Below are 115343 nucleotides of genomic sequence, written 5' to 3' on the forward strand. Positions count from 1 at the left end.
GTGAAGTTGTAGTGTACAACATTCCGCTGGCTTTTATAAGTTCTTCTAATTGCTTTGTTAGTTTGTGTCGCAAGAGCTCTACTCCAGCAAAAATCAAAGGATTTTTTGACTGACTAATTTGTGACCATGCCTGAGAAACAGCATTTTCAAGTGCTGCTGGTTCACTTTTTATTATTTCAGGTTCTAGTTTTTTACTGGAAGGTTTTGGGCAAGGTTCGCCCCACACCTCTTTATAACATGCAATATAAACAGGCCTCTGGTGTGTAAGTGCTGCGATAAGTAATTTATCAATTTTTTCAGGTGCGCCTGCAGAAGTGCTTAGTGTCTCGGCTGCAACCGTTACTCTTTCATAAACTTCCTGATCTGCGTTAAGATTACCTGTAGAGTGATGATAAAGTACATTGTACATACTCCCAATTTTTCGTGCATCGGCTCCGGGTGTTGCACTAATTACAACAACTGGACTACGTTCTACGTAAGCTCCTGCAATAGCATTTAATGCGCTAAAAGTACTTACTCCGTATTGTAAAGATACGGCAGCTAAACCTCTGGTGCGTGCGTAAGCATCTGCCGCGTAAGAAGCATCTAATTCATTTGAAGTTCCAATGGTTTCAATTCCGTCAAAGTATTCCAGAGCTTGTGTAAAATGTTTTACATAATCCCCCGGAATTTGAAAAACCTCGGTGACATTTAATTGCTTGAGTCGGGTCAGCAGATAATCTGCGACCGTAAATTCTTTGGTAGGTTTCATTTTTTGGTTATTAGAATTAGGCGTATTTTTGTTTTCGGAAATAAATCTCTTCAGCAATAAAACTGAAGAGATTTATGTTAGTCTTTAAATTTTGATACGTACCTGCAGACTGCCAATATTATCGGCTAATCCAGCTCCGTATTCAGCATTTAGATCATCGTTGATGCATAACTTCAATGGTCCGCTTTGACCGGCAGGAGTTGTAACAGGCCCATTTCCAATAAAAAATGGAGCATTATTTCCAACTTGTCCTATAAGGGTACCCATATTTACATTCTGAATAGGATATCCTGATTGTGTAACAATAATACCCGGACATCCATTTGCGTTATACAGGTTACCATTATTCGTTTGAGGATCTGCTGTCCATAGACCAGATTCGTAACTTACTGTTAACGTATTGCCTGGCTGTACTGCAACTCCGGTATTTTGCCATGCCTGATTTGCATTAACCGGAACAAAGGTTTCTACCAGCTGCAGGGTATTAGCATCAATATGCAAAAACTGAGTTGGCATACCATTAATCAAAAATTGTAAAACAATATTTTGAATGTATTGTAACTGAGTTGTTCCATTACTTAAATTTTCAACATACCAAGTGGTGTTCATAGAAAGCACTTTTCCAAAAGAAGTTTCAAAGTTTATATTGCTTACTGCACCGCCTTCATTATTTGTACTTACAGTAATACTTGAATAGCTGTCAACCGTAATTCCCTGGCTATTCAATGCATTTAATTGCTTTGTCAAATAGGTTGACGGATCAATTATCGTGGGGTCTGTAAACGGTAATTTGGTTCTGTCTGCAGTTGGAAAAACCGGATTTCCTGTTCCCGAAACAACTGGCCCTCCTGTCATTAAAACTGAAACACCATGAGGTACCGAAATTTGTTTGTTGTACTGAGTTGCCGGGTTTTGTACAGGAATTGGATTTGAATCCGGAACAAAACCAGGACCATAAGGGCCTTCAACCTGATTTTGTATTACGTGATAGAGCCAAGTTCCATTCTCTGCATGAATTAAAGTATTTTGAATGGGCTGTGCTCCGTTTGGATCGGGGTTATTTGCTATGTAAACTCTTTGTTCATAAAACAACACACTGCTTGCCTGTGTATATTGTCCTTCTCTATTTGGTGCTCCACCTGCTATAGCCGAAAATGAGATTTCTTCGAAATAAGGAAAGTTTTTAGTGATGTAGCCATTTGGAGCATCTGTTTGGGGTAAAGGCATAACATTGTAACCTGTAGCATTTGCTCCAGTAGGACTATTCCATGTACCAATAAAATTATTTAAAATTCCCAGATTAGAAGTACCAATAACCGGCGGCTGATTCGTTGTTGATACAAGCGGAGTTGTAATGTCTGGAATTACCGCTGGTGGTGCTGTTATCGCCACAATTGCTTGTTGAGCGCCATATGGGCATGTTTGCTGTTGTAAGCCATTTAAATTTTCCATTTTGTTATATATTTTGGTCCTTTTCAGGTTAGTTACGTCTCGTTTTGGAAAGTGATTCTAAGGCACATTGACGCATGCATCTTATCTTATTTCTATAATAAAATTAGTACAAAGCTTAGTTCAAATTAAAAAAGGTATGAGTATAGAATTTTTATCCTTGAAGCCATCTGGATCGTAAGCCACATATTGATCATTATCAGGTTTTTCCATTTATGACTTTTGAAACTACATTCTCGACACTTATATTGTCGGAATAAGGATTGACTCCATAACTACAAATTACTTTCTTACTTTCTTACTTTCTTACTTTCTTACTTTCTTACTTTCAAAACAAAAATAAAACACTGCAAATTAGCTATTTAAAATATAAATCAAACAGGTATATTTACCTATTCTCAAGCAAAATAATTAACTAAATCAAAAAATTTCGCCTTGTATTTATTACTATTTTTTTTATGAAAATATTCCCAATGAAAAAATGCAGGATGGAGTTTATACCTTTTCTGCGACCAAAAGTTTAGGCAGTATTGATCAGAAAGTGCAAAAAAGAAGGACATAATGCCTAAAATTTCTGGATGGCAGCTAAGTTTATGATGCCAAATTTTTATGGCATGAAAAATACAATGAGAACATTCACATTAGGCTTTAAGATTCTGTCCATTTTATCTAATTTTTTAACATGAATTACGAAGAGATAAAACGCCATTTCGAGAACAATCCTCCATCAGGTGAGGTAAAATAGACGAAGTGGGCAAAGATTGCCGAAACGCCAGCTGTTTCTAAAAAGTCGCGATATTGCATCTGAAACTATAACGGTACTATGGACCGCTGCCCACATGGGGCATTTGAGGAATCTTTATCTTCTGATGAAGAAAACTCCCTAACACGATTATCCGTCCTTCATGGCTAACCAATAAAAATGAAATCGAATTTGAAACTACACAAAAGGGAGAGCCTTTTCTTGGTACTGAAGTTGCGAGAAAGGCGGTTGCCAAATGTATTTCTGATATAATTGAAAATCCTGAAAAAGATGTAAATGCTAGTGTAGGTCTTAATAAACCAGACGTGTATGGAAATAAACCCGATTTTTATTAATTTAAAATGGAAAAACAAAAAACAGTAATACTTATAAAGGAAATAAATCAATTTTAACGTTTAACCCTTACTGTACATACAAACCGCTCTAGAATTAAAATTTAAAATAATTATCATGAAAATTGAGAGAAAATAGTACAATTTCTTTAAATCGTTCAGTAAGCACTTAAGGAGACAACTAGCAAATAGTTGTCTCTTTTTTTATGCCCGAATGTGTAGATTTTTCAAGCCTTCACAGCCTAATATTTGTGGTTCGATTTTTTTACAAGAAATTCTTGGTCTGTTTGAAATAAACAGTCTTAAAGTGGCGCTATTAGAGATTTAATCGAAGCTGAACAATGGTTCGAAATCCCGTTAAGGATATCGTTTTTTTTCTCTTTCCCTTTATCGTAATTTTTTGATACTGAATATAATTATTTTAAATTAATATTAGCTTTCTTCTCATCTACCTGAATGCCGTTCTTAGAAAGAATAGTTACAGCTCCTTCTACTGAAACATACTTTGATCCTTTAAAAAAATAAAGCTTCAGATATACTCCGAAGCTTTTTTTCTTTTATATACTTACTTCAAATTAAATACCAAGTTCTAATTGATTTTTCACAAGATTAAAATAATTTGCTTTATTATAAACTAGTTCCTGATGGTTTCCTGTTTCTACTATTACCCCATCTTTAAGGACAATAATTTGATCCGCATTTTTTACAGTTGATAATCGATGAGCAATAATTACTACAGTCTTCCCTTTAAAAAATTCCTGAAGGTTGTCATGAATGAGCTTTTCATTTTCTGCATCTAAAGCTGAAGTTGCTTCGTCGAAAAATATATAAGATGGATTTTTATAAACTGCTCTAGCAATTAAAATTCTTTGCTTTTGACCACCACTTAATTCAATACCTGTATTTCCTATTTTAGTATGAAATCCCATTGGTAATGATTCTACAAAATTTAAAACACAGGCAATTTTTGAAGCATTTAATAATTTTTCTTCATCAATTACATCTTCGGCTAATGCAATATTTTCAGCTATCGTACCACTAAAAATGTTTCCATCTTGAAGTACAATCCCACATTTTTTTCGCCATTCATTAGCATACACATCATTAAGATTTTGATCATCAAGTAAAATTTCCCCTGCACTTGCAGGATAATATGATAAAAGCAACTTTAATAAGGTAGTTTTTCCGCTTCCGCTAGAACCTACAATGGCAGTTACAGAATTTTTAGGAATTTGAAATGAAATATTATTCAGCACAAATGGATTAAAGTTTCCAGGATATTTGAATGCTATTTCGTTTAATTTTATCTGTTCAAATTTTTTATCCTCAATCTGTATTTTCGAATCATTATCCTCGTCATTGTTGTTATATATTTCACCAATCCTTTCATTTGCAATATTTGCATCCTGCGTGTCTTTAATGAAGCCAACTAAACTTTGTAAAGGACTAGTTAATTGCCCTATAACATAAGTTATGCTTAATAATGTACCCAAAGTCATTTTATTATCTATAATTAAAATTGCACATATTGCAATTGCGATAATTTCTTTAAGCTTTGACAAAAAATCAACGCCTACATTTTGATACATATTCAAAAACAATGATCTTAATTCTAACTTATTCAGTTTTGTTTGAATTTTTAGAATTTTATTAATGATGTTATTCTGAGCGTTATTGATTTTAATCTCTGACATATTCATTATAAATTCATAAATGCTGTTATTATTTTCTGATTGCCCCAAAAACATTGCGTATTCGAGCATGGCTCTTTTTTTAAGAAAGAATAACACCCACACAATTGACATTGATGATAGGACGAAATACATTCCAAAAACCATCGGATTAAAATAACAAAGAATAGTCCCAAAAACTAATATATTCAAAACATTTAATACTAATTCTATACCCTTCCAAGTAAGAAAATTTTGAATTTTGCTTTGATCGTTTAGTCTCTGCAATGTTTCTGTGTTCAATCTTGTATCAAAAAATCTTATAGGCAAACGCATTAACTTTGTAAGCAAATTGCCTTTTAAGCTAACACTAAGTTTAAAATTTATATTGGTAAGTATTAAATGGCTAATAAAATCAGAAACAAATCGTGAAATAAATAATACTATTTGTGCCAACAATAAATAATAAACAACATCCATAGCTCTTGGCGTAATACCAATGTCGATTATTTTTTGAAAAGTGAAAGGAATATAGAAATTCGCCAGCAAGCTTAATAATACAAGCGTAATTGCTCCGATATACTTCATCTTGTTTTTAGCCAAAAAGTTAAATGCTAAAACAATAAACGGAGAATTGAATATTGATTTCTTTTTTTCTTTTTTTAGATCTGCAATTGAAAAATCATCAAATGGCTCTAAAACAATACCGACACCTTTTTCATTATTTCCTAACCATTCTTTCAAAAATATATCGCTATTCAATGTAATTCTCCCATATCCAGGATCAGACACGTAATAAAAAGTATCATCTTTTTTATTTACTATTTCTTCTAAAACAACAAAATGGTCTTGTTTCCAAAAAAGAATCGCCGGCAACGGAATCTCTTCTAATTGAGCCTGTGTTAACTTTAACGGAGTTGAAGACAAGCCAACTTTTGCCGAAATCTGAACAATATCTTCAATTGAAACCCCAACTCTTGTAAATTCAAATATTTCTTTTATTTGAGACAATGTCACTTGTTTGCCATAGTAACTTAATACCATGCACAAACAAGCGGCACCACAATCGGTACTTTCCAATTGATGATAAAATCTAACCTTAGGCTTCTTGTAGAACTTCATTTAATATATCTTGTATTTTTGTCTTTACGATTATATCTTTCTCACTTTCAAGTCCGTGGTAAACGCAATAATCGGTTCCAGATTCAATATGTTCCATAGCATGCTGAGTACACCCACCATTACACAAAGGCATTATTTTACAACTCAGGCAAGGTTTATTATTAAACTTTGCATTCATTCTCTTTTCTAGATAATCGTTTTCCCAGATCAAATCACCATTATCAGAAATAAATCCGGCACGATTTTTTGTTTCAAAATCTCGAGCTGTACATTTAAAAATGTCACCATTATAATTTATCACAACACTATTCCTCTTATCAGCATAACATGAGTCGTTAACATTATCTGGCGAATAAGTTCCATTGGCCACAAAACCTTCATCTCTTATCTCGGAAATATTTTTTTCAAGAACCAAATGAAGATCATCTACTTTATTGTTTTCCCAAACTCTGTGAAAATCAAATCTTAAATACTTATCTTTTATTTCTTGACTGATGTCGCTAAAATCTTGTGGTATTTTATTTGTATTTGGTAAATTCTCGTCGGTGTAATTGATTCGAAGGACAACATAAAAATTATTGTTTACTAATAATTTCACATTGTTTATAATCTCAAAATATGATCCTTTTGTTTTACTTACATAACGCACCTTATCATGCTCTTCTCGGTAACCGTCTAAGGTAATCTGTAAGGCACATTCAATGTTATTGTTTTTAAAATAATCAACAAAGTTTTGATTAATTAAATAACCATTAGTAGTAAATCCAATATTGAAAGTCTTTTTATTCTCTTTGCAACGAGCGGTAAAATGGTCAATTACAGGAATAACATTTCTTTCAAAATAAAGTAATGGTTCCCCTCCAAAAAATGATAATGTAAAACTTTCCAATTTTTCTCTTGAAGCCGTAGTATCAATAAATTTCTTTATTTTCTCTATCTCCTTATCTTCTAATCTTGATTTTCTAATGTGTGTTTCATAACAATAATAGCATTTAAAATTGCAGTTCATTGTAGGATTGATAGTAAGAATATAATTTTTTTGATTTTCATCAACCGCTTTTGAAATTTTCTTTATTTCATCAATTTCATTCAATTCATTTTTTACAATAAACTTGTTGTCAGTTAAATATTCGAAAAAAGATGGATGAACTTCTTCTAAGCCGTCAATTCCTTCTGAAATTCCAGCTTGAAGAAGATCTTTTAATTCGGGATCTAAAAAAATTACCTTATTTTGAAAAGAATTATATAGTGCGTATTTTCCTTCATGCGGAACAATAGAATTAAATTGGCTGTACTTCATATTTATGGTTTGTTATATTTCAATTATCTTTTTTGGGTCATCTAGCTTTATTTTTACTTATATAAGCTTTCATTTACTATAATATACCTAGGTATCATTTACAAAGTAAATTAATACCTAGGCTTTTAAAATTATGCTTATTCACTACATCCTGCTACGCAGTTACCTCCGTGACAGTTGTTTGCTGGTCCAACAATACTTCCACCTTTGAAAGCAGTTGTTAATGCAACAGAAAACCCACCTTTTAATTCCCCTTTTGCTTGAAGAACCTCAAACTTAGTCACCTCAAACTTTTTTACTTGTTTTTTCATTTTTAAACAAATTTATGATCATTAATTATTCAGCACCACAACCTCTTGCACAGTTACCACCATAGCAATTGTTTGCTGGAGCAATTGTTCCACCTGTAACAGCAGTAGTAGTCAACGCAGCAGAAAATCCACCTTTTAATACTTCACCTTTTGTTTGAAGAACTTCAAATTTAGCTGCGTCAAACTTTTTTACTTGTTTTTTCATTTCAAAAAAATTAATGTTAATTGATTAGTTCTGTCTATTTTTTCTCCGAACAGTCGGATAACCTGCAAGTAGCATTTATCTAAAAACTAATAACTTGTGTATTTGCAACTACACACAGGAATTAGTAATTAGAAAATATTTTTAGTAATTAATTATTAAATGGGAGTACTATAAAACTCTTTTAGAAGTTATTTACACTTTTATAGTTAGTTTGCTCTTCCTTTTTCATCCTCATTACTTACTTGTCTTTTGGGCACATTAATTTTCGAGTTCCCAAATTTGTATGATACGGTAAGGCGAACATATCTTGAATCATAATAACCTTTATTAACTGACTCTATATTATTGCGGTAACTTGAATTATTATAATCATAGGCTTTGAACAAATTGTTGCCTGCAAGTGTTGCCTGCAAAGTTTTATTAAGAAAAAGCATTCTTAAAAACACATTTAATTGCGTAAAAGCATAATTATAAACCAAATCTGAGGATTGATGAGGAAAATTATATTGAAGATCAAATCCAGACAATATGGTTTTAGTTTTATTTATAGTGAAAGTATTTAAAGTCCCAATAGTTGCTCCAAATCCTTCACTACTTTTGGGAGTTATTGGATAAATTTTTGAATCAGAATGCAAATAATAACCATAAAAGGTATTTTGGCTTTCCAGCCATTTCAATTTTTTATAAACATAAACTTGTTGCAAACCAAAACTGTAATCATTAAAATAGTTCAATCTAGTTGTTTTTTGGGTATAATCACTATCACTAACTAAAACTACCTGACCAGAATTATCAATATCTTTCGAGTATACTAAAGATGTATTCAGATAATCTTTATACGAATAATTAAGTTCTAAATTGTGTGTATATGTTGGTTGCAAAAATGGATTTCCTTGTGTGTAGGCATATGGGTTTGAATACCATCTGAAAGGATTTAATTCCTTAAAATTTGGCCTGTATATCCTTTTACCATAATTTAAAGAATAAACATGATTTTCATTAGGTGTATAAGTTAAGTAAGATGTTGGAAAGAACTTTGTATAGTTATTTTTATTTATTTGATTAAGTGTAATTGAATTTCCTTCGGTCTGTGTATTTTCAATTCTCAAACCCAACTGCAACTCCCATTTTGCATTAATTTTTTTATTTCCAGCGAAATATAAAGCCTGTGTGTCCTCTTTATAGTCAAATAAATTGCTTTGTGAAGGATCGAAAACAGGGATTTCATTGGTAGTATCATAATAACTTACATCGTTACTTGTTTTTGAGAATGATAATTTCGTTCCGTAGCTTAAGTTAATCCATTTAAAAGGATGTTGCACGTCAATCTGAGCAGAATAATTGTTGATTTTTTGCCCTGCAATATTGTTTGCAGACATATATTCATTTGGAATTTCTTCTTGATTAGAGTTTGATGTATTTGAATAAAAATTTCTATTATTATCCGATTTGTAGTTTAAATAATCAACATCAACCGTAATATTTCTCCCCAAAGTATCTAGAACTATATTAGAATGCCAGTTTAGTGTATTTATATCTTTGCTTCTAGCACTTTTGCCAAAAGTTTTTATTATGCCATTATTAGACCCTAAATTATCAGTCAGATAAGTATTATCCCCGTCATTAATATTAGGTTTACTGTAGCTTCCCATATATTGGATTCCGCTTGTGAATCTTTTTGAAAATTGATAATCTAACCCAATACGATTACTTAGTAAATTTGTAAAGTTTTTGCTTTTTACATTGCTGTTCCACAGCTGGTCGGGGTAATATATATCGGTGCTTTCCATACCCTGATAAGCACCATTAGAGTAATTGCTATTTAAAACCAATGAAATTTTATTCTTCTGATAACTAAAATTTCCACCTAAACTTCCTGTAGCATATGTAGTTTGTTTGTAAACACCATTTAATGATGCACTCCATGAATTATTTATTGCCTTTTTTAAATTTATATTTATAATTCCACTATTCCCTTCTGCGTCATATTTTGCTGGAGGCGTTGTAATCACTTCAATATTTTTAATGGTACTGGAAGGTATCGTTTTTAAAAAACTTATTAAATCTTCCCCGGAAACCTGTATTAATCTACTATTTATCATCAATTTGAGATTACTTTTCCCAATCATTGTAATAACATCATTCTGCAGTCGTATTCCTGGCGTCAATTTTAATGCATCAACAGCATCTCCTCCAGTTGCATTAATTGAATTTTCGACATTAAAGACCAAGCGATCTACTTTTCTTTCAATAAGCTTTTTATTACCAGTAACTATAACTTCCTTTAGACTTTCTTCGTTTTCTGATATTACAATTTCACCAAAATCCAAATCATTAGATAATCTTATATCTTTCTTCCAAATAATTTTATTTAAATACTTTATTTCTAAAAGATAATCCCCCTCTTTAGTTAAAAAGAAAAATTGGCCATTACTATTTGTCAGCTCGCTTTTCTCTATTTTCGACTTAATATCTGTAAGCTGAACTTCCAGCACTTCATAAGGAATTTTTTCTGAAGTAGCCACTTTTCCTTTTACCGTAAATTGTGCAAACAATGAAGAACTGTACAGCATAATCGAGGCAATTAAAATTCTTGTCATTATATTCTTTTTAATTCTATTAAATTTTCAGAGTTCAAAACTAGATTAGTGAATCAATTCAAACAAATCATGATTATCGAGATTCAGGAATTCAGACCTTTTTTTCACGAATCCCGATACCAACAACCACACAAAGAACATGATATCAACAACTTAAAACTTAACATGAAAAATCTTCATTTTAAACAAAAAGTTGCTGTATTTACTTTACTTTTGCGAAAATTGACTCTCAAATGAACGGCATAAAACAGACAAAAACTCTTTTTTTTATTCTTATATCGCTTACATTATTTTCACAATCGCGAACAAAAAATCTTTCAAGTCTTTCCTATGATAAATTACATGACTTATATTTTGCAAACCCGAAGAATGAGACGCTTCAGTTAGAATGTGCAAAAGCTTATTTGGCAAAAGCAAATAATGAAAACATATCTATTAGAAAAGCAAAAGCAAATTATCAGTTTGCTCTTTTATATTATGAAAAAGACTCTAAAAAGGCAATTCAATATTTAGACAGTGTTATAAAATATTCTCTAGATACTAATGATAAGTATTTCCCAGCATCTGCATATTGCGAAAAAGCTGAATTGCTTAAAAAACAATTTAAATTTAAAGAAGCAATGGCTAATTATAACTTAGCCGAAAAAGTCACTATTAAAACGAATACAGATTTCTATTATAATGTCTTGAGCTTTATCGCTACAACAAAATCAGAAGATTTAGGAGAATATGATGAAGCTTTAACTTTATACAAAAGCTGTTTTAATTTCTACAAAACAAAAAATGTAAGGTTACCGCAATATGCAAGTTACTACCAAGATATTATCTTTGGTATGGCAGATTGCTACAAATCATTAAAAAATACAGATTCAACGACTTATTACAACAAGTTGGGTTATAATGAATCGAGAATTACCCAAAACAAAAAATTTCAGTATCTATTTGTTCTTAACGAAGGCGCGAATCAATTATTTAAAAGAAACTACAAAGCAGCAATAGATAGTATAGAAAAAGCGCTGCCAATAATGATTACTAATAATGATCAGGGAAATGTATTGGCATCTTACTATTATTTGGGAAAAACATACGATGGATTAGGAAACAAGGAAATGGCTGTAAAGAATTTCATTAGGGTGGATTCTGTTTATAAAAAAGCAAAAGAAATAAGTACAGAGTTTATTGAAGGTTATCCGTATTTAATTAGTTATTACAAAACCAAAGGAGACAAAGAAAATCAGTTAAAATATATAACAAAATATATGGAAATTGATAGCGTACTTGAGAGAAACTATAAAGAATTCAACACCATCATTCAGAAAGAATATGACAATCCACACTTGTTTTTGGAAAAAGAAAAGCTGATAAAATCCTTAAAAAATGATAACCAAAAGTCATATTGGGGCATTACAATCCTCTTATTAAGCAGCGTCTCCATCGGTTTTTTTGGCGTTTATCAGCACAGACAAAAAAATAAATACAAAACCAGATTTGAAAAACTCATAAACCAAAAACAAACTTCAAATGAAAGTCTGCATAACAGTGTAAATAATGAAGTTGAAATTCAAAATATTAGCAAAACAGAAATTGGTATTAATGAAGAACTGATAAAACAAATCTTAGAAAAGCTTGATCGTTTTGAATATAAAAATGAATATCTTCAACCCAATATAACCATACAGACACTTTCAGTCTCATTTAAAACAAATAGTAAGTATATTTCAAAAATCATTAATACATACAAAAATAAAACGTTTACTCAGTACATTAATGATCTACGAATTGAGTATGCTGTTGATTTATTGAAAAAGAATCCCAAGCTTCGAAAATATACCATTAATGCTCTTGCAATTGATTTTGGCTATAACAATGCTGAATCATTTTCTACAGCATTTTTCAAAAAAACAGGCATTAAACCATCATATTTCATCAAAGAATTAGAAAAAATAGAGATTATTTAGTTTGAACAAAATCAGCTTTTTAAACTACTCTAAAGAACGGAATTCACGAATTCCGACATGTAAAACAAGATGTTTTGACTGAATATCTGGAGGAGAGTATAAATTTGCGTCCCACAAATAAGTAAAACTCAAAGAACCATGAAAAACAAAGAAGAAAAATCTAAAAAAAAATTTAACCTTGAAAAATTTGAAGTAGCAAAATTAAAAAACATGCGCGTGATAATTGGAGGCAATTCTGATGACCCAATCGATACCAATCATAAAGGTGGTGGAGGTTCTACCGGACAATGCTAATTTTCCATCAAAATAGACACCTCCATTCAAAGATTTATCTTGGATGGAGGTAATTAAACAATACGGTAATAATGAAAAACTTTTATATTTTATCTTTTTTAACTATTTTCTTCATAGGATGCAAATCTGTTGGCCAATCAAAGACTGAGGTTTCAAAATCAGATCCTAAAACAGACTTTACTGATGCTTGGTATCAAAAAGATTTTCAAAAAGATAACATTCCCGGAATATCTCTGGATAAGTGGTATCTTCAAAACAAAATGAAGCCAAAAAACAAAAATATAATTGTTGCAGTTGTAGACACTCAAATTGACCTAAAACACGAAGACTTACAAGGAATTATATGGACAAATTTGAAAGAAATTCCAAATAATGGAATTGATGACGATCATAATGGCTACATTGATGACTATAACGGTTGGAGTTTTACTGGAACTAAAAGTGGCGCTTATGTGGTTTGGAATAGATACGAATATGTACGAATTGTTCAGGAATGGGGAAAGTTATTTAAAGGCAAAACAGAATCTCAAGTAGAACCTGATAATCTATACAAATTCTCTGAGTATCAAAGAGCATTAAAAATGTTCGAACAAAAAAATAAATACTACAACAATTGGCTTAAATCTTTAAAACATTGCGTTTCGATTTATCCACTTGTAAAGGATACCTTAAAGCATTTTTTTCCGAAAGAGGATTATACATACAAACAATTAGACAGTTTGTATAAAAAATATAAAATAAATGACAAGAAATATCGTCAGATGCGTGATGACAATGATAAAGATCTTGGCGCACTAATTTTTTATATGATGATCTGCCTTGAGGTGGATCAAAATAATTTTGACGACGTAAAAGATAAAGAAACACAGTTAGATTCTATTGTTAATAAAAATTTGAATTTAGAATATGATGAGCGACTTTCTATTGGAGATACCCCTTCTATTCTGGAAAAAGGATATGGTAATAATAATGTGAGCAATACAAGAACGGGAATAAGAACAATACAAGATCACAATACTATGGTATCAGGCGTTATTGGCGCAAACAGAAACAATAATAAAGGAATTAAAGGGATTGCAGAAAATGTAAGAATAATGCCTTTAAATATCTCTCCTTCTGGCGACGAACATGATAAAGATATTGCAATGGCGATACGATACGCTGTAGACAACGGGGCCAGAATAATCAATATGTCTTTTGGAAAAGAGTTTTCAATGCATAAAGACTGGGTTATGGATGCATTCAAATATGCTGAAGATCATGATGTTCTATTGGTGCATAGCGCTGGTAATGGCAGTCAAAATATCGATGAAAACAAAATTTTCCCCAATGACCTTAACGAAAATGATTCAAAAGAAATATTTAGTAATTTCATAAATGTAGGATCTACAACTAGGCAGGTTGGAGATAAATTTGTGTCGAATTTTTCTAATTATGGCAAAATTAATGTCGATTTATTTGCTCCAGGAGATGAAATCTACACTACTGGTGCTGGTAATATTTACAAAACTGAATCTGGAACTTCTTTTTCAGCTCCCATGGTTTCAGGAACTGCTGCTTTGATTTGGACTTTTTATCCTAAACTTACCGTTAAACAGGTTAAACAAATCATTCTTGATTCAGGCACCTCATATGATATAGAGGTCAATATTCCAGGAACCACTGACAAGAAGAAAAAATTCTCCGAATTATCACAATCTGGAAAGGTCTTAAATGTATATAATGCTATGCAACTGGCAGAAAAAATAAGTAAACTTAAAAGCTAATGCAAACTTATAAAATAGAAGCTTTTTCTCAATATATACTAAGAACACCTTTATTTCCAATAAATTTCTATAGTGACCTTACCGAAAATTATAGTAAAGAAAAAATTCTGGGAAAATTTGAAGATAAATATGTCCGTGAAGCCATTAGTCTGGCGTCTCCTGAACTATTAAAAGCCATCGATAAATGGAAATTAAATCCTTCAAAAATACTTGAGAAAAAGAAGGAAAATTTAGAAATTAGCCTTCTTAAGTATATAGCCCGAATGTCTGCACGTTGCACACCGTTTGGGTTATTTAGTAGCTGTTGCGTAGGTAAAATATCTGATGACAGCAATATTATACTTGCCAATCCTAAAATGTATTATCGACATACCCAATTCGATATGCAGTTTTGGGTAGCATTACTACAAGATTTTTCAAACAGAGAAGAAATTATTCCTTACCTTAAATTTTATCCAAATAACTCCATTTATTCTCTTGGCGATTTTTACAGATATGTCGAGTATAAATATGTAAACACAAAGAGAGAGCATCATTTGTCTGCATTAAGAAAATCAGACTTGTTGCATTTGATCTTAAGAAAAAGTAAATCTGGATTAACTATTTCTGAAATAGCCAAATTATTGATTGACGATGATTCTGAACTAGATGAAGCACTAGAATACATAAAACGGCTTATTGATTATCAATTTTTGGTTAGCGAACTTGATGCTGCTGTAACAGAAAAAAATGAATGGGAAAGAGTGCTTACAATTCTAAATAAAATTCCAATTGTGAGCGAAACCTCTGCAATTTTGCAAACCATCAAATCTCAACTCTCAGCATTAGATTTCAATCTCACTCCATCACCAAAACAGCACCAATTAATTCGAGCTGAAATCAATAAATTAGAAGTTGAGTACGATGAAAAATACCTTTTCCAGACTGATTTATATACATATACAAATAGCAACAAACTAAATAATGCTATTTCTAAGAATGTCCTTAAGGCTATCCATTTTCTAAATGGAATTCAAAAGCAAAATTCATCCTTTAATCAATCTCATTTTATTACTGCTTATATTAAAAGATATGAATTTGCAGAAATGCCTTTAACAACTGTCCTCGATACAGAGACAGGAATTGGTTATCTGCAAAATCAGGAAATGAATGATACACATGAACTTTTGAATAAATTTTCGTTTTCTGAAAAAAAAATAAACGAAAATTTATCCAAAACTGAATATGATATCATATTAGAACGAAAACTAAAAGAAGCTTTTTCTAAAGGAAATGCCATTTTATCACTTTATGAGGAAGATTTTCCAGATTTTAACGCGAGCTGGAATGATGCCCCTTCTACTTTTTCTGTAATGATAGAATGCCTAAAAATAAATGATAATGAAGTTATTTCAATCGAATCATCTGGTAATTTTAGCGCCGCAAAATTATTAGGTCGCTTTTGCAATGGGAGTCCGTCTATTCATAATTTAACAAATGAAATCATTGAAAAAGAAAATGCTCAATATCCGGATAAAATTCTTAGTGAGATCGTTCATATTCCAGAATCTAGAACTGGAAATATTTTAAAAAGACCTCTCTTAAGAAATTATGAAATTCCTTATTTATCAAATTCTGTGTTAGCTTATGACAATCAAATTCGCATGGAAGATTTGATGATTTCCATTAAAAACAATAGAATTGTTTTGCGATCAAAAAAACTCAAAAAAGAGATTATACCATGTCTTTCAAATGCTCATGATTATTCTTTTAAATCTCTGCCCATATATCACTTCCTAGCTGATTTACAATCGCAAAATTATAAACCAATCCATAATTTTTCATGGGGCTCTTTAGAAGATCATTATGAATATTTCCCAAGAGTTATTTATAAGGATATAATTATATCAAAAGCAAAATGGAAAATAACAAAGACTGAACTAGAACCTTTTTATTCATCTAGTTTTACATTATTTACGGCTTGGAGAGTACAAAAAAAAATTCCAAGGTTTGTAAATTTAATTCATTTTGACAATACTCTTCTAATTGATTTTGAGAACGAAATCGGATTGAGATTATTTTTAAAATCTGTACAAAATCAAAACACTTTCACATTGCAAGAATTTTTATTTACTGAGGAATCCATGACTAAAAATGAAAATGGTGAAAACTTTGCAAACCAAATAATTTTATCATTTTATAAAAAGCAAATTTAAAGTATGGAAAGATTTTTTTTCATAGGAAGTCAGTGGCTTTATTATAAAATATACTGTGGAGCTAGAACCGCAGATTTTATTTTAAAAGAAAAATTGCATCCAATCATTCAAGAATTAAAGAATAACAATATTATTCAAAAATGGTTTTTCATTCGATATAACGATCCTGAACAGCACATCAGAATTCGCTTTTACAGCGAAAATCCAGAAAACGCATTTATCATTATTTCAAAATTATTTCCACTATTAAATACGCTACTTGATGAAAATAGTATTTGGAAAATACAAACAGATACCTATCAAAGAGAATTAGAACGATATGGAAAAGAAACCATCGAAGAGTCTGAAACTTTATTTTGCATCAATAGCGAAATAATCCTAAATTATTTATTTCTAAAACAAAATTTTATAGAAAATGAAATGGAGTTTTTTTTTAGCTTTATTTTAATTGATAACTTTTTAAATGCTTTTTCTTTAAATAATACACAAAAATTACAGCTAATGGAGGGACTGCAAAATTCATTTAAAAAAGAGTTTAATGTCGACAAGACTTTGAGAAGGGAAATGGATAATCAATTTAGACAATTGTATAAAGAAATGCATCATTTTATATCACAAAATGCCTTTAAAGATCTTCCTGAATTATATAAAACAATAAACATAAATAGTACTCAAAGTAGAGAGACTATCACAACAATAAAAAACAGATTAAAAATTAACTTATATGATTTTTTAGGTAGTCACATTCACATGATGATTAATCGGCAATATACATCTAAACAACGAATGTATGAGCTTATCATTTATAATCATTTATATAAATATTATAAAAGTTTAAATTACAATCTTCAAAAAACTGTTTAGATATTTCAATGACCTTCTTCTATATCAAGACTGATAATTAGGATTATCCACGAAACTTTTATTTCATGGAGTTGACCTATTTTTGTGTGAGTTTATATAAGAGTATTTAATTTCATAAATAGAAATATTTCAATGTTTTATTGAAGTAGTAAAAATTGAATTTAGTGCAGAATCGGTGAACAGATGTTCAAAGACATAAATAAAACCAGCATATACAGTGGGTTTTAAGCTTAAAGTTTGCATCCTACTCTCCTCTTCCCTAGTAAAATACATAGTTAATTACCTAATAATTAGATTAAGGAGATTTAAAAACTCTAATATCCTTGTCAAATTTTGATTTCAATAATTTCCAAATTACTATAAAATTTTGGTAAAAACTAACCTGTTCTCTTTAGACAGTACCAAATTTTATTTTCAAGAATTTTATAAAAAGCTACTACATCATAATAAATTTAGATATAAATATGTTTTAATATTTTTAAACATTTAGCCCTTACGATACATACAAACCGTTTAAAAATGAAAATGCAAAATAATTATCTTAATAAATTAACCTGAAAGTAAGCCAATTTCTTTAAATCATTCATAAAATAAATGGTTCGAAATCTAGTTAAGGATATAGGATTTTTTTCTCTTTTGGTTTATCGTAATTTTTTGATACTAAATACAGTAATTCCAAAATAATTTTAGCCTCTGTCTCATCTATCTGGGTGTCGTTCTTTTTAAACAATCATCTTTTTCATTTTATCGGTCAGCTTATCTATAAAAGCCTGTTTATCTTTCTTGATCTCTCTCAAAAATTCAATATGACGCTCAGAAAGTATAAAATACTTTTCGCCCCAAATATACATCTCAATTAATACAGGGAGTAAATCAATGCCCTTCTCAGAGAGTTGATATAAAAATTTCACTTTGCTTTCAGGATGATCCAGCTTTACAATGATACCTCCGTCTTCAAGAGATGACAATCTAGATGCAAGGATGTTAGTAGCAATTTTTTCTTCCGATTTCAAAAAATCACCATAAGTACACTTCTTATAATACATCAGGTCACGTACAATTAAAAGTGACCATTTATCTCCTAACAAATCAAGTGAACTGCTCACCGGACAGCCCGACCTTTTTTTTATTTCTTTCATTTTTTTTATCTACTTGCATTTTGCAAGTATATTTATTTATATTTGTACTTTCAATTTGCAAGTAAAATTACAAAAAATTAACCAAAACTACTCAATTATGATTTTTACGACACACAAAATTACAAATGGATACTGGAAAATCAGTTTCAACAATCCACCTATTAACATGTTTGATACCGAATTTTCTAAACAGCTGATGACTGTGATGGACGAATTGGAGTCAAATGAAAACCTGAAAGTTGTAGTCTTTGAGAGCGAAAATCCAGACTTTTTTGTTGCTCATGTCGAACTGTTAAATGTTGGAAACTTTCCAAAAGGAACCGGAAAAACAGGTCTTTCGGTAGCCTGGCCGGATATTGCACGCAGGCTGGAAGTTGCCCCTTTTGTGACCATAGCTTCGATCCGAGGCCGTGCCAGAGGACTTGGAAGTGAATTTGCACAAGCATTTGATTTACGCTTCGCCAGCAGGGAGAAGGCATTCTTGGCTCAGGTAGAAATAGGAATCGGTTCATTTCCTGGTGGCGGAGGACTTGAACGACTGCATCTGCTTACAGGACGCAGTCGAGCCCTTGAAATTATTTTAAGCGGTAAAGATTATGATGCAGATACAGCCGCTTTATATGGCTGGGTAAACCGGTCAATTCCTGACCCTGAACTAGATGAATATGTTGAAAAATTTGCAAAGCGCATAGATTCATTTGACAAAAAACCAATTGCTGCCATAAAACAAATTATGAACCAAAGAGCCAAACTTCCTTCAAACGAAGAAATTTTAGACACACAAATTAAATTCTTTGCTTCACTCGAGGAGCCGGAAGCACGCGGCCGTATTAAAAATCTATTTGAAAGAGGACTCCAGCAGAATGGCGATCTAGAACTAAATCTTGCTGATAACATCTAAAAAATATGAAAGCATACATCTTACCTAAATACGGCAAAACAGAAAAATTATTTCTCAGCGATGTAAAAATACCTGAAATTGGAGATTATGAGGTATTGGTGGAAATTCATGCTGCAAGTATCAACCAGTTGGATTTAAAAATAAAAAATGGAGATTTCAAGTTAATCCTTCCATACCAATTACCTTTAATATTAGGTCACGATATTGCAGGAATAATAGTCGAAACCGGTTCTAAAGTAACTCGCTTTAAAATTGGAGACCAGATTTATGGACGAGCAGCCGATTTTCATATCGGTTCCTTTGCAGAATTTATAGCTGTGAATGAAAATGATCTGGCACTAAAACCTAAAAATATATCGATGGAGCAGGCAGCATCAATTCCGTTAGTTGGGCTAACCGTATGGCAGACATTCGTCGAAAATACGAAACTTCGTAAAGGCCAGAAAGTTTTTATTCAGGCCGGTTCTGGCGGAGTTGGTACAATAGCAATTCAGTTTGCCAAACATCTTGAGGCATTTGTCGCCACGACAGCCAGCGAAAAGAATTTTGACATGCTGAAAGCCCTTGGAGCTGATATTATAATAGATTATAAAAAGGATAATTTTGAAAATATTCTTAAAGATTATGATGTAGTGCTTAACAGCCAGGATGCTAAAACACTTGAAAAATCATTGACAATTTTAAAACCGGGAGGTAGTATTATTTCAATTTCAGGACCTCCAACTCCAGAGTTTGCAAAATCAATTGGCGCATCAGCAATAATACGTTTTATCCTTTGGTTAACCAGCCTGAAAATTCGCAATAAGGCTAAAAAATTAAATATCAATTATTCCTTTTTATTCATGAAGGCCAACGGAAGACAACTGGAACAAATAGGTAATTTAATCGATTCTAACGAAATTAAACCGGTTGTGGATAAAGTGTTCCCTTTTGAACAAATCAACGATGCTTTTGACTATATGCAAAATGGACATGCAAAAGGAAAAGTGGTTGTGAAAATAAAATGATCATGTCTTTCATTTTAATTATCATCCATAAATTTAATACGAATATTTTCCCAATTAATATTTAAATTTACTTCTAATGCTTTGAATTTTTATACTCACAAATTTATGCTGAAATTTGTAAAAAACGTTAAAACATTAGTTTTAGCGTTTTTTTTATGCCTTTTTCACATAATTTAACCCACTTTAACTTATAAAAAAAGCGGTTTGTAAATCCAGTAAGGTTGACTTTACTGGATTCAAACCGTATAAATCACTAATAAACAACATATTAACACAATTCATTACCTTTATATTTACTCACATTTAATAGAGGATTTGGATACAATAATCCGTAATCTAAACACTTTTACTCACAACAAAATTGAGAAATTTGCTTAACTAAAAAATATTCATATGAGCAATTTGAAAAAAATAAACTTAGGAAATCAAGGACTTGTTGTTCCTACTATAGGTTTGGGGTGTATGGGCATGACAGAAATGATGGGTAAAAATACATACGGCCAGGCAAATGAAAAGGAATCTATTTCGACTATACATAGATCCTTTGAATTAGGAGGCAATTTTTTGGATACAGCAGATCTATATGGCCCCCAAAAGAATGAACAACTGATTGCAAAAGCTATAGCAGGAAATAGAGAGCAATATATAATTGCTTCAAAATTTGGTTATGAAATAGATGATAATGGAAAATTGACAGGTGCAATAAAAGCCAGTAAGGATTATGTGAAGAAAGCATTAGAAAGATCATTAAAAAACCTCAAGACCGATTACATAGACCTTTATTATCTTCATCGATTAGATAAAAGTACACCAATTGAAGAAACAGTTGAAGCAATGGCTGAATTGGTAAAAGAAGGTAAAGTTCGCTATATTGGACTATCTGAAGTCGGTTCTGAAACTATAAGAAAAGCGCATAAAATTCACCCTTTAACTGCAGTTCAAACAGAATACTCATTGTTTGAGAGACAAGTTGAGGAATTAAAAATCACCGATACCTTAAAGGAGCTTGAAATTGGATTTGTAGCTTATTCTCCACTAGGGAGAGGATTTATTTCTGGAGCATTTCAGCATCCTAATGATATTCCTGCGGATGATTTTAGAAGATATCTGCCCCGATTTCAAGGTGAACAATTTTATAAAAACATAGAATTGCTTAATGAAATTAATCGAATTGCAGAACAAAAGAACATTACTGCCTCTCAACTTGCGATTGCATGGATAATAGCCAAAGGACACTTACCTATTCCGGGAACCAAAAAAGTGAAGTACGTAGAGCAGAATATTGCAGCCGCAAACATTGATTTAAGTCCAGAAGACTTAATTAGATTGGAATCAATTATACCACTAGGTACAGAAACTGGTAATAGATATCACGATATGAACGATGTAAATTTATAACTTTGGGTGAGCAATGACTCACCCATTTTATTTTTCACTAATGACCGACAATACACATCATCAATATAATTCCATCTCAGAGCTTCATTCCTTGCTTAATCTAAAAAAGCCGTCGCATCCTTTAGTAAGTGTCATTAACTTGGAAGAAATGGATACTGAAAATGGAAGCACTGTAAAATCTATTGAGTATAATTTCTATGCCCTCTTTTTAAAGAAAAACTTTGATGGTAAAATAAAATATGGACACCAATATTATGATTTTGATAATGGCGTAATGACATTTTTTGCTCCTAAGCAACGAGTTATTATAGAAGATTATACACCTACTAAGTTGGAAGGATGGATGCTTATATTTCATCCTGATTTTCTTCAGGGATATCCAATTACAAAAAAAATAAAAGAATACGGGTTTTTCTCTTATGCTACCAATGAAGCTTTACATGTTTCCGACAAAGAAGACGATGTCATTTCTGGTATAATGAAAAATTTACAGACGGAGATTGAAGCCATTATTGACGGTTATACACAAGATGTAGTTATATCACACATTGAACTTCTACTCAATTATTGTAACCGTTTCTACAACAGGCAATTCATTACCAGAAAAAAAGCATCAAATGACTTACTAGTAAGATTTGAAGACTTGTTGTCAGGTTATCTTCAAAATGACAAGGCAGATAAAATAGGAATACCATCTGTTCAATACTTGGCAGATAAACTTTTTATATCTCCTAATTATTTAAACGATTTACTCAAAAACCTGACGGGGCAAACAACACAACAACATATTCAAAATTTCCTTATTAATAAAGCAAAAGATTTATTGACAACAACAAATTTATCAGTAAGTGAGATTGCTTATCAATTAGGCTTTGAATATCCACAATCATTCAATAAGCTTTTTAAAAATAAAACTCATTTAACTCCATTGGAATTTAAGCAATCATTCAACTAACAAAACGATTGTCGATAAATAAATAATATTACTTTCAGTTTTTTAGCATTATACCTTTACTGCATATACAAACCACAATTTTATTGTTTGTATGAATAATTATCTTATAAATTCACTTGAAAATAAGCCAATTTCTTTAAATCATTCATAAAATGGTTTGTAAACTGTCCTGTCCCCGTCACTAAACTAAAAAATCCCATTTCTAACGAAATGGGATTTTTTTTAGAATTTAATAGATTTTTTCAAATTAATTTATAGCAAATTCACTTTCACGCTATTAATTTTCCCTTCAAATTTAAAAGGCGCTTTTTTATAATAACGAATAGAAACCGGACCGCCTAAATCTTCACCTACATCAAAAGTTTCGCTGGCGGTAAAAGCAACGGGAACTGTACGTTTTACTTCTCCCTTAGCATATTCTTTACCGTCAACAGTAATGACGATATCTGCGGGTGCTCCTGGTTTTGCAATAGTGGTTAAAACTTCTATTTTATGTTTTCCTGCTGGAATTTTTTCAGACGATTCAACATTGTAGCGTTCTATAATCAGCATATTATATTCGTAAACTAATTTTCCGTTATCCATAAATAAAGTAACACCGCCGCCAGAACCTCCAAGCGCATATAAAACTCCTGAAGCATTTTCTTTAACCTCAACATCGGCAATTACTTTGTTGCTTTTTTTGCCTAAGCCAGGCGCGCTAAATTCTGGCATTCGTTTCGTGGTTTCATCAAAAGTCCATGAAGTATAAGGCGCTTTGATAACGTCTTCTGGATGAATTCTTAACCAAATTCCAGCACCAATTGGATAATCTTTATTCTTTTTGGCTTCTTCGTTAAAAACTTCTTGAAGCTCTTTTAGTTTCTGCGGATTTTTAGCCGCTAAATCATTATACTGTGTGTAATCTTCTTTAATGTTATACAGTTCCCAAACATCTTTATTAGAATCCCATTCGGCTAAGCCTTTTTGAGCGGGAATCCACGGATACAAAGGGCCAAAAGTACAGGCATACCAGCCGTCTTTATAAACACCACGGCTTCCGTTATTATCAAAAAACTGAACTTTGGATACTTCTTTTGCTTTGGCATCATTAAAAGTATATTTAAAACTTACTCCATCTAAAGGCATCTGCTCAAAACCATTGACCACTTTTGGTGCTTTTATATTTAAAATATCATAAATAGTCGGCACTACATCATTTATATGGTGAAACTGACTTCTGGGTGTACCATCTGGTTTTATCATTTTTGGCCAGCGAACTACCATTGCGTTCTGCGTTCCTCCAAAATGGGAAGCCACTAATTTGGTATGTTTAAAAGGCGTATTTCCAGCCCAAGCCCATGCCGCATGATAATTGTTTTCTAAAAGAGGGCCGCCAATGGCATCCAATCCGCCGAGTTTATCTAGTGCATCCAATTGCTGTTGAATGGTATTCGAAACTCCGTTCTGCGCCAGTAATTCACTGATTGAACCATTTTGCCCTTCGGCACTAGAACCGTTATCTCCCCAGATAAAAAATACGATAGTATTATCCTTTTGTCCATTCGCTTCAAGCGCATCTAAAACTCGTCCAACTTCATGATCGGCATGTTCCACATATCCCGCAAATACTTCCATCATACGAATTTGAAATGCTCTTTCAGATTTCGGAATACTTTCCCATGAAGCCATTGTTTTATCACGTGCCGTAAGTATGGCGTTTTTCGGAATCCAGCCTAATTCTTTCTGACGTTTGAAAACTTTTTCGCGATAGGCATCCCATCCGTCATCAAATTTTCCTTTGTATTTGTCTGCCCATTCTTTAAAAATATGATGCGGTGCGTGGCCTGCACCGGGAGCAAAATATAATAGAAAAGGTTTGTCTGCTGCGTACGATTTATGCTGTTTCATCCACTCAATCGCGTGATCTGCTAAATCAGTAGTAAGATGATATTTTTCATCTTTTGGAGGTTCAACCGGAGTAAAATCGTTTATTAATCTTGGTTCATATTGCGAAGTTTCTCCAGCGAGAAATCCGTAAAAATGCTGAAATCCATAATTAACTGGCCAATAATCAAATGGGCCTGCAACCGTCGTTTGATTCGCTGGTGTATTATGCCATTTTCCAAAAGCTGATGTACTGTAGCCATAATTTTTTAAAACTTCGGCAACTGTAGCAGCTTCTTTAGGAATAATTCCGGTGTAGCCATCCCAATCAACAGCTCTTTCTGCAATGGTTCCATTTCCAACATGAGTATGGTTTCTGCCTGTTAATAAAGCGGCACGGCTCGGAGAACAGATTGATGTAGTGTGAAATTCATTATAAGCGATTCCTTCTTTAAATACTTTGGTTAAAGTGGGCGTATTGACACCGCCACCAAAAGTGGATGGCGTACCAAAACCCAAATCGTCCATTAGAATAATAATGATATTTGGTGCATCTTTTGGCAGATGATTCGGCTCTTCTCGACGTTTATGTTTGCTTTCTGCAAGCGTTTCATTGGCAACACTCGCACTCGGTACCGGCGGAAAAGGCAATACATCCTGCGCATAAGTTTTGAAATTGCTACCTAAAAGTAAAACAAGTAGCAAAAATATGCTGAGATTATTTTGAAAAAAACGATTAAATATTAAACTAATCATCTGCTTTAAATTATAAAATTCTTTCATGGTTTTAAATCTTAAAGGTTTTGATTCAATTTTTAAAACTGGGTTTTTATCAACTTTTCTTTGCGTACACAATTTTTGTTTTACCAATTTTCCCATTAAATGAAAAGGGAGCCTGATCAAAATAGTCTAAAGAAACAGGAGAATCTAAATCAGTTCCGATATCGAAAGTAGCATTTGATGTAAAGTGAAGAGACATAGCTGTCGGAACAGTTCCTTGACCAACTGAAGCACCATTTACTTTTAATGTCACATTCATTGCACCGCCAATTTTATCGACCAGTTTTGATTCGACTTCGATTTTTACTTTTCCTTTCGGCAGTTTATCTTTCGATTTGATTTTTGTTCGTTGCACTTCAAACAAATTAAACTCATAATTTAAATAACCATCTTTTACATAACAAGTAACGCCTCCCGAAAATCCTGCAAGCGCATATAAAACGCCATTTGCATTTTCAGGAACTTCAACATCCATTGTCACAAGACTGCTTACTTTTCCTAATTTAGGCGCTGCCGATTCCGGCATTCCTTTTATTGGCGAATCGAAAGTCCACTCTGTCAAGGGCGAAGAAGGCGCATCTTCTGGATGATATAATGCAGTTGACCATAATCCTCCACCGATAGGAAGGTTCTTATTTTTTGCTGATTCGGTTAAAAATAAGGCTTTCATTTCTTCCAGTTTTTTAGGCTCTTTTGAAGCCAAATCAACCGCCTGCGACCAATCCTGATCGAGATTATATAACTGCCAAGTATCTGTAAGTGGCGACCATTGTTTAATGCCTTTCGGAATTCCTCCTACCCACGGCTCTCTTGGCCCGCGGGCGCTTGCAAACCATCCGTCCTGGTAAATGCCTCGGCTCGCCATAATATCAAAAAACTGGGTATGGCGTGTGCCTGGTGCTTTTGGATCTGTAAAAGTGTAGACCATGCTTACTCCGTCTAATTCATCCTGAGCGAAACCATTTACTACTTTTGGAACCGGAATTTTATCGATTTCATAAATCGTCGCCGCAATATCTATAACATGATGAAACTGCGGTCTTGGCGTTTTATCATGCTTGATTCCTTTTGGCCAAGAAATAGCCATTGGCTGACGCGTTCCTCCAAAATAAGCGCCCTGTAATTTTGTTCCCTGATAGGGCGTACTTGTTGCCCAAGCCCAGCCAGCGTTGAACATATTATCGGTCTTTGGTCCGCCCAGAACATCTAAACCTCCCAATTCATTTAAGGCAGTAATATGCTGTTCAATTTTTGTAGGAATTGCATTTTGTGCCAATTGTTCGCTGATTGTTCCATTTAAACCCTCTGCAGAAGAACCATTGTCTCCCCAGATATAAATAATAATCGTATTGTCAAGTTCGCCGAGTTTTTCTATTTCGTCGATAACTCTTCCAGCATTAAAATCGGCATGTTCAGCAAAACCTGCCCATATTTCCATAAGACGACGCTGAAAAGGTTTTTCTGCTTCTGGAATATTTGCCCATGATGTCATCGATTCGGCTCTTGGCGTCAGCACTGTATTCTGTGGAATCCATCCTTTTTCTTTCTGGCGTTTAAATACTCTTTCGCGGTAAGCGTCCCAGCCATCATCAAATTTACCTTTGTATTTGTCTGCCCATTCTTTCATCACATGATGCGGACCGTGAGCGGCACCAGGCGCCCAATACACAAAAAACGGTTTTTCTGGTGCGTATGCTTTTTGTTCTGTCAGCCACAAAATTGCATCGTCTGCCAGATCTTCAGATAAATGGTAATAATCATGTCCACCTGATGTTTTAGGATGTTCTACATAAGTGGTATTTCGTACCAACGTAGGTTCATACTGTGAAGCTTCTCCAGCCAGAAAACCATAAAAATATTCAAATCCATAACCTGTAGGCCAATAATCAAAAGGCCCTTTTGAAGTAATTTGTTCTTCGGGCGTATTGTGCCATTTTCCAAAGGCTGCAGTATTATAACCGTAATTTTTTAAAATCTCCGCCATTGTCGCAGAACTCTTTGGAATAGTTCCGCTAAAACCATCAAAATCATTCGCAATAGCGGCAATCTGACCGTTTCCAACACGGGTATGATTACGCCCCGTAAGCAGAGAGGCACGCGTAGGCGAACACATCGCTGTGGAATGGAAACGATTATATGAAATTCCTGTATTGGCAACTCTGGATAATGTTGGCGTGTTTATTTCTCCCCCGTAAGTAGACGGAGCTCCGGGACCTGCATCATCCATCAATATTATTAAAATATTTGGCGCATTTTCCGGAAGATGTTTGGGCTCAGTTCTTTTTTTGTAAGTTGATGTTTCAATAGTCACTCCAGCCTGTGAAGCAGACGGAGCTGGAGGAAATGGCAGTACATCCTGCGCATTTATAAAACTAACAGACAAAACATTTATAATAAAAAAGAAAAACAGCTTTACATATATTTTAGTTTCCATAACAGACAATTTAGTATTTGAATCTATGCTCTTTCTAAATTTTATATTGTGGAAAAATATCACTCGGCTCCTGGTTTCTTTAAACCTATGTCTTTCATTGGATATTTTTGATACGTTGCCAAATGAGCAGAAATAAGCCCCATAACACCCGGAATTCCCCATTCGAAATAGCGGTGTCCTTGACTCAATTGTTCTTTTGGATCAGCATAAATATTATATACCCACGGACTCATTCCGATACCTTGAATAGTAGACTGATCCAAGTTTCTTCTTGTAGCCGAAGTATTAAAGACATTCATATGTACTTTGTATTCCTGCCAGCGCACGGCCATGAATTTGGTTTCAGAATACATGAAAACAGCGTTTCGATTCGATACGCCTTTATCTGATAAGAAAAACGATAACTGATCTACTCCATCAATATAATTAGATGATGGAATTTTATCTAAAACTCCAGCTGCCGAAAGAGAAGTATTGAACATATCACAAATATCAAATAATCCATCGCTTATACGTCCTGGAGCTATCATTCCTTTCCAATAAGCAATTCCTGGCACTCGCACTCCACCTTCCCAAGTTGTTCCTTTTCCTCCTCTAAATGGAGTGTACCCGCTATCTGGCCAGACGTCTTCATTTGGTCCATTATCTGAAGTAATAAAAACTAACGTATTTTCGTCTATTTTTAAATCTTGCAAAAGCTTCATCAATCTTCCCACAATATCATCAACTTCGACTACTGCATCTTTATAAGGAAATGCCGCCGGACTTTTTCCTTTATAACCTTCAGATACATAATTGTCATTATGCACTTTAGAAAAAGAATGAATCAAATAAAATGGCTTATTTTCTTTAACTGAACGTCGAATAAAATCCTCGCTGTAGTTGGCAAAAACCTGATCTACTTTAGAAAGTTCCTGAATATTAGATATAGGCTGAACAATCTTGTTTTCTTCACCTTTTTTACCTGTCAAGATATTTTGATCAACAAGTTTTTTTACAGCTGCTAGTCGATCCGGTTTATTAATTAAATCCGGATAAATCCATTCGTTTACAAACTGTGCGTATTCGGATTGAACCGAACCAAATCCGAGCCATTCATCATATCCTACATCATTTGGGAGACTTCCTTTACTTTCACCCAAATGCCATTTTCCCGATAATGCTGTTTTGTAACCGTTTTGAGAAAGTATTTTGGCTGTTGTATTTTCTGAGGCCCAAGGATTTACTTTCGGATTTTCTCCCGTCAAGGTTGGTCTTGTTAATCCTGATCTTGCTGGAATTCTTCCTGTCATAATTGCTGCTCGGCTTGGCGTGCAGGTTGGTTGTGCGTATGTCGAAGTTAGCTGCAATCCTTCATGAGCTACTTTATCAATATTTGGTGTTGGTGCTCCGATAGCAACACCACCTCCGTAAACTCCAATATCTCCATATCCCATATCATCAATAAGAATAATCAAAATATTAGGTTTCTTTTTTAATTTGCTCATTTTATCCTTCATCTCTTTATCCTGATCTGGATGCGGAATGGCTGGTTCTAGATATTCTTTTACTTTAACTGTTGGATTAAAATAATTCTGCTGCGCACTGATTTCAGAAGCAAAAGCCAAAACTGCAAATAAGACAATGTACTTTCTCATAACTATAGGTTTAAACTAAAATTCTTAATTCTTAATTCTTAATTCTTAATTCTTAATTCTTAATTCTTAATTCTTAATTCTTAATTCTATTTCAAATCGATATCGACCTTATCAACTATTCCCGTAAACTTAAATGGAGGCTTATACGATTTTGCAACAGGCGATCCGGAATCTTCACCAATTCCGAAAGTATCAATTCCGAAACGAGCGGCTACGGTTTTATCAACTCGTCCTTCTCCTACCAATTTATTGTTGATGTAAAGTTTCCCGGTTCCTCCTTTTCCTGTTCCTCCGCCATCATAAGCAAAATCAAATCTTACCGTACTTTTTCCTATCGGAAGTGATTCTTTAGAAGTAATGACGTAACGTGCATCATCAAAATAATTATAATGATAAACCAGTTTTCCGTTCTGTACATACAACGCAAATCCTGCCGAACTTCCACCAGAAGCTACAATAATACCGCTGTCTGATTTTGATTTGAGTTCAATTTCGGCTGTTATGCTATGCGATTTGTTTTTAGTATTTGGAGAAGCAGTTTCTGCCAATCTGGTTGCTCCTGCATAAAAAGTGAAATGTTTACGCTTAGGATCAGATGGCGTTGGTTTTGGCGAGATTAAGCGACCAGTTCCTCTGTCATCTAATGGGTACACATTATATTTTTTGGCTTCTTCTGCAAAAATCTTTTTCAGTTCTTCCACTTTTTCAGGATATTTTTTAGCTAAATCAACCGATTCGCTGTAATCTTCATCAATATTATAAAGTTCCCATTTGTCTTTATCCCAATTTCCCGGCGCATAATCCTGTCTCCACGGAAAAGTGTGTTGCGTAGCAGCAACCCAGCCATTATCATAAATTGCTCTATTACTGAAAACTTCAAAATATTGTCTGGTTCTAACTGGTTTGGCATTCTTATCTGTGAAAGTCGATAAGAAAGAAACACCATCCATAGGTTTCTGTTCAACTCCATCAACCGTTTTTGGAGCTGGCAAATGAGAAGCATCTAAAACCGTTGGAAGCACATCAATCAAATGCACAAACTGACTGCGCATACCACCTTTATCTTTAATTACTTTTGGCCAGCTAACTACCATAGGGTTTCGGCTTCCGCCAAAGTGAGACGCTACTTGTTTTACCCACTGGAAAGGAGCATTTCCTGCCCAAGCCCAGCCTACAGGATAATGCGGTTCTGTATCTGGATCACCAATTTGATCAAGATGTTTTAAGTTATCTGCCAAAGGAGTTGCAATACCACTTAATGCTTTTACTTCGTTAATAGTTCCATCCATTCCTCCTTCAGAACTTGCTCCGTTATCTCCTACGATATAAAATATCAAAGTATTATCTGCATCTGGAAGCTTACTGATAGCTTCTAAAAGTCGTCCTGTTTCATGATCGGCAAACGAAAGATAGCCTGCATAATTTTCCATCAAACGTGCAAAAAGTTTTTTCTGATCTGCCGAAAGTTTGTCCCAAGGAGTAACCCAATCAGGTCTTGGAGTCAGTTTTGTTCCTTTTGGAATAATTCCCATTTTTAACTGGCGTTCGTAAGTTTCTTGTCTTACAACATCCCAGCCTTTATCAAACTGACCTTTAAATTTATCTCGCCATTCTTTTGGAGCGTGATGTGGAGCGTGTGCAGCTCCTGGTGCAAAATACATCATAACCGGTTTTTGAGGCGCAACTGATTTACTGTATTCGAGCCAATTGATAGCTCGATCCGTCATATCAGTCATGAAATGATAACCTTGTTCTGGAGATTTATCTGGTTCTACGGCTTTAGTATTTTCAAAAAGAACAGGATAGTATTGATGCGTTTCGCCACCGATAAATCCGTAGAAATAATCGAAACCTAAACCTGTCGGCCAGCGGTCAAAAGGTCCTGTAATACTGCTTTCCCAATCTGGTGTGTTGTGATTTTTTCCAAACCAGCTGGTGCTGTATCCGTTCCCTTTTAAAATTCGTCCTGATGTTGCAGTGGTTTTAGGAATCATACAATTGTAACTCGGATATCCTGTTGCCCATTCGGCTAAGAAACCAGAACCTGCATTGTGATGATTTCTTCCTGTCAATAATGCCGCACGTGAAGGTCCACAGATTGCTGTTGTATGAAAGCGGTTATATTTTAAGCCATTTGCGGCAAGTTTATCCAATTCTGGTGTTGGAACTGGACCGCCAAAAGTACTTACTTGTCCAAATCCAACGTCATCCAAAAGAATAATAATTACGTTTGGCGCACCCTGCGGAGGTGTAACCAGTTTTGGCCATTCTTCTTTTGAATCTTTATATGTTTCTCCAATTTTTCCACCAAAAGGAGGTTCCGAAATTGGCAGTGTGGTTCGGTCTAATTCTCCTGAATCAGTCTTCTCTGTTATAGAATCGGTTTGTTTTGATTGATTGCAGCTGAAAAGAAATACAGCTAAAATAAAAAGCATTTTTGGGCTAATAAAAGACTTCATATTCCTTTGATTTAGTGATAATCCACTAATTTACAAACATGCGTATTACAAAATCTTTTAATCATGTTGCAGATTATAATCTGAAACAAAGTTTTTTAAAACATTAGACCCTTCCTAAAATAAAATCACAAACCCGTATTAACTATCCTAAATTATATCATTTTACGTATGATTTCTCCACCATAGTAATTTTTATATCATCTTCCTGCAGCGAATTTAAAAAATCGCTCGTTGCAAATGCTTCTCCCAATGTCTTTACACCATTTGAAGCTGCTTTTCCAGATAAAATTCCGTTTACCGCCTCTACAACCAAGGGAGCAGTCACAGCATAAATATCTTGGCCTTGGGCCGAAATTCTTCTTTCTTCATTACCTTTTAAAGCAACGACTTCAAGACTAAATTGCTGTGAAGATCTGTTTTTTTCATCTGTTGGTTTTGGCTCTGGCGTATTGTTGTTTCTAAGATCGTCTAAAGAGTTCTGACTCAAATACGTATTAACCGAATTCACGTTTAAATGGCTCGAAATCGTAATGATTTCTGAAAGAGGCAGACTCACCACTTCTTTGTTGCCTATTGGTTTTTTAAAATTCCATTCTTTTGAAGGAGTTGGCTCAAGTTCTTGCAAGCGATTGTCTTTGAACGTTAATCTTTTGTAGTGATTTCGCTCTCCTGTCAATCTCGTCCCTTTTGTAGGATGCCAGGAATCCAGGCCAATATACACGTTGATTTCATCTGCATGCTCCCACTCCTTTGTCAATTGAGTCGCCAATACATCAGCTAATCCACCATAAAAGGCTGCTGCTGGAATGATTAAAATTTCTTTATTTTTAGCTTCTTCTGAAAATTCATCAATAATATCTAACACTGGTTTTTGTTCTGCCGATAAATCAATATAATGACTGCCAGATCTTAAAGCTGATTTAATTATGGGCACCGAAGTATCCAAATATGGACCAGCAGCGTTTATAATAATTTTGGTGTCTTTAAAAGCTTCGTCTAATGATTTTGGATCATTGATATTTGCCACTTTTATTTCTGAATCCGGAAAAAACGGAACCAAAGCAGTCAATTTTTCCAAATCTCTTCCAGAAAGAACCAAATTTCTATAACCTTGTCTGTAAAGTTCTGCAACAATAAATTTTCCTGTATGTCCGTATGCCCCATAAATTGCAATAGTATTTTCCATAAACTGTATTTTTTTAGACATCATCCTATCAGATGATTAATAAATATTTGAAAAGTTGTTTTTTATTGAACAAGCAATAAAGCATTTTGTGTTGTGATTAATTGCAGCATTGATTGTTTCAGGTGGTTGTTCATTTCATTGATCAATTTTTGCTTTAATTGATACTCTTTTTCATTTTCAAAAGATGTAATGGAAACCAAAAGGTTTTTGTCCTGAAAAACTGGAAGTCTAGGAAAATCATTTTCTTGCATTTCACTGACCCAAAGTGTTGTATTTTTGATCTCTAAGCTTTCTAAAAATGGCATATATTCAGTATTAAAAAGAGCAATTACTTTGTCCAGTGTACTGTTGCAACTATAAAAATTCACCATAACAATTTTATGACTCGCGTCTAAGAAATTGGTAGAAATACTTGTAGCAAGCGGACGCAGCAAATAAACATTGTCTGAATTGATCATCATTTCATTGGCTCCTTTTCCATAGTCTTTCCAAGTTTTACTGTCAACATAAAAATCATTTAAGAATTTTATTCTTGTTTCCATATTCTTAAAACCTCTAAACCAGATAAATCTATCATTTACGCTCTCAATTTTAAATTGTCCCAAAGTAAAACCGCCACTATTATGCATTGGAGCAACAAAATGAGCATTGAAGTATTCTTTAAACTCGTCTGTCATATTAGGCTTTAATAAATAATTGCGAAGCTCTAATACTGTAATCTCTTGATTATTTGATTCTTGGGCGTTTGTCATAATTCTTAGTTCTTAAAATGATTAAAAGCGGAGCAAAAACAATCTATCACGAATGAAAATCAGAATCTGTTTAATAAAATATATTAATAATTCCTCTAACAAAGAAAACAATATAATATCTTTACCACAAGTACGTACAAAAAAGTACCCTACGTACTAAAACTATACTAATACTGAAAATCAGCATTTTAAAAATAAAAAAAATGGCAAAAAAAATAAACGTAAAAGCATATTGCCCAGTTGATTACGCTTTTCAACGAATTGGAGGAAAATATAAAGGCCGAATTTTGTGGTCCCTAAAAGATGACATCTTGCGCTATGGTGAACTAAAAAAAACCATCGAAGGGATCACACCAAAAATGCTCACCCAAACTTTAAAAGAATTAGAAGCTGACGGATTGATTTTCCGAAAAGTTTATCTCGAAGTACCACCTCGGGTTGAATATTCGTTATCTGAAACTGGTATTGAGTTAATTCCTTTCATCAACCAAATGAGTGCTTGGGCTGAAAAACAAATGGCTTTGATTCAGATTTAAAATGCAATAAAATAGCGTTTGGATTTTGTATCGTATAGTCACAAAAAGAGACAACTAGTTGATAGTTGTCTCTTTTTTTATGTATAAATATGTAGGTTTTTCAAGCCTTTACAGCCTAACATTTTACTGTCTGATTTTTCACAATATTTCAAATAAACCATCGCGGAACTACCCGTACAGATTTTTTATCTCAGACATGACAAAGGTACTTTGGGTACTTCCTATACTTTCAACTGATCCCAATTTATTAAATACAAAATCCTGATAATGCTTCATGTCTTTGGCAGAAACTTTCATTAAAAAATCGTAATCTCCTGAGATATTATAGCATTCCACAACTTCTTCTATTTTCATAATATCACTAACAAACTGATTCCCAATATTGCGATCGTGCTGTTTAAGTTTGATATTGCAGAAAACTATAAATCCTCGGTTTAATTTTTCTGCATCAAGAAGTGCTATATACTTCTTAATATAACCATTGTTCTCCAATCTTTTAATACGCTCAAAAACTGGCGATGCAGAAAGATTTACCATTTTAGCAAGCTCTTTTACAGTGTATTTAGAATTATCGTGAAGTATATTTAATAACTGAAGATCAATATCGTCTATTTGTTCCATAGAATATTTTACTTTAAAGTAGGTTTAATTTATTTCTAAATTAGAATAAAATTCTTTAAATACAACTAAAAACAATACAAAAATCTTATTTTACACCAATTAAAAACATAATAACCTGCACTTAATTTCATAAAACAAAAATCACACTTCTTTTCGACCAGCCATACCCTGAGCGATGATGCTGGCTGCAATCAATTGCAGAGCATGGTAAAGCATTAACGGGAGCAATACGATGCCAGTGATGGTACTGTGCTGAAAAAGTACTTTTGACATAACGGTGCCGTGCACCAATGACTTTTTAGATCCGCAGAATAAGACGGTAATACGGTCTTCAACTGAAAAACCAAGCAAGCGACTGAGTAGTCCAACACAAAAGAATACAGCAAAAAACAAGACCATCATCCCTGTGGCGAGTCCGGCAAGTTCAAGGGCGGTGAAGCCTTCAAAAAGATGTTCGGAAAATGACTTACAAAACGACGTGTAAATAATCGTTAGAATAACTGACTGATCGAAATATTTGAGTTGTTTCTTATACTTTTCAGCAATGGCGCCAAAACGGGAGTTGAGGCTGATACCAATAATGACAGGCAGCAAGACTTGAAGAATCAATTTTATTACGATATCAGTGATATCAAATTCCCCTGTTGCGGAAGCTATGAACAACCCAACCCAAAGCGGCGTAACCACTACTCCTATCAAACTGGAAATGCTCGCATTGAAAATGGCAGCAGGAATGTTTCCTTTGGCGATAGAAACCATTACCACCGAAGATGATACTGTAGATGGCAAAGCAGCCAAAAAAAATACACCCAGCCAAAGCAACTCCAAACCGTTATTGACAAACAACGGGCGAAATGCCAAAACAAGGAGCGGAAAAAACAAAAAGGTTGTCAACTGAACGACAATGTGCATTTTCCAGTTGGAAAGTCCGGCTTTTAGTTTCTCAACACTCAACTTCATGCCATAAAACAAGAAAATCAAGGAAACGCCAACATTTGCAATTTCCTCCAGCGAAACAGGTTCTTTGATCATGCCTGGCTTTGGCAAAAAATAAGCCATCAGGATCATGGTGGCTATCATTAACAGGAAACCGTCGAAACCTGCTTTTTTTAATACTTCTAATAATTTGTTCAATGTGTTTTACTATTATTTCTCCGTGGAGGTATGGACTCCATTATTAATATATTTATGACTAAATCCCAAGTTCTTTACGAATAATTTCTGCTCCTGCGCTTAAAGCATTTAACTTGCCACTGGCTACGTTTCGGGACAAAGGAGCCATACCGCAGTTTGTAGAAGGGTAAAGATTTTCGGCATCTACAAACTTAAGAGCTTTACGCAGTGTATCAGCTACTTCTTCTGGTGTTTCGATAGTATTGGTTGCCACATCAATCGCACCCACCATTACTTTTTTACCACGAACAAGTTCCATTAAATCTAAAGGCACATTGGAGTTGTGGCATTCTAAAGACACCACATCAATTTTAGATTTTTGAATTTTCGGAAAAATTTCTTCGTATTGTCGCCATTCTGAACCTAATGTTTTTTTCCAATCCGTATTTGCCTGTATTCCATAACCATAACAAATATGAACCGCAGTCTGGCAGTGCAAACCTTCAATAGCTCTTTCTAATGCAGCCATTCCCCAATCGTTTACTTCATCAAAGAACACATTAAATGCAGGTTCATCAAACTGGATAATGTCTACCCCTGCATCTTGAAGTTCTCTTGCTTCTGCATTGAGTGCTTTCGCAAATTCCCACGCCAGTTTTTCACGGCTTTTGTAATGGCCATCGTACAAGGTATCTACCATTGTAAGCGGGCCTGGCAATGCCCATTTTATAGGCTTGTTTGTCTGTTTACGTAAAAATTTAGCATCTTCAACAAAAACTGCTTTCTGGCGTGCAACCTCACCTATAACCATAGGAACACTTGCGTCATAACGGTTACGGATTTTTACAGTTTTACGGTTTTCAAAATCTACACCGCTTAAATGCTCGATAAAAGTCGTTACAAAATGCTGGCGTGTCTGCTCGCCATCACAAATAATATCCAGACCTGCCAATTGCTGTTCCTGCAAAGAAATACGAAGAGCATCCTGTTTCCCTTCAAGTAATTGCTCTCCTTCTAATTTCCAAGGTGACCAAAGTTTTTCAGGTGGTGCAAGCCAAGCAGGTTTTGGTAAACTTCCAACAATTGAGGTTGGTAATAATAACTTCTTCATAATAGTATAATTTTAATGCGATGTAATCAATTAAAGGGTAAAATTAGCAGACCACTGCTCCAGAACATTTTTATAAGGTTTAATGAAATGCGCTTCTGCATATTTGCCTTGTTCAACAGCCAGTCGGCTGCGCTCTTCGCGGTCATAATCCACGCGAGTCAGTGAATAATCTTCGTGTTTAAGACTAGGCTGATAGATTTTCCCAGCCACTGAATTTGCATTGTAAATTTCAGGGCGATAAATCTTCTGGAAAGTTTCCATTGTGCTGATTGAACTGATTAGTCCAAGATCCGTATAATCTGCAAGTAGATCTCCGGAATGATAAAAAGCCATTGGTGCCAAACTGTTTGGAGGCATGAAAAAACGAACTTTTAAGCCCATTTTAGAGAAATATTCATCAGTGAGAGAATACTCGTTCTGCAAATATTCAAAGCCCAGAACCGGATGCTCATACTCAGTGCGGGTATAAGTTTTGTTGCTCGATACACTTAAACAAATGATCGGTGACAACTTAAAGTTCTCTTTATAAGTGGCTGAATTCACAAAGCACTTATAAAGTTTTCCGTGCAAATCACCAAAATTTTCAGGAATAGAAAAAGTAGATCTATTTTTATTATACTCAATCAATAAAATACTGAAATCATAATCCCGAACATAAGAAGAATAATTATTTCCGGCAACCCCTTCGATTTGCTGGCCAGTCTTATGGTCAAAAATATTCGTTTTTAAAACTTCAATCATCGGCAGATCGCTAGTACCACTCTTATCATCAATACTCATCGTTACTGTGAGGATTTCAAGTTCAACATGGTAACGATCCCCTTTTGGATTATCCAAATGAGCCAATGCATTGAATCGATTGTTAATCATATTTAAGGCATTACGTAAGTTTTGCTGACGATTAGCTCCTCTTGCCAAGTTAGCAAAATTGGTTGTCAGACGCGTTTTACTTGAGGGGTGATAGTTTTCATCTAAACAAGTGCTTTTTAGCGTAAACACAAAATCATTCTTGATTGTATTCTGGGCGTTTTCAATATCCTGCTTTTCGTTTCTTAAATCTTCTTGTATGTTCGCTTTCATCTGATGACAAGGTTTAGTGTTTTTACCCTGCAAATTTGAAAATAAAAGATTTAATATTTTTAACAATACAAAAATTCAGATAATTATTCTTTTTAAATATACTTTCACAGATTATTAATCTTTTTACAAATACAATAATAAGGAAAAACAGATAATTATTCTTTAGAGAACCAGAATATGACCGATTTGAAGTTCCCCATAGCCATTCAAGCCTCGAAAAAGAAAACAATATAATCTATCTTTGCCAAAATTTAAGATAGATATTGTAATGAATTTAATAGAAAATTTAAAATGGCGCTACGCCACAAAAGCTTACAATAACATTAAAGTAACAGAAGATAAGGTCGATCAAATTTTAGAAGCTATCAATCTTTCAGCATCTTCTTGTGGTCTGCAATCTTACCGCGTTTTTGTTGTAAGCAACCCAGAAATCCAAAAGAAATTAGGTGCTGATTCGTATAATAAACAAATTAGTTCCTGCTCTCATTTGTTGGTCTTTGCTGCATTCTCTGACATGACTTCGACTTATATTGATGATTACATAGCAATGACAGAAAAACAAAGAGATCTTGAAACTGGCGCCCTATCAGGATTTAGAAATGGATTGCATGCCTATTTTGGCGCTATTAACTCAGAGCAAAAAGCGCTTTGGGCTTCCAAACAGGCTTATATAGCACTAGGAACTGCACTTATTGCTGCGGCAGAATTGAAAGTAGACGCCACTCCTATCGAAGGTTTTAATGCCTCCATTATTGATGAGGTTTTGGGCTTGAAAGAGAAAGGGCTGCATTCAACTGTTATCCTAGCTTTAGGATACCGCGATTCGGAAAAAGACTATATGGCTGCAACAAAAAAAGTTCGTTTGCCTATAGACGAAATGATAACTAAAGTTTATTAATAGCTACTAAACCAATATCAACGGACACCGCCTGTAGTACTTAAAATCTAATTTGTTAATTCAGACATTGAAATTGACATCTATACAAATCACCCAGTTTTAAATTATTTTAAAACTGGGTGATTTTATTTTTTACTCCTGCCCTTTTCACCATATTTAAATTATCGATCAATTCCTTTGTTTACTGAAAAGGAACATAATAAAAAAACATACGGAACACTGATTATCTTCATTAACGAAGAAAGAAATCTTAAAATAACTTAATCGGCGCCTCCATCTACACTATCAAAAGTTTCTCGTTCCTTAGGTCGGATGCTGTATTTAAGTGATACCATAGGGCCATAATAAACATCAAATTGAGTTCCGTTTGTGCGCAACTGCATTTGGCCAATTATTCCTGCTAGAAAGTGAATATTTGGCGTAATTCCTGCCGTATAATAAACGGATAATCTGAAGATATCAAAGTGTTCTTCGGCATAATCTTTCTTGGCAAACTTTAGCATCAACTCTGTATAATAACCTATGTTTGGTGCTAGAAATAGCGGTTTTTCTTTGCTTTGACGGAGATAATGATTCACTCCAAATCTTGCCCTTATTCGAGGAATTACCTGTTGCTGGCCAGTTCTGTCATCAAAAAATTTAGTTTCAAAGCGCACTTGCTCAAAAAGCGAACCTTTTGGCATTTCTTGCGTATAAGTTCCCATGACAATTAATCGGTTTTCAAGGGTTTCGTAATTGCCCATTTCTTCCAAATTATATTTTTGGTTGTGTGCATATCCAAGCCACAACTTCATGTTCTTAAAACCCGAAAATACAATCCAAGGTCTTATCACTTTTCGTTGTGTATATTCAAACGGATTAGTCGTATTATAAGTTCCCTGTGTCACTAATTGAAAATCGACCTGACCGCTTAAATGCCATTTATCATATATTGGAAAAGCAATATCACCTTCTGAAATAGATGCAGGAATAAAACCCATAGTGTATGGTGCGTCTTGTTGTGCGTATATAATTGATTCACATAAAATACAAAGCACTATCGTAATTGTCTTCTTAAATTTACTCATCCATTTTTTAAATTAAGATCATATATAGTATCCATTTTATTGTCAAGAAAACATAACCATTTTAAATATATCCTCGATGCAATGTATTAAGCATGATTGATTTTACTTTTCGCACCCAATAAATCATCATTTTATTTCTTCAAAATCACCGGGCTTCCAGACACCATTAAACGCGCCCGCTTCCGGTCCGTAGATACGGATGTAAGCGAACCATCCTCTGTTTGGAAGTGTTTTTATCCATTGTCCTTCTTTTCCTGCAGGAGCTTTTGGTCCAAAGTATAAATCAACATTCTGACCTCCAATTTTATCTTTTAGTTCAAATAAAGAGCGAAGCGCCGCTTTATTTTGGTCTGTAACAACCTGACTTCTTGTTATGGCATCATAAATGGTTATAGACCAGAATAATTTTGCCGGAACCGGGGTTGGAATGGTAAGTTTATATGTTTTACCGCCGTCAACATATTTTCCTTCAGCATCTTTAAGTCCCAGCCAATAAAGCGAACCGCCTCCTTCTTTTCTTCTAAACATAGAAGGTGAAGCTCCAATAGCTTGATAAAACCATGTTTCGCGGCCGTCAAGATCAACATAATCTGGCGTATTAAAATCACCATCTTCAAATCGAAGTGCGACCCATTCCCACTGACGGTCTTTCCATACAATACGATCAGAACGACGATCAGCAAAGGACTGCACACGCATTTGAGCATTTGCAATTTTAGCTGCTTTCTCAAGAATTGCTTTTAATCTCTCATCAGGCTTAAAAGGTTGCCCTTTTTTAATTCCCAAAACTGCCAATTCACCATAATAATTCCTGTAGCCTTCATAAACAGGTTCGCGCTGTATTACATCATTTAAGTTTTCCCAGTATTTTATATTGTTTTCCCATGCGACTGGGGTTGTATTTTGAGGTTTATCTGTAAGGTCAAGCCAGTCTGGTTCTTTCCAATCTGCGGTTTTATTAAGCGGATACACTTTGACTGTTTTAATTCTTTCTATAGCAGCTTTTACATCGCCGCCAACAGGAAGCGAACGAATACCAACTGTAAGGTTATTTGAAGAAGATTTCCAGACATGATAACCCGAAGTTGGAACTACGCCTTTATAACCCGGAGGCAAAAGCAAGTGTTTTCCTCCATTACCAGCATCTGGCCCTGGAATTCCCATATCGGCCACCCAGCGCTGGTTAACATCCATAGCAACTACGATAAGTGGCCCTTTTGGAATATCTATAATCATTGGTCCTTTTGACAAATCAATTGGAATAGGTCCGTAAGGTGTATCTGAATTGAGTGTGAAACCTATTTGTCCTGGTTTTGTATCTAAAGTTCCGAATGATTTATTTGGAATAATTTTAATACTGTCGTTTCCTTTTACCAATCCTTCACCAGAAACTGTAGGATAGAAAAATTTATATGCTTGTATGGCACGAGTAAGGTCAGCATCATCATATGCTTTTTTGATGGTCGCCTCTGTAGGATAACCGCCGACAAATTCATAATCTGAATCAGACTTAGAAGAATCATTGCTGCTTAATGTAGTTTCCGTTTCTTTTTTACAGCCCGCCACAACCGACAACACGAAACAGATATAAATTAATCTTTTCATATAAATTGATTTAATTAGTTAAACTTCAAAACATTATCAAAGTTATAACCCTAGACCAATTTAATAGTATTCCAAAGCCTTAATTCGGATTCAAATTATAATTTGAAACAAAGTTTTTGCTATTTAGAATAGATATCAAACATAATCGACTTACTAATTGAAGGTGTAATTGAAGACATCCGTGCCCGCAACAATAAGACACAAAACAAAATCATCAAAACAAAACTTACACAAATTAATATGCTCTTTTCTATTTACAAAGAAAACTAACCAATCTTTGCGGGCACGGATTGCAAATCCGCGCTATCGTGTCATAAAATAAAAAACCAGTGAAGGTGATTCACTGGTTTTCTAATCATTCTTTATATAAATCATCAGCTATTTTAAGATGATTTATGGAACCTAATTTACTTTGTAATGCCAAACATCATGACCAATTTATCATTCAGATAAAAATTAAGCGTTTGGTCGGCTACATCAAAACGCAAGTCTTTGCTGTTTAAATAAGATAACATTTTTTGTTCTGTTTTACTTCCTTCACCAATACACGCCATTCTTGTAGTCGCTATTTTATCAAAAGAAATACGATCATCATTCGCTTCATAAGTTCCAAAGAAGTTGTTGCAACCTGTATTGCCGCTTACTTTCTTTTCTGCTGGATTAAACTTAATAGAAGCTTTTCCGTAATCCTGTCCAACATTTTCAAGTGCAATTAGTTTCCAATTGTTTTTTGCAATAAAACTCCAAAGTTGGTCTTGAGTTGGAATAGAAAACTCCATCACCACTTTGTTCTTCGCATTTTTAAACTGTACTGTATTGTTTTTCTTTACAATTTTGAACTTTTTATTGGTTATTGCAGCACTAAATTCTTGTTCTAATTTCATGCTTTCGTCATCACAAGCCATTAAAGTTCCCATAGGAGAATTGGTCTTGATTTGATTTTTTGAAGAAAGTTTCGTGTATTTTACGTTGAAATTATTGCATCCGTTTTTACCGCTTATTGTGCCCGTTTCCTCATTAATTGTGATAAATGCTTTTCCGCTATTTATCTTTTTTCCGTTTAACTGGGTTAAGATCATTTTGGTATCATAAATTCCTTTTTCCTTATTTACAGGTGTTTTAGAAATTATGCTTTTCAGTTTATATTGATATGCAGAAGCATCGGCCGGAATAGGTTCTGGTCTTTTGGTTCTTGTTACCAATAGCTCATATCGATTTCCTTTTTCAAAATTAAAACCTTCAATATGATCATAAAATAACTGCCAATCTTTGTCATTATCATATTTTACCTGCAGACATTCCATTGGGCCAACACCCGTACATGGCACTTTACTTTCTTTCACAAACATTTTTAAACTTTCCTGACCGTATGTAAATGTTGACAATAACACTACTACAAAAACATACATACATTTAAATCTTTTCATTTATTTTAATTTTTTAGAACACCAATCAAGCGTTCTGATTATTCATGATTTTTTTTTAGGCAGGAATTGTGCCACTTTAAAATAAAGAATGCTTTTAACGTTTTTTTATTAGCACTAAAATTCGGTTTTCTTTAACCAACAAACTCCTAGATATTGACAATCAGTTTGTTTATTCAAAAATAACAAAATTCCTTCTTTTTATTTTACTTAGCGATATTTTAGTAATATTTTTATTCGTTTTTAAAATTAGACTGCCGTTGTTTATATTCATGAGACTTTACAATCTCGAAAGTTTTTCATTTAAACTCTTTGGAGAAGTGAGGGAGTTATAATTAACTTCAGCAATAAAAACTATTTCGTCCAAATTTGGTTTGTAATTGAAAGTTTTGATTAAAACTCACGCCAATTTAAAATTTGTATTATGACACGACAAAGTATATCATTGACCACACCTAATGAAGAATGGTTGAAAAATCAGGTTAATACAGAAGCGTTTAACAGTAAAAGCGAAGCTATTAACTACTTGATTAAGCAAGCTCGTTCAAGAGAAGAATACTTTGAATTTGTAAGAGCAAAAATAGATAAGGGAGAAAAAAGCGGATTTGCAAAAAAACAGACTAGAGAAGAAATGTTAGCTGAATTTAAAAAAGATCAGGCCAATGTATAACTACTTTTAAGTAGCGAAGCCAAAGAAGATTTAAAAAAGAATTTATTATTATAGCGTTAGCACGTTTGGCATTAAGAGTAATTAGGATAACAAAAAAGCAAAGTCCCATTTCATTAGAAATGGGACTTTTTTTAACTATTTATTTCTTTGTATCAAATACCTTATAAAACACAAAAAGAATCCCCAACCAAACAGGAATTAATTCTACGGATAATTTCATATTCGTCATCCACATGATGGCTAAAATCCCCAATAGAAAAGCAAAACAGATGTAATTGCTTACTGGGTAAAATATAGAAGCAAACTTCGTTTTTGTGTTTTCTTTGTCTTTTGCACGTCTAAATTGCAAGTGCGTATAGGAAATCATAACCCAGTTAATCACCAAGCAAGACACTACTAAAGACATTAAAATACTAAAAGCTTCTTCTGGCATTATTTTATTTATTAAAATACAGATCGCGGCAAAACATGAAGAAATCAAAATAGCATTAATTGGCACCGAATGTTTGTTTAGCTTCTTTAAAAACTTTGGAGCATTGTCTTGATCTGCTAAACCAAACAACATACGTGAGTTGCTATAAACACTGCTGTTATACACCGATAATGCGGCTGTTAATACAATCAGATTAAGCACATTTGCTATCAGGCTCGTAAAGAATATTTTGTGGCCAAACAACTCAAATTCCATTCCGTTTAAATTTTGAAAGACCATCACAAACGGACTACTGTCTGTCGTAATTTGTCTCCAAGGCGATAAAGCAAATAAAATCACCAATGCACCCACATAAAATATCAGAATTCTATAAATAACTTGATTCGTTGCTTTTGGAATGTTTTTTTCTGGGTTTTCTGCTTCGGCCGCCGTAATTCCAATTAGTTCTAAACCACCAAAAGAGAACATAATCAACGCCATTGCCGATAATAAACCTTGAAAATCTCCAGTTGCAGTTTTTTCAAAAACACCTTTTGGAAAGAATCCTCCATCATTATACAAATTATGAATTGTAGCGTGTTCTCCTCCTGTACCACTTATAAGCAAATAAGTACCAAAAAGAATCATAGCAATAATTGCTACAACTTTTATGATTGAAAACCAAAATTCAGTTTCTCCGTACACTTTTACAGAGGCAAAATTCAAAGCATTAATAACCAGAAAGAAAAATAAACTGGATGCCCACAACGGAATTTCGGGCCACCAAAACTGCACATAAACTCCAATGGCTGTAAGTTCGGCCATACTAACGAGAATATACAAAATCCAATAATTCCAACCTGATGCAAAACCTGCAAAAGAACCGCAATATTTATAGGCAAAATAACTAAAACTTCCTGATACAGGTTCTTCAACAACCATTTCACCAAGTTGTCTCATAATAAAAAAAGCGATAATTCCGGCAATAGCATATCCTAAGATAACAGAAGGTCCTGCTAAAACGGCTGCTGGACCAATTCCAAGAAAAAGACCTGTTCCTATAGATCCGCCTAAGGCAATTAATTGAATATGTCGATTGGTCAGTCCGCGTTTAAGCTGATTCTCTTCTACAGCATCTTGATTTTTTTTCACAGATTAGATTTTTAAATGAGTTAAATGTACTCCTGAATGTATAAAAAGCGAAGATAAGTTAAAAAGGAATTTTTAAAGCATCGTTTTCTCATAATCTTTAGAAAAACAAACCCCTTAAATGTTTTTTAAGGGGCTTTCTCCATAATTGTATTTTTTATACAAAATTTAGTTTGTATTGCTTATTTTTTAGATTGCCAAAATCTGTCTTTTCCTTCTGCAATCCATTCTAAAGATTGGGCAATTCTTTTATTTCTGGTTTCATCTGTCTTTGCATCTGCAATCCAAATAATATAATTTTTACGGAAAGATGGCGATTTGCTTTCAAAAATTTCGGTTGCTTTGCCGTCTTTTGCTAATGCATCCATAAACTCTTTAGGAGCTATAACTTCTGCAGATGATTTTTCTTTTACAGGTTTAGGCTTGGCCTTGCCATTTTCATTTAAAACCATTGCTTCTTTAATATATGCCACTAATTTTTCTTTATTTGGCAATTCAGATATGTCTTTAATCTTATCCATATAACCAAACTTTTTACCAGCTGAAACACTTGCCTGTATCTCTTTGTCCTTCATTAATTCTGCCTTATACAAACTAAAAGAACAATGCTGTTTGAAACCGCCCATCATAACTAAATGATCGCCTTTATAAGAATAATGTGGTGTCCCCCATTTAATATTTTCTTCTACTTCGGGACAGGTGCTAAAAATTATTTCACGTAAATTACTAAGAATAGGTTTTGCAAAATCGGCCATTTTTTCAATGTATTCCGTAACGTCTTTATTATAATTTTCCATTAATTAAAAAATTTAATTTGAGATATTTAGCTAAATATTAATCATTATTCGAAGTTAAAACAAATCTCATTAAATACGATTATTCTGATTGTTTAAATTATTGACACTTAACAAATCAACAGCAATCGATACTCGCCTTCATTTTCTTTTGGTGCTCTGTGAATGCAAGGCAGTACTTGTTGTTTGGGATGATCTACTGCCAAGCGCCAAAGATGCATTTTACCTAAATTGATAGGCATCGCATCCTCATTTACTTGATAATGTAGATCGAAATAATTTTCCGTTAAAAAGTCTTCAAATTCTTCCTCCGGCCCATTATGCAACTCTTTCAACTTTGTTCGGATTTCTGGAATTAAAACTTTTTGTTCTGCTTGAGAATTAGGTATAATGTCACTTGAAGTTCCGTGATAAGTACATAAAAAAGTATCTGTTGTGATAGGCGAACGATCGACATGAAACGAATAAACATCAGTCGATATGAAATCAAATTCATCATCACGTTCGTAGCATTTCAGCAAATTAAGAGAAGGTGAAGCTCCAAAATCAGTTAATAATTGCAAATCATTTAGGATAATTTCTCTTGCTTTATTTCCCTTTTCTGAAAGTTGGAGTGCAAGCAGATTTTCAGGAAAAATTTCGGTTATATTTTCTTCTAAAGATAATTTAGCAACAATCTCTTTAAAATCTCCATCCAAATCTCTGTGCCAACATAATGCATTTATTTCCCCTTTGAAATCGGTATGGACAAGCTCAGAAAAAGTGGATACAACGCCTACTTGATTATTGGCAGAAAATTCATTACTCATGATACAACTTAAAGAAACTAATAATTCGACTTTTTAATATTTATTGATATAAACCGTTTTCTTGTTTACAAACTCCTGAATACCATCTTGCGAAAGTTCACGGCCATACCCAGAATTTTTAGTTCCGCCAAAAGGCAATCTCTGATCACTCTTTACTAATTCGTTCACAAACACTGCACCTTCGTTAAATTTTGGCACTAATCTAATTGCTTTTTCTAAGTTTTCTGTAAAAATTGTTACTCCAAGTCCAAATGGACTGTTATTTGAAAGCGCAATTGCTTCTTCTTCATTCTCAAAAGAAGTAATTCCGATCAATGGACCAAAAACTTCTTCTTTAAAAATAGACATATCTGTGGTGACATTTCCCATAACTGTTGGCTCAAAATAAGCTTTGTTCCTTTTGCCTCCCAACAAGACTACTGCTCCCTTGTCTAATGCATCTTGAAGTTGTTTTTCTAGTTCTTCGGCAAGATCAACACGGGCCATAGTGCCAATTGTTGTTTCCTCGTTCAAAGGATCTCCTGACCTAAGTTTGCTTACCTCTTCTAAAAATGCTTTTATGAACTCTCCCGAAATAGATGATTCTACCAATAATCGTTTTCCAGCAATACAGCTCTGCCCTGCATTTTGAAAACGTGCTTGAACGCAAGTTTTAACGGTTTGTTGCAAATTGCAATCTGCAAAAACTACCAAGGCATTACTGCCTCCAAGTTCTAGAACTGTTTTTTTAATTTCACTTCCTGAAACAGCTGCAACAGCTCTTCCTGCAGCTTCACTTCCTGTCAATGTAACCGCTTTGATTTTAGGGTCTCTTATGATTTCTTCTACCATTTTGCTGCCAATAGGCAGATTTGTAAAACATCCCTCGGGGAAACCTGCTTTTTCGAATACTTTTTCAATACTCATAGCACTTTTCATAACATTGCTGGCATGTTTTAAAATTGCAACATTTCCTGCCATCAGTGCCGGAACAGCAAAACGCATAACCTGCCAAAAAGGGAAATTCCAAGGCATAATCGCTAAAACAATTCCTATTGATTCATAACTTACATAACTTTTATATGCTTCTGTTTCAATTACTTTATCGGAAAGCATTTTAGAGGCGTTCTCAGCATAAAAATCACATAAAGCAGCGCATTTTTGTACTTCTGCAATTGCTTGAGTAATGGGTTTTCCCATTTCCTGGGTTATAATTTGAGCATAATCCTTTGAATTTTTCCTCAATTCCTCACCTACTGCTCTCATCAATATTGAACGTTCAGAAAAGTGAGTTTCTTTCCAAATCATGTACTGAGCATCTGCCTTATCAATTGCATTTTCGACCTCTTTTTTATCAAATTCAGCGACTTCATATACAGTCTCTTGATTATATGGATTTATAGACTTTATCATACTATTATTTTTTACCGTATCTATTTAAAAACTTTTAATAAGATACAATTTATTTTTCACATACTAAGACACTGGCTATTTTCAAAAAAAAGACCTGCATAAAGTAGAAATCAAAAGTAGAAAGATTACTGGTAATTAAATAAAGCCGAAAGAAAATAAAACTTTCGGCTTCATAATTTTTATTCTGAAATGTCTATTTCATTTTTTCTCATTCATCCAGAAATATAAAGGCGGAATTAATATTGGAGCAAAAAATAAGGTACTCGTCAATCCACCAATGATTACCGTTGCGAGCGGTCGCTGCACATCAGAACCAATACCTGACGATGTAGCAGCAGGAATAAGACCAACAATAGCGACAACCAGAATCGACAATAAGGCTCTTAATTGCTCTTTTGAAGCGGTCAATACGTTTTCCTGCAAATCATCTTTGCTAAACAATGTTTTTCTGTTTAAAGCTGATACAAGAAGTACACCCGACATTACTGAAATTCCAAAAATGCTCACAAAACCAACACCTGCAGAAACATTAAAGTAATAACCTCGAATAAGTAAAGCCATAATGCCACCTCCTAAAGCAAACAAAATACAACTCATGGTAATCATGGTATGCTGAAAATTTTTATACAGCATAAACAGAAACAAGAAAACCATAATAATTGTTAGCGGAATAGTGAATGCCAATTGTTTTCCTGCTCGTTCCAGGTTTTCATATTGTCCTCCATAAATGATGCTGTATCCTTTAGGCACAGTTACATTTTTCCCTACTTTTTCTTGCAATTCTTTTACAAAACTTCCTTGATCCCTTCCCTTGATATTGGTTCTAACCGTAATCATGCGTTTACTGCCATACCGATAAATATTCGTTTGACCTTCAACAAAATGTATATTTGCCAATTGATTCATTGGGATTAACGCACCATTTGAAGATGGCACCAAAATATCTTTGATTGCGTCAATAGAGTTTCTGTACTGTGGCAAAAAACGAACTACAATATCATAACGTTTTGCGCCATCATATAATGTTGAAATTGTTTTTCCACCAATTGCTACCTCGATCATATTTTGGATATCAGCCACATTGATTCCAAATCGCGCCGCTTGTTCCCTATTAATATCAATAGCCAATTGCTCTTGATCTCCTTCCTGTTCAATATTAACATTATCAGCACCTTGAGTATTTTTAGCAATTTGCGCAATTATTTCTGCCTTTTTTCTCATCATTTCCAAATCATCGCCTACAACAGAAACTGCGAGGTCTGCCGCGCTTCCGTTTACAATTTCCATAACCTGATCAATAATAGGCTGTCCCGAAGAAAATTGTACCGATGGGATTTCTTGCCGCAGATCATTTTTTATTATTTCGACCAAATCTTTCTTAGCAATCGTATCGCTCCAGAGTTTATAATCTTTTAATCCTACTAAAATCTCATTTCTATTAGCAGGAAATGGGTCGGTACCATCATCATTACGTCCTGTTTGAGTTATTACGTAAGATATTTGCGGATACTTCGAAATTATTTTTCTAATTTTTGGAGCATACTTTGCATTTTCTTGTATCGAAATTCCGGCTGGAAAATTTCCTCTTAAAAAGATTGATCCTTCATCTAATGTTGGCAAAAATTCGGTTCCTAATTTTAAGCCGCATAAAATAAATATTGCAACGATCGAGAAGCCAATTACGGTTGTTTTTTTATAATTATTTAAAAATCTGGCTAATGCTTTTTCGTATGATTTAGTCAAATAATCCAACACCGCATTTTTGTGCTCTTTTATAGGTTTGTCTACATCAAGCATTGCCTTTCTATAAACAAACGAAATTAAAACCGGAATAAAGGTCAGTGCTCCGAGCATTGAACCGATAACGGCAAAAGCCAAAGTTAAAGCCATTGGAGAAAACAATTTACCCTCTACTCTAGTCATTAAAAGTATTGGCATGTAAGCCAAAATGATAATGGTTACAGAAAAGAAAATTTCTCTACCTACTTCCTGCGCTGCCTGAAGCGTAATTTGTACAATTCCTTGCTGCTTTTCTTCTGGTGTGGCTGTTCTGTATTTCCTTATAAGATGTTCCGCCATTAAACAGGCGCCGTCAACAATAATTCCGAAATCTATTGCGCCAAGCGAAAGCAGATTAGCCGGAATACCTGTAAGTCTCATCAAAATGAAGGCAAACAATAATGAAAACGGAATGGTCAAAGCCACTACTAGAGCGCTTCTGACGCTTCCGAGAAACAAAATCAATAGTATAATTACAATAGAAATTCCTTCAAATAACGTATGCGCAACAGTTTCCAGCGAATGATCAATCAAGAAAGTCCTGTCGTACATAGGACGCAGTTTTACGTCTTGAGGCAAATCATTTTCCTCCAAATCGGCCATTCTTTCTTTTAACAATTTCAAAACCTCACTCGGATTTTCGTATCTTCTTAAAAGAATGATTCCTTCAACACCACTGCTTACATCTTTTTTATCTTTGGTAACCGTATAACCCATAACACCACTTGGTGGCGGTGGCGTAATTTCGACAGTAGCTACATCACGAACAAAAACCGGCACGCCATTTTCAGATTTAAGTACAATGTTTTGAATATCTCGTTCAGTTTTAATCGCTCCTAAACCACGTACTGCAAAACCTTGTCCTCCTCTTTCAATGATATTTCCGCCTGTGTTTAGATTGTTTGCATCTACTGCATCCATTACGTTTTTGAGCGTAAGATTGTATTTTCTTAGTTTTTCTGGCGAAGTAATAATATGGAATTGCTTTAATGGTCCGCCAAAAGTGGTTACATCTGCAATTCCTGGAACTTGCAATAAGGCAGGTTTTATAACCCAATCCTGCAAATCTCTAAGTTCTGCCTGACTGTAATTTGGCGGCGCTTCGACAACATATCTGAAAATCTCACCAACTGCGGTAGAAAGTGGTGCTAATGAAGGCGTGACACCATCTGGCAATTCAGCTTCTGTAAGCCGTTCTGTCACTTGCTGGCGCGCAAAATAATCATCAGTGCCGTCTTTAAAAGTAAGCTGTACTACTGACAAACCAAAAATGGTTCTGCTTCTTCGATCTAAAACATTTGGCGTATTCTGCAAAGCTCTTTCAATCGGAACAGTAACTTGCTGTTCAACTTCCTCAGCCGCTCTTCCGTCATATTGCGCTACTATGATCACATTGGTATCTGCAATATCCGGATACGCTTCTATTTTTAATTTGGTAAAACACCAAAAACCAATCGACATTAAAACAACGCTAATTGCAATTATAACCCAACGGTTGCGAAGGCTGAATATTAGTAAATTCTTGATCATCTGTTTACCATTTTTCTACGTGATTCGTAACTATAAAACCGCCACTATAGACTTTTCTTAAAGCCGTTAAAGCTGTTTTTACCTTTTCATCTTCATCTATAAAATTGATCAGTAAGGGTATTTTATCAAAACTGAACAAATCATGAGGCCTATTAAGATACCGACTGGCTCCATATCCTAATTTGCCATGAAATACTGTAGCTCCTTCAATTTTGTGTTCGATCAAAAATCGCAAAATATACTCGTACAAAGGCTGTGTTCCTTTTAACTCGTCTTTATCTATATATACTTGTGCTTGTATCATTGTTTCTTTTTTAAAGTGTTAGCAAATACCATTTCCACTCTCTTTTATAGATATAATCTTTATTATCAATACCCAAAACTCAGTCCTTTTAACTGCATAACACCTTTAACTGCTATCGCATCACCGCTTTTTAAACCGCTATAAACAACAATTCTGTCTCCTATTTGATTTCCTATTGTCACTTCTGTACGCTCAAATTCTTTATTGCCTTTTTTTACAAAAACATAATTTTTTGCCTGAACAGTTACTAGTGAATTTTTATCGATACTTATATTATCTCCTTCACTTACGCCAAAAGAAACTGTAGCAAACATCCCGGCCTTAAATTTACCGCTTGCGTTGCTCAGGCTTATTCGCAGTTTCACCATTCTGGTAGACTGATCAATCATATCGGCAATGTCATCAATTTTTCCTGAGAATTTTTCATTAGGAAAAGCTGTGAATTGCACTGTACAATTGTCACCGCTTTTTATTCTGCTGATCTGATTCTCCGGAATATCGCAAATGATAAACGATGTTCCCGCTTTTGCTTTTTTGAGTGCTTCGGGTTCAAATCCTCCGGCTTTCAAATTGGTTTCAAATTCAATCAAAGCCGCTTTCTCATTGGCCAAATTGGTCTGTTCTACAGATAGTGCTGTCTGTGCTTCAAGCAAATCTTTTCCTGTTGCGGCACCATGCGCCAACAAATCTTTAGCACGATCCACTTCTATTTGTTTTTGTTTTATGTTTTTATTCTGAATTTGATTGATATTGGCCAAATGCTGAATAAGCTGGGTGTAACTAGCGGCCAAATCAGGATTTTCAAATAAAATGATATTTTGCGACGCTCCTTCCTGTGATTTCATGACAGTTGCGGAAACTTTTGCGGGAGCCATAATTTGATTATTAAGAACCGAATTTCCTATGGATTCTGTTTCAAAAAAAACAACACTGCTGTCAGTAGGAAATACAATAGTTTTTCCGTTATTCGTAACTTGTGGCATATTGTTTACAGCTTGATCTTGTTTGTTTTCTTTTCCGCCACAGGCATAAAGAAATAATACTATAATACCGCTATACTTTATTAAATGTTTCATGTGTAATAAATTTTATTTTTAATGAATCTCGACAATTATCGCAGATCATTATTGTGCTATTTGATTAATTAATCCTGAAGCGTAAAGTAATGTGATATAGCTTCTCCTATATTCTTGCATAGAATCATAATATTGTTGTTGTATATCGAGCCAACTGCGTTGTGCTTCCAGAAAATCGATAATAGTTGTCCCGCCTCTTAAATAGGAATATTTTACGCTCTTTAGAATATTTTCTGATCTCGTCAGCAATCCACTAAAATTTTCAAGATTGCTTTTTTGAGTCTGATAAGCATTAAACGCATTCGTTATTTCTGTCCGAATTAAAACCTCTGTAGCTTGTAAATTTTGTTCAGCTTGTTGTTTTAAATAACTTGATTTTTTTATTTCACCTTGATTTCTTGAAAAAAATGGAAGTTCGACTGTACCATACAAACCAACATATGGAATTGTGTTTTGCGGATTGTAAATTAATCCGAGTTCAGGTTGCGGATAAGCTAAAGACTTTTGAAGATTAATATTCGTATTGGCAACATCTAAGATTGATTTAGAAGCCAAAACATCGGTTCGTTTATCTAACGCTTCTTGCAAAAAATCTTCTAAATTAGAAGGCAGAACAAATACAAAATCATCATTAGAATCTATATTTATTTCTTCCTGAGTGCCTAACAAATATTTAAGGCTAAGCAATTCGTTTTTAAGATTTTGATCCGCTTTTTTTATTTCTAATGCATATTGATTTGCCAGCAGCGTGGTTCGGTTTAAATCTGTTTCTGTAATTACTTGATTTTTTAAGCGCACTTTATTTATAATGACCAAACTATCTAGATTACTGCTGGCTTTTTTTACTATTTCTAATTGTTTTTGCGCTGCCCAGACATCAACCCATTTCAAACCTACGTCCTGAAAAAGATTACGTTCTATTTCATTGTAGTTTTTTTGTGTCAAAACCGAATTTTGACTTGCAAAATCAATTTTGTTTTTACGTGTTCCTGCAAGTTGAAAAACTTTGCCTAATTGCAAATTTGTTTGCGTATTAGCACTATTTAAAAAACCCGTATTAGGCGCATAATTTTTTTCAGTGGCAATGCCAATGTAATTAAATCCTAAAATTAGATTTGGTCTTAATTTTGCCGTCATAATATCACTTTCAGCAATATTGACATCATAATACTGACCTTTGAGAACGGGATTGTTTTTCTTTGCTGTTTGGAGGGATTTTTGAAGATTATAATTGGTTTGTGAAATTCCATTGACGGAGGACAAACTCAACAAAACAAATAAAAGAAAGTACTGTTTTTGCATAGCTTTATTCTTTATTCATTGTATTATAAATATACGTAAAACCTAATTATCAAACAATTAGAGATCATGAAAATAAAATTCATCATGTATCCTCTTTATCTATCCTAAGTTAAAAATTATCTATTTTTGATTTTTTTTAAAGATGTTTCAAATTATAACTTGGAACATAATTTTTGAAAGTTATTTTTTTGAAGAAGATCAAAAGAGAATTAAGAATAAGCAATAAAAAAAGCCGCTCCTAAAAAGGAACGGCTTTCGAACTATATAAAGAACCTACTAACTCTACTAGTTAAAAAAATAACCAAATGTTACTTGAAAAACTCTATTCTTCATATTGCTGTTAATGATGTAATTGGTATTTGAAGTTGCATCTTTGAATACATCAGTATAAGACATATTGTATCTTGCATCTGCATAAAACCTGTCTTTGAACTGGTAACCTAATCCAAAATTTACTGAGGCATCTACTCCATTCGAATAATCCTTCAAATTAAGATTCTCATAATTTTCATATCCTAAAAAGTTGTCCTGATATTCGTTTTTAGCTTTCAAAAGTATTCCCACTTGCGGTCCCGCCTGAAGACTTAATCCTTTTACAACATAATATTTCAACATTATAGGAATGTTTATGTAGTTTAAACTTACTGTGCTCTTGTAATGTGAATTTTGAACGTCGGCATCAGCATACGAAAACTTCATTCCTTGCTGGCTGTATAGAAATTCCGGCTGAACCGAAAAACTTTTCGCCAAAGGAATTTCTGCCATTAAACCAGCTGTAAAACCTGTTCGGCTTGATGAATTCACTGCATTTTCATCAAAAGTAAGATTGGAAATATTTAAACCTGCTTTTGCACCCAGCTTCACCTTTTCGGTTTGTGCTGTAACTGCTGCACACGCAAAAAGTGTGCATAAAAGGAGCATGGATTTTTTCATAATTTTATTTGTTTTAAGAATGGTGGCTCGATAATCTGAGCCACCATTTTTATCTATATTTTGTTAGTTCTTGATAATTTTAGCTGAGTACTTTTTACCTTGAACAGTACAATCTAAAATGTAAACTCCTGTTGTTAAATCGCTCACACTAATATTAGAAGGCATACTGCTATACGTTTTACTCCAAACTGCATTTCCGTTCATTGAATAAATCTTAAGTTCGGTTTGTCCGTCAACTTTATCTGTCAAGAAAATATTCACATTATCCACAGCTGGATTTGGGAAAACTCTGAATGCATTCGTCAATTTTCCAATAATCAAACCTTTAGAATCGTACTCAACAGACATTCTATCACATCCGTTGCTATTCGTAGTTCTTAGACTATAAGTTCCTTCCCAGATTGTTGCAACTGCTTTTTCTGTCGCATTTGGAATAGGTTTTCCATTTAAATACCACTGATATGCTGTCGCATCATCTGAAGCCATGATTTTCTTGTCATCTAAAACTCTAATTGACGGTTGTTTGTTTTCAAGGATTGTAATACTTGTATTGAAAATTTTACCTAATCCGTTTTCATTATAAACCGTTACATAATAGTCACCGCTTTCTGTTGCTGTGAAAGTTGGATTTGTTGAACCATCGAACCATTCGTAAGCTTTGTAATTTCCTGGATTTAAAACTACTTCTGGTCCACAAACATTGCCGCTTACTAATTCAGATTCAAAAGTGTCAAATGTTACTTTTACTTTTCCTGTAATTGAACAACCATTTTTCAAAACTGCCGTTACAATATAATCTCCAGGTTTCGTTACTTCAATAGCATTTGTAGTTTCGCCAGTATTCCAGATAAATGAATCTGCATCAACTTCTTTACTTAACAAATTAGATTCAGCATTCAAATAAACGCTTTTACCTGCATATCCATGAACTGAAGCATTGTCGAATAATTTAAAGTCTCCAGCTACTCCCTGATAAGTATAGTCTTCGATTGTATTATTTTGAGCAATGATATCGTTTTCTACAATTGCATTAAAATTAAATACATGAGAATCTCCATCAACTAATTTAGGCGTTGTTTTAAAAGTATATTCGATACTTTCTCCCACAGGAATTCCTGCCGCAACAGCTTCTGAAATTTTCTCCGAAGTATTTTTATATTCTAAATTTACCTGAATCGAATTTTCTTTAATAGCAATTTGACCTTCATTTTTCAATCTTACTTTGTATTCATCGTTTCCACAAACATCTTTTGGTGATAAAATCTCCATAGCAACGTCTGTAACTTCTTCATTAAAAATCTTCAAATCATCTAAAACCATATACGAATATCCATCGGCTTTTGCATGTCTAAAACGGAACATTACTGATTTTCCTCTGTATTTAATGATATTCAATGATGCACGTTTCCAGTCAGTATCTCCATAACTTCCTTCTTTATTTCTTCTCCAAAGTTCTGTCCATTCCCCTCCTGCAGCTTTAATATCAACTAATAAAATATCGTTCACATTGCTCTGCATCGCGTAATAAAATTCTACTGCAGATGCTTTATCAGATAATTTATACATCGGCGAAATTACCTCTCCATAATAGTACAAGCCTTCCAACTGGCTATATAGCATTGTTGTTGATGTATCTCCTGTATGATCTTTTTTAGGCACTGACAAGTAAGTATTATCAGCGGTAGTAACAATTCTCCATGGATAGTTTTCATCACTCTGGCTTGAAACAAAACCTTTAGCTCCAAATAATGAACCTTTAGGAACATTTGAGAAATTTTCAAGGCTTAATTCTGGTGCTTTTGCAATAACTTCAAAAGATCCTTTTATAACCAAAGCCTGCTCTTTAGGCTCAGTCGCAGTATATGCCTTTAGTGCGATATCATATTTTCCTGCAGCCAATTGTGGCAAACCATTAACTTTGTAATTAATCGTTTGTCCAACCAATAACTCTCCTGTTTCAGCAAGAGAAATAGGATTTCCTATTGCAGTTCCGTTTTGAGAAATTTGATATTCGATTGTAAATTTATCTACTGTATTATAAGCTGAATTTTTAACATTTACATTAAACTCATGCGAAGGTGCATCTTCATATACTGTTTCTGCAACAACTAAATTAGAAGGTCTTAAATTCGATTTCTTCTCTTTAATTTCGATATTATCGACTGCAAAACCGCTTGCAAATAATCCATTGTCATTGTGCACGAATGCTACTTGTACACAAGATTTTCCTGCATATTCAGTTAAATCTACACCGTATTCCCACCACGCTCCATAATATGGCATGTGAAATACTTCTTTCCAAGTCTGACCTCCATCTGTACTTACTTTTACAGATCCGTCAGAAAGATGCTGTGAATCTCCATATCCATCAAATGATAAGTGCGCTTCTTTGTAATTTGTCAAATCAAACACTGGCGAAATCAACATGTCGTTTGATTCATCACAGTTGCATTTGTCATCATTACTTGCCATAAATTTAGTATGATCAGCAAGAAACCATCCTGGTGATCCTAAATCGGCACGTACTCCGTGTTTCCATCCTGCAGATCCTTTGTTTTCTGAAGTTCTCCAGCCTTTGTATTTAGACGCATCTTCAAAATCCATTTTGTATGGAAGTACAGACACTTTCATATCTTCATTGTTCCAATTGTCGTAAGCAAATACATAAGAATTATTGGCTTGCTTAAGATCTTGCAACATGTCTTCTGGGAAAACAGAAACTGTTATAGTATGCTCTCCAGCCGTTTTTAAATTGATATTCGGAACACTAATTGAAATTGTGTCTTTGAATTTAGCAAAAGTCAAAGTTCTTTTCTCTATTTGAGAAAAAACTACATTTTTTGCAGCATCTAAAACTTTAGTAGTTACATTTACCACTTGGCTTGTTGTCGCAAAATTATTGGTAATTTTAGCAATTACCGAAGCATTAGTGTTGTCAATTGTACATTTACCAGCTTCTAATTTTGCAGCTAAAACTTCAATATCATAAGGAGCATCACTCACACGAATATTATCAATAAACCCTCCTAAGAAACCATCATTATAATCGTCTGTTTTAACATGAAAACGAAGTGCTACTTTTTTTCCTGCAAGAGCATTTAAGCGTATTTGAGAAGGATCTTTTTTGAGAGAATTATTCACTCCTGTAAACCATCCTCCGTCAAATGCTTCGTTATAATGCAATTTTTCAGGGTAGCTTACGTCTTCTACTTTTTTCCAGCTTTTACCTTTATCTTCAGAGTACTCCACTATTAATCCGTCATATCCTTTGTGGAATAAATAATATAAATCGAATTCGGCATAAGGAGAAACAACATTTGTAAAATCAAAGATTGGTGATTCTAATACGAAATCAGAATTAAGAGCCGGTCTTTCATTTGTTTTAAAATCTACCATACCCCACATGTATTGCGATTTAACATCTCTAAATGACGCAGGATAATTTTGAAATATAAACTTTTGATTTGTTGCATTTAATGATTTTGTATTCCATCCTCCTGGCGTTCTTTCAAAACCTTGAACATATGGAAATTGCGTTACAATACCGCTGTAAGCAGCGTTCAAAATACTGTTGTTTGTTGTAACAGGATCTTTGTCGTATGTTACATATGCTTCATAGGTATGCAAACCTAATCCAGATAAATCTACAGTTCCATCAAAAGGAATTTTGATTTCTGATTTTCCTTTAAAAGCAGTTTCTAAAGTAATATCTTTCCAAACAGTAACACTTCCTGGCGTTGTATCTGCATATCCAATTTTTAATTTAGATCCCGCTGGAATATCCTGACAACCTAAGTTATAAAGCGAAATTGCCAAAGTATGATTTGCCGATTGGACTCCACCATTATAATCTGGAATTTCAAGATTTGTTACTTTAATATCAAAATCTTTTTGAGCTATTGGAACAACAATTTGTGAAGTAAAAGTATAACCGCTTTTTTGACCGAATTCAGTAATTGGATTAAGATCTAATTTTACTTCAATATAATTTATGGCACCTCCAGTCTGATAAGGTATTTTGTCTCTAAGTTCTAGAGTCACCTTTTCTCCAGGAGCTAAATCTTTAGGAAAATAAACTTTGCCATCATTAGAGTAAAAAACGATAAGTCTACCTAAAGCACTCGACATTGCTCTCAATTTGTAATTTAAAACTTCATAAGCTTTAATTGGAATAATGCCAGTATTTTCAAAAGTTATATAAAAAGGTTCGTCGCCTTTTAGTTGCCCACATGGCAAAGAAGGATTTTGTACCGAAACGATTGACAACTGTTTATCAGAATAAGCTGCTCCAACACCAATTGCATACCAAGCATTTGTAACTTGTTTGTATTCTTCAGAACCTAATCCGTATAAATCTTCTGTCGCCATTAAAGAGGCATTACGCATATCTCTAAAATTTGAAGAAGGCGATAAATACTCTGTAAGTGTTAAATAAGCGATTTTTTCTGCTTTCTCAAGACCAATTCCTTTAATCTTGTAGCTATTATTAAGATCATTAACTCCTTCTCCACCTTCAACTAAAAGATAATACCAGTAATTGGTAATACCACTGTTTTGGTGCACACCGCCATTGTCACCACTAGCTGCAGGATCTGCCCAATATTGTCCTCCGTAAGTATCTGGCTGGCCAGCTGCTTTTGGGTCGGCCATGCTTCTTAAACTTCCGTGTTTGTATAGTTCATCACCCAACATCCAAATGTCATTTTTTGAATCTTTTCCAGCATAAAGCTCAATAGAAATTCCAAAAATATCACTGAAAGATTCGTTCATTGCACCCGATTCTCCCTGATAAATTAATCCAGCAGAAAACTGTGTTATAGCATGCGTCATTTCGTGACCTGTAATCCCCAAACTTACAAAAGGCTGGTCTATTCCATCTCCAAATTGCGCCCATCCTCCTGTCCAAGAAGCATTTTGAACATTAGTTCCTAAATGCGCCAATGCAAAAATCGTCATCCCTTTATCATCAACACTATTACGATCAAATTTTTCTTCATAATAGTTCAACGTTTTTTGCATTCCCCAATGAATATCAATTGCTGCTTCATCATGGTCTTTATTGTACAAATCATTCCAGTTGTTATCCTCATCGATATATTCTGTAAGTACTTCGTCTGATGCATGCTCAGCATGATTCATATTTAAAGTGTACATTGGCACTTTGTATTTTCCTACTAAGCTTTCCAATCTATAACCATCTGAATATTGCGTTGTTCCAAAAGTAACATCTCCAGCAAATCTTGCTTTTCCTTTACCAACAGCTGGTCTTCCGTCAGCATCTACAGAAGAAGCTGCACGAAGATCTCTGCTTAAATCAATTTTTAAAATTGTTTTTCCAGAGTTTGCATCAACGTAAATAGTCTGGCTAGATTGCGGATTTGTAGCGAAAATATCGTATTTCCAAGCCAAATGATATTCTTTCAATTCAGAAGAAAAATCTGGTCCTACATAAACCAATTCGCCTTCAGGCTTTTTGCTGATATTTTTATTTACCAAAGCACTCATTTTTTTGCTTTGCCAAACATATTCTTTAGCATTTACAGTTCTAAGAGCGCTTTCAAGACCTTGAGAAGCATTGATTTTATAGTTCCCGCTTTCTGGCAATTTTTTTCTGATCTCACCAAAAGCATCAATCTTGGTTTTATTTTCTCTAACCTTGTAAATGGCTCCTTCAACCGGAATCGAATTATGCAATTGCTGGTAAGTTGCTAAAGTTCGGCCGTGTTTATCAGATACCAACTTTAATTGCATTTTGTCTGAACTAGCCAATCCAAAAGCTTCTTTCTTAACTTCAAATATGTTTTTTGACGTTAAGTTTCCAGATTTAGCAAATGACTTTACTTTCGTGATTGAATCTTGAGCAGTTCTTTTACTTGTAGCAGAATTTGCATTTTGGCTAAATAGCTTTTGACTTTCTTGTGCTTGTTTCAATACAGCCTCTCCTTCTTCTTTTGAAAGTTGCTGTCCTTTTATGTTTTCTTCTCGAATTATTAAAGAATTACTATCGTCAGTTTCCTGAATAGCACTTTGATCATTAGTTTTCTTAGAAGTTTGATCCTTTGTCTGACTTGCAGTGGGCGATCCAAGCGCCGTTTGCACATTACCTGATTTGCTTTTTGACAAAGGTGACTTTGATTGGGCTATTCCTACGGAACTGACCAAGAAACCTAGCAAAAGAAACAAATACCTGGGTTTAGTGTAAATTTGGTTCATTTTTAAAAATTTAAATTAGTATTAAGGTTGCATTGTTAATAAGAGTGGCACTTTAATTATTCGTATAAAATCATAAAAAACATTGTCTAAAATCAAGTGGGCGTTTGATCTTTAGAATCTGGTTTCGTAATTTTTTGTAGAATTTTTAAGAGGGCGCTTTTTTTGGTTTCTGCTTCCTCTAAAAGTTCTTCCAAACTTTTAAGAGGGGCATTTTTTTTCTTCGCATTCATTTAAAATTAACTTCTGATATTTTTTTGGTAAATATAGAAGTCGAAATTGCTGCCAATAAAAAAAGGACTAATGCAAAAACACTCTTAAACAAAAAAAGAGCACTTAAGTAGCACTCATTTTAAAATAAAACCAACTGTACCAATTAGTTACAATTAAAATTATTTTACATTGTTTCTCCCTTAAAACTGTTTAAATAAGTGGAAAGATTTACTTTTTCGTTCGTCAAATCAAACTTTTTGCGCAATCTGGTTCGCGCATTTTCGATTGATTTAAAGGATTGTCCGGTAATTTGAGAAATCTCTTTTGTTGTTAAATCTAAATATAGAAGCGCACAAAGTCGGCGCTCTTTTGGGGTAAGCGATGGATAATCGATAGTAAGTTTATCAAAGAAAGATTTGTGAACCTGCTCAAAACTGATTTCAAACTCTTTCCAGATATCCGTATTCAAATCTTTTTCTAAACGCTTTAATACAATATCAATCGCCTGCTGTAATTCTTTATTGGGCGTTTTGAGTTTGATCATTTTTAAATCGGTCAAAATTTCATTGATATTATCTGTGCGGTGAATTTCGGCCATGGCTTTGCCTACTAAAACCATATTTTTGGCTTCAAGGCTTTGGTTAAGTTCTTGCTGTTTTGCTTTAAGTTTCTCTTTTTCGAGCTGGCTTTTGATATTCTTATTTCGGTATTTTATCAATAAAATAACCAAAACCAAGATTCCAACAACCAGAATCAAACCTACAACATAGTACTTAAATCGCTTTTGCTCTTCCTCCAGCGTCCTAATTTTATTTCGGACTTTATAATCTTGTTCCAGCCTGATTCTTTCCAGATTTACAGCCTTTTGCTCAATATTAATACTGTCGCTAATTTTATTGTACTGCTCAAAATAATAAACTGCATTTTTATAATCTTGTTTGCTTAAATAAGCATGATACAACATTTTGTTCAGTCTCATTGCCGAAAAGCCAAATGATTTAGCTGCATCCAATTCTAAAGCTTGTTTTGCATTTAAAATAGCGTTGTCAAACTTCTTTTCCTGCATGTTATACTCTGAAAAAGATTCATGAACAAATGCCTTCAGAGAGTTGTCTTTACTAGAATTAAGCAACTCAAAAGCCTTCTCAAAATTAAGATCTGCATTTTTATTGTCTTTCTTGAAAACATAAGCTCTTGCCAAATTGGTATAGATATAAATACTTAGTTTGTTGTCTTTTAATTTGTTGGTCAGTAAATGCGCTTTCTGATAATAATACAAAGAAGAATCTGGATTTTTGTCTAAATAAATTGTTCCAATATTATTTAAAATTTTTACCAGTTTAACGGGATCATTTTTTGCTTTTTGATATTTATAAACATGAGCAAAAAATTGTAAAGCTTTTTCCTCATTATTGCTTTTTGCATATAAAATAGCGAGATTGTTTTCGATTCTGGCCGACTCCGGAACATTATTCATTTCCTTGTAAATATCGTAGGCTTTTAAATAGTAATCCAACGAAACATCTAAAACATCTTTTGAATCATAAATTTCTCCAGCAGTTATATAAACGCCCGCCAAAGCTAAATCTGGCGCGGATGCTTTCTTAGCTTCGGCTTCTGCCAATTCGATATACTTTACTGCCCTTTCCCAATCTGAATCTTTTAATTTTAAAGCGATTTTTCGGCTTAAATCTACTTTCTTTTCGTGATTGTCAATAGCATTCAAACTATCGATCATTTCTTTTGTTGAAGATTGAGAATGAATCGATAAAGAGAAAAAAAGGAGAAAAATGGAAACTAATCGTGGTATCATTGCTAAAATATCTTAAAAGATGTTTTTTAATTAGGCAAAATAAAGTGTTCTGAGGCTTACAAAAAAATACTGTTATGAATTTAACATAAATATGCTATTTTCGAAAACAACAAATCAAATCTTAAGTAAAATAATTCTATCTTCAATCCCAACCTTTTTTGCTAAATTATACTCTATACGATAAAGACCACATATAAAAACAACAAATTATGTTATTAAAGGCATTTAAAGAATACTGCGTAAATAAGAAAAAAAGAAATGAAAAAGGTCTTAAAATAGGATATTACATTTTATTTATCCTAATAATGGCGCCACTTATGGCGTATAACATTTTTATGACAACAGAAATATTTGTTCCTGAACAAGTAGAATTAGCAAATCCAAAAGATTTATTTTCTGCTGTTATTTCTGAAATCTCAAAATTTGAAGAAAAATCGGATACTATTTATATTTCAAAATATACTGCATATGCAATTTGTAATGTGGGAGTGCCAATCAAAACTCCATATGAACAGAAAATAGAACAGATCGAAGAAAGAAAAAAGCCAATTCTCGATATTGATAAATCAATGGACAATTTATATTTCATTAATAACAAAGTAATTATCACTGGGAGAACAGGAGTTAACAATCCTTTTATTTGTAATATAGCCAAATATAGTTTTGACAATAAAGACAAAAAACTATTTCATCTTCAATACAAAATCATCAACAAAAATAAAGTCGAAGTTTATGTTTACACTAATATTCAGCAACAAATATGGAATTTCATTTTAACTCGAAAAAAGGATAAATGGGACATAAAGGTTGTAAAATAATTGAAGTCAAAAATTTACCTTCAAAAAAAAATTATATAAACACCAAATCTGAAGAATACTTCGTCTTTTCTACTGCATTATTTTGAGCTATTTTTTGAATTTCTGCATCAATTTCAATATCATTTTTAAAAATTGAATTTAATGCGTCGACAATTTCTTTTGATGTAATTTCGTTAGAATAACCAACAAACTCAATTGACTTATCTTTTCTTTGGTGCATCTTGAAACCAGCCAAAGGAAGTTCAGACAACCGATTAGAAATATCAATATTATTGATTTTCAAATCTGATTTTGTTACAAAAACTACTGGATTTCGTGCTTCTAAATCAATTAAAAACGGAATACCATTTTCTATTTTTAAACTGCAAAAATCGCCCGTTCTGTAACGAATCAAAGGCAAAAAAGGATTACTGCCTCCGGTTACAACTAATTCGCCTCTTTCGCCATCTGGAAGCTTAGTGTCGCTGTGTTCATCAAAAATTTCCAGATATAAATCGGGACGAATAACTTTGTGTCCGATTTCAGTTGCGAAGGCAATATTTCGGCACTCTGTCATGGAATACAGGTCGATCACGGGACATTTAAAATAATCTTCTAATTTGCTTTTGGCGCCTTTTGTCAGCTTCATTGCTGATGATATTAATGCCTTTGGATATATTTGAGGCTTTAAATCCAATAAAGCTGTAAAGGCAATAGGATCGCCTGTCAGGATTTCTGGATTGTATTTTTCGAGGTATTTTTTAGCATCGTCTGGATGATTCCAATCGGACGGATTTAGATTTATTTTTAAAATACCAGCGCCTTCTAGATACGTTGATAAAGAAGCATAGGTCAATGTTGTTTCTTGAGCACAAATTAATGCAATTGCGGTTTTGCTGTTACTTTCACTAATCGAAATATTGAACTCTTTGAGAACAGATTGGACTTGTGGCAACCAACTTGCCTGAGAAACCGAATCAAAAAGTACATCTAGCTTCGATCCTGTTGATCCAGAAGTATGATATACTAGGAGTTCTTCTAAATTTGCTTCATTCGAAACAAATAAATAAGGAAACTTTCGAATATCTTCTCTTGAAGTAGTTGGAAAAACATCGAAATCATTTCCTTTATTCTGATAAAAAGGCACTGTTTCAATAGACCATTTAAAATAATCTGCCAGCCAAATTGGAGTTTGCCCTTCGTTCCAAAATACTTTATTTTCATAATAATTCTTTTGGTAAGCTTTCACTCTTAAAAGCTGTTCTGCATTTAATCGGTCACCGCTTTTAAAATTAAATTTTGGTGCAAAAGCATCTTGTCTAAGTTCATTTAAAAAACTTAAATCATCAAGCAACGGAAAACGTTCCTTGTCGGTTAATGCTATTTGTGGTCCATTATTCGCGTCCATAAACATTTGCTGCTTCACGGGCTTTTTGTTCCGCCATTTCTCTTTGAATTCTCATGATTCTTTCATGCGCTTCATACGATTCCTTTAAAACTCTATAACGCTCTTCACTGTTTATCGAAGACAATTTATCTGCAGCTTCATTATGATTTTCTCCGTACGGTATAATTTCGCAACAATATAATAGCAATCTTACCATTTCTTCTGCGCGTTCGTCATCAGAAATCCACTCATTATGTTTTACATATACAGTAGTTTTAAGCAGTTCTTCAAACCAAAATTGATGTAATTTATTTTCTATTTGAGGATTATTTACAAAATCAGGATGACATAATAACCAAGTCGAAATGTGAATGGCTCGCCAATGATTGTCATCAACAAGTTTTAAATCAAAATTTGACGGATTTTTAAAATCCTTTTTCAAAAAATTATTGCTTACAATTCGGTAAGTATCAGCAATCAAGGCAAGTGAATTTAGTCCGCCTTCTTCAAAAAAATCAGATGATCTTAAATAAGAATCTGGGCATTTTCTTAGATGTGCAACCAGTTCAAAAACATCATATTTAGACATAAGCATAATTTTGTTGTGAAAACTCAGCTGCAAACTTTAAAAGTTCAGCCTCATTTGTGACATAATAAACATTCCACCCCATTTTTACCAATCGAATTACCAAATCTTTATTATAATCAGGCGGCGAATGCAATACTATTGTTCCGTGTCCGCCGGCGTTTTTTAAGGCAATTTCGGCTAATTCCCAATTTGTTTGTTTGGTGTGCGTATCAGCATCCAGCATGCTAAAAATATCGTTATCAGTAACAATTACTATATGTGATTTTTTATTTGGTTTTACTTCAAATGGTTTTCGTAATCGCTCAATTCCGTAGGCATAGCCGGTTCCTAAATAAGAAGTCAAAGTGGTTAGCAAATCGGTTTCATCTGTAATAAAACCATCGGTTTCCAAATAACTTCCCGGTTCGCCAGAAAGACATCCCATAACTGAAGCTCCAGCACGCAAAGCAGATAATCCAATAATTGTAGCTGCCAAAATTGGCCAAGAAAAGTTATGTCTCGGATTTCCCATCGAACCGGAACAATCAATACCAAGATAAACATTCAACGGCTTTTTTGAAATAGAATTATCTGAATCCGAACCATAGGTTCTTTTTTGAGTTGTTAACCCTGGAATAAGTTCTGGCGACAAAATTGCCGATTGCAACCAATCTACTTCTTCAATAGAATCGCCAATATCCCAGGTTTCTAAGCCTTCTGGCAAGTCAAATGATACATTTTCAGAAGTTTCTACTGGAAAATCGATTAAATGTGGTAAAGCAATTTCTTTGTAATAAGCATTGATCAAAGACTGTTCATCGGCATTTGGATTGGCTTGTTGCATCAAATCAATGTAATTTCCGGGCCCCATATAACCATTTCTTGGTCCATGTCCGCCAAATTCATTTTTTTCGATACCTAAACTTTCCTTTTTCTTTTTATCGTCGCTTTTTTCTTTTGAATCAATGGCTTCTTTTCGCATATCAATTACTTCATCGTAACCTTCTAAATCGAGTTTAGTCAAACCTGAAATGTCCATTGCTCCTTTTCCCGAATCTTCGGCGTCTAAAAGCACTAAAATCTTTTTGCGGGCATCTTGAAATTCTTTGTCATCCATCAAATAAGGATATAACATTACGGCAAAGCGACCGCCACCATGAATCCAATTTTTTGAATAACTTCTTATCAAGGAAGCCAATAACGATGCATCTGAATCTATTTTCTTGCTATGAAGCGATAATTTTGTTGCCAATTCTCCACGATTCAATCGCCATAAATATTCATAAGTACGCATCATCAGTGTCCAGAATTCTGAAAAACTTTCCTCTGAATTAATCGCTTTATAAACTTCTGACATTCTTAATTTATTGACACGTTGCAACTTATCATTTATCAAGAAATCTTCATATAAATTAGCCACCATTGGCGCTCTATCTTCTATGCTTGGCAATCCAAAACGAATTCTATTTAACAAAACAGCATTGTCATATAAATTTGCAGGCGTAAAAATATGATGCCCAATTTCATGCGCGAGCACTTCTAAAGCATAATCGGTTATATTGCGTTCTACAACTTCTTGCAAATTAATCACAATGCGATGATCTGTCAACCGAATCATTGCAAAACTGCCTGTAAGACCTTCTTTATGTGCTTCTTCATTTGATAAACACCAAATAGGTTCTTGCAAACGCAACATAGGATTCCATTCCAATTTGGCTTGTTGCCAATGTGATTTCCATACTGCGAGCGTTTCTTCTATTTTGGATTGATTATGCATTTCCAAGGCTGTATAAATATATAAAATACGAATTCTGCAAGGTAAAAACCAATGTATCTGGCGTTGCTACTACAGATGAAATTGCTTCAGTGTCTATTTCATTAGCTTCTTTTCCAAGCCATTTTTCTAAATTAGAAATTCGTTCAGAATTCGATGTTATCTCTATTGAATCAACAGTATTAGCTGGAAGCAAGATTTTTCCAAATTGATCTGCAAATAGTGCATAACTGCTTTTTGAATCGGTGGCGAAAATATATTCTCCAATTTGTGCCAACACTGGAGGATCTTCAAAAAAACCTGTCATTCCTATAAAACCGCCTTGAACTCCTTCAAATTTTGTTTTATTTTCTGACCACGGATTTTCAAAAATTTGTTTCGCATTTTCAGATGAACCAATAACTTTCACAATTGTTTGCTGCAGGCTTTCTGAAAGCTTTTCAAAATCAGATTTTAAACGAATTCTTAAATGTGCCAAACCGCATTTCCACGCATAAATTCGTCCTACCGTTTTAAAATCTTCTAAAGTTTTAATCTCGGAACTGCTGTTTCCTACAAGTTTGCACCACTGTATTGTTTTTTCTGGCGCATGAACTTCGAGATTCAAAAGAACATCATGCAACAACGAAATAGTTTTTGTTGGAAATTTAACCGCTAAATTCGGCATTTGAGCTAATAACAACCAAGCTTCTTTGTATTCATCATTATAACGAATTGCCACGCCGCTTCCAATTAGTTTCAATGATTCCAAATAAAGTGTTTTTACAACCTCATGAATTTTTTCTGGAGCGTTATTGAAGGCAACAACTTCTTTAACAATTGGTTCTACAACTTCGACCATCCAATTGGCAATACTATGAGAATCTAAATTTCCATATTTTATTTCGCCTTCATTGTACCATTGATTGTATAAGGCACTTTTGTCGCTTAATTCTGAAATTAGTGGCTCAAAGCTTATTTTTTCCATTGCAGCCATCTTTTGTAATTAGTGTAACGTTGGTGCAGGTATTTCAATTTCAAAATATCATCTGCTCTATATCCATAAAGCTTTTTCTCCTGAGACCAAATCTGAAGCTGTTTTTCGATATTTAAAAGTCGGTTATCGATTTCTTTTGAAGATATATTTTCAAGTCCTTTTTTGAACTCGGTTTCAAATTTATCAACCGGATCATTTCTGTCTAAATCCTGACTCACATATTCATCACAAGACAAATCAAACAATTCGCGCAGCCATACAATTCTGTCCACTCTATATACTTCGTGGCCCGCTTGATCAAAAAATGGAGATTCTAAATGTGGCGTCAAACTATCATGCAAAACAAATGGCAAAACTTGTCTCACATCTTCTAATTCTACTTTTTTATTTCCTCTAAAATAAGCCATCGCTTTAGAAAACATCAATAAAGTCATTATTTTTCTAACCGATAAACCATTTTTAGCCTGTGAACCTAAATCTTTAATTGGGTCTTTTCCTGTTTCTTTTCTAAAAAGCGTACGCATGTCAATACCCGACAATTTTGCCGTGTCTTTTGTCATATATTCCAATCGATTCGACGCAGGTTCAAAAAACTCAAATTGGCGACAGAAAAACTCAATGCGCTTGCGTAGTTCCGGCTCTATTTGTACCGCTCTAATTTGTTTGTTTATCGTATTGAGCTCTTCTTCAGTAAAAATAATTTCTTCTGGAATTATAGATTCTGGCTTAAAGTTGAGTTCTATACGTTGCAATAAATCGTCAATAAATCTTGTATTAAAATGCATTGCTCTAATTACAATATCGATCCTGTCTTTTAAAGCTTCAATGACTTGATACGTTCCTCCTCCCGCATCGTCATTGGCAGTCAAATACCAAGCGCCTTCTGGACATTCATAAATCTGATCGAAGATTTCAGCATAATTATCAGCCAAAACCGTTAATAAAGCCGATTGTGTTCTGGTTGGAATTCGGTTGTATTCATCAATGATTTTCACTCTCATTCCGAGCCATTTTCTCCAAGCTATTCTGATATCTGAAGTTTTCTCCGCCTTTACCATATCTGAAGGCAGTGGATGCCCCAACAAATCTGAAATTGTCATTTGAGGCTGACCATGCTGAATGGCGCGCATGACATCTTTTTTATCATATCCCGCCAACAATCCCATCAATACTGATGTTGCTGTTTTTCCGCGACCTGGACCACCAACTATAAGGCATTTTCCTAATGCGGCCAAATTCAATAACGGCATTAAAACAAAACTTGAATAACTTTGATCTGTTGGCAAGTAAACGGGTACTTTGCTATCTCCAAATAAAAACTTTTTAGGATCACCATCATTGAATTCTATATCATAATACGGACTGATAACGGCTGTATTTGTGATCCAAAAATAGGCTTGACGCAGTTTTTCATCCAAAGCAACTGAATCCTTAGAATCGTTTTGGTCTGTATCGCTTGAATATAAATCTTCTATCTGAAATTTGGTAGTTTTATGTGTATCTTGAGGGTTTGTAGGCGATTCTGGGACTTTCTTAAAAAATCCCATTGTTTTATTTATCAAGTCAGACATGGTTATATTTTGTTTCTATGTTAGATTAAATTTACTGTTTTCTTTAGCAAACACAACTTTTGACACCTGTTCAATTCTTTCTTCAATAGCGCCTCGAAGCACATAATATTTAAGATTTCTAGTGTTCAAATCGTCAATTATTTTTTCTTGAAATTCTTTTCTTTTCACATCGCCAGATCTGTCCCAAGTATCATCATATGGAATATCAGTATCACATACAAAAATAATATCGTGTCTGGTTTCGGCTTTTTTGGCTAAATCTTCCAAATCAGAAAGCGCTTTTCCATGATAATCAAGCGAAAACAAATAAGTCGTAATAGCATTAGTATCAGAAAACAAAAATTGATTCGACTGCAATACTAGAGCGTCTTCTCTTTCGATATGAGTTTCGGCTATTTTTAAAAGATCTTCTAAAGTGAGTCTTTTATTAATTTGATGTTTTTCCCAATATTCTCTTCCATATTCAGGCATCCATTGCGTATTAAAATGGGATGCTAATTTTTCTGCCAAAGTTGTTTTTCCTGTTGATGGCGCACCAAGCAACACCACTTTTGTAATCAAATCTTTGTATACTTTAGGATGAACAAATTCCTTATTTGCAAAAGAATCATTTCTGATTTTAGTAGCCGAAATTGGAATGGCATGTCTATCCATATCAACTTGTCTGTTCATTGCTTTTAAGACAATACTCATGTGCTCGCCGTAAGGTTCGCTAGAATAAAAATGGGAAACTGTACGATTGCCTAAAATAGACAAAACATAATCTTCCTGAATTTTCATAATCTCGGCTGTATATCCGCTATCATTAGGTGAATTGGTGCCTTCGATAACAGTAATTTCCGGATATATTTCGCGTATCCAGCCAGCTCGTATTGACAACGGAATATTGATTATAGGATCATCATAAACTAGTACAATCAATTCATCAACTTCCTTAATGGCAGTTTCGATTAATAGCTGATGTCCTTTATGGAAAGGGGCAAATTTGCCTAATGTCAATCCAACGGTATTTTTAACTTTCATAACTTAACTCTTGATTATATGCTTTTTTCCATTCAAAATAACCTGCAATTGCCATAATTAAGAAAAGAACATATAATATTGCTGTGAAATAGAGGTCTTTATAACTGTATACGCCAATAGCCATTATGTCGACCGATATCCAAAACAGCCAAGATTCTAACACTTTTATTATCATCAAATATTGCGCAACTAGGCTGGCAACCATTATAAAAGCGTCAATATAAGGACAAGATGCATCGGTTCTTGTGTCCATAAAATACCCTACCAAAATTGACATAAAAACGGTTAAAGCAACCCATGCAATTCTTTTTGTAAGCAAGGTTATACGTAACGTATCATGATTAGCACCGCCATATTTCCAACTGTACCAGCCATATCCCTGCAGAAATATATAAATGATATGCAAAATCATATCAGAATATAATTTTGATGTATAAAAAACAAAGCAATACAACATCACCTGAATTAAACCAAAAAACCAACACCAGATATTCTGTCTGATGGTAAAATAAACGGCTAAAAAACCGAAAATAGCGCCAAAAATTTCTATAACTGTATCCATAATTGTTGATAAAGATATAATAATGAATTGAAATTTTAGAAAGCAAAATAGGTTTTTTGAAGCAGTATTTGCTCAAATTTTATCTCACAAGTTTTATTTTAAAATCGGGATAAAAAAAACGCTAAACAGTACAGTTTAGCGTTTTTAACCTCTTTTTTCAGAACAACTTAATATACGTTTACTCCGATTTTCTTATTGTTTTGGATCAACACTCAAAGGTGGTAGTGTTAATTCTTTGCTGTTTAGCAATTGTTTAGCCTGTTCAATAGTTCTGTATCTTCCAATTTCCATTGGTCCACCATAAGAACCACTCTGTTGCGGTCTTGGAGGAGTTGCTGCATACGTTTTCATGAGTTCCATAATTACTTGATCAAAAACAACCATTGTCCAAGTTTTTTCTGTAAAACTATTCATGAAAAGATCATAGCGTTCCTGTGGATCCTGCCATAAATCATATACTGCTGGAACAGTTGCAATATAAGTCTGATCGCCTCTCCATCCCAATTGTTGTCCTGGCGTATCACTTCCTGCTTGTGCTCCATTATCACCTCGCGTATTAAATACAGCTTTCCATTTTCCAATACGTACTGCTCCAGGAGACAATTCATTTTCTGTAAAATAAAACCATCTGTCACGAAGCGGTTTTCCTTTTTTAAACAAAACATTCGACATATCATAACTGTCAAAAACCATAGGTTTTCCTTCTCTGTCATTTTTTGGAAGTTCTACGCCTGCAAGAGCCGCAAATGTTGCCATTAAATCTAAACCACCAACTATATCATGGCTTTGACTTCCAGCTTCAATTTGTCCAGGCCACCACGCAATTGCTGGTACACGGCTTCCTCCTTCTCTATCTGTTCCTTTTGAACCTCTAAAAGGCGAATATCCTGCATCTGGATGCACATCTTGCCAAGCTCCGTTATCGACAGTATAAATTACAATTGTATTTTCTGCAATTCCGAGTGCGCGAATTTTATCCATGATACGTCCAACGTTATAATCCATTTCTACAACTGCGTCACCATATTTACTTTTGGCTGGTGATTTTCCTTTAAATTGTTTTGATGGTAAATTAGGCTGATGATTTTTGGCAAAATTAATACACATAAAAAATGGATCTTTTGATTTTCCATATTCATCAAGCTGTTTTAGGTTGTTATCAACCATATTTATATCCAGTTCCGCAATATTTTCTTCTGTAACTGGTCCAGTATCACGCGCTGGTTTTCCTGCTTCTCCTTCTAAAATACCTTTTGTAGATTTTTTAATGAAATCTGATATTTCTGGAGCCATGTCAGGATTCCATGAAGGGAAACAATAGGTATAAGCATTTAAATGGTATAAAACCACATTCTGCATTTTATCAAAACCATGCGCAATTGGCATAGCATAATCTGCTTCACCCAAGTGCCATTTTCCAGAAAAATAAGTTTTATAATTAGCTTTTTTCAATACCGATGCTAAAGTCCATTCAGCTGCAGGAAGACCTCCTCCTTGACCTTGAAAAGCAACTGTTGTCATACCACTTCGATTTGGTATTCTTCCAGTAATCATTGCAGCTCTCCCCGGTGTGCAGCTCGGCTGGCCGTAAAAAGACCAAAACTGCATTCCTTCTTTTGCCATTTTATCTAAATTTGGAGTTGGCATTCCACGTCCAACACCTCCTCCATAGACACCTAAATCTCCCCAACCCGTATCATCAGAAATTACCATAATAATGTTGGGTTTCTTTTTAGTTTGAGCTTCTGCATGAAAAAGTGCAAACAAAATCATGCTCGTTAAAACCAGTCTTAACGTATTTTTTTTCATAATATGTAATTTATATAGGATTACTACTATGATAAAAGTAAAATCTTAATTGCTTACTTCTTTATATTCACATCATTTTGAGGTTTCAAATTAGAAAATGGAACAAATTCTTTAATATGAAACAGTCATCGGATAGTAATTTATTGTTGGTGAAATATATGAGTATGGCCTAAGTTCAATAATAATCAAAAAATAAATCAATGATTTAGAAAGCTTTACGCTTGGCGTCTTTAAAAACTTCTAAAAACACACCTATTTGTACACTAAATCTGTAGGCTGGATTTTTGTGTACGTAAAACCGTACTTAATTACTCCTCTTCTAAATTATAAATATTCAATTTTACATGGTCTATTAAAAGCCACTAAAAACCAAGTATTTGATTTACAACAAAACATAAATTTAATTTTAAGAAAATCCATAAAAAATATACTGAATTCTGAAACTTGAAAAAATCGCTTGTTTCAGCATTAAAAGCAATAACCACAATTTATTATTTACTATCTATTAATTATTTACTAACCTTAAAATTTTAAAAATGAAGAAGTTATTAAAATTATCCAGTTTATTATTAGTTATGGCAGCAGTGTTTTATTCCTGCGGAAATGAACAAGACTTGAATGTTGCTCAAAATCTTGAAAATCTTGTAAAAGATGAACAACCTATCGTAAACAATGATGGTGCAAAAACTGCCAACAAAGCGGCTGCTGAAACTGCTGCAGTTGCCGCTTTAGCAGGAAGCGCCGGTGCTAGAACAATTACATTGCAAACTAATACATTATCATGTCCTGGTGGTTTGTGCACCTCTTATGGTGTTTGGTCAGAAGGACTTTATACGGTTTGGTTTACAATGAAATTCAATTCAGGGTTTTATTGGAGCCGAGGCGGTAAATGTGGATACGGAATCTTAATTGGTGACCAAAATACAGGTGGTGATCCAGGTTGGGATGGAAATGGAGGAAGTGCCCGATTTATGTGGTATTGCCCGAATGGTTCAAACACTGCAAAAGGAAGCGGGGCTTACCTTCAACCTTATGTTTACTACAAAGATCAACCAGGACAATACGGTAACGATTTTGGAAAAAAATACTATATCCAAGAAGGCGTAACTTACAATTGTCAAATCTCTGTTAAGCTTAATACAGGGTCAAATACTGACGGATATGTTAAATATTATGTAAATGGAACGGAAATATTGAATGAAAAAATTCGTTGGGTAACGAACGATGCCAAGCGAAATGTTAATGCTGTAAGTCTTCACACTTTCCGTGGTGGAAGTCAAGACTATTGGACAGCTCCAGTTACAAGTTCTATTTATTATCCTAGTGCTTCTTGGGATGCTAAATAATACGTTTTAAAACAATTTCAGTTAAAAAAAAGAAAAGCCTATTTCTTTCGAAATAGGCTTTTTTTTATCTTTTTTCATTTAAAGCTTCTTGGTCAAAAACGTTTCCCATGTTTGTTTTCCTAGATTGTGATTCGGACATAAATTTATTCCCGTCGTAAATAAATTATGACGAATATCTTCTGATTCTACTAATCTTATTTCGCTGTTTTTTTGATTAATTTTTAAATAGGATTCAACCATTTTCTCCAAAGAAAGAACTTCTGGCCCACCAAAATCTGCTAATAAACCCTTTGGTGCTTCCAAAGCAAGTGACACAAGCAAATCTGCTACTTCATGTATAGCTACAGATTGAAATTTCATTTCGGATGGAATTTTCATAAAACCATCATTCTCTGAATTTTGCTCCTCTAAAGTTTTTATCAAATTGAACACGAAATCGTGGAACTGCGTTGTTCTCAAAATCGTAAAAGGAATACCACTCTTTGTTATGATATTTTCTACTTCTAATTTCGCGGCATAATATGGATAATCACTTTTATCAATTCCAACAATCGAAATGTATATAAAATGTTTAGTCACATTTTTATCGACGGTCTCCAACAAATTTTTTGTTCCAATAATATCGGTCTCATGAAAACTCCTTGGATTGCTGGCACAATGAATAATAACATCTGCTCTTTCTGTTGCTTCTTTTAATCCTTTATTTTCAACTAAATCTCCTGTAAAAAACCGCAATCGATTTGATTCTGAAAGAATCGTTTTCGTAGTTAAGACATCTGGATTATATCCTTTTAATAAAAGTGAATCTACTACCTGTTTCCCTAAATGCCCGTTTCCACCAGTAATTAATATTTTATTCATGATTTTATTTTATTTGATCAATATATAAGCTTGAAATTCTTAATTCTTAATTCTTAATCATTTCAATTCCTTCTTTATAGGAAGTCACTTTAAAATCTGGAAAACGCTTCCTAAACTTTGAATCATCAAACAAATTATCGTGTTCGTATCTTGGCAACAACTCTAGTAATTCTTTCAATCTTTTATTAAAAAAAGAGCCAATCTTAAATACCAATTTTGGAATAACAGAATAATTTAATTTTTTACCATAAATCTCAGAAGCCAAATTGATAAACTCTTTATAAGTTGGATGACTTTGATCAACAGGCAAATGCCAAGTCTGACCAAAAGCGTCAGGTGTATTTCCTATTAATGCGGTGGCTCGGCTTGCATCAGGCGTCCAGATAAGGCTTCTCTTTTTTGAATCACTTAAAAGTACTTTCAGTTTTTTGCCTTCTTTTATAGCATCAAAAATTAAAGTATTCGTAATGCTTTGCGTTTTCTTTGGCCCATAAAATTCGGGAGCACGGCAAATAACAGCTTTCAATTCACCTGATTTTATTTCGCTTAAAATCATTTCTGCCATTTCTGCTCTTATTTTTCCTTTTCTGCCAATTGGAGCAAAAAAAGTCTCTTCGGTAAGAATAGCATCATCTTGCGGATACATATAAGTATTGTCGAAAAACACGAGTTTAGTTCCAGTAATTTTGCAGGTATCAATTACGTTTCCCAAAATAAGTCTGAATTGTTTTTCCCATAAATCCGAATCCATAGGAAGCCCCAAAGTAAAATACGCAATTTCACTGCCGTTTACTGCTTCAAGAGCACTTTCTTTATTGGTCAAATCAGCTGAAAAAACGGTATCCGTTTCATTAACTTTTTGCGCTCTACGGCTGACAATTCGAATATCCGAAGTAAAATTCCTTTTTAATTCTCTTGCGAGTTCTTCTCCTATTTGTCCGTTTGCACCTAGTATTGTTTGCATTGTTTATTCTATTTTTCTTTCAACTAAATTACAGAAAATTGCAATACAATAATTCTCAAAACAATTTAGGTGTTTTTTGTATCATACACATAAATCTGGACTTCTTCATCACTGGCAAAAATCCTTCTGTCCACCGCGCATTCTTGCCCAATTTCTGATTTAAAAGCACTCATCATTGACTCCATTGATTCAAAATACAAATTGGCTACACGATATACATCAGAATGTCCCGTTAGCGATACAACCGACCCTTCATTAATTTCATATTTTAATAAGCCCGGAAGCTGTTTTGCCAAAGGAATATGAACCCCAAAATAGTGTTTATCAAAGAAAGCCGTGTCTTTTGGCGTTTTATAAATTACAGTCATTTTTGCCATGATAAAAGTTTGATTAAATAGTTGATTTTTTAATATTATGATAAAATTAGTCTCAAAGATCATTTTTTGTAAAGTGCTAATTAGACATTCTTAAGGGGATATTTGGACAAAAACTTTTTATACCTTTATAAGAAAAACAAAAATGAAACTGCTTACAATTTTAGTTCCTGAAGGAGAGAATAATCTTTCCAGCATTACTGGTGCATACGAAATCTTCAATAAAGCAAATGCCTATTACAAAACAAATGGCAAAAAAGAATTATTCGAAATTCAGCTCGCAGGCCTTTCGGAAAAAGTAGAATTTAATGGCGGACTTTTCACTGTTACTCCACATGTCCATATTTCTGCTGTCGCTAAATCTGATCTTATTATAATTCCGTCATTAAATCATAATTATAACCTAGCATTGCAACACAATGAACTTTTAGTAAAATGGTTGGAAAAACAATATCATAATGGCGCAGAAATCGCTACTATTTGCACAGGAGCATTTATGTTGGCGGCTTCGGGGCTTCTTGACGGAAAAAGCTGTTCAACACATTGGTCCGTTACCGAAAATTTCAATCTCTTATTCCCAAAAGTCAATTTGCGCACTGACGAATTAATTACAGATGAAAATGGAATTTATACTAATGGTGGCGCATATTCTTTTTTAAATTTGATGATTTACCTAATTGAAAAGTATTATGATCGAAAAACGGCTGTTTACTGCGCTAAAGTTTTCCAAATCGAAATGAACAGAAGTACACAGTCTCAATTTGCTATTTTTTCAGGCCAAAAAAGACATGACGACCAAATTGTTCAACAAGCGCAATTGTATATTGAGGAAAATCTAGGAGAAAAAATATCTATCAGCGAATTGTCCTCAAAATTTAATGTTGGCAGAAGAAATTTCGACTGAAGATTTGTTAAAGCAACGGGAAATACGCCGATTGAATATTCACAAAGAGTCAAAATTGAAGCGGCAAAAAAAACCTTTGAAACAAACAAAAAAACGGTCAATGAAGTGATGTATGAAGTTGGTTATTCAGATGTTAAAACTTTTAGAGATGTATTTAAAAAAGTAACTGGAATATCGCCATTAGAATACAAAAAGAGATATTACAAAGATGTTCTTTTGATGGCCTAAAGATTTACAAATGTTATAATTATCTTATTTTTTGGTTCTATACCTGTTCCTTTTTTATTTATTTTTTAATTTAGAACTAGCTTAAAATCAAGGAATTTAGACACCCGTAATTTCAACATAATCTTATGCAAATACTGCCTTCAGCCAGTTTAGCGCCATACATAAAAAATTATACTGTTGTTACGATCGAAAAAGATCTTGACAACGAAGTATTCTATCCCAGCGGTTATGTCGATTTTGTTGTCAATATATCTGAAGGATTTGCGGCTACGATTATCAACGGAAAACAAAAAGATACACCAGCTATAGAGCTTTTAGGCCATCTCACCCTTCCTACTCGACTTTCTGTAGCCAAAGGAACTTCAATACTTATTGCACGAATTTATCCTCACGCCAGCTCATTATTTTTCTCCGATCCGTTGTCTGAATTTACAAATTACGCAACTGATATGTATGATGTTTCTTTAGCAGAAAACAAAGAATTATATGGCCGGATGATGGAAGCGCCTGAACTTTCTGCCAAAATCAAAATTCTAGAAAATTATTTTCTGAATCAATTGAAAAAAAATGAAACGAGATTAAAAAAAGTTTCAACATTACAAGCATTGGGCCAACAACTTACTCTCGATTCACAATTATCGGTTTTGCCTTCTTTGGCACAACATTCAGGCTTATCAGAAAGGTATATTCAAAAACTCTATATTTCAAATATTGGAATCAGTCCTGTTGCGTATGCTTCAGTACTTCGCTTTAACAAAAGCCTTGATTTGGTGCTCAATACATCACAATCACTTACTGAAATAGGTTACGACTGTGGGTATTACGACCAAGCTCATTTTGTCAAAGAATTCAGAAAATTTACTGGTATAACGCCCTCTGCATCGAGAAATTCGATTTTAAAAAATGACGCTGATTTGCAACAAGCTGTCAACATTGGTTTTTAAATCTTATATAGCCGAAAAGTCACAACTCCAAATTTCTTTCACACAATAACTTTCCTTTGTTAAAGAAGTTTTTGGATTGCTAAACATATGTTGATTACTGAAAGAAAAATTAATCCTACTTTTGATCAACAAATAAAAAACAACGGCAATGGAACAACTTTTCTCATACGGAACTTTACAACTAGAAAAAGTCCAACTCGAAACATTTGGAAGGATTTTAAAGGGCGAAAAAGTACAATTAAAGAAATATGAATTAGGAGAAACCGAAATCAAAGATCAGTCTGTAATTGAAAAAAGCGGGAAAAATATGCACCCTATTGCAAAGTTTACAGGAAATGAAACAGACAGCATCAATGGTGTTTTATTTGAAATTACATACGAGGAATTATTGCAATCAGACGAATATGAAGTTGAAGAATATGAGCGTGTAAAAGTTGCATTTGACAACAATATAGTTGGATGGGCATATGTATGCAAAGAAACAAATAGATCGAATTTACATCTTACCAAAAATGATATTTAGCAAAAAAAAAATCGTTAAAAACAAATTGAGTTTCTAACGATTTTTTTTTATTGAAATACTTTCTCAGCTTATATTAAATTCTTTATAAAAGCTTCCAATTTGTCTAGGGTATTCAATTCTTGTTCTCTTGCGCTTGACGAAATAATTTTTGTCTCTAAATTTTTAGTTGGTTTTGAAATCAGCAAATATTGATTTCCGTCGTCAGTAGTTTTTTCATAATCTTTTGGATTATACATAATTCCCGCTCCAATTCCAACAATTTCGGCCGCAACATCCTCTGGGTGTTTTCCCCAAACTGCAATATAATTTGCTCCTTTTTTTGTCTCAAAATCTTTGAAATAATTTACTCCAGTAGCAAACTGCACTTTTTCACCGGTCAAACTAACAGCTTCAACTTTAGCTTCTCTTTTTCCTGAAAATACGGTAACTCGCACTAAAATATCTACTTTTTTCCCTTTGTACGGAACTCCTCTAGAAATCATTTCCATATATGAAGTATTTTCTGTTTTGCCAACATGAGCCAAACGATTTGACACCGGATTCAAAGGAACTAATTTTTCTCCATCCCAAAGTTTCACTCCTCCTAATCCTACTGTATTAGCAACTTTATAATAGTCTGCTCCCCATCCGTCTTTTTGTTGTTCCGGAGTTGGATACCAGTGCGCTGCTTTTAACTCTAAACCTGGTTTTGCTTTTGAGTAAACATCAATCGCAACTTTATCACTAAAATAAATCCTCAAAGCCATCCATTCATTTTCAACTGCAGGTCCGTGATGTCCAATTGTACTGTACAAATCTCCCGATTCTGAGCCAATATCAGTCAGATAAGATATTTTATCCGCTTTCATATACAAACTTGCATCTGTTTTATTTTGTGCTAAACAAGTAAAGCAAAACGATAAAGCTGCTAAAAATGATAATTTCATAATTTCAATTTATTAGATATTTAATTTTTATAAATGTAAAATAACTGTTGAAATTACACGAATAATTCTATAAGATTATTTAAAAATTATGTGAAATTTATTTTTTAGTTAGCAAAAACACTATTCTGCAAGCTTTAAATAGAGATAATGAATACTATTTCGCTGGATGATTGCTGCTAAACATGTCACGATGCATTTTCCAACCATCCTTTGTTTTTTTCCAAATCACGATTACTTTTCCGTCATCTAATTTTTTGCCGTTCATATCGCTCATTTCATAAAAACTTTCTTCGGTTACACTGGTTTTTCCGTCGCCATAAAGATGCTGAATAGTAAATTTAACGTGCACTTGAGGTCCGCCTCTAAAAAAAGAATCTATTTGCTTTGCTCCGCATTTTGGCTCTGAATTTGGCGGAAACAAGCAAGCATCCTCTGTATATCTAGCGACAATAGAACCGTCGTTCTTGTTTGTAAAATCGGAGAACGTTTTGTTGCTGGCTTCGATAACTTTTTTTACCTCTTTTAAAGCCGAATCTGTCGTTTGGGCATTACACCAAAAAGTAAGCATCATAAATGCGCTTAAAATAATTTTTGTTTTCATGATTTATATATTTTTTTTCAAAGTAAATTATTCCGAGATTCAGAAAATTGTAAAATAACGAACAACTTTTCAGAAAGCTAAAAAGCTGTAAAACAATAGCGCAACACTCAAAAAAAATCCTTATTTTTAACTAACCTTCATTTTTGTACTATGACCGATACATCACAACTTCGAAGCTCCATTTTCAAACATCTTGACGGTTTAGCGGTTGCTCCCACTGCAATTGCACTAAAAAACAAAGCTGTTTTAGATTTCATTCTGAAGAAAAACACAGTACATTTAGCCGAACTTACTAGCGTTTTCAAAGCAAATGAAGGCTATTTAAATGTTGGTATAAGAATTTTGGCTTCTCAAGGATTCTTAAATTACGATGTCGATAATCACACACAAGAAATCACAATTTCAGTAAATGAGAAAACAGAAACTGCGTTTTCATTATTTCATCTTTATGAAGATGTAGCAGATTTGCTTCAGTTTTCTGCTCAATTTCATCCTCGTCTTTTTGAAGATGCTCCTTTTGAAAAACTCAACCTGATTTTTGAAAAATACAAAAAGAATTACGGGCTCGAATCTTCGGATAATCTTTTGACAAATGAAATTCAGAATCAAATTTTAAAGCATATTGAAGGTTATTTAATTGGACCAACAATTGTGCGCTTAGCGATGAAAGGAATGTTTCATAAATATTTCATGGAAACTTGGTTCAAGCCAGAAGAATTTCATAAATCACCCGAAAATTTCAAAAAAATACTTGACTTTTTTACTCACTTAGGTTGGTTCATAGAAAAAAAAGGAAATTATCAATTTACCGATATAGGTCTCTTTTTTGCTAAAAGAGCCAGTGCGTATGGTGTAACGGTTTCTTATTTGCCCACATTTGCCAAAATTGAAGAATTGATGTTTGGAGATCCAATGATTTTAAGAATGATTGCTGATGGCGAAAATGAAATTCATGTGGATCGCGAAATGAATGTTTGGGGAAGCGGAGGTGCACATGATACTTATTTTAAGATTGTTGACGAAATTATAGTCAAACTTTTCAATTTGCCAATTGAAGAACAGCCAAAAGGAATTCTGGATATGGGTTGTGGCAATGGCGCTTTCCTGCAACATATTTTTGAAGTAATCGACAGGCAAACTTTAAGAGGAAAAATGCTCGACGAATATCCGCTCTTTTTAGTAGGAGCCGATTATAATCAAGCTGCATTAAAAGTAACAAGAGCCAATCTAATAAAAGCGGACATTTGGGCAAAAGTAATTTGGGGCGATATTGGCCGTCCAGATTTGCTTTCAGATGATTTGAGAGAAAACTATAATATTGATTTAAAAGATTTGCTTAATGTGAGAACCTTTTTAGATCACAATCGAATTTGGGAAAATCCAAAACAAGCAAATAAAGATCGAATCAGTAATTCTACAGGCGCATTTGCCTTTAGAGGGAAAAGAATTAGCAACAATCTTGTTGAAGATAATTTATTGGAGCATTTACAAAAATGGTCGCCTTATGTGAAGAAATTTGGCTTGCTTTTAATCGAATTGCATACCATAAATCCGAAAATTACAGCCAGAAATTTAGGAAAAACGCCAGCAACTGCTTATGATGCGACTCACGGTTTCTCTGACCAATATATAGTCGAAATTGATGTGTTTAACAAAATTGCCGCCGAAGCTGGATTATTTCCAGACCCATCTTTTTTCAGAAAATTTCCTGACGCTGACACTGCAACTGTAAGCATTAATTTATTGAAAGGAAACTGATTTATAAATAATCCTTGAATGGCTTCAAATAAAAAAAACTCCAAAATCAAATGACTTTGGAGTTTTTTATATCATATTTTTAAAATATTACATTTCGTTCAAGTCGTTGAACTCGTGTAAAGATTTTAATGTGCTTTCGTAAAATAAGATAGCTGCGATAAGGTTTCCTTTATCAGAATAAGGCATCATCTTTCTTTGGAAATCAACCGTTGTATCCAAGAAAGTTGTAGTACCAAGTGCTTGAGTATCTAATACTTTTTTGTGCTCATTATCGTCTGGAATACCCAAATCAGCCATTGTAACTCCTGGTTTTGTAACCAAAGCAATGTAAGGAAGTGTTTTTACCAAAACTTTAATACGCTCGATGTACAATTCTAAAAGTTCTCCCTTTTGCATACCGCTCAATTCTTTTTGATCATGGTATTTACGGATTAGGGCTGTTGTACTGATAATACTTCTTGGAGCATTTTTTGCTTGTGCTGATACAGCTACAGTAGCCAAGAAGCAAAGGAAACTTAGTAAAAAGATCTTGCTTTTCATTTGTTAGTAGATTTGGTTAATGGTGTTTCGAAACAAAAATATATAAATTAACTTAAATTGCAACTGTATTGATTTCTTTTTTGCAATTAAATTTTCGATTATATTAATTTATAAGTTAAATATTACAATTTATTAAAAAATCAATCTTAAATTCTTATGACTTAATGATTCTGAAACGTCCTGGATATTTAATCCATATACTTTTCTTGTTTCCATAATAGTCCATATATTCTTCACAAACAAATACTGCATGCGCTGTTGACCATGCAACTACACCGCAAAATTCACTTCCGGCTTCGCGTTTTAATTTTTCTATTTGTTTGCCTTTTTGGAATCCTAGATATTTATAAATTGTCGGTGTATAGACTTCGCCACTTTCTAAATCCTCCAATGCTTTATCAAAAGTATCTTCTTTATCAATAATCTGTTTGTATTTTGCCATTACAGCGTATGTCAATATTGCGTATTCAATTATTTTTTCGTTCTCGCAATTATCTTTAATGCAAACAAAATCGGCAGATATTTTAGCTTTGCTTATTTCGTCATTATTGATATGAAAAGAGTCGTTATTTTTTAAAGTAATTTTTTGCTCGTTTTCGCTTATTTTTTCGGTGACAAAAAGATTATCTAAACCGTAAATATTTAAAGAAGCCTTGATAAATGCAATTGACGAACAGTTGGTGCGCTCGCCCTGCTTAAAGCTTTCAAATATTTTATCAGAACTTAATTGGCCGTAGGAATTTGAACAGACAAAAACTAAAAATAAAAATATTGAAGTTACAGATTTCATCGTCTTTGGATTTTATAATTGTTTATCAGCATCGATTTGGAAAATGCATTGATTTTACAAATCTATAAAAATACACTATTACTTGAACGAAAATCTACAATTAGAAATAAAATCAATGTACATAATAGGGTAATCTACTGATTATCTAATGCTGTTTTTAAGAATACTTCAAAAATACAGCGTCTAAAATCCTATAATTTGAATAAAAACACAATAATAATACTAGAAATTTGCGAATCTGAACGGTAGCAAATCCTTATTTCATGGAAAAATCAATCTAGTCAATGAATAAAATCTAAAAAGAAATAAAATCACAGAAATACAAGTAAAGAATCAATAATTTCGGAAAACCAGAAATAAAAAGATTTGCAATTATAAAAACCTAACTATTTGATTTTAAACAAAAAAAAAAGACATTATTCGCGCTTTTAATGCAAATTAAAACAATATCTTTATGTTGATTTAGAATAAAATGTATCCAAAAACATCCCATTAAAATCAATTGTATGGAAAACAATGCACTAGTTCAGACCGAAGCTTGGATAATTGCCCTACTCCTTTTTGCTTTAATGATTATTTCAAGTTTTATTGGACAAAAAACAGGAAACTATATTAAAAACAAAAGGCCTCCTAAGGAAAAATCTACTGAAACATCAACTCTTATCGCCTTGCTTTTTTTCTTGTTAGCTTTTACATTCGGAATGAGCAGTGATCGTTACAATTCGAGACGACAAATTGTTGTTGAGGAAGCAAATGACATTGGTACAGCAATACTTAGAAGTGACTTATATCCTGATTCTACAAGAGCATTGTTCCGAAAAGATTTCAAAGACTATGTTGAAGCAAGAATCTCTTATTACGAAGTAGGGCCTAATTTGAAAGGAATTCTAAAAGCCGACAGCTTGTCTCAGGTTATTTCAGGAAAATTGTGGAAACGTGCATGCGATCTTTCCAAAGACTCAAACAATCTTGCCGCAACACAACAAATGATTCCTGCATTGAATACTATGATAGACATCACAACCACTCGCCTTTCTGGAGAAAAAGGAAAAGTACCACAAAGTATTTTGATAATGTTGTTTTTTCTTTCCATGATAACAGCATTTTACGGCGGTTATTCTGACGGTCGAAATGGAAGAATCGACTGGTTGGTTCAAATTGGCTTTTGCATGTTAGTTTCATTAGTCATTTTATTCACCTTGGATTTAGATAGACCACGCAGAGGCTTTGTAAATCTAGATGGCCCAAACCAAACTATAATTGATTTAAGAAAGAATTTTAATTGAGCTAACAAATAAAAAGGGATTATTTCAAAACGAAACAATCCCTTTTTATTTGATAAAATTCCTAAAAACTTAGAACTTAAATGTCACATTTGCTGTTACACGTGTTGGGTTTTGAGCCGCAAGTCGGTATGACCAATATTTTTCGTTTGTCAAGTTATCCACTTTCAATCCAATTCTATATTTTGGCTGATCATAAAAAAGTGACGCATCTAAAACAGTATAAGACGGAATAGTAAATTTGAAAGTAGTGGTATTTGTCTGATAGTATTCACTTCCATAAATTCCACCAAAACCAATTCCTAAACCTTGCGCTCGTCCTGTTACAACCCTATAACTTGCCCATAAGTTTGCCGTTCTTGGCGATCCTGCTGTACTTGGTCGTAAACCTTCAACATTCGGATTGCTTTTTTCATATTTGCTATCATTATAAGTATAACCAGCAACAATATTTAATCCAGAAATTGGATTGGCAATCAATTCTGCCTCAAAACCTTTACTAACCTGCGTTCCATCCTGAATTGAATAATTAATATGGTCTGGATCGTCACGAGTAATATTTGTAACCGCAATATCATAATAACTAAGTGTTGCCGATACTTTAGGAAGATCAAACTTAAAACCTCCCTCCCATTGATTCGCTTGATTTGGCTTGAAAGTATTACCATTGAAATCAGAACCAGAAACATTGCTGAAACCATTCATATAATTACCAAAAGCAGCCACTTTATCTTTTACAAGTTGGTAAACTACTCCGAATTTTGGAGATACCGCTGTTTGATTATAATTTCCAGCAATAGAATCTTTACTAGGATAATAAGTACCATGATTCTCGTATTTATCAATACGAACGCCACCCATTACTAATAATTTCTCTGTCACATTTAAAACATCAGAAACATAAGCGCTATATGTATCTTCGTCATTAGATACAAAATTTGCATAAGTGGCATTGGCAAACATTGGTTCCACTTTTTGAAGAGTAAAATTATCGTAAGCTGCGCCTGGCTTCTTGTAATCCATCGCTGGCATATTCACTGTCGCATCATTTCTCGTAGCGCGCAGACTGTAAAAATCTAATCCTGCTACCACTCTGTTTTTAAGCTTGCCAATATTAAATTTTCCAATAAAATTTTGCTGAATATCAGTTCCATAAAATGGTGAATCCTGGTTAGTAACCTGTTGTCTTAATGTTGTTGCTGATCTCATTTGCAAAGCCACAACATAACCCTCAGACGATGATCTTGTTCTTGACAAAATAGTTTGAGAAGTCCATTCATCAGACATTTTATATTTTAACTGCGTAAAAATATTGTATTGCTGGCTCGTATAATTGATCGTATTATTAGCGAAAGATAATTTATAAGGAATATCAAGCGCTTCAATACTACTTTGTGTGTTAGCCACCACAAAAGGAGCAAGTCTCGTTGGCGAAGTTGCTTTGTACAAACTAAATTCAATATCAATTAAAAGATCTAGTCTGTCATTGATTTTGTATGAAAAACTTGGTGCAATTGAGAAGTTTCTGTTAAAACCAGCATCTTGAAAACTTCTTTCGCTATGAAGCGCCGTATTGATTCTCAACAAAGCTGTTTTATCCTGATTAATTGGCGTATTTACATCAAAAGTTAATCGGTTTAAATCCCAACTCGCCGCTGAATAAGAGACTTCTCCTTTAAAAGTATCAAAAGGTTTTTTCGTAACACGATTGAACAGTCCTCCAAAAGAAGACAAAGTACTTCCAAAAAGTGTTGCAGATGGACCTTTAATCACTTCAATACGCTCTAAATTCGAAGGATCAATTGTAGTATAGGTAAAACTTCCAACACCATTTCTAACTACTTGCGGCGTAGGAAAACCACGTGACATTGAAGTTGTTCTTCCTTGATTTCTAACCTCGGCAATACCTGCTCCAGGAACATTTTTAAAGGCACTGTTATAATCTGTTACTACTTGCTCTTTCATTAATTCCTTGCTTACTACAATATAAACTTGCGAATTTTCAATGTTTTTTAAAGGCATTTTGGCTACATCAAAACTCTCCTTTTTCGCAAATCGGTTTCCTCCTGTACGAATTACGACATCATCTAAATTTTCGATTGATGAATTTACTTTGACATCTATAGAAACTGAAGGTATTTGTTCTGTAATTTCAGCAGTTTCTAATGAAGATTCGTAACCAGACATGGTAACTTCTAAAGTATATTTTCCAAAAGGAATTTTTTTAAACTCATAATTTCCTGCTGAGTTCGTTACGGCAGTTTTATTGATTTCGACCAATTTTACCAAAACGCCCTGACCAGCATTTCCTTCATTTGTAATTACACTTCCAGAGATTTGTCCCGTTTGAGCATGAGCAAATCCAAAACTGAAAAACAAAGCAATTAATAAAACTGTTGAACTGTTTATTAAATCTGATATTTTAAAACTGGAAGATTTTACAAAAGAGGAAATTAAATGTAAAGATATTTTCATGTTATTCTTATTTATACTTATTCTAAATACAGCGCAAATGAACAATATTTATTTCAATCTATCAACTGTAAAACGTTATTTTTTCAGAAAAAAAACATTAAAAATAAGCGTAATAAAAACACTATCTCAAATCCTTGAAAAGCGCTAATTATTATTTGGACTGTTTCTAAAATACAGCTATATTTGCGCGCACAGCCCAGAATTCTCAATAAATACATTTCAATTATGATTTCAGTTCCGAGTCTAAAACAGATTAAAAATATAGCTCGCCAAATTCACTTATGGCTTGGGCTTGCAACCGGAATTATTGTCTTCATAATTAGTATAACAGGCTGTATTTATGTTTTTGAAGAAGAAATAAGAGACTTTTCAAAAGACAAAAAATTATTTGTTCCGACTCAGGAAAAGACTTTTGTTGGACTTGAAAAAATTGTCAGCAGTTTTCAGAAAGAATTTCCAAAAGATAAAATCACTTCAATCAAAATAAACCAGCAAATTCCAAATGCCGCTGTAGAACTTTCGACAAAAAAGAAAACCTACTATTTTAATCCATATAACGGTGTTCTTATAGGCAATGAAAAACAAGATTGGCTTACTGTTGTGAGAAAGCTTCATACAGAACTGCTTTTAGGTGAAACAGGCAGTCTTATACAACGCTGGGCAGTTGTAATTTTTGCGTTGATGCTAATTACCGGATTAATTTTATGGTTCCCACAGCAAATGAGGTCTTTAAAACAATCTTTGACCATTAAATGGAAAGGCACTTTTAAACGTGTTAATTATGATTTACACAATGTATTGGGATTTTATGCTTCTTTTTTTCTAATTGTGATTGTATTTACGGGTTTATTTTTTGCCTTTAAAGAAGTTAAAAATGCGGCTGCTTTTGTAACAGGAACAAAACTTAGCGAAGGAACAGAAGTAAAATCTGAAACCATTCCGCAAAAAGAATCTCTAGCGGTTCGTTATGACCGAATTTACAAAACAACAAATCAGAAATATCCGGGTGCAAATACCGCAACTTTTTCAATAAAAAAGGACAAAGATGTAAGATTAAGATTGACTTATCCGTACAAATGGTACCGCAATCAAAATACATTTTTCTTTGATGCCAAAACTGGGCAACTGCTTCGTTACAAATTATATAAAGATTTCAATGCAGCTGATATTATAGAAGCATCAAATTATGAAGTTCACACTGGAAGATTCTTTGGATTATTTGGTAAAATTATTGCTTTTCTCGCCAGTTTGATTGCAGCAAGTTTGCCCATTACAGGATTTATTATTTGGCTTAAAAAGAAGAAAAAATCAAAGAAAAAAACTCCCTCAAAAAAGGCACACAAAAAACTGAAAGAGGCGATAATTTAAATTATCGCCTCTTTAAATTTCTTCTATTTTAAGCTTTTGTTCCATACAGAAAAATTCTTTTAAAAGCATAAATTGCAGGAAGTTTTGGAAAATTGTTCGCTATTCTTTCTTTGTATATACTTGTAAAAAGTTTTTTTTGATCTTCATTAAAAAGTTCCATATAGGGAATCAATGCCGAGCCTGAAATAAAATCATAAAGCTCATCATGATTTTGAGCGATAATTGGATACACTTTCTGAATTACTTGAATATCTTCAAGTTTTCCATCAAACATTATTTGGGCATATTGATCCATACTCAAAACAGGAGAATTTCTTTTCCACCCTTTTAAATAATCTTTGAAAGGTTCTTCAACAACCAACTGATGCAGTATTTTATTCAGCATATTTTCATTCTGAACTGGCATTTGTATTGCAAACTGTCCGCCTGAATTAATTGAATTAATCAGTTTTGGGAATAACTCTTCATGATTGTCAGACCACTGCAAGGCTGCATTACTGAAAACTAAATCCCATTTTTTATCAGAATTTGCAATGCCTTCGTTAGTAGATTGCTCAAAATGAAGATTATCTGTTACATATTTCTTTGATTTGGCCAGCATTTCTGATGAAGAATCGACTCCAAGAAAATCAATCTGCTTGAATTTCTCGGCCAAAAAAATAGACTGCTCCCCTGTTCCACAACCTAAATCAATGGCTTTTCCGGATTCTATAGGTTTAATCAGCTCCATTAAATCAACAAAAGGCTTAAATCGAATGTCTTTAAATTTATTATATATTTCAGGATTCCAAGGCATCTTTGTCTTTTTAAAATAAATTTAAGGATAATTTCACGAAACGTGCCTTAATTTCCAAATCATTTCTTAGCATCATAAGGAATATACTGATCCCATTTCCAAGGCGTGTAGGTGTCTGCAATAGCTGTTTCTAATAAATATTTTATTATGCCACCAGTACTATAACTATTAGACAAAATTAGCATTCCGATGCCTTTTTCTGGAAATACAATACTGTAATTCTGAAAACCAGAACCTTGCCCCTCTTTAAATGCTCCAACTCCATAAGGCGATTTTAAAACTCCCCAACCCAAACCGTAGGAAAGATCAATAGCATCATTCCAATTCCCATCTTCAATTGCGCCTGGCCCAAACTGATTTTTAGAACGAATCCGAATCTGCGGACTAAACATTTCTTGATATGATTTTGCTTTCAGTATCTTTTTGTTCAAAATTGCCGTCATGAATTTGCTATAATCTTCAGCAGTCGTTTCTAGAGTTCCCGCACCTCTTGGTGCATTATCTTTGTCTTTTTCTTGCTTTTTTCCATCATTATCATAACCGTATGCATAATCTTTTTCAAATTTTCCCTGCCATTTATAGCTGGAATTCGTCATTCCCAAAGGTTTAAATATTTTTTCCTGAGCGAGCTGTTCTAAAGGTTTTCCTGTAATTTTCTCAATCACAACTTGCAGATACGTTAGTCCTTCGCCAGAATAGCTGTATCGTGATCCAGGCTCAAATTTTATACGCAACTTTTCGTCTGGTTCGAACCAGCGCCAATTAGGAAATCCTGCGGTATGATCCAGACACATTCGCGCTGTAACCTTAACGTAATCGGGGCTTGCTTTTAAATCACTGTAATCTTCATGCCATACTTTGTGCTCATATTCATAAATTGGTTTAGGAAGATAGCTTTGCAATGGTTTATCTAGAGTTATAACGCCCTCTTCTACCATTTTGAGTACCAAAACGGCAAAAACCGCTTTGCTTAAAGATGCACCATACATGTTGGTATTAACCTGTAATTCTTTTTTACTTTCAACATCACTATAGCCAAAAGCCTTCATATATACAGACTTTTTTGAATTAAAAACAGTCACCGATAATCCTTTCACATCGGCTTTTTGCATTAATGTTTTGATCTTGTTTGTTAAAGAATCGGGAGAAATGGAACTTCCGTCGAGTTTATGAATTGAAGTAGATTTTTGGGCAGACACAGAAAAAAGACCTGCAAGAAAAGCAATCAAAAGAATTTTTCTCATTTTAAAGTTATTAAAAGATTAGTCTATTTTCGATTTTTATCAGATAATCGACTTAAACTTTCAAACAGCGTTTTAAAGCAAAATTACCATCAAACAATCTGATTATAAACTTAATAGAAAAATAAACAATTTCAAAATAAGAAATTTTCAGTTTAATTATTTCGGAATAACTCGAATGGCGTTTTAATTCTTTTTCTGTTTTTTAGAATTTAAAATTGTTTTTCTGATAATAAATAAGGAAACTCCGTATCCAAAAATGATGAAAAGCAATAAAATCATTTCAACTATTACATTTTGCGATACAATTTCCATTATCATATCTATAATATTTAATTCAAAAATAAACAGCATCTTCTCTGTGAAAGTAAATTTAGTTGTGATTGTTTAAACACAACTTTAATGGGATTGCTTAGTTTTTTTTTTATAAAATCAAATCGTTTGAGCTCCTTTAAAACCTAGCTTTTAAAAACTATTCTTTAAAAATTTCCAAGCAAAATCTTCATTCAAAATGATTCTTTTAAAAAACATTTCAAAAATAGTGTTATTTTTACACTTATAACTATTTTTAACCGCTATATTTTTACTAACCTATTTAAAACCGCCAAAATGAGATGTATTTTTCTTAGTTTTCTTTTATTTTCAATTTCATATTCGATTCAAGCCCAAAAAACAGAGGCATTTAGTCCTGATAAAAACATTAAACTCGAAATTTCTGTAGCTAATGGAAATGCTTTTTATACTGTAAGCTATCAAAACAATGAATTTCTGGGGCAATCTCCTCTAGGTTTGGTAAGTTCTGTGGGAGATTTTTCTAAAAGCTTAAAATTGGTTGGCAGTGCCAAAGACAAAATTCAAGAATCCTATAAGTTAGATCGCTCAAAAGTCAGTCAAGTGAATTATAAGGCAAACGAATTGAAATGCATTTTCACAAATGCTGCGAACGATACTATAAATGTCATTTTTAGAATTACAAATACAGATATTGCTTTCAGTTATATCATTCCAAAAAGCAAAAAAAATAGCGGAAACTGTACCATTGAAAAAGAAATTACAGGTTTCAAACTTCCTTCAAAATCCACCACTTTTATTACGCCACAAGCACCGCCATTAAGTGGTTGGGAAAAAACGAAACCTTCTTATGAGGAAGAATATACTCGAGAAGCTGCAATTGGAACAAAATCACAATACGGATTAGGATTTACTTTTCCGGCACTTTTTCATGTGGAAGATAAAGGCTGGCTTTTGATTTCTGAAACTGGAATCAGTGGAAATTATGTTGGAACTCGATTAAGTGACGCGAGCATTGACGGAATCTACACGGTTAGTTTTCCGCAAGAAGGCGAAAACAATCATGAAGGGCCAGTAACAGCAACGGCAACTTTGCCAATGCAAACTTCTTGGAAAACCATAACGCTAGGAAAAACGTTGAAACCAATTGTTGAATCGACTGCTTCTACAGATGTTGTAAAGTCTCTTGTCAAAACTTCAAAAATATTTGATGCCGGCCGTGCAAGCTGGAGCTGGATCGTTTGGCAAGATGAAAGCTGTAATTACAATGACCAAAAAACTTTTATTGATCTTGCCTCAGACATGAAATGTGAATTCATTTTGATTGATGCGCTTTGGGATGTAAATATCGGAAAAGAAAAAATGGCCGAATTGGTACAGTATGCCAAATCAAAAAATGTTGGCGTTTTGCTTTGGTACAATTCAAATGGAAACTGGAATACAGCACCACAAACGCCAAAAAATAAAATGAATACGTCAGAAGCACGTCGAGAAGAAATGAAATGGTTGCAACAAATTGGCGTGAAAGGATTAAAAATTGATTTTTTTGGTGGAGACAAACAAGCTACTATGAAATTATATCACGACATACTGGTTGATGCAGCAGAATTTGGTCTGAATATTAATTTTCATGGAGCTACACTTCCACGTGGTTGGGAAAGAATGTATCCAAATTACATGACAAGTGAGGCGGTTCTTGCTTCTGAAAATTTGGTTTTCCAACAAGCATTCAGTGACCGATATCCTTCTACCGCAACAATTTATCCATTTACAAGAAATACTGTCGCTTCAATGGATTTTGGTCCCGTTTTTCTAAATAAGCGTCTGCATCGTGAGCCAAACAAAGGCACAATTCGTAAAACTACAGATGCTTTTGAAATGGCGACAGCGGTAGTTTTCTTTTCTGCCGTTCAACATTGGGGATTAACGCCAGAAAATTTAAAAGAAAAACCTGCATACTTGTTCGATTATTTAAAAGCTGTTCCGACAGTTTGGGACGAAACCGTTTTTATAGATGGTTATCCAGGAAAATATTGTGTAATTGCCCGCAGGAAAAACACAAAATGGTATGTTGCTGCAATTAATGGCGAAAACAACCCAAAGAATATTACCGTAAATCTTCCGATGTTAAAAGGCAAAAATGTTTCTGTCATAAGTGATGGCGAAGGTCAGGAATCGAAATTCAGTACAAAAAAATTGGATAATGCTTCGTTTAATTTGGAACTTTCAGCAAACGGCGGAACGGTTTTATTTATGCCTTAATTTTCTTAAGCTTCAGAGAAGCGAAATATTTATAGCAAAAAAATAATTGTTTACAATATAAAGCTCCAGCGGAGCGACATATATTTGAATAAAAAATATGTCGCTCCGCTGGAGCTTTTTTCATTTGTCTTATTGCAATCCTATAAATATTTTACCCCGATGGGGCTTTACAAAAATAACTTTTAATCGTTTTGAAAATCCTTTTAAGTTTATTGTTTTTTGGTAAAACCTTTTCGGGTCATTTCGCCCCAGCCATGTGTTCCTTTGATTTTTTCCTTGTAGCCCACTAAAGCTGCGTAAACTGCCATTGGATGAAAATATAATGGTTCAATAAATGCTGCTAAAAGCAATTTGAAAAAATCAGCTTGTTTTGGATATTTATGAAAAGTTCGCTCTTCACTGAACAATGCCAAAACAGAAAAGAAAACGGCAAAAGTGTAAACAAACAATAAGAGCAAAAAGAAAAAATGCCAATTCAGCAAACCTAAAATTATAAAAACTAAAGTAATGACAAGTCCTATAAATTCAATTCCTGGCGCCAGAAACTCAAATAATGTCCAATAAGGAACACTCAGCATTCCTAACAATTTATATTTTGGATTCATGAACATTCTTTTATGAAAACTAAGTGTTTCGATTGTTCCTCGCATCCATCGACTGCGCTGTTTTTTGAATATTTTGAACTCTTCTGGAGCTTCTGTCCAACAAAGCGGATCTGGAATATAACTTACAGAATATGGCAATTTGTTTTCAAGCATATAACGACGCATTCGCACCACAAGCTCCATATCTTCCCCAACTGTTTTTGTGCTGTAACCGCCTGCTAATAATGCAATTTCTTTGTCGAATGCACCAAAAGCACCAGAAATCAATAATAACCCGTCAAGTCTTCCCCATGCCATTCTTCCTAAAAGAAATGCGCGCAAATATTCTAAAACCTGAATTCGCGGAATCATGCTGTCTGGAATATTCACTTCGACCAAACGACCGTTTTTAATTATACATTGATTGGCAATTCTTACTACTCCTCCAGTTGCGATAATGCGTTTTCCGTGCGATTCTAAAAAAGGCTTAGCCAATTTTAAAAGCGAATCTTTATCCAGAATACAATCTACATCAATACAAACCACATATGGATTTTGAGCAATATTTAAACCTACATTCAAGGCATCGGCTTTGCCTCCATTTTCTTTATCGGCAACAATTAATTTTTTGAAAGCAGCATTTCTGGAAGTATAGATTCCTTTTAGTTTTTTGGTTTCAATTTGTGGATGAAAATCAAGTTCAGTCAAAACTAAATCATAAGTTTTGATTAGAATTTCCATCGAATTGTCTTTACTTCCATCATTTACCACAATAACCTGATAATTATTATAGTTCAATGAAAGCAAAGATTTTACATTTTCTTCGATTGTAAAACCTTCGTTATAAGCTGGCGCAATCAACGAAAGTTTTGGTGCAAACTCACTTGTAAGCAAAACATCGTAGTCAACAAAACTGTTTTTTTTAAGATAACCCCTAAGCTCTTTTGTAGAAAGATACGCTAATATAAGATACGAAGACATGATCAATATCGCATAGCCCAAAATAAGAACTATGTATATATCTACAAACCACATTAATTCGTTGTTTAAAAAATCCATTAGTTTTAATTATACGGTTAAAGTCTGCAATACATTTTGCGCTTCATATTTAATTAAAGTATTTGGCGCTCGATCTACTAATTCTGCCACATAAGGAACTTTTTGAGTAAGCTTCAACTCTTTAATTAGTTTTAATCCAAGAGTGATTACGGTTGTATTTTTTGATTCCAATAAAAGTTCCACTCCTTTTGTATCGCCTATATCATGCTTTTTAAAAGCTCCAATTATATTCAACTGTGTCCAATCATCAATAGGATCAGGATGTTCCGTCAAATGAACAATGCCTTTTGTTCCCGCTAATTTGATACAAGCATTAATTGCGACGATTTTTAAAGTCTTTTTTCGAGCTTTCGAAAATATTATAATATTTTCAAATGCATCGTTAATATTAAACTCAGCAAGCTCTGTAATTCCTTTGCATTTTACTTCCCATCTGAAGTTTCGAAGTTTTTTAAATGAATCATTTATCAAACCCGAATCTTTATAAAGCTGTTCTAGTTTTTGAGCATAAACGCCATCATAATTTTTGTGCAGATTTAGGATTGTTTCCATCACAACTTCTCTAAAAAATGCATTATTTAAAAACAAGTCCAAGCTTCGTTCTTTCTGAATTGAGGCAAACGTCTTGTCTTCAAAAACCACTGCAGCCATCAATTCTTCAATTGCTGCACTGTATTCAATTCTAAGTCTTTCCCTTTTAATGTTTTTATTTCGGCTCCAAATAATGACTACATACAACAAAAATGAGGCTCCAACAAATACGTATATTGAAAAAATCAAAAATGGCACGACCCAATCTCCCTTTTCATATAGTTCCCAAATTTTTTCCATATTAAAAACGTTTCGTAACGATTAGCTGCAGATTAAACCTGTTTCTATATTCTCCTGGAGTGTATTCCTCACGTTCATAAAGAAAAATTGGGCGAACAAAAAAAGAATCACCAAAACGATGCTGGTATTGCAATCCAACTCTAAAAGCTTCTAATGGTTGTGTAAAGCCGTTATAAAGATACAAGTACGGAACTGTTCCGTATTGAAGTTCCAGCCTTATAATGCTTTCATTTTCTTCATTAGTTTTCTGCAAACTCAAAACATGCGAAAACAATGAATTTCCTGTATCGTAATACGGTCTGTATGCCAATGTATAACTTCCTGAATTGTATGCAACTTGCCCTGTAAGCAACGTAATATCATCGCTTTCAAAATGCATAAATCGGGCCCCAAATGCGAAATCAAATTTTTTAACTGGTGCAAAATAATATTCTAAACCAGCCTTTCCAACGGGAAATAGCGTTTCTCCTGTTGAAAGTCCAGCATTGGCGTATAAATAACTTTTGTTGGAAAAGGTTTGATAAAAATCAGTTTCAAAAAGCATTTGTGTATCATTGCTGGTATTTCCAATATTTGCGCGACCCACAATTGCCGATTTGCTGAATTTATGCGAATATTCAACATACCCATAATGCAAAGGTGATTGGCCTGGCTCTGAAGTAGAAATATTAAGATAAGACGCTGCAATTGCATTTTTTGCTTTTTTTCCAATCAGTGTTCGAATGCTTCTAAATGGCTGTGTGCTATTATCTGCAATTGAGGCTTTTTCAATAAGTTCCAACGCCTCTTGATCGCGGTTTAGCTTTTCAAGACAAGTTGCTTTTGTTTTTATAACTTCTGTAGATTTAGGCTCGATTTCCAAATATTTATCGCAATATGAAATACATTTTTCATATTGTTCTGACCAGAAATACGTATTGATAATCGCCAAAAGAGCATCCGGATTTGGTTTTGTCCTATCAGCCATTGGAGCCAATATTTTTATTGATGTGGAATACTCCTTTTTCCAACTATAAATTCGGCCTGTATAAACCTGAATATCTTCGTTTTCAGGAAATTTTGCAAGTAAAGGCTCAATTAATGATAAGGCTTTATCGAAATTATTCTTCTCTGTTTCTTGTTTTACTTGAGCCAAAACTGCATCGATATTTACTTCTTGCCCAAAACAAATAGAAGAAACAAACAACAAAACAATTGAATAATATAGAAATTTCATTAAGCTTTGATTTTTAACAACTTATTAATTCGCACTAAAAGAACTGCAGGACTGATTGGCTTTGCAATAAATTCATTTGCACCAATATCAAAAGAATCCAGTTCAGTTTGTTCAACACCTGAAGAAGTAAGTATTATGATAGGAACTTCTGAATTAATAGTTTCCCTCACATACTGCGTAATTTCCATTCCGCTTATGCCAGGCATATTAATATCGGTTAAAATCAAGTCGTAATTGTTTTTTTCGATGGCTTCAAGCGCATCTTTTCCGTCAGAAAACTGCTCAACAGCAAATCCTTTGGACTCTAGGAAAAATGATAATGATTTGCGTAGGATATCATTATCTTCGGCTAAAATGATTCTCATTGTTATTATAATTTGAGGCAAAAATGCTATTTATGTTAGGCGTATATGTAAAGCTAAGGCTTATTTTTTTTTTATCAAAGCTCCTTCAAGATTTTAACGGTCTCATCTATACCACAATGCAAAATGTTTATTTTATCAGCACTTTCAGAGGTAAATTGATTTTTTGAAGCTTCTTCTTCAATAATTGACAAACAATTTGTGAGATCAGAAAGCATAAAAATATCTAAGCTTGATTTCATATTATGTGCCAGTTTCTTTGCCACATCATACTCCTCATTCTTAAATGCTTCTTCAAGCTGTGCTGTCTGACTAGGGATTTTTTCTATAAAAAGATCAATCATTTCTTTTCTAAAATCAGGATTGCCACAAGCCATTTCGTCTAAAATAGAAAAATCAATTACCCTTCTTCTTCCATGATCAGCATCTTCGTTCATAACGGTTTTTATAGCTTTTAAAAGCACCGCTTGCTTAAAAGGTTTTGGTACATAAGCATTCATTCCAACTTTATAACAACGTTCCTGTTCTCCAACAAGAGAATGCGCAGTCATGGCAATAATCGGAATTTCTAACTTCATTTCGTTTCTGATGTATTCCGTTGTCTGATAACCATCTTTAATTGGCATTTGAAGGTCCATCAAAACTAAATCGTATTTGTTCTTCGATAAAAGTTCGATGCCTTCTTCCCCATTTTCGGCGATATCTATTTCAAAACCAAAATTTTGCACCACACTTTTTGCTAATTTTTGGTTCAGAACATTGTCTTCGCAAAGCAAAATTTTCAGGTTTCCAAGATCATTCTTTGAAATGGTTTTAACGGTCTCAAGTTTTTCAGTCGCTTTTTTATAAGAAAGAACAAAAGAAAATTCTGAACCTCGTCCTTCTTTGCTTTTTACTTGAATTTCAGATTTTTGAAGTTCAACCAATTGTTTTACGATATTTAATCCGAGTCCAGTTCCACCGAATTTTCGCGTTGTACTTTCCTCTGCTTGTGTAAAACGTTCAAAAATAGTTTTGAGTTTGTCTTCTGGAATTCCGATTCCGGTGTCTTTCACAGAAAATCGAAGTGAATAATGATCTTCTGTTTCATCAACCTTTTTAACAGAAACCGTGACATCACCTTCAACAGTAAATTTCAATGCATTTCCGATAAGGTTTACTAAAATCTGATTTAACCTTCCTTGATCGCCAATAACCATATCAGGCATATCGGCATCTAAAAAGAGATTGAATTCTACGTCTTTATGCGCTTTTACTTTTAATAAATTATAAACATGTTTAAGTGTTTTTTTCAGATTGAAAGGCTCCGAATCAATAGTTAAATTCCCTGATTCAATTTTAGAAAGGTCCAAAATATCATTTACAATCAAAAGCAGATTTTCGCCCGCAATTTGAACGCTATCAATATAATCGTGCTGTGTTTCATCAAGCTCAGTTTGCGATAAAAGATCTGTAAAACCAATTATGGCGTTTAATGGCGTACGAATTTCGTGGCTCATATTGGCCAAAAAACTGTCTTTTGCCAAAACTGCACGTTCTGCAATTTTTTTCTGAGCAGCCAACTCAATATTTTTAGTCTGAACTTCCAGTTGATTTATAACGTGTTTTGCAATAATCGAAAGTGCATTTCGTTGATTTTCATCCAATTTCTTGGTAACATGATCTATGGCGCAAATGGTTCCGATATTAAAGCCGTCTGGTGTTGTCAAGGGAACTCCAGCATAAAATCTTACTTTAAAACCTCCGGTAACATTAGGATCATCTTTAAAACGGTCGTTCAAAAATGTGTCATTAATTTCGACCATTTTTGACTCCATAATCGTGTATTTGCAAAAACTGATATCGCGTGGCACTTCAGAAACCCCTATTCCGATTTCAGATTTAAACCATTGTCTGCTTTCATCAATAAAAGAAATATGGGCAATTGGCACACCGCAAATATAAGAAACAAGCTTTGTGGCATCGTCAAAAGCATGATCTGGAAGTGTGTCTAATATATTATAACGTTTTAAGGCTGCTAAACGTTCAAATTCGTTTTCTGGAATTGGATTTTCTGTACTCATTAATTTAAGTGGTAAAGCGCATAAAGTTAAAGTATTTCGACCAAGAATTTTAGTCTATTTTGTATTTAATATGTTTTTTTATTTAAAATTTAAAATTAATTTAAACACATAGAAACATAGATTTTACCTGCATATAAGGAGCTAAAAAAAAGAAACTAGTTTCTAACACATAGCCAACTATGTTTATTTTAAATAAGTGAAACGCCTTTTTTTTTAACGCTCTAAATCTATGTTTCTATGTGTTAGAATTAATTGCACCAAGTAGCCCAAAAACAAAAACAGCAGTAAAAAATAATTACTGCTGTTTTCTCCTAATATAACCAACAACTAAGCGAACAAATAAGTTTTTTAATCTGGATTTGCCAGTATTTTATACAATTCGGCATTTGACATGTAAAACTGATTTTCAATGCTGATTTGAGACAGTTTTGCGCTCACTAAGTTATTCTCTCTCGAATTAATCAAGAAAATGGAGCTTTCGCCAAATGAAAACAGTTTTTCTTCTGAATTCAACATTGTAATGTAATCTTTTACCAGATTATCAATTACCTTTTTTTGTCTTTTTAAAGATGATATTTCAGTTTGCTGTGCTTTAATTTTGTTTTTAAGCTCCAACCTTTGTTGCTCGATATCAAACTGTATATCCTGAATTTTGAATTTTGCCAATTTAAGACTTCCTCTTTCCTTTCTCAAAAAAATCGGAATACTAAAATCGACATTAAATTTGTAATCATCGGCATTGAAAGAGCTCCAATACGAAGGCTCTGAAATATAATTGTAGCCAACATTCAACTTAGGAAGCAATGAATTTGCTTTCAGTTTTCTGTTGATTTCCAACATACCCATCTTCGTTTCCAAAGCCTGAAGTTTTGGATGTGATTCTAAACCTTCAACTTCCACCATCATCGCGTCAGTTTTCAACGTTGTTTCCAATGTCTGAATCAGATTTTCTTCTGGTTTTACATTATCTTCCAGTTCAACCGGAACATTTTCAATCCATAAATAATTGGACAGATATAATTTGGCTTTAGCCAATTTCAAATTTCCATTTTCAACATTCAGTTGTCTGTTTCTTACCGTAATTCCGGCTTCAACACTATCAATTGCTGGCGCGTCGCCTAACTCAATCAACTTTTTTACACCTTCAAAACGTTTGCTTGCAAAGCCTAAATATCGATTGTAAAGCTCAGCTTCGTTATAGCTTTTTCTCCATTCAAAATAGGCCTCGCTTGCTTTGTACAAAACTTCAATTGCTTTTAGTTTTCGTTGTGCATCGCTCAATTTTAACTGCAGTTTTCCTTCCCTAACGTCAGCCATTCTTTGATTGATGAACATTCCTTGTCCTAAAGCCACGTTTATGCCTAGTGAAGTCAAACCCGCTTCTGGAGTTTTATTCTGCGGATTATAATATTGCCCATCAGTATCGTCAAAACCGGCTTTTATCTCAATTCCGTACCAAGTCGGGATTTTGAAACTGCTGTTTAATAACGAATAATATTCTGTTCCTTTAAACTCTTTTTTGCTGTAATCTACTTCAATTTTAGGATCGAATCCACCACGGGCCACCATCAGCGCTGCTTGTGCATTGCTTATTTCAAGGTTCGCTTGTTTTACCAGCGGATGGTATTTTTTGACATATCCTAAAAATTCGCTGTAACTTAATTCCTCTTTATTAAAATCCTGGCTATACGAAATCGAAAAACAGAATAAAAACAAAAGAGAAAATAGTCTTGCAACGTATTTCAATTTATTTTTTGTCCTTTTCATATTTTGCCTCCTTTACATCTGACTTATAATAATTTGGTGGGAAACCATTTAAATTTCGCCATATTTCATACCAAACCGAAACCGTTTCGAGCAAAGCAATACTTTGTGCTCCTGCTCCAATGCTCAATTCTTTTGGCCATTTATTATCTGGGCCATCTGGAGAAATAAGCACTCTGTATTTTCCATTAGAACTGATGAAATTTTCGATTGCTACAATTCTTCCTCCATAAGTCCCGTATGATAATCCCGGCCATCCAGAAAATACAATTCTTGGCCATCCGTCAAACCAAACTCTAACTTTTGCACCGCGATGTACTAACGGAAGATCGATTGGGTCAACATAAGTTTCTACCGCAATATCATAACTAGATGGCATAATGCTCACAATTGGAGTTCCTTCTTTAATCGTTTCTCCAAGACCTGCCAATAAAGCACGGTTTACGTAGCCACTTTGTGGCGCTGTAATGTAATATAGTCCGTTTCTAAGTCGGTAATTCGTATATTGATTTTCCAATTTATTCACTTGAGCTTCTGTGTCATATTGCGTGCTTAAAGCAGTGAATTTATCGCTTCTTGATTTCGAAATTTTCTCAGCATATTCTGCAGTAATTCGGTTAATTTCAACTCTTGCGTTTATTAATTCGTTTTTGCTGCTTAAAAGCTTGTTTTGTTGCGTAATGATATAAGCCTCAGATTCCTGAAGTTTTAGTCTTTTTTGCTCAACATCTGTAAGCGGTTTTAAACCTTCTTTATTTAAAGCCGTGGAACGATCAAATTGTGTTTTAGCGATTCTCAATTGTGTTTTGACTGCTTCCAAATCCATACTGTCGCTTTTGATTTTCAATTGCGATTGTCTTATCTTATTTTGTGCTTGTTGCAATTTCAGTTCTCTTTCTGTGTTAAGCGATTTTGCCTGAACTTCAAGAGAATTTACTTTATCGCCATATGATTCAACTGCCATTTTTTTAGCATCAACCTGCTGCTTTGTATTGCCAACAAGATTTGGATCCAAGTAATCTTCTTTTACCTCAGAAATAAAAACAATTGTATCGCCTTTTTTAACATAATCACCTTCCTGCACGTACCATTTTTCGATTCTTCCAGCAATTGCATTGTGAACTGTTTGTGGACGTTGATCTGGCTTTAATGTTGTAACCGAACCACTTCCTGAGATATTCTGCGTCCAAGGAAGAAACAGACAGCCAAAGGCAAACAATAAAAATCCGATGATGACTCTGTTTAAAATTTTATAATGAGGTCTTCGGGCAACGTTTGTAATAGAGTTATATTTTCCCGGAGTTATAAGTATATTATTATCTTTTGATATATTGAGCATGATTATAGCTTTATGTCGTTAATGATTTTTCCGTCGTCAATGGTTATCATACGATCGCATTTGTTCTTCCAAATATCATTTTTAGAAGTTACGATTACCGTCCAGTCATTTTCTTTAGAAAGTAAAAAATCAACAATTTTTCCTGACGTCAATTCGTCCATTTTATCAACAGGATCTTCTAGGAATAAAATATTAGGTTTATGAACAATGCTTCGCGCAAGCAATATTTTCTGAATATCTGAAGCCGAAAGTTCATGTCCGCCAGGATGAACTTGGTGTTCTAATCCGTTAGGGAATGTTTTAATATCTGGCGTCAAACCAACACTGTCCAAAGCCCATTTTAAATCGTCATTATTTAATTCTTCATTTCCAAAAAGAATATTCTCTCTGATTGTACCGGCAAAAAGTGTATCGCCTTGCAAGTACGTTCCTGCCTGTGCTCTGTAGCTGTCTTCGTCAAGTCGGTTCATGAAAGTATCTGTCACATACAAAGCACCGCTTTCTGGCTCCAATAAACCCGCAAGCAATCGCAATAAGGTACTTTTTCCAGCTCCGTTTGTTCCTCGCAAGATTATCTTTTCGCCTTGATTTATTTTCAGATTGATGTTTTTAAGAGACTTTTTATTATGATCTGGATAGTTATAAGCCACACTTTCAGTTTCGATTGTGATTCCAGCTTCATTTACAGTTGATTTTTCAGGAATGCACGAAATTTCCATATCCGTTACTTGGCCGATTTTTTCGACAGATGTCAATACATCATAAAAAGATTCAAGTCCGAAAATGATTTTCTCTACCGAATTGATCAGTAATACAATTACAATTTCAGCAGCTACAAACTGCCCAATGTTCATTTGATGGTGAATTACCAGAAAACCACCAATAGACAATAAGGCAGCTGTAACAATTACTTTAAAAATAGTAAGCTGAATATATTGTTTTTTCATTACCTGAAAGTGCTTTTCACGATTATCGACATATTTCGTTACATAACCGTCATTGCGTTTCAGCGCATATTCGAAACCGCCTTTTTTTCGGAAGCTTTCGCGGTTTCTTGCAATTTCTTGAAGCCAAGCCGCAACTTTATATTTGAATTTTGATTCGTTAAGACTCGTTTCAAGACCATCTTTATAAGAAAATTTAAAGATGATGTACAAAATAGCAATAAACAAAAGTCCGATTACCATAAAGAAAGAATGATACAAAACCAATAAAATGATTCCAAGTCCAACTTGTAGAAAAGCAGTGCAAAAATCCAGTAGCAATTTTGCCGTTCCTTTTTGAACCATCAGCGTATCGAAAAATCGATTTGCTTTTTCAGGAGCGTATTCAGAATACATTTCTTTGAATTTAATCAAAGGCATTCTGTAAGCGAATTCAAACGATGAACGCACAAAAATTCGCTGTTGCAGATTTTCGACAATTCGAAGCTGTAGAATGGTCAAAACGCCGCCAAAACCCACTCCGATTGTTACCAGAATTACTAAAACGATCCAAGAAACACTTACTTGTCCGCTTTGAATAAAATTGATAATAGCCTGTATTCCCAAAGGAAGCGAAAGGTTGACTAAACCGGCAAATGCCGCATAAAATATAATTTGATACACATCGCGCTTATCAAGCGTGAGTAAATTGTAAAAACGTTTAAAAGGTGTCATGAATTTACGTCTAAATATTACATTAACAGATAATTATTAACATACGAAAAAACTGATACTATGGATTTAGCACGTGTTTTTTGTATTAGGAAACTACTATTTATGCAATATTTTGAGGAGGTCGCAAATGAATTTTGCCATGAAATCCGAAAGAAAAAATTGGATTATTGATGTAGTTTTTACCTTTGGCGTTAACCTGAAAATATAGATTAGCCATTGAAGAATCTAAAGGCATGATATATTCTAGTAAAGGGATTCCCTTTGCCAACTTAGTAGTTTTGGTTTCTTTGTTCTCATAATCATCCAATTCTTCTGGGATCCCGTCACATTTGAAGATTTTTTTCAAGAAATTGCATGTCATTCCTTTAACAGAATGTTGTTCGGTATTGTTATTTACAATTCTAGCAAATGTTCCAGAAAAGTTAATACTGTTCATTAAAAAATAGCCGATTAGCAATGCGTGAACGCATTTACAAAAGATACTATTTTTAATTTTTGCTAACATTTTTCTGTCTCTTAAAGTGGCGCAAGTTAGGACGAAATTTTCGGCGCTACATTAAAATAACATTAGAATTGAGTTTACGTCTGTTATTTTTTTCTTAAAGAAATTTAGATATTCGAGAGTTCCTTTAAAGTTTTATTATTGCTGAATTTTATGGTTCTAATTTGCAAAAATTTCCTCTTTTTTAACCTGCAAAAACATGCTGCTTAACAACATTTTCTAAAATCCATTTTTCTTTTGATTTGCTAAAAATATATTTCAATCGAACATTTTTTTTGCAAAAAACCCAAATAAACAGCTCTTTTTTGTGTTGCAACATCTAATTTATTGTTCCATTTTATAATTTGAAACATTAAATATTAAGGTTCACATTTCTACTTTCTTTAACTTTGAAAAACCCACCCATACATTCAATCGCAAGAACCTACAAATCAAACAAAAACGCAATATTAATTCACACATTGTAATTATTAATTTAAGGCTGTATCGTTTTTACTGCCTTTAAAATTCTGATTGCTTATGCCACAATTTTACTTTTATTCTGCGGTTACTAATTTTTCTAAAAAACTGTACTTAGCCATTATTTTAATAATCTTAAGTACTCTAAACCTAAATGCCCAAAACTGTACGGTAAATGCCGGAGTACTTAATGTCACAATATGTGAAACTGATGCATTAGTTTTAACGGGCAACACTCCAAGCCCAATTACGGGTACAGTGCACTGGACACAAATATCAGGACCCGCTGTTGTGATCAATTCTCCAACCAGCCCTAGCACTACAATATCAGGATATACCGGAGGCAATAGTTATACATTTAGATACAGCGCAACCTGCTCTGACGGAATTGTATCATATCAAGATAAGGTTGTAAATGTCAAACCAATCACCATAGCCAATGCTGGAGGTAATATTGCAAGCTGTCCTAGCAGTGATGGCACATTAGCCATTATTGGAAACACACCTCAAAATACCGGAGAAACTGGTTATTGGGAAATTGTAGGAGCAAATAATGCCGGAGTTGTAATTAATTTTCCAAACTTAGCAACCTCAACCATCACACTGCCTGCAACAAGCTGTGGAGTTACAACACTTCAATGGGTTATTGAAGGTCCTGAATTTGCACCCGGACAACGCTGTAGAACAACATCTCAAATTACGGTAACCAATTATGGCGGTGTTAAACCTGTTACTGCTGGACCAGATCAAACTTTAAGCAATTGTTATACAACAACCCAGTCGACAAATCTTATTGGATCTTATGGAGGATGTGGACTCAATGGGCAAAACGGCCAATGGACGTTTGTTTCGGGACCTAATACCCCAACTATAGCCAATCCAAATGCTAATAATACAGGCATTTCAAACTTAGTAGAAGGAACTTATACTTTTAGATGGACGGTAACAGGACCTTGTGCATCTGGTAATGATTTAGTCGTAATTACGGTACCACCAGCAACACAAGATGTAACACAATTGCCTGGAGGAGATGAAAATATATTCTTTTGTGACAACACCATAAATCAAGTGACTCTTGTTGCGCAAACACCTTTGTATGCAGGTGAAACTGTAGCTTGGATACAGATTGAAGGAGATCCAGGAGCTGTAATTGTTTCGCCTACAAATCCAACTACGTTAGTAACTAATATTTCTTCGGCAGGAAGTCCATACAGATTCCGTTATACACTTACAAATAACAATACTGGATGTATCTTTACTAAAGATTATGTTGTACAATATAATGGTCCAACCCGAACTATTGTTGCTAATAATGGTGACGATATTGTGGGAAGCTGTAATGCGACTGTATTTACAATTCCGCTAACGGTTACCGGCACAGGATCAAATCAATACCGCATTGTAAGCGGACCTGCCCTTTCACCATTAGGACCATTTCCTACCGCTTTGCAAGATACTGGCAATTCTCTTACTTTAACACTTACTGCGCCAGGCGATTATACTGTTGAATTTATTAGAAAACAAACCGGGGCATTAACTGTAGAGTGTGATTATGGTTTTGATACTATAAATATTTTGGTTTCTGGTGAGCCAACTCCTTCAAATGCAGGAACAGACGTTAGTTTACCTTGTGGTGATACATCAACGATTCTTTCCGGAGTCACGACGGATGATGGTTTACATTTTTGGAGCCAGTTGAGTGGTCCAAATACTGCCGTAATTGCCGATAATTTTGCAGTTGACACACAAGTAAGCGGTCTTATTTCAGGAACATATGTTTTTCAATATATCACAAAAGGTGGTGGAGCAACCTGTGGATTTTCTGTGGCTACAGTCACCGTATATGTTTCGGACAGTTCTATTAATAATGTAAATGCTGGACAAGATCAGTTAATTTGTACAAATTCACAAGTACCGCTAGCCGCAGTACAGCCAGATCCAGGTGAAATTGGAACTTGGAGTCAAGTCTCGGGACCTGACACTATTGTATTTTCTAATATCAATGATCCTAATGCTATCGCAACTGGTTTTCAAACTACAAATTCATCCTACGTATTACGATGGACGGTTGCCTATACACATCCTGGTCCTTCATGTGGATCAGCCGTTTCTGATGATGTTAGCATATTAACCAACAACCTTCTCGCTCCAACACAATCAGACGCAGGACCAGATGCTTGTTACTCTTCAGGCACGACAACTTTTAACCTCAGCGGAAATACACCGGGAATAACCGATGTTGGAACATGGACTGTAGTACCTTCAACAGGAGTTGTAATTGCTGATGAAAATGACCCTAATACAATGGTTACTGTGCCTGGAAATGGGACTTATGTATTTACTTGGTCTATTATTGCCAGAGTTAGAACCTGTATTCCAAGTGTAAGCAGTGTTTCAGTAACAGTTGCTGAAACGCCTCCTGTAGCTGATGCAGGTCCTGATCAGGAAATTTGTGGTAATACTATCACAATGGCCGCAACACAAAGTGCAGGAGCGACTGGAACGTGGAGTAGAATTTCAGGCGTTGGAAATTACACCATCAGCGATATACATGACCCTAATGCCGTTTTTACGTTTAACTATAGTGGTTATTACATTTTTAGATGGACAGTTGATGCCAACATTTGTGGTCAAGCGTTTGATGATATTAACTTGACTATTGGTATCCCGCCGCATCAGGCAGCGGCAGGTCCAGATCAAAATATTTGCAATAACAGTTCGGTAACGATGGCCGGAAGTACCTATGACAGTTTTTTTGAATTGGGACAATGGTCTGTTTTGACAGGTGCTCCAAATCAGCCAACAATTGTGGATCCTTCTAACCCAAATACAGTGATCAACGGACTTATTGCCGGGACTTATACTTTTAGATGGACAATAACTGCAAAAAGCATCTTTTTATGCCAAGGCACTTTTGATGATATGATCGTAATTGTAGAGCCGGCAGCCGATGCGGGAGCTGACCAAACTTATTGTGATGTTACCAGTGTACAGCTTAAAGCAAGTGAAAACTCAAAAGGAACTTGGTCGCTTACAAGTACAACCGGAAATGTAAATGATGTTGTTATTACTCAATCACCAGCTGATAGTTATATTGCAAATGCAACTGTTGTTCCTGGAAATGATTATGTATTTACTTTTACCACTCTTTCTTCAAATTTTCCTGATGGAACTTCCTGTGCCGGAACATCAGATTCTGTTAATGTTACTGTTTTCAGTGGCGCTAGCATTGATCCAAATGCTGGGCCTGATCAAACTTTGTGTATTAATGATGTTGGAGGAGTTGCAACTATGACTGGAAATATGCCACCCCCTGACGTTACTACGGCTGAATGGCGTTTTGTTTATCAACCAGCCGGAAGTGTTGCCGTAATTACAACTCCATCTGCACCTTTAACCACTGTTACTAACTTAACAGTTCCGGGGCTTTATATTCTTGAATGGGTATTTCAAAGCAATAATTGCCGATCCCTTTCAGATATTGTCCGAATTGAAATGAATGCACCACCAAGCACCGCAAATGCTGGACCTGATGATACAGTGGCCTGTCAAACTACTTATAAAACTGCTGCAGTTCCACCTGCAGTTGGTATTGGAACATGGACAATTACCTCACAACCTGGTAATTCAAATGCGGTTATTGACAATCCGAACAGTCCCGTTACTACGTTATCAAACGTAGTTATAGGTTCTTATACCCTGACATGGACCGTTACGAATGGACCTTTTACATCTCCTTCGTTATGTCAGCCTTCATCAGATACAGTTACAATAATCTTTAATGATACACCACCGTCTATTGCTGATGCAGGACCAGATCAAGAGCTTTGTAATGTATCTACTGTTACTATGGCTGCTATTCCTGTTACTTCTGGTTTGGGGACTTGGACACAAGTTTCTGGTCCAAATACAGCAAATATTGCTTCACCAAATAATGCTAATTCACTAATGCTAGGTCTAATACCTGGAACTTATGAATTTCTTTGGACAACTACTACTGTAAATAATAATGGTTGTACTTCGCAAGACTCTGTTCTTGTAACCATATATGAAAATCCTTCAACAGCAGATGCAGGACCAAATCAAATTGTCCCTCAATTTTCACCTATTAATTTAAATGCTGTTACACCAACTATTGGTACAGGAACTTGGACTCAAACTGGAGGGCCAAGCACAATTGGTTTCACAGATCCAACAAGTCCTACAACAGCTGTTACCGGAACAATTCCTGGTATTTATACACTACAATGGAGTGTTACTAACGGAAACTGTCCACCTTCAACAGACACAATGAATCTCACGATACTCGCTGTTGCAGATCTTGAATTAACAAAAACTGTAACGCCAACAACAGGAAGTGTTGGTGATGTCGTGACTTTCAATATAAATGTCTTTAACAATAACAATGCACAAGGCGGAACTGTAACGGCTACAAACGTTGCTGTACGTGATTATATTCCGTTAGGTTTTGTAATAGTTCCTGGATCTGTTAATTCGGCAGGACAGTATAATGTTGGAGATAACACTATTACATGGACTGGTCTAACAATTCCAAGTGGCAGTATATTGAATTTAACTTTCAAAGCTACAATTCGAGCTGGCGGTTCTTACGTGAACTCTGCCGAAGTTATTGCTTCTGATCAATATGACCCTGATAGTACACCTAATAATGGAGTTTCAACCGAAGATGACCAAGACAGCGCAACAGTAATTCTCGATGTAGCCGATTTATCGCTTCAAAAAACGGTTTCTCCGAGTTCTGTAAGCATTAATGATAATGTAATTTTTACGATTAGAGTTACAAACAGCGGTCCTAATAATGCAACTGGGATAACTGTTTCTGATCATTTGCCTGCAGGATATACCTATGTAAGTGATAACGGAGGAGGAAAATATAACAATACTACTGGTATCTGGAATGTTGGAAATCTTAATAATGGAAACTCGCTTGCTTTGCAAATTACTGCAAAAGTAAAAGTAGCAACTGCTGCTAATTATATTAACACAGCCGAAATACAAACTGCTCATCAATTCGACCCTGACAGTACACCAGGCAACGGATTGCCGGAAGATGATATGGCAAGCGCTACAATAAACTTAAAATCAGCTGATTTAGAACTTACCAAGTCGGTTACACCAACCTCTGGAGCCGCAGGAGATCAAGTAGATTTTACACTTACTATTCTTAATAATGGCCCTGGAAATGCCACAGGAATAGCTGTGCAAGATGTTATCCCTGAAGGTTTCACTCTAATTCCTGGCTCAGTTTCAAATAATGGATTTTATAATATTGCAAATGCTACTATTACTTGGCAAAATTTAGCGTTGACTGCTGGTGCAACTTTAAACTTAACATTTAGAGCAATTGTAAATCCATTAGGCAATTATCTAAATATTGCTCAAATTACAGCAAGTGATCTTCCTGATCCTGATAGTACGCCAAATAATGATGATGGCGATCAAAGTGAAGATGATGAAGATAATGCTCCTTTTACGTTTATTGGCCCAACTGCAGATTTGTCTTTAACTAAAAACGTAGTTGCAGGAAATACAAGTCCCGTTGTTGGAAGTCAGGTTTCATTTGAACTCGTTATTAAAAATGACGGACCAAACAATGCAACTGGAGTTCAGGTCACAGATTTGCTTCCGTCCGGCTATGAATTTGTAAATTTCAGTTCATCTGCAGGATTATATGATGAAACTACAGGGATTTGGAATGTTGGAACCGTTGATACCGGAGTATCTGAATCACTAATTATTGATGCTAAAGTACTTCCAACAGGTGATTATTTAAATATTACGCAAGTAACTGCCAGCGATCTTCCAGATCCAGATAGTGCACCAAATAACGATGATGGAGATCAAAGCGAAGATGATGAAGATAATGCCGTAACAACCCCTATTCCTGCATTGGCTGATTTATCAATAACTAAAACCGTTGACAACGCAACACCTTTAGTAGGTTCAATTGTAACTTTCCAAATTATTACCACAAACAGCGGACCTCAAGATACTGCTCATGTAACTGTGACTGATTTACTTCCTTCTGGTTACACTTATAGAGGTTTTAATGCAACAAGTGGTACATATGACAGCACAACGGGTGTATGGTCATTAGATATTCTTGAAAATAGTGAATCTGAAACTTTACAAATAACTGCAATTGTAAATCCTACAGGAGATTATACAAATATTGCCGAAGTAACCAGCAGTGATATACCTGATCCAGATTCTACTCCTAATAATGGAGTTACAACTGAAGACGATTATGCTACTGCAACAACAGTTCCAGTTCAGCAATCTTCAGATTTGTCTCTAACAAAAACTGTAAATAATGCTTCTCCTGTCGTAGGTTCTGAAGTTACCTTTGAAATTATTGTAACCAATAATGGCCCTCAAGATAATAATGGTATTCAAGTAACTGATCTTCTTCCTTCAGGTTATACTTTTACAGGATATAGAATATCTACTGGAACTTATGATTCGGCCACAGGAATATGGAATGTGGGAAATCTAGTTAATGGAGATTCTGAAACAATGCAATTGCTTGCAACTGTTAATGCTACAGGAAATTATACAAACAGCGCCGAAGTTACAGCAAGCGATCTTCCAGACCCTGATTCCACTCCAAATAACGGAGTTACTACTGAAGATGATTATGCCGAAGCAACAACAGTTCCAGTTCAACAAACCGCTGATTTAAATTTGGTTAAAACCGTAAATAATACTAATCCTATTGTTGGTTCTCAAGTAACTTTCCAAATTTCGATCGCTAACGAGGGACCTCAAAACACAACTGGTGTTACTGTTACAGATTTGCTTCCGTCTGGATATACTTTTAACAGTTATTCTTCAACAACGGGAGTTTACAACGAAATAACTGGACTATGGTACATTGGTAGCATGAATTTAAATCAGATCGAATCTTTACAAATTACGGCCACAGTCAACAATACAGGAAATTATACCAATAGCGCTGAAATAACATCTAGTGATGTATTTGATCCAGATTCAACTCCTGGAAACGGAAATGTTTCAGAGGATGATTATTCAGAAGCGACAACTGTTCCTGTCCCACCTAATTTAACAGCCGATTTAGCAATTACAAAACTTGTTGATAACGCAACACCCGTGGTAGGCTCTGAAGTCACTTTTACAATTGCAATACACAATGATGGCCCAATTGAAACTCAAAATGTCGTAGTAACTGATGTGCTTCCATCTGGCTATACCTATGTTTCATACAGTGCAACTGACGGACTTTATGATCCAATTTTAGGAAAATGGTATATAAACCGAATGGAATCTAATGATTTTTTCACACTACAAATTAAAGCAACGGTAAATGCGTCTGGTAATTACACTAACATTGCTGAAGTAACCGCCAGCGATCAACCCGATCCCGATTCTACTCCAAACAATGGAGTTACTACAGAAGATGATTATGCACAAGTAACAACAGTTCCTGTTCCGCAAGCAGCCGATTTATCGCTTACTAAAACTGTCAATAATGTTACACCACTAGTAGGTTCACAAGTCATTTTCAGCGTTCAGGTTAGTAATGCAGGCCCACAGGATACAAATGGCGTAACTGTGACTGATTTACTTCCATCTGGCTATACTTATGTTTCATATAGTACAACTGCCGGAAGTTATGATGCGGCAACAGGGTTATGGACTGTCGGGACTTTATCAAGCGGTGCTTCTCACACGTTGCAATTGACAGCAACTGTAAACCCAACTGGTGATTATACTAATATTGCTGAAGTAACCGCAAGCAGTATTCCTGACCCAGATTCAACGCCAAATAATGGCAACACTTCTGAAGATGATTACGCAACGGCAACAGTGACACCAACAGCATTATCTTCTGATTTATCGTTAACTAAAACAGTGAGTAACGCAACACCAATTGTCAATACCGAGATTACATTTGAATTAATAATTAAAAATGATGGTCCTCAAGATAATACTGGTGTTCAAGTAACCGATTTACTACCTGCCGGATTCGCTTTCACGAGATACACTGTTTCAACAGGAACTTACGATTCAACGACCGGATTATGGAATATTGGAAATTTAAGAAATGGACAATCAGAATCACTTCAAATTGTTGCTATCGCAAATGCAATTGGAAATTTCGTTAACAGAACCGAAGTTACAGCAGCTGATCTTCCTGATCCTGATTCGACTCCAAATAATGGAGCAATACTTGAAGATGATTATGCAATTGCAGCCGTAGGCACAAGAGCTGAAACGCCTCCTCCTCCGCCAGTCTCTGATTTATCATTAACTAAAACGGTAAACAATACAACTCCATTAGTAGGATCTCAAGTTACGTTTGAAGTTGTGATTACCAATAGTGGAAAAGATGATAATAAAAATGTTCAGGTTACTGATTTGCTTCCGTCCGGATATACTTTCTCAGGATACACAGTTTCAACAGGAACTTATGCACCTGCAACTGGTTTATGGATTGTTGGCGACATAATCAATGGAAAATCAGAAACTTTACAAATTACTGCAACAGTTAATGCAACTGGAGATTATCTTAATATTGCAGAAATTACAGCCGCAGATTTTGAAGATCCTGATTCTACACCTAATAATGGTGTTACGACTGAGGATG

At 34.2% G+C, this 115343-nt stretch carries 83 protein-coding genes and 1 pseudogene (2 of these 84 cut by a window edge); 24 read left to right on the forward strand and 60 right to left on the reverse strand.

Annotated features, from left to right (window positions below; translation table 11 throughout):
- Both EYY60_RS20360 and EYY60_RS20365 read right to left on the reverse strand, forming a co-directional pair.
- Positions 1-751: the beginning of an alpha-keto acid decarboxylase family protein gene (locus tag EYY60_RS20360; RefSeq protein ID WP_132991113.1), read on the reverse strand. It extends 968 nt beyond the left edge of the window; only the first 751 of its 1719 coding nucleotides appear in the window; its start codon is at positions 749-751; the stop codon falls past the left edge of the window.
- Between the two features lie 84 nt (positions 752-835).
- Positions 836-2203 (reverse strand): heme-binding protein, encoded by a 1368-nt coding sequence (locus tag EYY60_RS20365; RefSeq protein ID WP_132991114.1) that lies wholly within the window; start codon positions 2201-2203, stop codon positions 836-838.
- A gap of 888 nt (positions 2204-3091) precedes the next feature.
- Between EYY60_RS20365 and EYY60_RS20370 the strand changes: the two genes are divergently transcribed.
- Positions 3092-3298 carry an NAD(P)H-binding protein gene (locus EYY60_RS20370; RefSeq protein ID WP_132991439.1) on the forward strand — a complete coding sequence of 69 codons (207 nt, stop codon included), beginning with the start codon at positions 3092-3094 and terminating at the stop codon, positions 3296-3298.
- A gap of 572 nt (positions 3299-3870) precedes the next feature.
- Here EYY60_RS20370 and EYY60_RS20375 read toward each other — a convergent pair.
- The 5 genes from EYY60_RS20375 to EYY60_RS20390 form a co-directional block, all read right to left on the reverse strand.
- A complete protein-coding gene (locus EYY60_RS20375) occupies positions 3871-6087 on the reverse strand; it encodes a peptidase domain-containing ABC transporter (RefSeq protein WP_132991115.1) in 2217 nt (738 codons plus the stop codon).
- Positions 6065-7387, reverse strand: coding sequence for a radical SAM/SPASM domain-containing protein (locus EYY60_RS20380; RefSeq protein ID WP_132991116.1), 1323 nt, complete (start codon positions 7385-7387; stop codon positions 6065-6067). The genes EYY60_RS20375 and EYY60_RS20380 overlap by 23 nt, the downstream gene beginning before the upstream one ends.
- A 137-nt stretch (positions 7388-7524) precedes the next feature.
- Positions 7525-7698: a hypothetical protein gene (locus tag EYY60_RS22330; RefSeq protein ID WP_162847908.1), complete on the reverse strand. Its 174-nt coding sequence runs from the start codon at positions 7696-7698 to the stop codon at positions 7525-7527.
- A gap of 25 nt (positions 7699-7723) precedes the next feature.
- The gene (locus tag EYY60_RS20385; protein ID WP_132991117.1) at positions 7724-7903 is read right to left on the reverse strand and encodes a hypothetical protein; all 180 of its coding nucleotides are present in this window, start codon (positions 7901-7903) and stop codon (positions 7724-7726) included.
- A 206-nt stretch (positions 7904-8109) separates the two neighbouring features.
- Positions 8110-10503 (reverse strand): outer membrane beta-barrel family protein, encoded by a 2394-nt coding sequence (locus tag EYY60_RS20390; RefSeq protein ID WP_132991118.1) that lies wholly within the window; start codon positions 10501-10503, stop codon positions 8110-8112.
- Between the two features lie 233 nt (positions 10504-10736).
- Between EYY60_RS20390 and EYY60_RS20395 the strand changes: the two genes are divergently transcribed.
- The 5 genes from EYY60_RS20395 to EYY60_RS20410 all read left to right on the forward strand — a co-directional run bounded on the left by EYY60_RS20395 (position 10737) and on the right by EYY60_RS20410 (position 17580).
- Positions 10737-12461: a helix-turn-helix domain-containing protein gene (locus tag EYY60_RS20395; RefSeq protein ID WP_132991119.1), complete on the forward strand. Its 1725-nt coding sequence runs from the start codon at positions 10737-10739 to the stop codon at positions 12459-12461.
- A 138-nt stretch (positions 12462-12599) separates the two neighbouring features.
- The gene (locus tag EYY60_RS22335; protein ID WP_162847909.1) at positions 12600-12755 is read left to right on the forward strand and encodes a hypothetical protein; all 156 of its coding nucleotides are present in this window, start codon (positions 12600-12602) and stop codon (positions 12753-12755) included.
- A gap of 71 nt (positions 12756-12826) precedes the next feature.
- Positions 12827-14521 carry a S8 family peptidase gene (locus tag EYY60_RS20400; RefSeq protein WP_132991120.1) on the forward strand — a complete coding sequence of 565 codons (1695 nt, stop codon included), beginning with the start codon at positions 12827-12829 and terminating at the stop codon, positions 14519-14521.
- Positions 14521-16716 (forward strand): lantibiotic dehydratase family protein, encoded by a 2196-nt coding sequence (locus EYY60_RS20405; protein ID WP_132991121.1) that lies wholly within the window; start codon positions 14521-14523, stop codon positions 16714-16716. The genes EYY60_RS20400 and EYY60_RS20405 overlap by 1 nt, the downstream gene beginning before the upstream one ends.
- 3 nt (positions 16717-16719) lie before the next feature.
- Positions 16720-17580: a thiopeptide-type bacteriocin biosynthesis protein gene (locus EYY60_RS20410; RefSeq protein ID WP_132991122.1), complete on the forward strand. Its 861-nt coding sequence runs from the start codon at positions 16720-16722 to the stop codon at positions 17578-17580.
- A gap of 722 nt (positions 17581-18302) precedes the next feature.
- Here the strand turns inward: EYY60_RS20410 and EYY60_RS20415 are convergent.
- The gene (locus EYY60_RS20415) at positions 18303-18719 is read right to left on the reverse strand and encodes a winged helix-turn-helix transcriptional regulator (protein ID WP_132991123.1); all 417 of its coding nucleotides are present in this window, start codon (positions 18717-18719) and stop codon (positions 18303-18305) included.
- 97 nt (positions 18720-18816) lie between these two features.
- On the opposite strand from EYY60_RS20415, the gene EYY60_RS20420 reads away from it, so the two are divergent.
- The 4 genes from EYY60_RS20420 to EYY60_RS20435 all read left to right on the forward strand — a co-directional run bounded on the left by EYY60_RS20420 (position 18817) and on the right by EYY60_RS20435 (position 22980).
- On the forward strand, positions 18817-19620 hold the full coding sequence (locus EYY60_RS20420) for an enoyl-CoA hydratase/isomerase family protein (protein WP_132991124.1): 804 nt from the start codon (positions 18817-18819) through the stop codon (positions 19618-19620).
- Positions 19621-19625: 5 nt separating this feature from the next.
- The gene (locus EYY60_RS20425; protein ID WP_132991125.1) at positions 19626-20627 is read left to right on the forward strand and encodes an NADP-dependent oxidoreductase; all 1002 of its coding nucleotides are present in this window, start codon (positions 19626-19628) and stop codon (positions 20625-20627) included.
- 393 nt (positions 20628-21020) lie between these two features.
- Complete coding sequence (locus tag EYY60_RS20430) at positions 21021-22025, forward strand: aldo/keto reductase (protein WP_132991126.1); 1005 nt, start codon at positions 21021-21023, stop codon at positions 22023-22025.
- 40 nt (positions 22026-22065) lie between these two features.
- Positions 22066-22980, forward strand: a complete 915-nt coding sequence (locus tag EYY60_RS20435; RefSeq protein WP_132991127.1) for a helix-turn-helix domain-containing protein — start codon at positions 22066-22068, stop codon at positions 22978-22980.
- 252 nt (positions 22981-23232) lie between these two features.
- Here the strand turns inward: EYY60_RS20435 and EYY60_RS20440 are convergent, their stop codons facing one another.
- The 6 genes from EYY60_RS20440 to EYY60_RS20465 all read right to left on the reverse strand — a co-directional run bounded on the left by EYY60_RS20440 (position 23233) and on the right by EYY60_RS20465 (position 34094).
- Positions 23233-25629, reverse strand: a complete 2397-nt coding sequence (locus tag EYY60_RS20440) for an arylsulfatase (protein ID WP_208749494.1) — start codon at positions 25627-25629, stop codon at positions 23233-23235.
- 49 nt (positions 25630-25678) lie between these two features.
- Positions 25679-28060, reverse strand: a complete 2382-nt coding sequence (locus EYY60_RS20445; protein WP_132991128.1) for an arylsulfatase — start codon at positions 28058-28060, stop codon at positions 25679-25681.
- Positions 28061-28119: 59 nt separating this feature from the next.
- A complete protein-coding gene (locus EYY60_RS20450; RefSeq protein WP_132991129.1) occupies positions 28120-29697 on the reverse strand; it encodes an arylsulfatase in 1578 nt (525 codons plus the stop codon).
- Between the two features lie 86 nt (positions 29698-29783).
- Positions 29784-32156 (reverse strand): arylsulfatase, encoded by a 2373-nt coding sequence (locus tag EYY60_RS20455; RefSeq protein WP_132991130.1) that lies wholly within the window; start codon positions 32154-32156, stop codon positions 29784-29786.
- Positions 32157-32313: 157 nt separating this feature from the next.
- Positions 32314-33342, reverse strand: coding sequence for a saccharopine dehydrogenase NADP-binding domain-containing protein (locus EYY60_RS20460; protein WP_162847910.1), 1029 nt, complete (start codon positions 33340-33342; stop codon positions 32314-32316).
- 62 nt (positions 33343-33404) lie between these two features.
- Positions 33405-34094 carry an NIPSNAP family protein gene (locus EYY60_RS20465; protein WP_132991132.1) on the reverse strand — a complete coding sequence of 230 codons (690 nt, stop codon included), beginning with the start codon at positions 34092-34094 and terminating at the stop codon, positions 33405-33407.
- A 203-nt stretch (positions 34095-34297) separates the two neighbouring features.
- Between EYY60_RS20465 and EYY60_RS20470 the strand changes: the two genes are divergently transcribed.
- Positions 34298-34630, forward strand: a complete 333-nt coding sequence (locus tag EYY60_RS20470; protein ID WP_132991133.1) for a winged helix-turn-helix transcriptional regulator — start codon at positions 34298-34300, stop codon at positions 34628-34630.
- A gap of 168 nt (positions 34631-34798) precedes the next feature.
- Here EYY60_RS20470 and EYY60_RS20475 read toward each other — a convergent pair whose 3' ends face one another.
- The 4 genes from EYY60_RS20475 to EYY60_RS20490 form a co-directional block, all read right to left on the reverse strand.
- Positions 34799-35251: an Lrp/AsnC family transcriptional regulator gene (locus tag EYY60_RS20475; RefSeq protein WP_035644147.1), complete on the reverse strand. Its 453-nt coding sequence runs from the start codon at positions 35249-35251 to the stop codon at positions 34799-34801.
- Positions 35252-35392: 141 nt separating this feature from the next.
- A complete protein-coding gene (locus EYY60_RS20480; RefSeq protein ID WP_132991134.1) occupies positions 35393-36385 on the reverse strand; it encodes a bile acid:sodium symporter family protein in 993 nt (330 codons plus the stop codon).
- A gap of 58 nt (positions 36386-36443) precedes the next feature.
- The gene (locus EYY60_RS20485) at positions 36444-37475 is read right to left on the reverse strand and encodes a methionine synthase (protein WP_132991135.1); all 1032 of its coding nucleotides are present in this window, start codon (positions 37473-37475) and stop codon (positions 36444-36446) included.
- Positions 37476-37505: 30 nt separating this feature from the next.
- Positions 37506-38555 carry a DUF1852 domain-containing protein gene (locus tag EYY60_RS20490; protein ID WP_132991136.1) on the reverse strand — a complete coding sequence of 350 codons (1050 nt, stop codon included), beginning with the start codon at positions 38553-38555 and terminating at the stop codon, positions 37506-37508.
- Positions 38556-38823: 268 nt separating this feature from the next.
- On the opposite strand from EYY60_RS20490, the gene EYY60_RS20495 reads away from it, so the two are divergent.
- Positions 38824-39453 carry a nitroreductase family protein gene (locus tag EYY60_RS20495; RefSeq protein WP_132991137.1) on the forward strand — a complete coding sequence of 210 codons (630 nt, stop codon included), beginning with the start codon at positions 38824-38826 and terminating at the stop codon, positions 39451-39453.
- Between the two features lie 260 nt (positions 39454-39713).
- Here EYY60_RS20495 and EYY60_RS20500 read toward each other — a convergent pair whose 3' ends face one another.
- The 3 genes from EYY60_RS20500 to EYY60_RS20510 form a co-directional block, all read right to left on the reverse strand.
- Positions 39714-40520 carry a DUF2490 domain-containing protein gene (locus EYY60_RS20500; protein WP_132991138.1) on the reverse strand — a complete coding sequence of 269 codons (807 nt, stop codon included), beginning with the start codon at positions 40518-40520 and terminating at the stop codon, positions 39714-39716.
- A 126-nt stretch (positions 40521-40646) separates the two neighbouring features.
- On the reverse strand, positions 40647-42125 hold the full coding sequence (locus EYY60_RS20505) for a DUF1254 domain-containing protein (RefSeq protein ID WP_132991139.1): 1479 nt from the start codon (positions 42123-42125) through the stop codon (positions 40647-40649).
- A 407-nt stretch (positions 42126-42532) separates the two neighbouring features.
- A complete protein-coding gene (locus tag EYY60_RS20510) occupies positions 42533-43552 on the reverse strand; it encodes an META domain-containing protein (protein ID WP_132991140.1) in 1020 nt (339 codons plus the stop codon).
- Between the two features lie 421 nt (positions 43553-43973).
- Here EYY60_RS20510 and EYY60_RS20515 point away from each other — a divergent pair, with 421 nt between their 5' ends.
- Positions 43974-44219, forward strand: a complete 246-nt coding sequence (locus EYY60_RS20515; RefSeq protein ID WP_132991141.1) for a ribbon-helix-helix domain-containing protein — start codon at positions 43974-43976, stop codon at positions 44217-44219.
- Positions 44220-44358: 139 nt separating this feature from the next.
- On the opposite strand, the gene EYY60_RS20520 is transcribed toward EYY60_RS20515, so the two are convergent.
- The 12 genes from EYY60_RS20520 to EYY60_RS20570 form a co-directional block, all read right to left on the reverse strand.
- Entirely contained in the window at positions 44359-45783 is a 1425-nt protein-coding gene (locus tag EYY60_RS20520; RefSeq protein WP_132991142.1) for an amino acid permease, read from the reverse strand.
- A gap of 179 nt (positions 45784-45962) precedes the next feature.
- Entirely contained in the window at positions 45963-46577 is a 615-nt protein-coding gene (locus EYY60_RS20525) for a YdeI/OmpD-associated family protein (protein ID WP_132991143.1), read from the reverse strand.
- Positions 46578-46684: 107 nt separating this feature from the next.
- Positions 46685-47383, reverse strand: a complete 699-nt coding sequence (locus EYY60_RS20530; protein ID WP_132991144.1) for a DUF1826 domain-containing protein — start codon at positions 47381-47383, stop codon at positions 46685-46687.
- Between the two features lie 33 nt (positions 47384-47416).
- On the reverse strand, positions 47417-48775 hold the full coding sequence (locus tag EYY60_RS20535) for an NAD-dependent succinate-semialdehyde dehydrogenase (RefSeq protein ID WP_132991145.1): 1359 nt from the start codon (positions 48773-48775) through the stop codon (positions 47417-47419).
- 198 nt (positions 48776-48973) lie between these two features.
- The gene (locus tag EYY60_RS20540; RefSeq protein WP_132991146.1) at positions 48974-52084 is read right to left on the reverse strand and encodes an efflux RND transporter permease subunit; all 3111 of its coding nucleotides are present in this window, start codon (positions 52082-52084) and stop codon (positions 48974-48976) included.
- A 4-nt stretch (positions 52085-52088) separates the two neighbouring features.
- The gene (locus tag EYY60_RS20545) at positions 52089-52388 is read right to left on the reverse strand and encodes a DUF190 domain-containing protein (RefSeq protein ID WP_132991147.1); all 300 of its coding nucleotides are present in this window, start codon (positions 52386-52388) and stop codon (positions 52089-52091) included.
- A 65-nt stretch (positions 52389-52453) separates the two neighbouring features.
- A complete protein-coding gene (locus EYY60_RS20550; protein WP_132991148.1) occupies positions 52454-53464 on the reverse strand; it encodes an efflux RND transporter periplasmic adaptor subunit in 1011 nt (336 codons plus the stop codon).
- Positions 53465-53512: 48 nt separating this feature from the next.
- Complete coding sequence (locus EYY60_RS20555; protein ID WP_132991149.1) at positions 53513-54766, reverse strand: TolC family protein; 1254 nt, start codon at positions 54764-54766, stop codon at positions 53513-53515.
- Between the two features lie 285 nt (positions 54767-55051).
- On the reverse strand, positions 55052-55699 hold the full coding sequence (locus EYY60_RS20560) for a porin family protein (protein WP_132991150.1): 648 nt from the start codon (positions 55697-55699) through the stop codon (positions 55052-55054).
- Positions 55700-55762: 63 nt separating this feature from the next.
- Entirely contained in the window at positions 55763-61822 is a 6060-nt protein-coding gene (locus EYY60_RS20565; protein WP_162847911.1) for a M4 family metallopeptidase, read from the reverse strand.
- Between the two features lie 182 nt (positions 61823-62004).
- Complete coding sequence (locus tag EYY60_RS22340; RefSeq protein WP_162847912.1) at positions 62005-62142, reverse strand: hypothetical protein; 138 nt, start codon at positions 62140-62142, stop codon at positions 62005-62007.
- 164 nt (positions 62143-62306) lie between these two features.
- The gene (locus tag EYY60_RS20570) at positions 62307-63935 is read right to left on the reverse strand and encodes a LuxR C-terminal-related transcriptional regulator (protein WP_132991152.1); all 1629 of its coding nucleotides are present in this window, start codon (positions 63933-63935) and stop codon (positions 62307-62309) included.
- Positions 63936-64144: 209 nt separating this feature from the next.
- On the opposite strand from EYY60_RS20570, the gene EYY60_RS20575 reads away from it, so the two are divergent.
- Positions 64145-64753: a hypothetical protein gene (locus tag EYY60_RS20575; RefSeq protein WP_132991153.1), complete on the forward strand. Its 609-nt coding sequence runs from the start codon at positions 64145-64147 to the stop codon at positions 64751-64753.
- A gap of 31 nt (positions 64754-64784) precedes the next feature.
- Here EYY60_RS20575 and EYY60_RS20580 read toward each other — a convergent pair whose 3' ends face one another.
- From EYY60_RS20580 to EYY60_RS20615, 8 genes are all read right to left on the reverse strand, one after another.
- Entirely contained in the window at positions 64785-66140 is a 1356-nt protein-coding gene (locus EYY60_RS20580; protein WP_162847913.1) for an AMP-binding protein, read from the reverse strand.
- Positions 66127-66708, reverse strand: a complete 582-nt coding sequence (locus EYY60_RS20585) for a hypothetical protein (protein ID WP_132991155.1) — start codon at positions 66706-66708, stop codon at positions 66127-66129. The genes EYY60_RS20580 and EYY60_RS20585 overlap by 14 nt, the downstream gene beginning before the upstream one ends.
- Positions 66701-68464 carry a DUF58 domain-containing protein gene (locus tag EYY60_RS20590; protein WP_132991156.1) on the reverse strand — a complete coding sequence of 588 codons (1764 nt, stop codon included), beginning with the start codon at positions 68462-68464 and terminating at the stop codon, positions 66701-66703. Before EYY60_RS20590 ends, EYY60_RS20585 begins: the two co-directional genes overlap by 8 nt.
- Positions 68457-69428 carry a hypothetical protein gene (locus EYY60_RS20595; protein WP_132991157.1) on the reverse strand — a complete coding sequence of 324 codons (972 nt, stop codon included), beginning with the start codon at positions 69426-69428 and terminating at the stop codon, positions 68457-68459. Before EYY60_RS20595 ends, EYY60_RS20590 begins: the two co-directional genes overlap by 8 nt.
- The gene (locus EYY60_RS20600) at positions 69416-71008 is read right to left on the reverse strand and encodes an AAA family ATPase (RefSeq protein ID WP_208749496.1); all 1593 of its coding nucleotides are present in this window, start codon (positions 71006-71008) and stop codon (positions 69416-69418) included. Before EYY60_RS20600 ends, EYY60_RS20595 begins: the two co-directional genes overlap by 13 nt.
- 15 nt (positions 71009-71023) lie before the next feature.
- Entirely contained in the window at positions 71024-72031 is a 1008-nt protein-coding gene (locus EYY60_RS20605; RefSeq protein WP_132991158.1) for an AAA family ATPase, read from the reverse strand.
- Positions 72021-72593 (reverse strand): nicotinamide riboside transporter PnuC, encoded by a 573-nt coding sequence (gene pnuC, locus EYY60_RS20610; RefSeq protein WP_132991159.1) that lies wholly within the window; start codon positions 72591-72593, stop codon positions 72021-72023. The genes EYY60_RS20605 and pnuC overlap by 11 nt, the downstream gene beginning before the upstream one ends.
- Before the next feature lie 192 nt (positions 72594-72785).
- Positions 72786-74402, reverse strand: a complete 1617-nt coding sequence (locus EYY60_RS20615; RefSeq protein WP_132991160.1) for an arylsulfatase — start codon at positions 74400-74402, stop codon at positions 72786-72788.
- A gap of 536 nt (positions 74403-74938) precedes the next feature.
- Here EYY60_RS20615 and EYY60_RS20620 point away from each other — a divergent pair.
- On the forward strand, positions 74939-75748 hold the full coding sequence (locus EYY60_RS20620) for a polysaccharide lyase (protein WP_132991161.1): 810 nt from the start codon (positions 74939-74941) through the stop codon (positions 75746-75748).
- A gap of 78 nt (positions 75749-75826) precedes the next feature.
- Here EYY60_RS20620 and EYY60_RS20625 read toward each other — a convergent pair whose 3' ends face one another.
- The 3 genes from EYY60_RS20625 to EYY60_RS20635 all read right to left on the reverse strand — a co-directional run bounded on the left by EYY60_RS20625 (position 75827) and on the right by EYY60_RS20635 (position 77950).
- Positions 75827-76609, reverse strand: a complete 783-nt coding sequence (locus EYY60_RS20625; protein ID WP_132991162.1) for an SDR family oxidoreductase — start codon at positions 76607-76609, stop codon at positions 75827-75829.
- A 46-nt stretch (positions 76610-76655) separates the two neighbouring features.
- Positions 76656-77573: an NAD-dependent epimerase/dehydratase family protein gene (locus EYY60_RS20630; protein WP_132991163.1), complete on the reverse strand. Its 918-nt coding sequence runs from the start codon at positions 77571-77573 to the stop codon at positions 76656-76658.
- Positions 77574-77638: 65 nt separating this feature from the next.
- Positions 77639-77950 carry an EthD family reductase gene (locus EYY60_RS20635; protein WP_132991164.1) on the reverse strand — a complete coding sequence of 104 codons (312 nt, stop codon included), beginning with the start codon at positions 77948-77950 and terminating at the stop codon, positions 77639-77641.
- A gap of 142 nt (positions 77951-78092) precedes the next feature.
- On the opposite strand from EYY60_RS20635, the gene EYY60_RS20640 reads away from it, so the two are divergent.
- The 4 genes and pseudogenes from EYY60_RS20640 (at position 78093) to EYY60_RS20650 (ending at position 80546) form a co-directional block, all read left to right on the forward strand.
- Positions 78093-78851 carry a GlxA family transcriptional regulator gene (locus EYY60_RS20640; protein ID WP_208749498.1) on the forward strand — a complete coding sequence of 253 codons (759 nt, stop codon included), beginning with the start codon at positions 78093-78095 and terminating at the stop codon, positions 78849-78851.
- 12 nt (positions 78852-78863) lie between these two features.
- Positions 78864-79079: pseudogene (locus tag EYY60_RS22395) on the forward strand (helix-turn-helix domain-containing protein); the annotation flags it as partial.
- Positions 79080-79204: 125 nt separating this feature from the next.
- Positions 79205-80023: a helix-turn-helix transcriptional regulator gene (locus tag EYY60_RS20645; RefSeq protein ID WP_132991165.1), complete on the forward strand. Its 819-nt coding sequence runs from the start codon at positions 79205-79207 to the stop codon at positions 80021-80023.
- A gap of 148 nt (positions 80024-80171) precedes the next feature.
- Positions 80172-80546, forward strand: a complete 375-nt coding sequence (locus tag EYY60_RS20650) for a gamma-glutamylcyclotransferase (protein WP_132991166.1) — start codon at positions 80172-80174, stop codon at positions 80544-80546.
- Between the two features lie 68 nt (positions 80547-80614).
- On the opposite strand, the gene EYY60_RS20655 is transcribed toward EYY60_RS20650, so the two are convergent.
- Together EYY60_RS20655 and EYY60_RS20660 are read right to left on the reverse strand one after the other, a co-directional pair.
- A complete protein-coding gene (locus tag EYY60_RS20655; protein ID WP_132991167.1) occupies positions 80615-81472 on the reverse strand; it encodes a DUF4861 family protein in 858 nt (285 codons plus the stop codon).
- Between the two features lie 154 nt (positions 81473-81626).
- Complete coding sequence (locus EYY60_RS20660) at positions 81627-82073, reverse strand: YybH family protein (protein WP_235832369.1); 447 nt, start codon at positions 82071-82073, stop codon at positions 81627-81629.
- Positions 82074-82223: 150 nt separating this feature from the next.
- Here EYY60_RS20660 and EYY60_RS20665 point away from each other — a divergent pair, with 150 nt between their 5' ends.
- Entirely contained in the window at positions 82224-83831 is a 1608-nt protein-coding gene (locus tag EYY60_RS20665) for a class I SAM-dependent methyltransferase (RefSeq protein WP_132991168.1), read from the forward strand.
- Between the two features lie 87 nt (positions 83832-83918).
- Here EYY60_RS20665 and EYY60_RS20670 read toward each other — a convergent pair whose 3' ends face one another.
- Together EYY60_RS20670 and EYY60_RS20675 are read right to left on the reverse strand one after the other, a co-directional pair.
- Positions 83919-84371, reverse strand: a complete 453-nt coding sequence (locus tag EYY60_RS20670; RefSeq protein WP_132991169.1) for a hypothetical protein — start codon at positions 84369-84371, stop codon at positions 83919-83921.
- Between the two features lie 154 nt (positions 84372-84525).
- Complete coding sequence (locus EYY60_RS20675; protein WP_132991170.1) at positions 84526-85161, reverse strand: hypothetical protein; 636 nt, start codon at positions 85159-85161, stop codon at positions 84526-84528.
- 506 nt (positions 85162-85667) lie between these two features.
- Here EYY60_RS20675 and EYY60_RS20680 point away from each other — a divergent pair.
- Positions 85668-86447, forward strand: a complete 780-nt coding sequence (locus EYY60_RS20680; RefSeq protein ID WP_132991171.1) for a bestrophin-like domain — start codon at positions 85668-85670, stop codon at positions 86445-86447.
- A gap of 69 nt (positions 86448-86516) precedes the next feature.
- Here EYY60_RS20680 and EYY60_RS20685 read toward each other — a convergent pair whose 3' ends face one another.
- Positions 86517-88919 carry a TonB-dependent receptor gene (locus EYY60_RS20685; RefSeq protein WP_132991172.1) on the reverse strand — a complete coding sequence of 801 codons (2403 nt, stop codon included), beginning with the start codon at positions 88917-88919 and terminating at the stop codon, positions 86517-86519.
- Between the two features lie 183 nt (positions 88920-89102).
- Between EYY60_RS20685 and EYY60_RS20690 the strand changes: the two genes are divergently transcribed.
- Entirely contained in the window at positions 89103-90287 is a 1185-nt protein-coding gene (locus tag EYY60_RS20690) for a PepSY-associated TM helix domain-containing protein (RefSeq protein ID WP_235832370.1), read from the forward strand.
- A gap of 28 nt (positions 90288-90315) precedes the next feature.
- On the opposite strand, the gene EYY60_RS20695 is transcribed toward EYY60_RS20690, so the two are convergent.
- Positions 90316-91083, reverse strand: a complete 768-nt coding sequence (locus EYY60_RS20695) for a methyltransferase domain-containing protein (protein WP_132991173.1) — start codon at positions 91081-91083, stop codon at positions 90316-90318.
- 59 nt (positions 91084-91142) lie between these two features.
- Entirely contained in the window at positions 91143-92327 is a 1185-nt protein-coding gene (locus tag EYY60_RS20700; RefSeq protein ID WP_132991174.1) for a serine hydrolase domain-containing protein, read from the reverse strand.
- A 606-nt stretch (positions 92328-92933) separates the two neighbouring features.
- On the opposite strand from EYY60_RS20700, the gene EYY60_RS20705 reads away from it, so the two are divergent.
- Positions 92934-94877: a glycoside hydrolase family 97 protein gene (locus EYY60_RS20705; RefSeq protein WP_132991175.1), complete on the forward strand. Its 1944-nt coding sequence runs from the start codon at positions 92934-92936 to the stop codon at positions 94875-94877.
- Between the two features lie 209 nt (positions 94878-95086).
- Here the strand turns inward: EYY60_RS20705 and EYY60_RS20710 are convergent, their stop codons facing one another.
- The 9 genes from EYY60_RS20710 to EYY60_RS20750 all read right to left on the reverse strand — a co-directional run bounded on the left by EYY60_RS20710 (position 95087) and on the right by EYY60_RS20750 (position 106189).
- Entirely contained in the window at positions 95087-96520 is a 1434-nt protein-coding gene (locus tag EYY60_RS20710; RefSeq protein WP_132991176.1) for a glycosyltransferase family 2 protein, read from the reverse strand.
- Positions 96521-96529: 9 nt separating this feature from the next.
- The gene (locus EYY60_RS20715) at positions 96530-97351 is read right to left on the reverse strand and encodes a hypothetical protein (protein ID WP_132991177.1); all 822 of its coding nucleotides are present in this window, start codon (positions 97349-97351) and stop codon (positions 96530-96532) included.
- Between the two features lies 1 nt (position 97352).
- Positions 97353-98567, reverse strand: a complete 1215-nt coding sequence (locus EYY60_RS20720) for a YaiO family outer membrane beta-barrel protein (RefSeq protein WP_132991178.1) — start codon at positions 98565-98567, stop codon at positions 97353-97355.
- Positions 98567-98932, reverse strand: a complete 366-nt coding sequence (locus EYY60_RS20725; protein WP_132991179.1) for a response regulator transcription factor — start codon at positions 98930-98932, stop codon at positions 98567-98569. The genes EYY60_RS20720 and EYY60_RS20725 overlap by 1 nt, the downstream gene beginning before the upstream one ends.
- A gap of 74 nt (positions 98933-99006) precedes the next feature.
- The gene (locus EYY60_RS20730; RefSeq protein WP_132991180.1) at positions 99007-100992 is read right to left on the reverse strand and encodes a GAF domain-containing hybrid sensor histidine kinase/response regulator; all 1986 of its coding nucleotides are present in this window, start codon (positions 100990-100992) and stop codon (positions 99007-99009) included.
- 348 nt (positions 100993-101340) lie between these two features.
- The gene (locus EYY60_RS20735; protein WP_132991181.1) at positions 101341-102759 is read right to left on the reverse strand and encodes a TolC family protein; all 1419 of its coding nucleotides are present in this window, start codon (positions 102757-102759) and stop codon (positions 101341-101343) included.
- A complete protein-coding gene (locus tag EYY60_RS20740) occupies positions 102740-104095 on the reverse strand; it encodes an HlyD family secretion protein (RefSeq protein WP_132991182.1) in 1356 nt (451 codons plus the stop codon). Before EYY60_RS20740 ends, EYY60_RS20735 begins: the two co-directional genes overlap by 20 nt.
- Positions 104096-104097: 2 nt before the next feature.
- Entirely contained in the window at positions 104098-105753 is a 1656-nt protein-coding gene (locus tag EYY60_RS20745) for a peptidase domain-containing ABC transporter (RefSeq protein ID WP_132991183.1), read from the reverse strand.
- Positions 105754-105853: 100 nt separating this feature from the next.
- Complete coding sequence (locus tag EYY60_RS20750) at positions 105854-106189, reverse strand: hypothetical protein (protein ID WP_235832371.1); 336 nt, start codon at positions 106187-106189, stop codon at positions 105854-105856.
- Positions 106190-106774: 585 nt separating this feature from the next.
- On the opposite strand from EYY60_RS20750, the gene EYY60_RS20755 reads away from it, so the two are divergent.
- Positions 106775-115343 carry the 5' portion of a PKD domain-containing protein gene (locus EYY60_RS20755; protein ID WP_132991185.1) on the forward strand. 4220 nt of this gene lie beyond the right edge of the window, so 8569 of the gene's 12789 nt are visible here — the first part of the coding sequence; its start codon is at positions 106775-106777; the stop codon falls past the right edge of the window.

It is taken from the genome of Flavobacterium zhairuonense (assembly GCF_004352915.1).
GTDB lineage: Bacteria > Bacteroidota > Bacteroidia > Flavobacteriales > Flavobacteriaceae > Flavobacterium > Flavobacterium zhairuonense.

Coding starts and splice junctions, on each gene's coding strand:
- EYY60_RS20575 (WP_132991153.1), top strand. CDS start 64,145: ATGTTATTAAAGGCATTTAAAGAATACTGCGTAAATAAGAAAAAAAGA.
- EYY60_RS20730 (WP_132991180.1), bottom strand. CDS start 100,992: ATGAGTACAGAAAATCCAATTCCAGAAAACGAATTTGAACGTTTAGCA.
- EYY60_RS20500 (WP_132991138.1), bottom strand. CDS start 40,520: ATGAGTAAATTTAAGAAGACAATTACGATAGTGCTTTGTATTTTATGT.
- EYY60_RS20655 (WP_132991167.1), bottom strand. CDS start 81,472: ATGAAATTATCATTTTTAGCAGCTTTATCGTTTTGCTTTACTTGTTTA.
- EYY60_RS20410 (WP_132991122.1), top strand. CDS start 16,720: ATGGAAAGATTTTTTTTCATAGGAAGTCAGTGGCTTTATTATAAAATA.
- EYY60_RS20505 (WP_132991139.1), bottom strand. CDS start 42,125: ATGAAAAGATTAATTTATATCTGTTTCGTGTTGTCGGTTGTGGCGGGC.
- EYY60_RS20620 (WP_132991161.1), top strand. CDS start 74,939: ATGAAGAAGTTATTAAAATTATCCAGTTTATTATTAGTTATGGCAGCA.
- EYY60_RS20625 (WP_132991162.1), bottom strand. CDS start 76,609: ATGAATAAAATATTAATTACTGGTGGAAACGGGCATTTAGGGAAACAG.
- EYY60_RS20645 (WP_132991165.1), top strand. CDS start 79,205: ATGCAAATACTGCCTTCAGCCAGTTTAGCGCCATACATAAAAAATTAT.
- EYY60_RS20705 (WP_132991175.1), top strand. CDS start 92,934: ATGAGATGTATTTTTCTTAGTTTTCTTTTATTTTCAATTTCATATTCG.
- EYY60_RS20555 (WP_132991149.1), bottom strand. CDS start 54,766: ATGCAAAAACAGTACTTTCTTTTATTTGTTTTGTTGAGTTTGTCCTCC.
- EYY60_RS20745 (WP_132991183.1), bottom strand. CDS start 105,753: ATGACACCTTTTAAACGTTTTTACAATTTACTCACGCTTGATAAGCGC.
- EYY60_RS20495 (WP_132991137.1), top strand. CDS start 38,824: ATGAATTTAATAGAAAATTTAAAATGGCGCTACGCCACAAAAGCTTAC.
- EYY60_RS20455 (WP_132991130.1), bottom strand. CDS start 32,156: ATGAAGTCTTTTATTAGCCCAAAAATGCTTTTTATTTTAGCTGTATTT.
- EYY60_RS20635 (WP_132991164.1), bottom strand. CDS start 77,950: ATGGCAAAAATGACTGTAATTTATAAAACGCCAAAAGACACGGCTTTC.
- EYY60_RS20440 (WP_208749494.1), bottom strand. CDS start 25,629: ATGAAAGAATTTTATAATTTAAAGCAGATGATTAGTTTAATATTTAAT.
- EYY60_RS20725 (WP_132991179.1), bottom strand. CDS start 98,932: ATGAGAATCATTTTAGCCGAAGATAATGATATCCTACGCAAATCATTA.
- EYY60_RS20640 (WP_208749498.1), top strand. CDS start 78,093: ATGAAACTGCTTACAATTTTAGTTCCTGAAGGAGAGAATAATCTTTCC.
- EYY60_RS20615 (WP_132991160.1), bottom strand. CDS start 74,402: ATGAAAAAAAATACGTTAAGACTGGTTTTAACGAGCATGATTTTGTTT.
- EYY60_RS20415 (WP_132991123.1), bottom strand. CDS start 18,719: ATGAAAGAAATAAAAAAAAGGTCGGGCTGTCCGGTGAGCAGTTCACTT.
- EYY60_RS20460 (WP_162847910.1), bottom strand. CDS start 33,342: ATGGAAAATACTATTGCAATTTATGGGGCATACGGACATACAGGAAAA.
- EYY60_RS20720 (WP_132991178.1), bottom strand. CDS start 98,567: ATGAAATTTCTATATTATTCAATTGTTTTGTTGTTTGTTTCTTCTATT.
- EYY60_RS20685 (WP_132991172.1), bottom strand. CDS start 88,919: ATGAAAATATCTTTACATTTAATTTCCTCTTTTGTAAAATCTTCCAGT.
- EYY60_RS20430 (WP_132991126.1), top strand. CDS start 21,021: ATGAGCAATTTGAAAAAAATAAACTTAGGAAATCAAGGACTTGTTGTT.
- EYY60_RS20425 (WP_132991125.1), top strand. CDS start 19,626: ATGAAAGCATACATCTTACCTAAATACGGCAAAACAGAAAAATTATTT.
- EYY60_RS20580 (WP_162847913.1), bottom strand. CDS start 66,140: ATGGACGCGAATAATGGACCACAAATAGCATTAACCGACAAGGAACGT.
- EYY60_RS20550 (WP_132991148.1), bottom strand. CDS start 53,464: ATGAAACATTTAATAAAGTATAGCGGTATTATAGTATTATTTCTTTAT.
- EYY60_RS20470 (WP_132991133.1), top strand. CDS start 34,298: ATGGCAAAAAAAATAAACGTAAAAGCATATTGCCCAGTTGATTACGCT.
- EYY60_RS20400 (WP_132991120.1), top strand. CDS start 12,827: ATGAAAAACTTTTATATTTTATCTTTTTTAACTATTTTCTTCATAGGA.
- EYY60_RS20750 (WP_235832371.1), bottom strand. CDS start 106,189: ATGAACAGTATTAACTTTTCTGGAACATTTGCTAGAATTGTAAATAAC.
- EYY60_RS20445 (WP_132991128.1), bottom strand. CDS start 28,060: ATGGAAACTAAAATATATGTAAAGCTGTTTTTCTTTTTTATTATAAAT.
- EYY60_RS20740 (WP_132991182.1), bottom strand. CDS start 104,095: ATGCTCAATATATCAAAAGATAATAATATACTTATAACTCCGGGAAAA.
- EYY60_RS20375 (WP_132991115.1), bottom strand. CDS start 6,087: ATGAAGTTCTACAAGAAGCCTAAGGTTAGATTTTATCATCAATTGGAA.
- EYY60_RS20715 (WP_132991177.1), bottom strand. CDS start 97,351: ATGGAAAAAATTTGGGAACTATATGAAAAGGGAGATTGGGTCGTGCCA.
- EYY60_RS20695 (WP_132991173.1), bottom strand. CDS start 91,083: ATGCCTTGGAATCCTGAAATATATAATAAATTTAAAGACATTCGATTT.
- EYY60_RS20485 (WP_132991135.1), bottom strand. CDS start 37,475: ATGAAGAAGTTATTATTACCAACCTCAATTGTTGGAAGTTTACCAAAA.
- EYY60_RS20535 (WP_132991145.1), bottom strand. CDS start 48,775: ATGATAAAGTCTATAAATCCATATAATCAAGAGACTGTATATGAAGTC.
- EYY60_RS20600 (WP_208749496.1), bottom strand. CDS start 71,008: ATGTCTGACTTGATAAATAAAACAATGGGATTTTTTAAGAAAGTCCCA.
- EYY60_RS20700 (WP_132991174.1), bottom strand. CDS start 92,327: ATGAGAAAAATTCTTTTGATTGCTTTTCTTGCAGGTCTTTTTTCTGTG.
- EYY60_RS22335 (WP_162847909.1), top strand. CDS start 12,600: ATGAAAAACAAAGAAGAAAAATCTAAAAAAAAATTTAACCTTGAAAAA.
- EYY60_RS20525 (WP_132991143.1), bottom strand. CDS start 46,577: ATGGAAAATTATAATAAAGACGTTACGGAATACATTGAAAAAATGGCC.
- EYY60_RS20605 (WP_132991158.1), bottom strand. CDS start 72,031: ATGAAAGTTAAAAATACCGTTGGATTGACATTAGGCAAATTTGCCCCT.
- EYY60_RS20630 (WP_132991163.1), bottom strand. CDS start 77,573: ATGCAAACAATACTAGGTGCAAACGGACAAATAGGAGAAGAACTCGCA.
- EYY60_RS20385 (WP_132991117.1), bottom strand. CDS start 7,903: ATGAAAAAACAAGTAAAAAAGTTTGACGCAGCTAAATTTGAAGTTCTT.
- EYY60_RS20395 (WP_132991119.1), top strand. CDS start 10,737: ATGAACGGCATAAAACAGACAAAAACTCTTTTTTTTATTCTTATATCG.
- EYY60_RS20665 (WP_132991168.1), top strand. CDS start 82,224: ATGACCGATACATCACAACTTCGAAGCTCCATTTTCAAACATCTTGAC.
- EYY60_RS20515 (WP_132991141.1), top strand. CDS start 43,974: ATGACACGACAAAGTATATCATTGACCACACCTAATGAAGAATGGTTG.
- EYY60_RS20680 (WP_132991171.1), top strand. CDS start 85,668: ATGGAAAACAATGCACTAGTTCAGACCGAAGCTTGGATAATTGCCCTA.
- EYY60_RS20650 (WP_132991166.1), top strand. CDS start 80,172: ATGGAACAACTTTTCTCATACGGAACTTTACAACTAGAAAAAGTCCAA.
- EYY60_RS20675 (WP_132991170.1), bottom strand. CDS start 85,161: ATGAAATCTGTAACTTCAATATTTTTATTTTTAGTTTTTGTCTGTTCA.
- EYY60_RS20475 (WP_035644147.1), bottom strand. CDS start 35,251: ATGGAACAAATAGACGATATTGATCTTCAGTTATTAAATATACTTCAC.
- EYY60_RS20435 (WP_132991127.1), top strand. CDS start 22,066: ATGACCGACAATACACATCATCAATATAATTCCATCTCAGAGCTTCAT.
- EYY60_RS20490 (WP_132991136.1), bottom strand. CDS start 38,555: ATGAAAGCGAACATACAAGAAGATTTAAGAAACGAAAAGCAGGATATT.
- EYY60_RS22340 (WP_162847912.1), bottom strand. CDS start 62,142: ATGAATGCGAAGAAAAAAAATGCCCCTCTTAAAAGTTTGGAAGAACTT.
- EYY60_RS20560 (WP_132991150.1), bottom strand. CDS start 55,699: ATGAAAAAATCCATGCTCCTTTTATGCACACTTTTTGCGTGTGCAGCA.
- EYY60_RS20660 (WP_235832369.1), bottom strand. CDS start 82,073: ATGAAAACAAAAATTATTTTAAGCGCATTTATGATGCTTACTTTTTGG.
- EYY60_RS20545 (WP_132991147.1), bottom strand. CDS start 52,388: ATGATACAAGCACAAGTATATATAGATAAAGACGAGTTAAAAGGAACA.
- EYY60_RS20420 (WP_132991124.1), top strand. CDS start 18,817: ATGATTTTTACGACACACAAAATTACAAATGGATACTGGAAAATCAGT.
- EYY60_RS20590 (WP_132991156.1), bottom strand. CDS start 68,464: ATGCATAATCAATCCAAAATAGAAGAAACGCTCGCAGTATGGAAATCA.
- EYY60_RS20450 (WP_132991129.1), bottom strand. CDS start 29,697: ATGAGAAAGTACATTGTCTTATTTGCAGTTTTGGCTTTTGCTTCTGAA.
- EYY60_RS20465 (WP_132991132.1), bottom strand. CDS start 34,094: ATGACAAACGCCCAAGAATCAAATAATCAAGAGATTACAGTATTAGAG.
- EYY60_RS22330 (WP_162847908.1), bottom strand. CDS start 7,698: ATGAAAAAACAAGTAAAAAAGTTTGAGGTGACTAAGTTTGAGGTTCTT.
- EYY60_RS20570 (WP_132991152.1), bottom strand. CDS start 63,935: ATGATACCACGATTAGTTTCCATTTTTCTCCTTTTTTTCTCTTTATCG.
- EYY60_RS20595 (WP_132991157.1), bottom strand. CDS start 69,428: ATGGAAAAAATAAGCTTTGAGCCACTAATTTCAGAATTAAGCGACAAA.
- EYY60_RS20530 (WP_132991144.1), bottom strand. CDS start 47,383: ATGAGTAATGAATTTTCTGCCAATAATCAAGTAGGCGTTGTATCCACT.
- EYY60_RS20390 (WP_132991118.1), bottom strand. CDS start 10,503: ATGACAAGAATTTTAATTGCCTCGATTATGCTGTACAGTTCTTCATTG.
- EYY60_RS20735 (WP_132991181.1), bottom strand. CDS start 102,759: ATGAAAAGGACAAAAAATAAATTGAAATACGTTGCAAGACTATTTTCT.
- EYY60_RS20380 (WP_132991116.1), bottom strand. CDS start 7,387: ATGAAGTACAGCCAATTTAATTCTATTGTTCCGCATGAAGGAAAATAC.
- EYY60_RS20405 (WP_132991121.1), top strand. CDS start 14,521: ATGCAAACTTATAAAATAGAAGCTTTTTCTCAATATATACTAAGAACA.
- EYY60_RS20585 (WP_132991155.1), bottom strand. CDS start 66,708: ATGTCTAAATATGATGTTTTTGAACTGGTTGCACATCTAAGAAAATGC.
- EYY60_RS20510 (WP_132991140.1), bottom strand. CDS start 43,552: ATGAAAAGATTTAAATGTATGTATGTTTTTGTAGTAGTGTTATTGTCA.
- EYY60_RS20540 (WP_132991146.1), bottom strand. CDS start 52,084: ATGATCAAGAATTTACTAATATTCAGCCTTCGCAACCGTTGGGTTATA.
- EYY60_RS20365 (WP_132991114.1), bottom strand. CDS start 2,203: ATGGAAAATTTAAATGGCTTACAACAGCAAACATGCCCATATGGCGCT.
- EYY60_RS20670 (WP_132991169.1), bottom strand. CDS start 84,371: ATGAAAAGCAAGATCTTTTTACTAAGTTTCCTTTGCTTCTTGGCTACT.
- EYY60_RS20710 (WP_132991176.1), bottom strand. CDS start 96,520: ATGGATTTTTTAAACAACGAATTAATGTGGTTTGTAGATATATACATA.
- pnuC (WP_132991159.1), bottom strand. CDS start 72,593: ATGGATACAGTTATAGAAATTTTTGGCGCTATTTTCGGTTTTTTAGCC.